Below are 112543 nucleotides of genomic sequence, written 5' to 3' on the forward strand. Positions count from 1 at the left end.
GCTCCGGAGCGATGAAGCTGTTTTTATTCTGATCGTAATACGCCTTCAGTTCGTCGTCGCCGGCGCTCTGTTTCGCCTGCAGCGCTTTCAAATCGATGGTCGCCAGGCGCACGTCGCGCTCCTGCAGCACCAACGCCGCCATGGCTTGCGATTCGGACGGCAGCACAAAGCCGGAATCGCCGAAGGCCTGGATCACCTGCTGATTGACCAATTGCTGACGCATCGACTGCGCGAAATTGTCGGCGGTGTAGCCCATGCGGCCGATCAGGTCGAGGTATTTGGCGTTATCAAACTGGCCGTTGGTCTGGAAGTAAGGCGCCTTGCGGATGGCGTCCTTGATCTGATCGTCGCTGACCGTCAGGCCCAGTTTCTTGGCGTACTGGTCGAGCAGCATGTTGTCGATCAACTGGGACAACACCTGACGGCGCATCTGCTGCATGTAGCCTTCGTTGCCGGCCAGCGCGGAGAACTGGTCACCCAGTTGCTGCTGCATGCGGCTACGCTCGCTTTGGAAAGCCTGTTCCAGCTGAGCGCGTTCGATCGTCTGACCATTTACTTTCGCAGCATAATCGCCGGAGCCGCCGATCAGGTAGTTACCCACCCCGGTCAGAACGAATGACAGGATGATCAGGGCCAGGATGATTTTGAGCACGACGTGATTGGCAGCCGCGCGTAAATTGTCCATCATAGTGTGACAACACTCCGCTGTGATGTGGATTAACAACCCTTGTGCAGGCGCGTTCCCTGCGACAAAAATAAAAAAAGCGCATCAGTCCGATGCGCCTTGTATCTTACCTTACCAGCACCGCTGCGTCAGGTGATTGTTTATTACAAAACCCTGTTACGCTAAACGGTTAGACGCTAAATCAGTTTACAGCGTCTTTCAGCGCTTTCCCTGCACGGAAGGCCGGTACTTTGGCTGCCGCGATTTTGATCTCTTTACCGGTCTGCGGGTTGCGGCCGGTACGAGCCGAACGTTCACGCACGGTGAAGGAACCGAAACCTACCAGAGCCACGTCATCCCCTGCTTTCAGAGAGTCGGTAACGGAAGCGATTACTGCGTCTAAAGCACGTCCCGCTGCCGCTTTGGAAATATCAGCACCTGCGGCAATCTTGTCGATCAGTTGTGACTTATTCACTCTATCATCCCCTCTAGAATTCTATCGTCGCACCGAAAAATCCCTACGGTTGCGACAGCGCAGCTGTTATATCAATCCCATCGAACCTTGGCAAGCCACCGACTGGGTGGCAAAACGCGGGCCGACAGAGATCTAACTTAGCGGTACAAAAAAATACTGGCAAGTCCGAAATGGCTTGCCAGTATAAGTTTTATCAATGGTTTTTGCGATTCGTCACTATTTTGCCGCTACCGGCAGTGCGCCGAAGGCCGGGTTTTGCAACGCAATGTTCAAAACTTCATCGATTCGCTGCACCGGATGAATCTCCAGATCGGCGATAACATTGTCCGGGATCTCTTCCAGATCGCGCTTGTTCTCGTAAGGGATCAGCACGGTTTTGATGCCGCCGCGATGCGCCGCCAACAGCTTCTCTTTCAGGCCGCCGATCGGCAACACCTGGCCGCGCAGCGTGATCTCGCCGGTCATCGCCACATCGGCGCGTACCGGGTTACCGGTCAGGCAGGAGACCAGCGCGGTGCACATCGCGATACCGGCGCTCGGGCCGTCTTTCGGCGTCGCCCCTTCCGGCACGTGCACGTGGATGTCGCGTTTCTCGTAGAAATCGGCGTTGATGCCCAATTTCTCCGCGCGCGCACGCACCACGGTCAGCGCCGCCTGAATCGATTCCTGCATCACCTCACCCAGGGAACCGGTGTAGGTCAGCTTGCCTTTGCCCGGCACGCAGGCGGTTTCGATGGTCAGCAGATCGCCGCCCACTTCCGTCCACGCCAGCCCGGTGACTTCGCCCACGCGGTTTTCGGTATCCGCACGGCCGTAATCGACGCGCTGCACGCCCAGGTAATCCTTCAGGTTGTCGCCGTTGATCTCGATATGCTTGAGCTTCTTGTCCATCAGCAACGTTTTCACCGCTTTACGGCACAGCTTGGAGATTTCACGCTCCAGGCTACGCACCCCGGCTTCGCGGGTGTAGAAGCGAATGATGCCGATGATGGCGCTGTCGTCGACCGTCAGCTCGCCTTTTTTCAGCGCGTTGCGCTCAAGCTGCTTCGGCAGCAGGTGCTGCTTGGCGATGTTGAGCTTCTCGTCCTCGGTGTAACCCGACAGGCGGATCACTTCCATACGGTCCAGCAGCGGCGCAGGAATGTTCATCGAGTTAGAGGTGGCAACGAACATCACGTCGGACAGATCGTAATCGACTTCCAGGTAGTGGTCGTTGAACGCCACGTTCTGTTCCGGATCCAGCACCTCCAGCAGAGCGGAAGCCGGATCGCCGCGCATGTCGGAAGACATCTTGTCGATCTCATCCAGCAGGAACAGCGGGTTCTTCACCCCAACCTTAGCCATCTTCTGGATCAGTTTACCTGGCATCGAACCGATGTAGGTACGACGGTGACCGCGGATTTCCGCTTCGTCACGCACGCCGCCCAGCGCCATGCGCACGTACTGGCGACCGGTCGCTTTGGCGATCGACTGCCCCAGTGAGGTTTTACCCACGCCCGGTGGCCCCACCAGACACAGGATCGGCCCCTTGATTTTGCTGACGCGGCTCTGAACCGCGAGGTACTCGAGGATGCGATCCTTGACGCGCTCAAGGCCGTAGTGATCGGTATCGAGCACTTCCTGCGCCTTGTTCAGGTCTTTTTTCACCTTGCTGCGCGCATTCCACGGCACCTGCAGCATCCAGTCGATGTAGCCGCGCACCACGGTCGCTTCCGCCGACATCGGCGACATCATCTTCAGCTTTTGCAGTTCCGCTTCGGTTTTCTCGCGCGCCTCTTTCGGCATTTTCGCCGCATCGATCTTGCGCTTCAGCGCTTCGTGCTCGTCCGGCGCGTCGTCCATTTCGCCCAGTTCTTTCTGAATCGCCTTCATCTGCTCATTCAGATAGTACTCGCGCTGGCTCTTCTCCATCTGCTTCTTGACGCGGTTGCGGATACGTTTCTCAACCTGCAGCAGGTCGATCTCCGATTCCATCATCGCCATCAGGTATTCCAGACGCTCGGTGATGTCGGACATCTCGAGCACCGACTGCTTGTCGCTGAGTTTCAGCGGCATGTGGGCAGCGATGGTGTCCGCCAGGCGCGCGGCGTCGTCGATGCTGTTCAGTGAGGTCAGCACCTCCGGCGGGATTTTTTTGTTCAGCTTGATATAGCCTTCAAACTGATTGATCGCGGTGCGCACCAGCACTTCCTGCTCGCGCTCGTCGATCGATGGCGACTCCAGGTATTCCGCCTGCGCGGCGAAATGCTCACCGCTGTCGGACAGCGTAGTGATGCGCGCGCGCTGCAGCCCCTCGACCAGCACTTTTACCGTGCCGTCCGGCAGCTTCAGCATCTGCAGGATCGACGCTACGGTGCCAACCGAGAACAAGTCGTTAATGCCAGGTTCATCCGTTGAGGCCTCTTTCTGTGCCACCAGCATGATCTTCTTATCGTGATCCATTGCGGCTTCGAGGCACCGAATCGATTTTTCCCGGCCAACAAATAACGGGATCACCATGTGCGGATAAACCACCACGTCGCGCAATGGCAGGACGGGGATTTCAATGCGTTCGGAACGCTCAGGGTTCATAGAGCTCTCTCTTAGTTTAATTTCCGCCAGGTTGAGGGGGAATCTCATGAGACGCAAGCATCTAACGTTTCATAAAATCTGGTTAATGAGTATATGGGGATGAATCTCTTACATTCAACGGCAAGAATGCAGGAAAAAGAAATGGGGGATGAAATCCCCCATTTTGCTGATAACGCTCTGGTTTGACTGGCTAATTATTCGCCAGATGCCTGGGCTTCCGGCTTGCCGTAAATCAGCAGCGGCTTGGATTGGCCGGCGATCACCGACTCGTCGATCACCACTTTGTCTACGCTATCCATCGACGGCAGATCGTACATGGTGTCGAGCAGCGCGCCTTCCACGATGGAACGCAGGCCGCGGGCGCCGGTTTTGCGCGCCATGGCTTTCTTGGCAATGGCGTTCAGCGCTTCGTCACGGAACTCCAGCTCCACGCCTTCCAGGTTGAACAGCGCCTGGTACTGCTTGGTCAGGGCGTTCTTCGGCTCTTTCAGGATCTGAATCAGCGCGTCTTCGCTCAGTTCGCTCAGGGTCGCCACGACTGGCAAACGGCCGATGAACTCAGGGATCAGCCCGAATTTGATCAGGTCTTCCGGTTCGGCCTGCAGCAGCAGTTCGCCTTCGGTCGCCTTCTCGGACTCGCCCTTGACGGTCGCGCCGAAGCCGATGCCGGAGCCGGTGTTGACGCGCTGACCGATCACCTTATCCAGGCCGGCAAATGCGCCGCCGCAGATAAACAGGATCTTGGAGGTATCGACCTGCAGGAACTCCTGCTGCGGATGCTTGCGCCCGCCCTGCGGCGGAACCGCGGCGATGGTGCCTTCAATCAGCTTCAGCAGCGCCTGCTGCACGCCTTCACCCGAGACGTCACGCGTGATCGACGGGTTGTCGGACTTGCGGGAAATCTTATCGATTTCATCGATATAAACGATGCCGCGCTGCGCTTTTTGCACGTCATAGTCACATTTTTGCAACAGCTTCTGGATAATATTTTCCACGTCCTCGCCCACGTAACCGGCTTCGGTCAGCGTGGTGGCGTCGGCCATGGTGAACGGCACGTCCAGGAAACGCGCCAGCGTTTCCGCCAGCAGGGTTTTACCGCTGCCGGTCGGGCCGATCAGCAAGATGTTGCTCTTGCCCAACTCGATACCGTTGCTGGTATCGCCGTTGCGCAGGCGTTTGTAGTGGTTGTACACCGCAACCGCCAGCACTTTCTTCGCCTGCTCCTGGCCGATGACGTAGTCATCCAGGTGGTGGCGAATTTCGTGCGGCGTCGGCAGCGCACTGCGCTCACGATGCGGGGCAACTTCTTTAATCTCTTCGCGAATAATGTCGTTACACAGATCGACACATTCATCGCAGATATACACTGACGGCCCGGCAATCAGCTTACGCACTTCATGCTGGCTTTTGCCGCAAAAAGAGCAGTACAGCAGCTTTCCTGAACCGTCTTTGCGCTTATCTGTCATCAGTCAAACCTCTTCTTTAGTCTTGTCCCGCAGGAAAATCACGGCGGCAGTGCGCCCAAACTCATATCGGGAACGCCGAGGGGCTACAACAGAGCGAGCCCCTGCCCACTCTGATTACTATAGTCCATCGGCGCCGCGTGGTTCTAGCTGCGGTGTGTCAGAATGCCGTCAACCAGGCCGTATTCCACGGCTTCTTCCGCGGTCATAAAGCGATCGCGCTCGGTGTCGCGTTCGATCTGCTCCAGCGGCTGGCCAGTATGCTCGGCCATCAGTTCGTTCATGCGCGCTTTCACCTTGAGGATTTCACGCGCGTGGATTTCGATGTCCGTCGCCTGGCCCTGGTAGCCGCCCAGCGGCTGGTGAATCATCACGCGCGAGTTCGGCAGGCAGAAACGCTTGCCTTTGGCGCCGGCGGTCAGCAGGAAGGAGCCCATCGAGCACGCCTGGCCCATACAGATGGTGCTGACGTCCGGCTTGATGAACTTCATGGTGTCGTAAATCGACATGCCCGCGGTAATTACCCCACCCGGCGAGTTGATGTAGAGGTAAATGTCTTTTTCCGGGCTTTCCGCTTCGAGGAACAGCATTTGCGCCACGATCAGGTTGGCCATGTGATCTTCCACCTGGCCGGTCAGGAAAATGATGCGCTCTTTCAGCAGGCGGGAATAGATGTCGTAAGAACGCTCCCCGCGTGAAGTCTGCTCTACCACCATCGGCACCAGCGCCATGTTCGGTGCAAATTGATCTCGTTCGCCACTGTATGACATTACCGTCTCCTAATAGAAATTGCCTTGGCGGCCAGGGTGTCACCCTAATACGCCGATTCTACTTGAGAACGGCCATGATGACTATGCTCAAGCATTCGACCCGCGCCACACGTACCCGACGGTTATTTCATCCCGCGCACTTTGGCAAACAGCCCCAGAATTATTCTTTACAGATTGGGGGAGCCCGGCGCGATTTCAAGCCCAGAGGCCGATTTTCTCCGCGCGCCGAAAACGATGCCGTTAATCTGACCGTTATCATGCCAGCCAGTTCCCCAGGCAACAGGGTAAATATAGTGCATATTGCCCCGTTTAACCTGAGATTAATCAGCAACGTGGCAAAAAGAAAAGCCCGCAACCTGAGGTTGCGGGCTTTTTCATCGGGCGCCGGTTCGCCAGGCGAAACCGGGGGCGCCGTTCATTGCGCCCGGCACGCCGGCATTACGCCTGTTGAGTCTGGTTCATCAGCTCGCTGAAGGTAGTGGCTTTTTCTGTCACTTTCGCTTTTGCCAGCAGGGCTTCAACCGCTTGCTCTTCCAGAGCCACGTTGCGCATGTTGTTCATCAGCTCTTTGTTTTTGCTGTAGAACTCGATGACTTCGCTTGGATCTTCGTAGGCAGAAGCCATTTCTTCGATCAGCGTCTTCACGCGGTCTTCGTCAGCTTTCAGATCGTTGGTGCTGATCACTTCGCCCAGCAGCAGGCCAACCACTACGCGGCGTTTCGCTTGCTCTTCGAACAGCTCGCGTGGCAGTTCCAGCGCTTGCTTCTCGTTGCCGCCGAAACGCTGTGCAGCCTGACGACGCAGTACGTCGATTTCGCCGTCGATCAGGGCAGCAGGCACGTCGATTTCGTTCGCGCTCACCAGGCCATCGATCGCCTGAGACTTGATGCGGTTACGCACGGCGCCTTTCAGCTCGCGCTCCATGTTCTTGCGAACTTCGGTGCGCAGACCGGCAACGGAACCGTCCGCCACGCCGAAACGTTTGATGAACTCTTCGGTCAGTTCCGGCAGTTCGCGCTCTTCAACTTTCTTCAGCACGATAGCGAATTTGGCCGCTTTGCCCTTCAGGTTTTCCGCGTGGTAATCTTCCGGGAAGTTCACGTCGATGGAGAACTCTTCGCCCGCTTTGTGACCGACCAGACCTTCTTCGAAGCCTGGGATCATGCGGCCCTGGCCCATTGCCAGCACGAAGTCAGACGCTTTACCGCCTTCGAACTCTTCACCGTCGATAGAACCGGTGAAGTCAACGGTCACGCGATCTTCAGCTTCCGCTGCGCGATCGGTTTCTTTCCAGGTCGCCTGCTGCTTGCGCAGGGTGTCCAGCATCGCGTCGACGTCTTCGTCGTTCACTTCGACCACAGGTTTTTCAACTTCGATGTTTTCCAGGCCTTTCAGCTCAACTTCTGGATACACTTCGAATTCAACGGCGAAAGTGAAGTCTTCACCTTCTTTGTACTCGCCCGGCACGTAGTTTGGTGCGCCGGCCGGATTAATCTTTTCTTTGATGATCGCATCAACGAAGCTGCGCTGCATCGCTTCGCCCAGCACGTCCTGACGAACAGAAGCGCCGTAACGCTGTTCCACGATGTTCATCGGCACTTTGCCTTTGCGGAAGCCGTCGATACGCACGCTTTTCGCTGCGTTGATCAGCTCTTTCTTCACCGCCTGCTTGATAGTATCAGCCGGTACAGTAATAGAGAGACGGCGCCCAAGGCCTTGAGTGGTTTCTACTGAAACTTGCATCTTGTTACCTCAAAAAAATCACAGTGCTCGGTCAACTCCGTTCCAAGAACCAGGACGGCTACAGATAAGAACCGAGTTCCCTGATGACAGAAGCGTCCCGAAACCATTCCGGAAAAATAAGACGCGACATTATAGCGGCGCATGCGTGGCGAGTCGAGGAAAGCTAGGCGGCGCAGGCGCGCTAAAACTCACACTTTTGCCGATTCGATCGCCAAAAGGCCGCCAAAACAGACCGAACGTTGGCCACATTGCGCGTCGGCCGTGTCGTCGTCAAAAACAGAAACGGCCCGCAGGCCGTTTCAAAATTCGTCAGTAGTAATACCCTAATTCAAGGGCAAAGTTCCACTGATACCTGAAAATTTCCCCCTCAGGCCAGCGTCCCAGCGCCGCGGCACGGCGGCGAGGCCGGCACGGTATCCTGCAACCCTTCCCACTCCTTGAGCGTATAGGTGTGCAGCGCCAGCGCGTGTACGCCATCGGCCAACTCTTCCGACAATACCCCGTAGATGGAGCGGTGACGCGTCAAAAAACGTTCGCCGACGAAGCGATCGCTGACCAATACCACTTTGAAATGGCTTTCTGAACCCGCCGGAACGTTATGACGATAGCTTTCATCAACGACTTCCAGATACGCGGGCTCAAACGCCGCCCTTAACTTTGCTTCTATTTGCTCGCGAATCATAGGATCTCCTTACAACACCGGCAGAGGACCGTGCCCATCTAGTTCAATATTAGCCGGTTTTCCCCCGTTTAGACCATCGCAGGGACAAATTTCTCTTTTCTGCGGTCAAATGATGAGCGCTATCCCCGTCGCTTGGGGGATTATCCGATTGAGCGGGACAAAAAAGCGTGTTTTTATCAACGGCAGGTAAAAATTTGTCACTCTGGCGCCTTCCGCGCTTCCACCGCACGGCGGCGATGCTATGATGTCGGCAATTTGTTGTCGGCTATCCCACTCTGATTATTGCTAAATCCATCGAGAATGAGACAGAAAACATGTTAAAGAAACTTTGTCTTCCTTTCCTGGCCGCCCTGCTGCTGGCCGGCTGCGCAACCAGCAGCAACACCCTGAACGTCACGCCGAAAATCGTTCTGCCGCAGCAGGATCCTACCCTGCAGGGCATCACCGTCAGCATCAACGGTGCGGATCAGCGTACCGACCAGGCGCTGGCCAAGGTAAACCGCGACGGCCAGCTGGTCACGCTGACGCCATCGCGCGATCTGCGTTTCCTGCTGCAGGAAGTGCTGGAGAAACAGATGGGCGCACGCGGCTACATGATCGGCGCCGACGGCCCGGTGGCGCTGCAGATCGTCGTCAATAACCTGTACGCGGACGTCTCCGAAGGCAACCTGCGCTACAACATCACCACCAAAGCCGACATCTCGATCATCGCCCAGGCGAAGAACGGCAACAAGCAGGTGAAGAATTACCGCTCGACCTATAACGTGCAGGGCGCCTTCACGGCGACCAACGAGAAGATCACCGACGCCGTCAACTCCGTGCTGGGCGACGTGATCGCCGACATGGCACAGGACACCAGCGTCAACGATTTCATCAAGCAAAACGCGCGCTAATCACCGCACCTTGCGCCGCCCGGCGGATCGGGCGGCGCAGACAGGGAACTCATGTCGAAACACTATCTGAACATCTTCACCCAGCGTAACTCCGCCATTCTGCTGCTGCTGGGCTTCGCGTCGGGTCTGCCGCTGGCATTGACCTCCGGCACGCTGCAAGCCTGGATGACCGTCGAAAATATCGATCTGAAAACCATCGGCATCTTCTCGCTGGTGGGCCAGGCCTATGTCTTCAAATTCCTCTGGTCGCCGTTCATGGACCGCTATACCCCGCCGTTCCTTGGACGGCGCCGCGGTTGGCTGCTGATCAGCCAGTTACTGTTGGTGGTCGCGATCGTGGCGATGGGCTTCATGCAACCCGCGCAGCACCTGTGGTGGTTGGCGGCGTTGGCGGTGCTGGTGGCGTTTTGCTCCGCTTCGCAAGATATCGTGTTCGACGCCTATAAAACCGACCTGCTGAAAGCCGAAGAGCGCGGGACGGGCGCGGCGATCTCGGTGCTGGGGTACCGGCTGGCGATGCTGGTTTCCGGCGGCCTGGCGCTGTGGCTGGCGGATCGCTATTTCGGCTGGCAAGCCACCTACTGGCTGATGGCCGGGTTGATGCTGATCGGCGTGGCGGCCACGCTGCTGGCGCCGGAGCCGGACGAAAGCATCCCGGCGCCGCGCTCTATGGAACAGGCGGTCGTCGCGCCGCTGCGCGATTTCTTCGGCCGCAACAACGCCTGGCTGATCCTGCTGCTGATCGTGATGTACAAAATGGGCGACGCCTTCGCCGGCAGCCTGAGCACCACGTTCCTGATCCGCGGCGTGGGGTTCGACGCCGGTGAAGTCGGGCTGGTGAACAAAACCCTCGGCCTGTTCGCTACCATCGTCGGCGCCCTGTTCGGCGGTGTGCTGATGCAGCGTCTCAGCCTGTTCCGTGCGCTCATGCTGTTCGGCGTCCTGCAGGCAGTCTCCAACCTCGGGTATTGGATCCTGGCGGTGACCGACAAGAGTCTGCTCACCATGGGCAGCGCCATCTTCCTCGAAAACCTGTGTGGCGGCATGGGCACCGCGGCCTTCGTGGCACTGCTGATGACGCTGTGCAACCGCTCGTTCTCCGCCACTCAGTTCGCGCTGCTGTCGGCGTTGTCCGCCGTAGGGCGCGTCTATGTCGGCCCGATCGCCGGCTGGTTCGTCGAAGCCCATGGTTGGCCGCTGTTCTATCTGTTCTCGATCGCCGCCGCCCTGCCGGGCTTGCTGTTGCTCGGCATCTGCCGCCAGACGCTGGAACACACCCAGCAGCATGGCGACTTTATGCCGCGCACCGAGTTTTCAGAATCTTACCGTTGGGCTCTGCGCTTGCTGACGCTAGGCTGTTCGTTGCTGGGTCTGTGGTTGCTGTTGCTGATCGCCAATGCGCTGGACTGGGCACAGGCACCGCTGTTGGCCGATCGGCTGCTGCAGGTCGGCGCCGCGCTGAGCCTGCTCGGCGTCGCAATGGGCAGCACGCTGGATTACCTGGCGTTGCGCCGCACCCGTTTGGCATAACCTGACCGGCCGGCGATTTCGCCGGCCGAAAAAAAAAGCGATCCGAGGATATATTTATTTCGCTAAAAAAAGATAATCGGCGCGGAAATTATTTTTTTATCCGACTGCGGCGCTCGGAAATAAAATTAAATTCACCTTTAAGACACAATTATTTTACATTAAATAAACCTTTTCTGCGTATTTCCCCGCCGCGCATTTCTTCGCCAAATTCATCATACCTTTAGTTTTCCTTAACATACGGGCTGCTCGTCACGATTCAGCGTGCCAACGCGTTGTTGTCATTAGTAAATTGTCACGTAGGGTTACATCTGTGACCCCCTTAACAGAAAGTGTCAACAAGCCGCTGACACTCCCTTAAGCATGTTTACAGTACTGCAACCTTCCCGTAAAATGCCCGCACACATGAAACGACAATTGAGCCTTTGTTATTGAGGTCGTTAGATGAGACTTAAGAAATACAATAAAAGTATTGGGATGCTGTCATTAATCGCAGCCACTGTATTGCTCAGTGGTTGCGATATGGTTTTGATGAATCCCAAAGGAGCAATTGGTGTTGAGCAACGGACACTGATTATCACTGCAATCGCGTTGATGTTGATCGTGGTGGTGCCAGTTATCTTCATGGCGTTCGCCTTTGCCTGGAAGTATCGCGCTTCCAACAAAGACGCCAAGTACAGTCCGAACTGGGCCCACTCCAACAAGATCGAAGCGGTCGTCTGGACCATTCCTATCATTATCATCGCCATCCTTGGCACCATTACCTGGAAGACTACCCACGAACTCGACCCGTTCAAGCCGATTGTCACCGACAAGAAGCCGATGACGATCGAAGTGGTGTCGCTCGACTGGAAATGGCTGTTCATCTACCCGGAACAAGGCATTGCGACCGTTAATGAGCTGGCTTTCCCGAAAGATGTTCCAGTCGAATTCAAGATCACCTCTAACTCGGTAATGAACTCGTTCTTTATCCCGCAGTTGGGTGGACAGATTTATGCGATGGCCGGCATGCAGACCAAACTGCACCTGATCGGCAACGAAGCCGGTGCCTACAAGGGCATCTCCAGCAGCTACAGCGGCGCAGGCTTCTCCGGTATGAAATTCACCGCGATCGTTACCCCGACCGAAGGCGACTTCGATCAGTGGGTGGCCAAGGTGAAGGCATCGTCTAAAAACCTGAACACCACCGACGACTTTAACAAACTGGCAGAGCCGAGTGAAAACAACCCGGTTGAGTACTTTGCCGCTGTCAAACCGAATTTGTTCAAAGAAACAATTGCCAAATTCATGGGCGACATGGATATGCACAAGGGCGCTGGCGCGCACGAAGGCATGGACATGAGCCAAGGTATGGACATGGGTGAACATGCTGCTCACGCCGGAGCCGAGGAATAACTGATGTTGGGAAAATTAACACTTGATGCGGTTCCGTACCACGAACCGATCATCATGGTCACCGTAGCCGCAATTATTGTCGGGGGCCTGGCAGTGCTGGCGCTGCTGACCTATTTCGGCAAATGGAAGTGGCTGTGGAGCGAATGGCTGACTTCGGTCGACCATAAAAAAATTGGTATCATGTACATCGTCGTGGCGATGGTCATGCTGCTGCGCGGCTTCGCCGACGCCATCATGATGCGTAGCCAGCAGGCGTTGGCGTCCGCCGGCGAAGCCGGGTTCCTGCCGCCGCACCACTACGACCAGATCTTCACCGCGCACGGCGTTATCATGATCTTCTTCATGGCGATGCCTTTCGTAGTCGGCCTGATGAACGTCGTGGTACCGCTGCAAATCGGTGCGCGCGACGTTGCCTTCCCGTTCCTGAACTCCCTGAGCTTCTGGTTCTTCGTGGTGGGCGTTGTGCTGATCAACATCTCCCTGGGGGTCGGTGAGTTCGCTCAGACCGGTTGGCTGGCGTATCCGCCGCTGTCGGGTAAAGAGTACAGTCCTGGCGTCGGGGTCGATTACTGGATCTGGAGTCTGCAGATTTCCGGTCTGGGTACCCTGCTGACCGGCGTGAACTTCTTCGCCACCATTCTGAAGATGCGCGCCCCTGGCATGCCTCTGATGAAGATGCCGGTGTTCACCTGGGCGGCACTGTGTACTAACGTCCTGATCATCGTTTCTTTCCCAATTCTGACCGTCACCATCGCGCTGCTGACCCTGGATCGCTATCTGGGCACCCATTTCTTCACCAATGATATGGGCGGCAACATGATGATGTACATCAACCTGATTTGGGCCTGGGGTCACCCAGAGGTGTATATCCTGGTTCTGCCGGTGTTCGGCGTGTTCTCCGAAGTCACCGCAACCTTCTCCAGAAAACGCCTGTTCGGCTATACCTCACTGGTATGGGCAACCATCGCGATTACCGTTCTGTCGTTCATCGTCTGGCTGCACCACTTCTTCACCATGGGGTCCGGCGCGAACGTTAACGCCTTCTTCGGTATCGCCACCATGATCATTTCCATCCCGACCGGGGTGAAAATCTTCAACTGGCTGTTCACCATGTATCAGGGCCGTATCAAGCTCAACTCCGCGATGCTGTGGACCGTTGGCTTCATCATCACCTTCTCCGTGGGTGGTATGACCGGCGTTCTGCTGGCGGTACCGGGCGCGAACTTCGTGCTGCACAACAGCCTGTTCCTGATCGCTCACTTCCACAACGTCATCATCGGCGGCGTGGTGTTCGGTTGCTTCGCGGGCCTGACCTACTGGTTCCCGAAATCCTTCGGCTTCACGCTGAACGAAAAATGGGGCATCCGCGCGTTCTGGTTTTGGATCATCGGCTTCTTCACCGCCTTCATGCCGCTGTACGCATTGGGCTTTATGGGCATGACCCGTCGTATCAGCCAGAACATCAACCCTGAGTTCCACCCTCTGCTGCTGGTTGCAGCCGGCGGTGCGGCGCTGATCGCCTGCGGCATCCTGTGCCAGCTGACCCAGATCTTCGTCAGTATCCGTGACCGCGAACAGAACCGCGATCTGACCGGTGACCCATGGGGTGCTCGTACTCTGGAGTGGTCAACCTCGTCTCCACCGCCGTTCTATAACTTTGCCGTAGTGCCACAGATCCATGACCGTGATGAGTTCTGGGACATGAAAGAAAAAGGCGAAGCGTATAAGAAACCGGCTAAATACGAACCGATTCATATGCCTAAGAACACCGGCGCCGGCGTTATCATCGCCTTCTTCAGCCTGGTATTCGGTTTCGCAATGATTTGGGAAATCTGGTGGATGGCTCTGGCCGGCTTCATCGGTATGATCGTTGTCTGGATCGGCAAGAGCTTCGATCACGATGTTGACTACTATGTGCAGGTTGATGAAATCGAGCGCATTGAGAACCAACACTACGAACAAATCCGTAAAGCAGGCGTGAACCATGTCAACTGAAACTCTGACCAATCATAACGCAGCCCATGCAGAGCATGGGCACCACGACGCAGGAGAGACCAAAGTCTTCGGATTCTGGATCTACCTGATGAGCGACTGTATTTTGTTTGCGAGCTTGTTCGCGACTTATGCAGTCCTGGTGAACGGGACCGCTGGCGGTCCCTCAGGCAAAGACATCTTCGACCTGAAGTTTGTCCTGGTCGAAACTTTCCTGCTGTTGTTCAGCTCCATCACCTACGGCATGGCGATGATCGCCATGAACAAAGGTAAAGTTGGCGGTGTAAACACCTGGTTGTTCCTGACCTTCCTGTTTGGTCTGGGCTTCGTGGCGATGGAAATCTATGAATTCCATCACCTGATCGCCGAAGGCTTCGGTCCGGATCGCAGCGCGTTCCTGTCCAGCTTCTTCGCGCTGGTCGGCACCCACGGTCTGCACGTGACTTCTGGCCTGATTTGGATCATCGTGCTGATGATTCAGGTGAGCAAGTTCGGCCTGACCGCGACCAACAAAACCCGCCTGATGTGCCTGAGCCTGTTCTGGCACTTCCTGGACGTGGTCTGGATCTGCGTATTTACCGTTGTCTACCTGCTGGGGGTTATGTAATGAGCCATTCATCCCATGAAACCTCTCACGGCGGCGCAAGCCACGGCAGCGTGAAGTCATACCTGATCGGCTTTATCCTGTCGATCATCCTGACGGTAATTCCATTTGCGATGGTAATGAACGGCTCCGCCTCTCATTCCACCATCCTGGCGGTTGTTGTCGGTATGGCGGTTATCCAGGTGATTGTTCACCTGGTTTACTTCCTGCACATGAACACCTCATCGGAAGAGCGCTGGAACCTGGTGGCATTGCTGTTCACCGCTATGATCATCGGTATCGTTGTTGTAGGTTCACTCTGGATTATGTACAACCTCAACATCAATATGATGGTCGATTAAGAGCTGAGCTGCACGTGATGATTAAGCAATACCTGCAAGTCACTAAACCAGGAATTATTTTCGGCAATTTAATTTCTGTCGTCGGGGGATTCCTGCTCGCTTCCAAAGGGAGCATCGACTATCCCCTGTTTCTCGCCACCCTGGTGGGTGTCTCGTTGGTGGTCGCGTCGGGCTGTGTGTTTAACAACTACATCGACCGCGACATCGACAAGAAAATGGAGAGAACGAAGAATCGGGTGCTGGTAAAAGGCCTGATCGCGCCGAGTGTCACCCTGGTTTATGCGACCGCTTTGGGTATTGTGGGCTTTGCGTTGCTGTATATCGCAGCCAACCCGCTGGCCATGTGGCTGGCGGTGATGGGCTTCGTGGTTTATGTCGGCGTTTACAGCCTGTACATGAAACGCCACTCGGTCTACGGCACGCTGATCGGCAGCCTGTCGGGCGCCGCGCCGCCGGTTATCGGCTACTGCGCGGTGACCAACGAGTTCGACGCCGGCGCGTTGATCCTGCTGGCTATCTTTAGCCTGTGGCAGATGCCGCATTCTTATGCGATCGCTATCTTCCGCTTTAAAGATTACCAGGCGGCCAACATTCCGGTGCTGCCGGTGGTGAAAGGCATTTCCGTCGCCAAGAACCACATCACGGTCTACATCCTGGCATTTATGATCGCCACGCTGATGCTGACCCTGGTTGGTTATGCCGGCTACAAGTACCTGATCGTTGCTGCGGCGGTGAGCGTATGGTGGCTGGGCATGGCGCTGCGCGGTTACAAGACCGAAAACGACAGCGTCTGGGCGCGTAAACTGTTCGTGTTCTCCATCGTCGCCATCACCTCGCTGAGCGTGATGATGTCGATCGACTTCAGCGCCACGGCGGCGCCTGAAGCGCTGGTGACCTACGTTTGGTAAGCCAAATCATCTGTGAATGGGCCGCTTTTGCGGCCCATTTTATTTGTCACGCCGAAAAGCGGCCAAACTGTAATATCTGTTAAACAACATTCGATTTACCCCCCCTGCCCTGCACACTAAAATGACGCAGCTTTACAGAAATCATGCCATCAGGCGCTGTCGCAACGTCTGATGGCATGGTTTTTACCGAGGTTTGATGTGAACGATAATTCAATGACCCCGCAGGAGCGCCGCGCCACCTGGGGATTGGGCACCGTATTCTCCCTGCGCATGCTCGGCATGTTTATGGTACTGCCGGTGCTGACCACCTACGGCATGGCGCTCAACGGCGCCAGCGAAGCGCTGATCGGCATCGCCATCGGCATTTACGGCCTGGCACAGGCGGTATTTCAGATCCCGTTCGGCCTGGTGTCCGATCGCATAGGCCGCAAGCCGCTGATCGTCGGCGGCCTACTGATCTTTGCCCTCGGCAGCGTGATCGCCGCCGTCACTGACTCTATCTGGGGCGTGATCCTCGGCCGCGCGTTGCAAGGCTCCGGCGCCATCGCCGCCGCGGTAATGGCGCTGCTCTCCGATCTGACCCGCGAGCAGAACCGCACCAAAGCGATGGCGTTCATCGGCGTCAGCTTCGGTATCACCTTCGCCATCGCCATGGTTCTGGGCCCCATCATCACCCATGCCTTGGGCCTGCATGCGTTGTTCTGGATGATCGCCGTGCTGGCGCTGGCCGGCATCGTCATCACTCTGGCAGTAGTACCTTCCGCCGATACCCATCTGCTGAACCGCGAGTCCAGCATCGTGCGCGGCAGCTTCCGCAAAGTGCTGAGCAACTCGCGCCTGCTGAAGCTCAACTTCGGCATCATGTGCCTGCATATCCTGCTGATGTCGAGCTTCGTGGCGCTGCCGCTAGCGATGGAGAAAGCCGGGCTGGCGGCCAGCGACCACTGGATCGTCTACCTGGTGACCATGCTGGTGTCGTTCGCCGCCGTGGTGCCGTTCATCATCTATGCCGAAAAATATCGCCGCATGAAGCAGGTGTTTATGGGCTGCGTGGCGGTGCTGTTTTGCGCCGAAGTGCTGCTGTGGCTCTCCGGCGCTCATCTATGGGGCATCATCGCCGGCGTGCAGCTGTTCTTCATGGCCTTCAACGTGATGGAAGCCATTCTGCCTTCACTGATCAGCAAAGAATCACCGGCCGGCTACAAGGGCACCGCGATGGGGGTCTACTCCACCAGCCAGTTTATCGGCGTGGCGATCGGCGGCAGCCTCGGAGGCTGGCTGTACGGTTTGCAGGGGGCGGGCTTGGTGTTTATCGCCGGCGCCGTGCTGGCCGCAGTCTGGTTCCTGGTCAGCAGCACCATGAAAGAGCCGCCGTATGTCAGCAGCCTGCGCATTACGCTGTCGGAACTGGCGGTGAAGGATTCGGCGCTGGAAAGCCGCCTGAAGGCACAGCCCGGCGTGGCCGAGGCGATCGTCGTGCCGGAAGAGCGCAGCGCCTACGTCAAGGTGGATACTAAGCAGACCAATCGCGGTCAGCTGGAAGCGCTGATCAATTCGCTGTAAAGAATCAGGGCCGGCAATGCCGGCCCCGTAGAGATTAATCGCGGAAGTTCTTGAACTGGAACGGCTGCCCCAGATCGCCGCCGCGCACCAGCGCCATCACGCTCTGCAAATCGTCGCGTGACTTGCCGGTCACCCGTACTTCTTCACCCTGGATCTGCGCCTGCACCTTCAGCTTGCTGTCTTTGATCAGCTTGACGATTTTCTTCGCCACAGAGGTTTCAATCCCCTGCTTCAGCTTGGCTTCCACGCTGTAGGTTTTGCCGCTGTGGGTAAACTCTTCCGGGATCTCCAGCGCAGCGCCGTCGATGCTGCGCTTGCTCAGCTTTTCGCGCAGAATGTCGAGCAGCTGTTGCACCTGGAAATCAGACTCGGTGGCAACCTTGATGCTTTGGTCTTTCTCGTTTAGCTCAAAGCTGGCCGGCACGTTGCGAAAATCCCAGCGGGTACCGAGATCGCGGGTAGCGTTCTCAACGGCGTTACGCACTTCCTGCATATCAATTTCGGAAACGATGTCGAAAGATGGCATACTTCTTCCTCCTGAATGAGTGCCTAATAGCTTAGGCGATTTTGATGCCGAGCATGATAACCGCTTTGCCGCCTCAGACAAAATCTGCTGAACGCACGCAGGGATAGCGCTTCGGGCTGCCATAAAGCCTATAGTTAATTCACGGTAATTGAGCGGTATTCCCGTGTTTCCAAGGAGACTGAATGAAAATAACCATTCTTGGTTGCGGCGCGCTCGGACAACTGTGGCTCTCCCGGCTGTATCAGCAGGGCCACGATGTACAGGGATGGCTAAGAGTGCCACAGCCTTTTTGCGCAGTGAACGTGATAGAGCCGGAAGGCGTCTCGTTCAATCGCAATTTGCCCACCAACGATCCGGAGCATCTTGCGCAAAGCGAGCTGCTGCTGGTGACGCTAAAAGCCTGGCAGGTGTCCAGCGCGGTCAGCGCGCTGCTGCCGAAGCTGAACCCCCACTGTGCTATTTTGCTGCTGCACAACGGTATGGGCACCCAGGAAGAGCTGCCGCCGAACGGCCAGCCCATCCTGCAGGGCACCACCACCCACGCTGCGCGCCACGAAGGCAGCACCATTATCCACGTCGCCACCGGCATCACTCACATCGGCCCAACCTCGCCGGCCGCCCAACACCTCAGCCACCTGGCGGAAGTGCTGCATCAGGCGCTGCCTGACGTCGCCTGGCACAACAATATCGCCTCGGCCAACTGGCGCAAGCTGGCGGTCAACTGCGTGATCAACCCGCTGACGGCGCTGTACGGCTGCCGCAACGGCGACCTGCAGCGTTACCCGGAACAGATCGAAACGCTGTGCCGTGAAGTCGCTAGCGTGATGGCGATGGAGGGCTACCACACCTCCTGTGAAGGCCTGATGCAATACGTGATGGACGTGATCCACAGCACCGCCGACAACATTTCGTCGATGCTGCAGGACATCCGCAGCCAGCGGCACACCGAGATCGACTACATCACCGGTTACCTGCTGCGCCGCGCGCGCAGCCACGGCCTCACGCTGCCGGAGAATGCGCGGCTGTTTGAATTGATTAAACGAAAGGAAAATGAATATGAGCGTATCGGCGCTGGTCTGCCTGGCACCTGGTAGCGAAGAAACCGAAGCCGTCACCACCATCGACCTGCTGGTGCGGGCGGGCGTAAAAGTCACTACCGCCAGCGTTGCCGGCGACGGCGAGCTGACTATCGTCTGTTCGCGCGGCGTCAAGCTGCTGGCCGACGCGCCGCTGGTGGCGATCGTCGATGAGCCGTTCGACGCCATCGTGCTGCCCGGCGGCCTGAAAGGCGCGGAATGCTTCCGCGACAGCCCGCTGCTGGTGGAGAAGGTGCGGCAAATGCATCTGCAGGGCAACATCGTCGCCGCCATCTGCGCGGCGCCGGCGCTGGTGCTGCAACACCACGATCTGTTCCCGATCGGCAACATGACCGGCTTCCCGGGCCTGAAAGACCAGATACCGGCGGATAAATGGATGGAGCGCCGCGTGGTGTACGATGCCCGCGTCAACCTGCTCACCAGCCAGGGGCCGGGCACCGCGATGGAGTTCGCGCTGAAGCTGATAGACCTGCTGCTTGGTAAAGCCAAGGCGGCGGAGATCGCCGCGCAGCTGGTGCTGATCCCGGGGATGTACGACTTCCGCGACTGAGCGGCTTGCCGATAAAAAAAGGGCTGAACATCGGTTCAGCCCTTCTCGTTGATGCCGCTCCGTGCGTTACGGGCGATAAACCTTCACGTTGTTGAAGCCCTGCTCCAACAGGTACAGCGCCTGCAGGCGGCTCATCACGCCGCGCTCGCAGTACAGCAGGTAGGTTTTGCTCTGGTCCAGATTACCAAACTGGGTGCTCAGCTTGTAGAACGGCAGCGCTTTCACTTCAACCTGTTCCAGCTGCAGCGGTTTCTCTTCCTGCTCGTCGTTGGAGCGGATATCCAGGATCACCTCGTCGGCGCCGAAGGCCGCGACGGTTTCCACCTCGGTCACCTGTTCCTGCGTCTGTTCGGCGATAGAGCGGATATCAACGTTCTTCGCCTCGCTCACCACGCGGTCAAGAATGCTGAAATCGAAGTGGCTCTCTTCCTCTTCGATCTTGGCCTTGACGGCTTTTACCGTCGGGCTCTTCGAAATCACACCGCAATATTCCGGCATGGTTTTGGCGAAGTCTTCAGTGCCGATTTCGCGCGCCAGCTTGATGATGTGCTCTTTATCGTGCGAGATCAGCGGACGCAGGATCAAGGTATCGGACGCATTGTCGATCAAGCGCAGGTTGGTCAGCGTCTGGCTGGAGACCTGCCCCAGCGCCTCACCGGTCACCAGCGCCTGCACGCCGTAGCGTTCGGCTACTTGCGAAGCGGCGCGCACCATCATGCGCTTGAGGACCACGCCCATCTGGCCGTCGTCGACCTTCTCCAGGATCTCGCCCACCACCGGCTCGAAGTCGATAGCGACGAAGCGCACCTTGTGCGAACTGGCGAAGCGATTCCAGAGATAATGTGCCACCTGCTTCACGCCGATCTCGTGCGCAGCGCCGCCCAGGTTGAAGAAGCAGAAGTGCACGCGGCAACCGCGACGCATCAACATATAGCTGGAGACGCCCGAGTCGAAACCGCCGGAAATCAACGACAGTACGTCTTCCTGGGTGCCGACCGGGTAACCACCGATGCCTTCGAGGCGGCGTTTGACCAGCATCAGCTTGTCGTCTTCAATCTCCAGATTTACCGTGACCTGCGGGCGGGTCAGGTTAACGCGCGCGCTCTCGATATGCTGGTTCAGGCCGCCGCCGACGTAGCGCTCCACGTCCTGCGAATTGAACGCCTGCTTGCCGCGGCGCTTGACGCGCACGCAGAAGGTTTTGCCTTCCAACTGGGCGCGGTAGGCTTCCAGCGTCTGCTCGAAGATGTGGTGGATGTCGGTATAAGCGCGGTCTTCCACTTCCAAAATATGGTGGATGCCGGGAATGCGCGTCAGGGCGTCGGCGATGATCGGCCGCTGGTTTTCATCTTTGGCGCGAACTTCGATATGATCCCAGTGACGGACGACCGCCAGCGTTTCATCATACTGCTTCAGGACGTTGCGAATATTGGTCGAGAGAATCTTGATAAAGCGCAAGCGCACAGATTGGCTCTTGATGGTGATTTCCGGGAACAATTTAATGATAAACTTCATGGCGGTCTTTGTTGTCAGATAAGAATTACGGCGCGGAGTATATCACCATATCGCCGTGCTCTGCGCACAAAACCACACATGAGCGCCATGATTTGCTAATCAAGATCCGCTAGGATAGGCTCTGGCGCCACGGTTCACATGATGACGTAAAAAGAAAATTATGCCGAAAAAACCAGCACAATCAGCCAGTACAGAGCAAACTGCCAGCTTTGAAAGCGCCCTCGGCGAGCTGGAAAGCATCGTGACGCGTCTGGAGTCAGGCGAATTGCCGCTGGAAGACGCGCTGAACGAGTTCGAACGTGGCGTACAGCTGGCGCGTCAAGGCCAGCAGAAACTGCAACAGGCGGAACAGCGTGTGCAGATACTCCTTAACGACAGCGCCGACGATGCGGCGCTGACGCCTTTTACACCGGATACCGAGTAACCGACATGTCTGAGATCGCCCCATCGGCCGCTTTTGCCGATCAAATGCAGATTTTCCGCCAGCGTGCCGATCGCGCGCTGTTGGACTTCATCGCCCCGCTGCCGTTCAACGACGGCAACATGGTGGCGGCGATGCGTCACGGCGCCTTGCTGGGCGGCAAGCGCCTGCGGCCATTCCTGGTCTACACCACCGGCCAGATGTTCGGCGTGTCGCTGAGCAACCTGGATGCGCCGGCGGCAGCGGTAGAATGCATTCATGCCTACTCGCTGATCCACGACGATCTGCCGGCGATGGACGACGACGATCTGCGCCGCGGCCAGCCGACCTGCCACATTAAATTCGGCGAAGCCAACGCGATCCTGGCCGGCGATGCGCTGCAAACGCTGGCGTTTTCGATCCTGGCCGATGCCGAAATGCCTGACGTGGCGTTGCGCGATCGGCTAGCGATGGTCTCCGAACTGGCGACCGCCAGCGGCGTAGCCGGCATGTGCGGCGGCCAATCGCTGGATCTGGAAGCCGAAGGCAATCGCGTCGATCTGCAGGCGCTAGAGCAGATCCACCGCCACAAAACCGGCGCGCTGATCCGCGCGGCGGTGCGCTTGGGCGCGCTGAGCGCCGGCGAAGCCGGGCGAGCGGCGCTGCCGCAGCTGGATCGTTACGCCGCCGCGGTCGGCCTGGCGTTCCAGGTTCAGGATGACATTTTGGACGTTGTCGGCGAGACTGAGAAAATCGGCAAGCGCCAGGGAGCGGACCAACAACACGGAAAGAGTACCTACCCGGCGTTACTCGGGCTTGACAGCGCGAAAGCAAAAGCGTGGGATCTCTATCAGGAAGCATTAGCTGCATTGGACACTTTGGCAGCGCAATCTTATAACACAGCGCCATTGCGAGCGTTAGCCAGCTTCATTATTGAACGCGACAATTAACGTGTGACGTTAACTCCTCTGATATGAGTATCGAATGAGTCTTGATATAGCCAAATACCCAACCCTGGCGCTAGCGGAAAACCCCGAGGAACTCCGCTCGCTGCCCAAAGAGAGCTTGCCGAAGCTGTGCGATGAGCTGCGGCAATACCTGCTGAACAGCGTCAGTCGTTCCAGCGGCCACTTTGCCTCCGGGCTGGGTACCGTCGAACTGACGGTGGCGTTGCATTTCGTCTACAACACGCCGTTCGATCATCTGGTGTGGGACGTCGGCCACCAGGCCTACCCGCACAAAATTCTGACCGGTCGTCGCGACCGCATCGCCACCATTCGGCAAAAGAACGGCCTGCATCCGTTCCCGTGGCGCGCCGAAAGCGAATACGACGTGCTGTCGGTCGGCCACTCATCGACCTCGATCAGCGCCGGCCTCGGCATGGCGGTGGCGGCAGAGCGTGAAGGCAAAGGCCGCCGCACGGTGTGTGTGATCGGCGACGGCGCCATCACCGCCGGCATGGCGTTCGAAGCGATGAACCACGCCGGCGACATCAATCCGGACATGCTGGTGGTGCTGAACGACAACGAGATGTCGATCTCGGAAAACGTCGGCGCGCTGAACAATCACCTGGCGCAGCTGCTGTCCGGCAAGCTTTACTCCACCCTGCGCGAAGGCGGCAAGAAAGTGCTGGCCGGCGTGCCGCCGATCAAGGAGCTGGTGAAACGCACCGAAGAGCACCTGAAAGGCATGGTGGTGCCGGGTACGCTGTTCGAAGAGCTGGGCTTCAACTACATCGGCCCGGTAGACGGGCACGACGTACAGGGCCTGGTCGCCACGTTGAAAAACATGCGCGATCTGAAAGGCCCACAGCTGTTGCACATCATGACCAAGAAAGGCCGTGGTTACGCGCCGGCGGAGAAGGATCCGATCAGCTTCCACGCGGTGCCGAAGTTCGATCCCGCCAGCGGCACGCTGCCGAAAAGCGCCGGAGGTCTGCCGACCTATTCGAAAATCTTCGGCGACTGGCTGTGTGAAACCGCCGCCAAAGACAGCTCGCTGATGGCGATCACGCCGGCGATGCGCGAAGGCTCCGGCATGGTGCAGTTCTCTCGCGACTACCCGCAGCAATATTTCGACGTGGCGATCGCCGAGCAGCACGCGGTCACTTTCGCCGCCGGGCTGGCGATCGGCGGCTACAAGCCGGTGGTGGCGATCTATTCCACCTTCCTGCAACGCGCCTACGATCAGCTGATCCATGATGTGGCGATCCAAAACCTGCCGGTGATGTTCGCCATCGATCGCGGCGGCATCGTCGGCGCCGACGGCCAGACCCATCAGGGGGCGTTCGATCTGTCGTTCATGCGCTGCATCCCGACCATGGTGATCATGACGCCAAGCGACGAGAACGAATGCCGGCAGATGCTGTATACCGGCTATCACTATAACGACGGCCCGAGCGCCGTGCGCTATCCGCGCGGCACCGGCACCGGCGTTACGCTGGAGCCGCTCAGCCTGTTGCCGATCGGCAAAGGCGTGGTGCGCCGTCAGGGGGAAAAGATCGCCATTCTCAACTTCGGCACCCTGCTGCCGGAGGCCACGCAAGCGGCGGAAGCGCTCAACGCCACGCTGGTCGACATGCGCTTCGTCAAACCGCTGGACGAGCAGTTGGTGCTCGAACTGGCCGCCAGCCATGAAACGCTGGTCACGCTGGAAGAGAACGCGATCATGGGCGGCGCCGGTAGCGGCGTTAACGAACTGCTGATGGCCAAACGCCGCCCGGTGCCGGTGCTGAACCTCGGCCTGCCGGACAGCTTCGTCTCGCAGGGCAGCCAGGAAGAGCTGCGCGCCGATCTGGGGCTGGACGCCGCCGGCATTCAGCGCCAAATCGAAACCTGGCTGGCGCAGTAATCACCGCCTGCATCTGACAAACGCCTCCGCCTGCGGGGGCGTTTTCGTTTCCGCCCTTCGGGATCCGCGCTACAGTTACTGTCTGAGCTGTGAATGGGAGGCAAGCATGAAGTACCTGAAACTGGGCAACACCGATCTGAACGTCTCGCGCATCTGCCTGGGTTGCATGACCTACGGCGAACCGAACCGCGGCAATCACGCCTGGACGCTGCCTGAAGAGAGTAGCCGTCCGCTGCTGAAACAGGCGCTGGAAGCCGGCATCAACTTTTTCGACACCGCCAACAGCTATTCCGACGGCAGCAGCGAGGAGATCCTCGGCCGGGCGCTGCGCGACTATGCGCGCCGCGAGGAGGTGGTGATCGCCACCAAGGTGTATTTCCCGCTGAGCAACCTGGAGCGCGGTTTGTCGCGCGCCAAGATCATGCAATCCATCGACGACAGCCTGCGGCGTCTGGGCACCGACTATGTCGATTTGCTGCAAATCCATCGCTGGGATTACGAAACGCCGCTGGAAGAGACGCTGGAAGCGCTGCACGACGTGGTGAAAGCCGGTAAGGCGCGATACATCGGCGCCTCCTCGATGTACGCCTGGCAGTTCGCCAAAGCGCTGTATACCGCCGATCTGCACGGCTGGACGCGCTTCGTCAGCATGCAGGATCAATACAACCTGATCCAGCGCGAAGAAGAGCGCGAGATGCACCCGCTGTGCGCCGCCGAAGGCATCGCCGTGCTGCCGTGGAGCCCGCTGGCGCGCGGCCGCCTGACCCGCCCCTGGGGCGAAACCACCGCGCGGCTGGTTTCCGACCAGTTCGGCAAAAGCCTGTACGAGGAAACCGAAGGCATTGACGCCATTATCGCCGAGCGCGTCGCCAGCCTCGCCGAGGAACGCGGCGTGTCACGCGCGCAGATCGCACTGGCCTGGCTGCTGAACAAGCCGGCGGTCAGCGCGCCGATCGTCGGCGCTTCGCGCAGCGAACAGCTGGACGACGCCATCGCCGCGGTCGATTTGAGTTTGTCGCCGCAAGAGGTGGCGGAACTGGAGACGGCTTACGTGCCGCACCGGGTGACAGGGTTTGAATAAAGAGAAGCGGGCGCGAAGAAGCGCACCCGTCTGTCAGAACAGCCCGATCGGCCAGTGGTGCCCAATCAGGTAGATGATGCCGGCGGACAGCACGCCGGCGATGATATCGTCGACCATAATACCCATGCCGCCATGCACGTTGCGGTCGAACCAGCGGATCGGCCACGGTTTCCACATATCCAGAATACGGAAGATGACGAAACCGGCGGCGACCCAGCGCCAATCGTTGACCGGCAACGCCATCAGCGTGATCCACATGCCGACGAATTCGTCCCAGACGATGCTGCCGTGATCGTGCACCTTCATGTCTTTTGCCGTGCGATGGCAAATATAGACGCCGATGCAAATGCTGAACATCACCGCCAGCGAGTAGAGCTGCCACGGCAGTTGGATCAGCAGCAGCCAGAACGGGATCGCCGCCAGCGATCCCATGGTGCCCGGCATCACCGGCGACAAACCGCTGCCAAAACCGGTGGCCAACAGGTGCCACGGATTGCTCATCCGCAGCCGGCGCTTGGCTTCATCCATCGGTGCCCGGCTCCGCGTTGAAATGATCGAAGCCGGCCCAGTCCAGCTCTACCGCCTCATCGTCGCGATAATAGCGAATACCTTCAGACAGCGGGCCAATTTGGCCGATACAGGTGTAGTCGGCTCCAAGGTGGCTCAGCGCCACTTCCAGCGCGCCGCGGTTGATCTCCGGCACGGTGAAGCACAGCTCGTAATCTTCGCCGCCCGCCAGCGCCCAACGCAGCGCCTGCTCGGCATCGGCGTGGCTGCTCAGCGCCTGCGACATCGGCAGCTCGTCCAGTACGATGCGTGCGCCACAGTCGCTGGCCTTCAGGATATGCTTCAGATCGGAAATCAGGCCATCGGAGATGTCGATCGCCGAGCTGGCCAGATCGCGCAGCGCCTGCCCCTGCAACACCCGCGGCTGCGGCCGCAGATGACGAGCGACCAGATAATCGCGCGCCGCCGCATCCGTCACCGCCAGGCGATCCTGCAGGATCGCCAGACCGGCGGCGCTGTCGCCCAGCGTGCCGGTCACATAGATCCAGTCGCCGATGCGCGCGCCGCTGCGGGTCAGCGCCCGGCCGGCCGGGATCAGCCCCTGAATGGTCAACGTCATGCTCAGCGGGCCGCGCGTGGTATCGCCGCCAATCAGCTGCATGCCGTAATAGTTGAGCTGATCGAACAGGCTGTCGCTGAAGGCCTTCAGCCACGGCTCGTTCACCTCCGGCAGGGTCAGGGCCAGCGAGAGCCACGCAGGATCGGCGCCCATCGCCGCCAGATCGCTCAGATTGACCGCCAGCGCCTTGTAACCGAGATCGGCCGGATCGATGTCCGGCAGGAAGTGAATGCCCGCCACCAGCGTATCGGTACTGACGGCCACCAGCTGTTTTTCCGGCACTGCCAGCAGTGCGCAGTCATCTCCAATGCCCAACTGTACATCCCGGCGCACGCGCTTAAACCGGTCAAAATAGCGGGCAATGAGGTCAAATTCGCCGCATGCCATATCGATATTCCACTAGAAGAAATTAAGGCCGGGAATGCCGGCCTTAATGTTTTACTTTTTCTTGCGAAGGGTTGGCGCCACTTTATCCAGCACCCCGTTCACAAACTTGTGGCTGTCTTCCGCGCCGAAGGTTTTCGCCAGCTCGATCGCTTCGTTAATCGCCACCTTATAAGGGACATCCTCGCGCATTTTCAGTTCAAACAGCGCGACGCGCAGCACCGCGCGCTCCACCTGGCCCAGCTCTTCGAGCTGACGCGACAGGTAAGGCGCCATCAGTTCGTCCAGCATACCTGCATTCACTGCCGCGCCGGACAGCAACTCGCGAAAATAGGCGACGTCAACATCTTTGACATCCTGCTCCGTCAGGAACTGGTGTTCAACATCGGCAAGGTCGTTTTTAGACAACTGCCAAGAGTAAAGCGCTTGAACAGCGCACTCACGAGCGCGGCGACGAGCAGCAGGTTTCACGGAATTCCCCTTAACTAAATTCAGGCTTTAATAGCTTTGATAACATTAATCATTTCAAGTGCGGTCAGCGCGGCTTCAGCGCCCTTGTTGCCCGCTTTGGTGCCGGCGCGTTCGATCGCCTGTTCGATGCTTTCGGTGGTCAGCACGCCAAAGGCAACCGGGATTTCGGCATTCATCGCAACGTTGCCGATGCCGGAGCTGGCTTCGCCCGCTACATATTCGAAGTGCGCGGTGCCCCCACGGATAACGGTGCCCAGCGCGATAACCGCGTCGTATTTGCCGGTTTTGGCCAATACGCTCGCCGTCAGCGGCAGCTCGTAAGCGCCCGGGACCCAGACAACGGTGATGTTGTCGTCAGCAACCTGACCAATGCGTTTCAGCGCGTCGATGGCACCTTCCAGCAGGCTGTCGTTGATGAAATTGTTAAAACGTGCAATTGCGATCGCCACACGGGCATTTGGAGTAGCAACAACACCTTCGATAACTTTCATGGGCTTTCCTTAAAAATGGGTTCAATACCCCGCAGGGGGGCGGATTCTATCATATTCTTTCATCGCCTGCGCGGCGCTTTTGTAAAACCGGCGCGCGGGCGCGAGATTCAGTGTTTCGCCCGCAGGCGCAAACGCAGATCGGGGCCAACCTGACGCACGTCACTAAAGACGAATTCCGGCGCGTCGGCCAGCCGTTCCAGGCCCGGCAGATGACACAGGCCACGGCCATTATCGCCCAACAGTTTCGGCGCGATGTACAAAATGAGCTCATCCACCAGGCCAGCCTGCAGCAGCGCGCCGGCCAGCGTTGCGCCCGCCTCTACCCAGATTGAATTCACCTGGCGCTTGGCCAACAGCATCATCATCACCACCAGATCGATGCCGCCGCCGTGCGCCGGGCAGATAAACTGTTCGACCTCTTGCGGCCAGGCCTGTTCATCCGCCTGCAGGCGCGCCAGCCAGGTAGCGCCCGGCTGCTGCACCACGCGGTGCTGCGGGGTAATGCGATTTTGGCTGTCGAGCAGGATGCGCAGCGGCTGGCGCAGATTTTCGCGCGGATAGAGGCGCTGCGTCTCGGCGTCCAGCTCATCCCAACGCACCGTCAGCGACGGATCGTCCGCCAGCACGGTGGCGCTGGTGCTGAGAATGGCGGCGCTCTGCGCGCGCAGGCGCTGCACGTCCTGACGCGCTTCGGGTGAGGTGATCCACTGGCTTTCGCCGGAGGCCATCGCCGTGCGGCCGTCCAGCGACGCGCCCAGCTTCAGCTGCACATAGGGGAAACCGGTGCGCATGCGTTTGAGGAAGCCCAGGTTGACCGCTTCGGCCTCGGCCAGCATCAGGCCATGACGGACTTCGACGCCGGCTTGCTGCAGCTTGTACAAGCCGCGCCCCGCCACCTGAGGATTGGGATCTTGCATCGCCGCGACCACCCGCGTCACGCCGGCGGCCACCAGCGCATCGGCGCAGGGTGGCGTGCGGCCGTGGTGGCTGCACGGTTCGAGCGTGACATAGGCAGTGGCGCCGCGCGCCTTGTCGCCCGCCATGCGCAGCGCGTGCACTTCCGCATGCGGCTCGCCGGCGCGCAGATGATAGCCTTCACCGACAATTTCGCCGTCGCGCACGATAACGCAGCCGACGTTCGGATTGGGCGCGGTGGTGAAACGCCCCAGCCGCGCCAGTTCGAAGGCGCGCGCCATGTAAAATTCGTCGTGATGCATGAAAGATCCTTTAGTCTTGCAGGCGGGCAATCTCTTCACCGAACTCGCGCACGTCTTCGAAGCTGCGGTACACCGACGCGAAGCGAATGTAGGCCACCTTATCCAGCTTTTTCAGCGCGTCCATCACCAGATTGCCGACTAACTTGGTCGGCACTTCGCGTTCGCCGGTGGCGCGCAGTTGGGATTTGATATGATTAAGGGCGTTTTCCACATCGTCCGAGCTGACCGGGCGCTTTTCCAGCGCTTTCAGCATGCCGCGACGCAGTTTGTCTTCGTTGAACGGCTCGCGCACCTCATCGCTTTTAATCACTCGCGGCATCACCAGCTCGGCCACCTCGAAGGTGGTGAAGCGTTCATTGCATACCAGACACTGGCGGCGGCGGCGCACTTGCGAACCGTCCCCCACCAGGCGGGAATCGATGACTTTGGTATCAACGGCGGCGCAGAAAGGGCAATGCATAACACGTCCTGATAAACGTTTTTTATAGATAAATGCAGTTTAACCCGAAGTGCAGCCACAACAAAGGGCGGCGGCCATTTGTTGCGACAGGCGGCGGGAAGGTGGCAGCGATATGACTTTCACCACTATGCGGACTAAGCTTGATAGCAGGAGACTCAGCATAGGAAATCGCCGTCATGACAACCTGTTACCCTAAAATCGCCCTGCTCGCCGCCGCCATTTTGCTGGCGGGCTGCGCGCACAACACCGCCGTGCCTCAGCTGCGCCATCAGGTCGCCGCGCTGAACCAGAAAGTGAGCGTACTGACCGACCAAACCACCGCACTAGAGCGGCAGAATTTGCTCAATCAGCACTCCGACAATGGCGTCTACCTGCTGCCGGCGGCTCGAAGCGCTGCCCGTTTGCAGAGCGGCATCGGCGAACTGAGCGTTTCGCTGAGCCACATCAAGAGCGAAGCCAACGGCACGCAGGCGCAGCTGCATGTGCGCATCCTCTCACAGGCTACGCTGCCGCCGTTCAACGCGGTGGTGGAATGGGGTCAACTGGATGAGGCCACCGGCCGGCCGCTGACCGCCGAAGCACTGTCGCAACCGATCGCCAGCGCCGACTCGCTGCTGCCGAAACCCGGTCAGGACTTCGAGCTACGCTTCAGCGGCCTGACGCCGGAACAGCTCGGCTATATCCGTCTGCACAGTCTGGTGGCCACCGCCCAACCGGCGGTGGTGCAGCAACGCTGAAACCCAAAGCAAAAAAAAGGAGCGCCATTGGCGCTCCTTCTCATTTCGCTGAATACTGCGGCGGTTAAGGCAGAATTGAAGGCTGATCCGCGCCCTCTTTTTCCACTTTTTGCTGCAGCATGTGCTCGCGTTTCATCCCCAGCTTCAACGCCAGCGCGGACGCGACGTAGATGGAGGAAACGGTACCGATCGACACGCCGATCAGCATCGCCAGCGAGAAGCCTTGCAGCATCGCGCCACCGAAGATGTACAGCATCAGCACCACCATCAGGGTAGTACCGGAAGTCATCAGCGTACGGCTCAGCGTCTGGGTCAACGACACGTTCATGATCTCGTAAGGCGTACCGCGGCGGATCTTGCGGAAGTTCTCACGAATACGGTCGGAGACCACGATGCTGTCGTTCAGCGAGTAACCGATAACCGACATCAGGGAAGCGACGATGGTCAGGTCAATCTCGATGTGGAACAGCGACAGCACGCCCAGCGTGATGATCACGTCGTGCGCCAGCGCGATAACCGCCCCCAGCGCCAGGCGCCATTCGAAGCGGAAACCGACGTAGATCAGGATACAGATCAACGCCACCAGCAGCGCCATGCCGCCGGTTTGCGCCAGCTCGCTGCCCACGCTCGGGCCGACGAACTCGATGCGCTTCACGGTGGCGTTTTTATCCACCGAGTCGTTGATCACGCCGATCACCTTGTTGCCCAGTTCCTGGCCTGCGGTTCCGGTCGCCGGTGGCATGCGCACCATCACGTCGCGGCTGCTGCCGAAGTTCTGGATGATCGGATCCTGGAACCCGGCCTTCTCCAGCGTATCGCGCATCAGGTCAAGGTTAGCCGGCTTCTCCAGGTTGATTTCAATCACCGTACCGCCGGTGAAATCCAGACCCCAGTTAAACCCGCGCACCGACATGGTGACGATCGACGCGACCAACAGCAGCAACGAGATGCCGAAGGCCAAATAGTCCCAGCGCATAAAGTCGTAGACTTTACGGCCGTAGTTGAGTTGCTCAACAGTATAATCCTGTGCCACAACGCACTCCTCAGATAGACAGCTTGTTAATGCGTTTGCCGCCGTAAAGCAGGTTGACGATGGCACGGGTACCGACAATCGCGGTGAACATGGACGTCGCCACACCGATCGCGGTGGTGATCGCAAAGCCTTTGATCGAACCGGTGCCCACTGCGTACAGGATGACCGCGGTGATCAGCGTGGTGATGTTGGCGTCGACGATACTGGAGAACGCGCCTTTATAGCCCTCATGGATTGCCTGCTGAACGGACCTGCCATTCTTCAGCTCTTCCTTGATACGTTCGTTAATCAGTACGTTGGCGTCGACCGCCACCGCCAGCGTCAACACGATCCCGGCAATGCCCGGCATGGTCAGCGTCGCCCCCGGCAACAGGGACATCACGCCGACGATCAGCACCAGGTTGGCGACCAGCGCCGTGGTGGCGATCACGCCGAACTTACGGTACCAGACCACCATGAAGACGATGGACGCCACCAGGCCCCACAGACAGGCTTCCAGACCTTGGGTAATGTTCTGCTGACCCAGGGTTGGACCGATGGTGCGCTCTTCAACGATCTGAATCGGCGCGATCAGCGCACCCGCACGCAACAGCAGCGAAAGCTGACGCGCTTCGTTCGGGTTGCCGATACCGGTGATGCGGAAGCTGTTGCCCAGACGCGACTGAATGTTCGCCACGTTGATCACTTCTTCCTGTTTCACCAGCACAGCGCGGCCATTGGCGTCTTTCTTGCCGCTGTCCTTATACTCCACGAACAGGGTCGCCATCGGCTTGCCGATGTTGTCCTTGGTGAAGTTGGACATCGACGTGCCGCCGGCGCTATCCAGCGAGATGTTAACCTGCGGCTGGTTGTATTCGTCGGTGCTCGAGGTGGAGTCGGTGATGTGGTCACCGGTCAGGATCACGCGCTTGTACAGCACGATCGGCTGGCCATCGCGGGTATATTTCACCTCGGAATCGCCCGGCACGCGGCCGTTGGCCGCCGCAGTGGCGTCCGCATTGGTGTTCACCAGACGGAACTCCAGGGTCGCGGTGGCGCCCAGAATTTCTTTGGCACGCGCGGTGTCCTGAATGCCCGGCAGCTCGACCACGATGCGGTCGGCGCCCTGGCGCTGCACCAGCGGTTCGGCGACGCCGAGCTGGTTGACGCGGTTACGCAGGATAGTGATGTTCTGCTGGACGGCGTATTCGCGCGCTTCGCTCAGACGGGCGTCCGTCAGGTTCGCTTTCATGGTGTTGGCGCCGTTGGCGGACAGCACCAGATCGCGCTGACGCGGGCCGATGTAGCTGATGGCCTGGTCGCGAGCCGCATCGTCACGGAAGCGAACTTCCACGCCGTTGTTGTCCAGCTTGCGGATAGACGCGTAAGGAATGCCCTTCTCGCGCAGCTCGCTGCGCAGGGTATCCATGGTCTGTTCCTGCAGCTTGCTCAACGCGGTGTCCATGTCCACTTCCATCAGGAAGTGCACGCCGCCGCGCAGGTCCAGGCCGAGTTTCATCGGTTCTGCGCCCAGCATGGCCAGCCAGGTCGGCGTGGCCGGCGCCAGGTTCAGCGCCACGACGAATTTGTCACCCAGCTCGGTCACCAGCGCTTCGCGGGCGCGCAGCTGAACGTCAGGATCTTTAAAGCGAGCCAGGATAGCGCCATTTTCCAGCGCAATCGACTTGCTCGCGATGTTGTCTTTTTCTAATACGGTACGGACCTGGTCCAGCGTAGTTTCACTGGCGGCGACACCGCGCGCGCCAGTGATTTGTACGGCCGGATCCTCACCGTAGATGTTGGGAAGCGCATAAAGCAGACCGACGAGGATCACGACGATCAACATCAGATACTTCCACAAAGGATAACGGTTTAGCACGGCAATTCCCTTCGGGAAAAAAGATTACAGGGCCTTCATGGTACCTTTCGGCAGAACGGCCGCCACGAAGTCACGCTTGATCATCACTTCCGTGGTGTCGTTCAGCGCGATGGCGATGATGCCGGTGTCGGCCACTTTGGTCACACGACCGATCAGGCCGCCGGTGGTCAGCACTTCGTCGCCTTTACCGATGGAGTCCATCAGCTTCTTGTGATCTTTCGCGCGTTTCTGCTGTGGGCGCAGGATCATGAAGTAGAAGATCAGGCCGAACACCACCAGCATAATGATCAGAGAGTACGGGCTTCCCTGAGCCGGAGCCCCTGCGGATGCGACGGCGTCAGAAATGAAAAAGCTCATTGAAATTCCCTCATTAAGTTATCAATTATTAGATCAAGCGTTTAAAGGCGGAATCGGCTTGCCGATCCGACCATAGAAATCCGCAACAAACTGCTCTAATTTACCCTCTTCGATAGCCTGGCGTAAACCCGCCATCAGGCGCTGGTAGTGACGCAGGTTATGAATTGTGTTCAGTCGAGCACCCAATATTTCGTTGCAACGGTCGAGATGGTGCAAGTAGGCGCGGCTGTAATGGCGACACGTGTAGCAATCACAGTCCTTATCCAGCGGAGAAGTATCATCCTTGTGCTTGGCATTACGGATTTTTACCACACCGTCAGTCACGAACAAATGGCCGTTGCGGGCGTTGCGGGTCGGCATGACGCAGTCGAACATGTCGATGCCGCGGCGCACGCCTTCCACCAAATCTTCCGGCTTGCCGACGCCCATCAAATAGCGTGGCTTATCTTCCGGAATTTGCGGGCAAACGTGTTCAAGAATGCGATGCATATCCTCTTTCGGCTCGCCTACAGCCAAGCCGCCCACAGCGTACCCATCAAAGCCGATATCCACCAGCCCTTTTACTGAAACATCACGTAAATCTTCGTAAACGCCGCCCTGAATGATGCCGAACAGCGCATTTTTATTTTCCAGCTCGTCGAAACGCTGGCGGCTGCGCTGCGCCCAACGCAGCGACATTTCCATCGAACGCTTGGCGTAGTCCCAGTCGGCCGGGTACGGCGTGCATTCGTCGAAGATCATCACGATGTCGGAACCCAGGTCATACTGGATTTCCATCGATTTTTCCGGGCTCAGGAACACCTTGTCGCCGTTGATCGGGTTGCGGAAGTACACGCCTTCCTCTTTGATCTTGCGCATCGCCCCCAGGCTGAACACCTGAAAACCGCCGGAGTCGGTGAGGATCGGGCCCGGCCACTGCATGAAATCATGCAGATCGCCGTGCAGCTTCATGATCTCCTGGCCAGGGCGCAGCCACAGGTGGAAGGTGTTGCCCAGCAGGATCTGCGCGCCGGTCTCTTTCACTTCTTCCGGCGTCATGCCCTTGACCGTGCCGTAGGTACCGACCGGCATAAAGGCCGGGGTTTCCACCACGCCGCGGTCGAAGATCAGGCGGCCGCGACGCGCGCGGCCATCGGTAGTGTCTAATTCGTACTTCACAAAGCCTCCAGCATCAGAGAAACAGTCTGATGTCGTTGAAACGGGGCCGCGCCGTGGGCACAGCCCGGGAAATTAGCCGCCGACGGACTCGTTTTCCGCCTGCGGGTTACGGCTGATGAACATCGCATCGCCGTAGCTGAAAAAGCGATACTGCTCGGCCACCGCCTGCTGATAGGCGTTCATGGTATTTTTATAGCCGGCGAAGGCCGATACCAGCATGATCAGGGTCGATTCCGGCAGGTGGAAATTGGTCACCAGCGCGTCGATCACCTGGTAGTGATAGCCCGGATAGATAAAGATGCTGGTATCGCCGAAGAACGGCGCAATCAGCGCCTCTTTGCTGGCCGCCGCGGCGCTTTCCAGCGAGCGCACCGAGGTGGTGCCTACCGCCACGACGCGTTTGCCGCGCGCCTTGCAGGCCAGCACGGCATCGACCACGTTCTGCGGCACTTCGGCGTATTCGGCGTGCATCACGTGATCTTCGATGGTTTCCACGCGCACCGGCTGGAAGGTGCCGGCGCCGACGTGCAGCGTCACGAACGCCATTTCCACGCCTTTGGCGCGCAGCGCCGCCAGCAAGGGTTCGTCGAAGTGCAGGCCGGCGGTCGGCGCGGCGACCGCCCCCGGTTTCTCGCTGTAGACCGTCTGATACAGCTCGCGGTCGGCGTCTTCATCCGGGCGGGCGATATAAGGCGGCAGCGGCATGTGGCCGGCTGCGTTAAGAAGGGTGAATACGTCGCGTTCGTCGTTGAAGCGCAGTTCGAACAGCGTCTCGTGGCGCGCCACCATGGTGGCGGCGATGCTCTCGTCATCCCCCAGCAGCAGCTCGGCGCCCGGCTTAGGCGCTTTCGACGCACGCACGTGCGCCAGCACGCGATGGTCGTCCAGCACGCGCTCCACCAGCACTTCTATCTTGCCGCCGCTGACCTTGCGGCCGAACATGCGCGCCGGGATCACGCGGGTATTGTTGAACACCAGCAGGTCGCCGGCTTCCAGCTTATCCAGCAGATCGGTGAATACGCCGTGCGTCAGCGCCCCGCTCGGCCCGTCCAGCTGCAGCAGGCGGCATGCGCTGCGCTCGGCCTGGGGATAGTGGGCAATCAGGGATTCGGGAAGTTCAAACGAAAAATCAGCGACGCGCATGGGTATTCACTTCTTCAATTTAGGGCTGGTTGGTAAAAAACAGGCGGCCTAGTCTAAAGCCGGGGGCGGTCAGCGGCAAGAAATAAGGAGGATTTGCCTGACTTCGGGTATAGTTGAGGGATGAATTTTCTCGCTCATCTTCATTTGGCCATGTTGGCGGACAGCTCGCTGCTGGGCAACCTGCTGGCCGATTTCGTGCGTGGCAACCCCGCCGCCGACTACCAGCCCGACGTGGTGGCCGGCATCATGATGCACCGTCGCGTCGACGTGCTGACCGACAGCCTGCCTCAGGTCAAAGCCTGCCGCGACTATTTCAGCGCCCCCTACCGCCGCGTGGCGCCGATCACCCTCGACGTGGTGTGGGACCATTTTTTGGCGCGCCACTGGCAGCAGTTGGAGCCCTCACGCGACCTGCACCAGTTTACCCAGGAAGCCCGCAGCCAGATCGAACCTTACCTGCCGCTCACGCCGCCACGCTTTCAGAACCTGAACGGCTATCTGTGGCCGGAACGCTGGCTGGAACGCTACGCCGAATTGCCGTTCATCGCCCGGGTATTGCAGGGCATGGCCAGCCGCCGTCCGCGCCTCGATGCCCTGGCAGGCTCGTTCGCCGACGTCGAGCGACACTATCATCAGCTTGAAACACAATTCTGGCAGTTTTATCCGCAAATGATGCAGCAGGCGAAGGAAAAAACGCTCTGAGGTCAAGCTCAAGCGTTTGAAATTGCAGCGCCTTGCAAGAATTTACGCTTTGCCGCTTGCCCTTTTGTGGGAAAAGGTTATTTTTAAAGCCTGTCAAATTTAATTAATGAATTTAATAGGTAAAAGCTATCTCATCGATTGGTCTTTTGCCCTTTATTCGCCAAGTCGTGGCCCCTATACTGGCCCTTGTTTTTACATCCACCCTTTAACACCTATTACAGGAGTAATTATGGTCCTGGTAACTCGTCAAGCCCCTGACTTCACTGCAGCTGCCGTACTGGGTAGCGGCGAAATCGTTGAAAACTTCAACCTGAAGAAGCACCTGAACGGCAAACCAGCCGTGCTGTTCTTCTGGCCAATGGACTTCACCTTCGTATGCCCTTCCGAGCTGATCGCTTTCGATCACCGCTATGAAGAGTTCCAGAAGCGTGGCGTTGAAGTGGTTGGCGTTTCCTTCGACTCAGAATTCGTCCACAACGCATGGCGTAAAACCCCTGTCGACAAAGGCGGCATCGGTGAAGTGAAATACGCAATGGTTGCTGACGTTAAGCGTGAAATCCAGAAAGCTTACGGCATCGAACACCCGGAAGCTGGCGTTGCGCTGCGCGGCTCCTTCCTGATCGACAAAGACGGCATCGTGCGTGCTCAGGTTGTTAACGACCTGCCAATCGGCCGTAACATCGACGAAATGATCCGTACCGTTGACGCGCTGCAATTCCACGAAGAGCACGGTGAAGTGTGCCCGGCTCAGTGGGAAAAAGGCAAAGCAGGTATGGGCGCTTCCCCAGACGGCGTGGCAAAATACCTGTCTGAAAACGCTGCCAAGCTGTAATTTCAGCCTGATAGTGAATCAACCGGCCCACGCGGCCGGTTTTTTTATGCCCCTTTTTGGGGCAGACCGCCCGCCTTCAGTGCTTTATTTCCCTGTTTCCGCTCACATTTCCCGCCCAGTTCGCCGCGTGAATGCCCATCTGCGGCTACTATCAATAACGCTGGCTCGCGCTTTGCAAGCGAACAGCGGCAAGCAAACACAACACAATAAAAAACTGACAGGGTAGGAATAACTATGTTTTTACAGAAATGGAGCAAACCCCTGACCATGGCGGCGCTGCTGGTCAGCGGCAGCCTGTATGCGGCATCCAACCCAGCGGTGGAAGCCAAAAACGGCATGGTGGTCACCTCGCAGCATCTGGCTTCGCAGGTCGGGGTGGATATCCTGAAGATGGGCGGCAACGCCATCGACGCCGCCGTGGCGGTCGGCTATGCGCAAGCGGTGGTGAACCCCTGCTGCGGCAACATCGGCGGCGGCGGCTTTATGACCGTCCACCTGGCGGACGGTACCGATACCTTCATCAACTTCCGCGAAACTGCGCCGGCGGCGGCCAGCGCCAACATGTATCTGGATGCCGACGGCAAGGTGAAGAAAGACGCCAGCCTGTACGGCTATCTGGCGGCGGGCGTGCCGGGCACCGTGCTGGGGATGGAAACCGCGCGTGAGAAGTACGGCAAACTGAGCCGAGAACAGGTGCTGGCGCCGGCGATCAGGCTGGCGCGCGAAGGCTTTGTGCTGACCCGCGCCGATACCGATATCCTCGACACCACCGTCGCGCGCTTCAAACAGGATCCCGAGTCGGCCAAAATCTTCCTGCGCCCGGACGGCAGCCCGCTGCAGCCGGGGGACAAACTGGTGCAAACCGATCTGGCCAATACGCTGGAAGCCATCGCCAAAGGGGGAACCGACGCCTTCTACAAAGGCAAGATCCCACAGGCGGTGGAGGCGGCGGCCAAACAGGGCGGCGGCATTTTGACCGCCGCCGACTTCGCCGACTACAAGGTCACCGAAACGCCGCCGATCACCTGCAGCTATCGCGGCTACAAGTTCGTGTCGGCGCCGCCTCCCAGCTCCGGTGGCGTCACGCTGTGCGAAATCCTCAACGTGGTGGAAGGCTATGACCTGAAAAGCATGGGCTTCAACTCGGCGGCGGCCATTCACACCATGACCGAAGCGATGCGCCATGCCTACATGGATCGCAACACCTACCTCGGCGACCCGGAATTCATCAAGAACCCGATCGACCGGCTGGTGAGCAAGAGCTACGCCGAGCAGATCCGCAAGAAAATCGTCGCGGACAAGGCCACGCCGTCGGAAAACGTACAGCCCGGCATGGAACCGCATGAGAAGCCGGAAACCACCCATTATTCGATCGTCGACCACGACGGCAACGCGGTCTCCACCACCTATACCGTCAACGGCCGCTTCGGCGCCGTGGTGATCGCACCGGGCACCGGCTTCTTCCTCAACGACGAGATGGACGACTTCACGGTGAAAGTGGGCGAGAAAAACCTGTACGGGCTGGTGCAAGGCACCGCCAACAGCATTGCCCCCGGTAAGCGCCCACTATCGTCGATGAGCCCGACGCTGGTGACCAAGGACAACAAGATCTTTATGGTGCTGGGCTCGCCGGGCGGCTCACGCATCATCACCATTACCCTGCAGACCGCGTTGAACGTGATCGACCACGGTATGGCGCCGCAGGAAGCGGTGGACGCACCGCGCATCCATCACCAATGGTTGCCGGATGAGGTGTACTACGAACAGCGCGGCGTTTCCGCCGATACGCTGAAGCTGCTGAGCGGCATGGGCTATAAGATGGTCGAGCAAACGCCGTGGGGCGCCGCCGAACTGATTCTGGTCGGTTTGCCGGGCGCGGCGGGCGTCAGCCCGGCCAACTCCGGCAACGATTCGGCGGTTTCCGGCAAAGTGCGCGAAGGTTACCTGTACGGCGCCAACGACGTGCGTCGCCCGGCAGGCTCCGCGGTCGGTTACTGATGTAAACGCCTACTCACCTTGATCGCGGGGGCCTTACGGCCCCCGCAGTTCCCTTAGCCTTCATACCGCCACACGGTGGCCGACTCTTCCGCCAGCTGCAGGCGCAGCCCGCCGGCCTTTTCGCTCAACTCTCCCCGCCCTTCCACACGCCGCCACGGGCCGCGGGCCAACAGCGGGTTGTGCGGCAGCTGCGCCTGGCCGCTGCCGTCGCGCTGCAGCGCCACCAACACCTGCTCCTGCTGATACAGACGCACGAACACCAGCGTTTCTCCGCTGGCGTACAGCACCTGACAGCCGCCGCGGCGCAATGCCACGCTCTGTTTACGCAGCGCCGCCATACGCTGGAACAGCGCCAGCAGCGGCCGCTCCCAGTCACCGACGTCCCACGGGAACGGCTTGCGGCAGAACGGATCGTTGCCGCCGTCCAGGCCAATCTCATCGCCGTAATAGAGACAAGGCACGCCGATCCAGCTCAGCAACCACACCGCCGCCATCTGCATGCGCGCCGCGTTCCCCTGCAACAGCGTGAGGAAACGCGCGGTATCGTGGCTGTCCATCTGATTGAACTGGATCAGCTGGCGGCCGTGCGGCAGCCCCGCGCGGTAGCCGTCCATCCACTGCGCGCACCCGGCGGCGTCCAGCCGCACCGGGTGATAGGCCACGTCCAGCCCCGCCAAGAACGCCCGCACTGGCAGCGCAAAGCCCATGTAGTTCATCGCCGCATCCTCCACGCCGGCGTGCAGCCAGCGGCGCGCGTCGCCGAAGTGTTCGCCCAATACGTAGGCCTGCGGATTCTCCTGCTTCACCGCCTGATAGATGCCAGCCAGGTGGTGCAGGTTGCCGGTGGCACCGCCGTTCTCCCCCAGCATGTGCACCACGTCCAGCCGCCAACCGTCGATGCTGTACGGCGGGCGCAGCCAGTGGCGCACCACGCTGCCTTCCCCGCGATAGATCGCTTCCGCCACCTGCGGCTCGGCGAAGTTGAGCTTCGGCAGGCTGGCGTTGCCCTTCCAGTCGAGCGCGCGGCCGTCCGGGTAAAAGTTGAACCAGCCGCGATACGGCGAATCGGGATGGTGACAGGCGCCGTTTTCGCCCTGACGATGGCGGTCGAACCATGGATGCGAGTCACCGGTGTGGTTGAAGACCCCGTCCAGCACCAGTTTCATGCCCACCTTGTGAGTGCTCACTCGCAAACGCTGCAGCGCCGCGTTGCCGCCGAAGTGCGGATCGACCTGGTAATAGTCCTCGGTATCGTACTTATGTACGCTCGGCGCGGTAAAAATCGGGTTCAGATACAGCGCCGTCACGCCCAGCTGCTGCAAATACGGCAGTTTGGCGCAGATGCCGTCCAGATCGCCGCCGTAAAAGGTCGAGGCGGCGTGACGATCCTCCAGCGGATGCTGCCAGTCGCGCCGAATCACCTCGGCACCGGCCGCGTGATGGCGGTAGCTGCCGCTTTGGATGCCGTGCTCGCCGCCGCTGCTGGCGAAGCGATCGGGGAAAATCTGGTAGAACAGCTGATCCGCCACCCACTCGGGGCCATGGTCGGGCTCGTCGACGGCGAACTGCGCCAGCTGGCCCGGCGGCGTTGGCGACCAGCCCTGCGGGCCGAACCACTGCTGGCGATCGGCCCACAGCAGCTTGAAGCAGTAACGCCGCGTCGGCTCGCCCTCATTCAGCGTCAGGCTGGCCTGGTAGCGCCGCATCCCCTCGTAGCGCTGCGCTTTCATCACCAGCAGCCACTCTTCGTTGTCCGGTTCGGCGCGCAAAAACACCCGTTCCGGCAGTTCATCCCCCTGTAACCACAGCGTGATATCCAAACGTTGCCCTTGCTTCACCACAAAAGGCGGGACCGGTTGATGCCAGGCGTTAAGCATACTGTTTCTCCTGCTGTACCAAACGAAATCGACGGCGTTCTTCAAGAAGCGAACAATGCCACGTTAAGTGCAACTCCCCCTCCTCTCTGGCCGCAAAACCCAGGGATGAGCCGGGGGGCGGAGACCGAAAAATAACGCTAACTCGATGTAAAAAAAGGTAAACAGGCACAAATCCTTCACGTTACCCCTTAGGCTAACGCGTTTTGAGCTTACAGGATATTTTTTGCGCATTTTTTAAGGAGCGGTAATGCAACAACAGATAACGCGCTGGCTGGAACAGTTTGGTTTGGAATTCGGCGGAGTGATGTCGCTGTTGATGGTATTGGGGTTGATTGTCCTGATCTCGGTGGTGATCCACCTGGTGCTGCACCGGGTGGTGTTGGCCGCCCTTCAGCGCCGCGGCCAGCAATCGCAGCGCGTCTGGCAACAGGCCATCACCCAATACAAACTGTTCCAGCGCGTGGCGCTGCTGCTGCAAGGGGTGATCATCAGCATCCAGGCGACGCTGTGGTTGCAGAGCGGCAGCCAAACCCAGGCGGTGATCGTCACCGCCGCGCAGGTGTGGATCCTCGCCTTCACCCTGCTGTCGCTGTTCTCGCTGCTGGATACGCTGCTGGCGCTGCTGCGCCAAAGTCCGATCGCCAATCAGCTGCCGCTGCGCGGCATTTTCCAGGGCCTGAAACTGGTGGCGGCGATCCTGATCGGCATCATGATCGTTTCGTTGCTGATGGGCAAATCGCCGCTGCTGCTGCTCAGCGGCCTGGGTGCCATGACCGCGGTCTTGATGTTGGTGTTCAAGGATCCGATCCTCGGGCTGGTGGCCGGCATTCAGCTCTCCGCCAACGATATGCTGAAGATCGGCGACTGGCTGGAAATGCCGAAATACGGCGCCGACGGCGCGGTCACCGACATCGGCCTGACCACGGTCAAAGTGCGTAACTGGGACAACACCGTCACTACCATTCCCACCTACGCACTGATCTCCGACTCGTTCAAAAACTGGCGGTCAATGTCGGAATCCGGCGGGCGCCGCATCAAGCGCAGCCTGAATATCGACACCGGCAGCGTGCACTTCCTGTCAGAAGAGGAACAGCGCAGCCTGCAGCGCAACCCGCTGCTGCACAGCTACCTGAACGTCAAGACCCAGGAGCTGAGCCAGCACAACCAGGAGATCGCCGTCGATCTGGCCTCGCCGCTCAACGGCCGCCGCCTGACCAACCTCGGCACGCTGCGCGCCTATCTGGAAGCCTACCTGCGCGCTCACCCGCGCATTCACCAGAATATGACGCTGATGGTGCGCCAGCTGGCGCCAACGCCGGAGGGCCTGCCGCTGGAAATCTACGCCTTTACCAACACCACGGTCTGGGCGGAGTACGAAAGCATTCAGGCGGATATTTTCGACCATATCCTGGCGGTGATCGACGAGTTCGGCCTGCGCGTGCATCAAACGCCAACCGGCAATGACCTGCGCGGCATGCTGCAACAAAGCGCGAACGCTTCCTGACGTCGGCTGACGTAACTGTGTCTGCTGGTAATTATTCTCTTTCAATTACCAGCAGATATCTCCATCCCCTTCTTTTCCCCGGCGAAAACGGCGTTAATGCGCCATCACCTTCACTACCGAGAGGGAAAGCCCTTGCTGAAACGGTTACGTCACCGGCTGTTTACCCTGCTGGCCACCCTGCTGTTTATCGGCTGCCTGCACAGCGCGTCGCTGGATGAAAGCCGCATGCCCCGCAATCTGCAACCTTCGCTGAGTGCACTCAGCAGCAACCTGCAGGACATTCGCGAAGTGCTGGCGCGCTGCGCCGGCGAGGAAGAAGAGGAACGGCTGAACGACGGCGGCGTACGCATCGAAGCGCGCGCCGCCGGAGAGGATGAAGTGGAAGACCAACGCTAAAAAAACACCGGCCTCAGCCGGTGTTTTTCCATTTAGTCTTGCTGCGTCGCCAACGGCGCGCGTTTTTTCTGATGGTTGACCTTGAACCAGTACCCCGCCAACAGCAACACCACCCAAACCAGGCCGGCGTACAACGAGACACGCGTGGTCGGGAAGTAACCGATCAGACCGATGATGAACACCAGGAACACGATCGCCACCACCGAGGTGAATACCCCACCGCGCAGTGGGAACGCCAGCTGTTTCACCTGCTCTTTGCTCAGGCTGCGGCGGAAGGCAATTTGCGAGAACAGGATCATGATCCACACCCACACGGTGGCGAAGGTCGCCAGGGAGGCGATCACCAGGAACACGCTCTCCGGCATGATGTAGTTGAGGTATACCGCCAGCAGCAGCGCCAACATCATCACCACTACCGTCACCCAAGGAATGCCGCGCTTCGACACCTTGCTGAACATCTTCGGCGCGTGGCCCTGTTCGGCCATGCCGTGCAGCATGCGGCCGACGCCGAACACGTCGCTGTTAATCGCCGACAGCGACGCGGTAATCACCACGAAGTTGAGGATGCCTGCCGCCACGGTGATGCCCATATGCTGGAAAGTCAGCACGAACGGGCTGCCGTTGGTACCCACCTGGTTCCACGGGTAGATAGACATAATGACGAACAGCGTGCCGACGTAGAACACCAGAATGCGCCACGGCACCGAGTTGATGGCTTTGGGTATCGATTTTTTCGGATCTTTGGCTTCGCCGGCGGTGATGCCGATGATTTCAATGCCGCCGTAAGCGAACATCACCAGCTGCAGCGACAGGATCATGCCGATAAAGCCGTTGCTGAAGAAGCCGCCGTTCGACCACAGGTTATGAATACCGGTCGGTTGCCCGCCGTTGCCGATACCCCAGATGATGATGCCGATACCGGCCGCGATCATGATGATGATGGTGGCGACCTTGAAGAACGAGAACCAGAATTCCAGCTCGCCGAACACCTTGACGCTCATCAGGTTGATGGCGCCAATGATCAGCACCACGCTCAGCACCCAGATCCAGTGCGGCACTTCCGGGAACCAGACCCCCATATAGATGCCGAAGGCGGTCACGTCGGCGATGGCGACAATCAGGATTTCAAAGCAGTAGGTCCAGCCGGTGATGTAACCCGCCATCGGGCCGAGGTAGTCCTGCGCGTAGCGGGAAAATGAGCTGGCCTGCGGGTTGTTGACCGACATCTCCCCCAATGCGCGCATGATGATGAAGGCCACGATGCCGCCGATCAGGTAAGCCAGCAGCACGCTCGGGCCGGCCATTTTGATGGCGTCCGCCGAGCCGTAGAACAACCCGGTGCCGATGGCTGACCCCAACGCCATAAAGCGGATATGACGCGTGCTGAGGCCGCGTTTCAGCTTATTGTCGGGGACAGTGGTGGGTGACTGTTGTTGCATGAAAATGACCCATAGTTTTAAACGTAAAAAAGCCACGGACATGTCCGTGGCCCTAGATTAAGCCGGGGGATTATCAGTGCGCGGTCACTTGGGAACGCGTGCACACCCGATCATAAATCGCGACCAGCGCCAGCATCAGCAGCGAAGGCGGCAACCATGCCAACCCCTGCTCCGCCAGCGGCAGGTGAGTGGTCCAGGCCGGCAGCAGCTGCTGGAAGCTGGACGCTTTCACCGCGTCAAGGATACCAAACAACAGGCTGACAAGCATCACCGGCGCGATGATGCGCGGCGCGCTGTGCCACCAACGCAGGGTGAAGCTCAGCACCACCAGCACGATGCACGGCGGGTAAATCGCGGTCAGCACCGGAATGGAGATCTGGATCAGGTGGCTCAGGCCGAGGTTGGACACCACCATCGAGAACAGGCCCAGGATAAACACCAGCGTCTTGTACGAGAACGGCAGATATTGCGCGAAGAACTCGGCGCAGGCGCAGGTCAGGCCTACCGCGGTCACCATGCAGGCGATGAAGATCAGCGCCGCCAGGAAGAAGCTGCCCAAACCGCCGAAGGTGTTCTGAACGTAAGCGTGCAGGATCACCGCGCCGTTGGTGGCGTCAGGCACCAGCGCGCCGCTGCCGGAGCCCAGCTTGAACAGGCTCAGGTAAACCAGCGTCAGGCCCACGCCGGCGATCAAACCGGCCAGAATGGTGTAACGAGTCAACAGACCGGCGTCTTTCACGCCGCGTGAACGCGCCGCGTTGACGATAACGATACCGAATACCAGCGCCCCCAGCGTATCCATGGTCAGATAGCCGTTAACGAAGCCAGAGGAGAAAGGCACGCTCTGGTAAGCCGCCGTCGCCGGGATCGGCGCGCCGGCAGGCCACAGCAGCGCGGCGATGCCCAGTACGGCCAGCGCCACGATCTTCAGCGGCGCCAGCACGTGGCCGACGGTATCGAGCAGACGGCCCGGATACAGGGAGATGCCGATCACTAGCGCGAAGTACACCAGGCTATAGATGAACAGCGGCATGGTGCCGTCGCCGGTCAGCGGGGCAATGCCCACTTCAAAGGATACGGTGGCGGTGCGCGGCGTGGCGAACAGCGGGCCGACGGCCAGGTAGCAGACGGTCGCCAGCAGCAGGCCGGCGCCGCGGCCGATCGGCGAACTGAGGGCGTCGATGCCGCCGCCGACGCGCGCCAACGCAATGACGGTGATGACCGGCAGACCCACGGCGGTGATCAGGAAGCCCAGCGCTGCGGTCCAGACGTGTTCACCGGACTGCAAGCCGACCATCGGCGGGAAGATGATGTTCCCGGCCCCAACGAATAAGGCAAAGGTCATGAAACCCAGTGCCAGGATATCTTTTGACGTTAAACGATGACTCATACGATGTCGTGTTGCCTGTTCAAATGAAAAAAATGGTCCGATAGCGTGGTGGCGTAACGCCCCACCCGGTTGCCGGCATGCCCTAACGTTGCAGCGCCAAATAAGCACCCTAAACGCAGTCGATCCGGCGTTTATGTCCCTATTCGAAAGTGGCCGCTCATGAAGATGGGCAAAATTTTAGGAGTTATAAAAATGGAGGTTTAATCCGACAACGAGGGCTAAGGTAAACGTTTATAGCGCTTCAAGGCAAGACGCACGGCGAAAAGCAGAGCTATCGACCATATAAACTTTAGCCACCAGTCGATCATATTGGCTATCAATAAATATACACTACATGATTTGTATCATTTTTGAACAGCAGATTCACGAAACGTGAAGCATATATCACTTTACCGCGCGAAAACGCCAATATAAGCCCGATTTTCGCGTGGCACGAGCTTCGTTTGGCCGTGAAAAAAGGCGAAAATTACGTCGCATTTTGTCGGTTATTTCATCATGGCCGGCGCGAGCGGTGGCAACCCAAGCGCCTGACGGGTCTTCTGCAGGGCGCCCGGCGGCAGCGGCAGATAGCCGTCGTGATTGACCAGGCTCTGCCCGGCAGTCGACAGCACGCGGTCGAGGAACGCGGCGGTCAGCGGCTCCAGCGGTTGATTAGGGGCTTTGTTGATGTAGATATACAGATAGCGCGACAGCGGGTAGCGATCGTTGCGCACGTTGGCGGCGGTAGGGGCAACATAGTCCTCTCCCGACTCCGCCAACGGCAGCAGCCGCACGCCGCTGGCGCGAAAACCGATGCTGGCGTAGCCGATGCCGTTGAGCGAACCGGCCACCGCCTGCACCACCGAGGCTGAACCGGGCAGCTCATTGACGCGCGGCATAAAATCGCCGCCGCACAGCGCACGCAGTTTGAAATAGCCGTAGGTGCCGGACGCCGAGTTGCGGCCGAAACGCTGCAGCGAACGCGTCGCCCAGTCACCACTCAGCCCCAGCTCGCCCCAGCGCGTCAGCGGTTTGCTTTCGCCGCAGCGCCGGGTGGCGGAGAAAATGCGATCGAGCTGCTGCAGATTGAGGCCGCGCAGCGGGTTGTCCTGATGCACTAACACCACCAGCGCATCCACTGCTACCGGCACCGCCAGCGGCGCATAGCCGTAACGGTGTTCGAACGCCGAAACCTCGGCGGCCTTCATCGGCCGGCTCATCGGGCCCAGCTGCGCGGCGCCCGCCGCCAACGCGGTCGGCGCGGTCGACGATCCGGCGGCCTGGATCTGCAGGTTAACGTTGGGATAATGCTGGCTGAAATCCTGCGCCCATAGCGCCATCAGATTCGCCAGGGTGTCGGAACCGACGCTGGACAGGTTGCCCGCCAGCATGCCGTCGGGCTGCGCCAGCGCGCCGCGCCCGGCCAGCAGCGCCAGGCAAAGCAACAGCCCTCGGGTTATTCGGGTCATACCGGTGTCTCGCGTTAATTTTTCACCGCATTCTCTGATAAAGCGGCGGGAACAATCAACCGATTGGGTAAGGTAAAGATAAAGCGGGTGCCGATCCCTGGTTCGCTGAGGATCTCCAGCCGCGCATCGTGATGGCTGAGCGCGTGTTTGACAATCGCCAGCCCCAGCCCGCTGCCGCCGGTCTGGCGCGAACGGGCCTTGTCGACGCGGTAAAAACGCTCGGTCAGGCGCGGCAGGTGCTCGGCGGCGATGCCCGGCCCGTTGTCGCTGACCTGGAACTGCGCGCCGTGCGCCGTCTGCTGCCAGCTCACTTCGATGTGGGTACCCTTCGGCGTGTGGTTGACCGCGTTGTACACCAGGTTAGACACCGCGCTGCGCAACTGATCTTCATTACCGAACACGTTGAGCTGCTCGTTAACCCGGAAGGTGATCTCGTGATTGCCGCCGCTCAGCGACTGCGCCTCGCGCTGCAACACCCGCAGCATCAGCGGGATATCCACGCGCTCGTTCATGTCGACATTGGGCGCCGCCTCGATGCGCGACAGTGTCAGCAGTTGCTTGACCAGCCCGTCCATCCGGCGGGTCTGCTCTTGCATGGTGCCGAGCGCCTTGCTGCGCAGCGAACCGTCCTGCTCTTCGTCGCCCATCATCTCCAGGTAGCCCTGCAGCACCGTCAGCGGCGTGCGCAGCTCATGGCTGACGTTGGCGAAGAAGTTGCGCCGCGCGCCCTCCAGCTGGCGCATCTGGGTGACGTCGCGCGCCACCATCAGCAGTTGCCCTTCGGAATACGGCATCACGCGAAATTCGACGTAGTGTTCGTTGTTCAGCTGCAGCGTCAGCGGGCGTGAAAACTCCTGCTGTTGCAAGTAGTGGCTGAATTCCGGATAGCGCAGCAGGTTGAGGATGTGCTGGCCATTGTCTTCTGGCCAGCGAAAGCCGAGCAGATGCTGCGCCAGCCCGTTGCACCAGAAGATATTGCCCTCGACGGTGGTCATCACCACCGCGTCAGGCAACGATTCGGCCCCGCTGCGAAAGCGCTTGATCAGCAGCGCCAGCTCGCGCCGTCGGCGGCGATTGCGCTGCTGCATCTGATACAGGCCATAGAACAGCGGTTCCCAGCTCCAGCGGCCGGGCGGCGGCGTCATGCTGCGGTCAATCCACAGCCAATGGGAGAGTTTGAGCTGGTTGTAGAAATTCCACACCAGCGCAGCCAGCGCGGAGGCCAGCAGAAACCAGGGCAGATAACCGAAAATCAGCCCCAGCAGCAAGGCGGGCAAACAAAAAAGAGCCAGCTCCAGAGCCAGCCTCTTCCACGACAGACGTTCTAACACGGCATATTCTCCAGCGCAGCGCGATCAGTAGCGCGTTGAGAACCGGTAGCCGGTGCCCCGAACGGTTTGAACCATTTTATCATGCCCACTGGTTTCTAACGCTTTGCGGAGCCGACGGATATGCACGTCAACGGTACGGTCTTCCACATAAACGTTAGTGCCCCAGACGTGATTAAGCAACTGCTCACGGCTATAAACCCGCTCCGGGTGGGTCATAAAGAAGTGCAGCAGCTTGAACTCGGTCGGCCCCATGTCCAACGCCTGATCGTTCGCCATCACGCGGTGGGAGGACGGGTCCAGGCTCAGGCCTTGCATTTCAATCACTTCTTCCACCGCCATCGGTGAAATGCGGCGCATGACCGCCTTGATGCGCGCCACCAGCTCCTTGGGCGAGAACGGCTTGGTAATGTAATCATCCGCCCCCACTTCCAGGCCGCGCACGCGGTCTTCCTCTTCCCCGCGCGCGGTCAGCATCATGACCGGAATATCGCGGGTCAGCGCTTCGCGCTTCATATGTTTGATAAACTGAATGCCGGAACCGCCGGGCAACATCCAGTCAAGCAACACCAAATCAGGGAACGGCTCAGACAGACGCGTCACGGCGCTGTCATAATCCTCGGCTTCCAACGGTTGGTAACCATTTTGTTCCAACACAAAGCACACCATCTCACGGATCGGCGCTTCGTCTTCCACCACCAGTATGCGTCTTGCCATCGTCAATCCTGCCAATGTGTTAGCGACTTTTCGGGCGCCATTATGCGTCAGTTTTGTGACACTTTTATGAAAAAAACCGGCTGTTATAGGCAGTAAGCATAGCGATTATTTCCCGCAGTAAAGAAAAATCATCCGGTTGTCATCATCATTGCGCCGGGACAGCCGCCGCCGCGGCCTTTATAATCATCGCCATTATCTTTGCATCCGGGAGTGTCATGCGCCTGATCCACACCTCTGACTGGCACCTTGGCCAGTACTTTTTCACCAAAAGCCGCGCCGCCGAGCACCAGGCTTTTCTGAACTGGCTGATCGAACAGATCGAACAGCAACAGGTGGATGCGCTGATCGTCGCCGGGGATCTGTTCGATACCGGCTCACCGCCCAGCTATGCCCGCGAGCTGTACAACCGCTTCGTGGTGGAACTGCAGCGCACCGGCTGCCAGTTGGTCGTGTTGGGCGGCAACCACGATTCGGTGGCGACGCTGAACGAATCGCGGGAACTGCTCTCCTGCCTGAACACCACGGTGATCGCGAGCGCGCAAGGCGCGGCCGAACAGCAGATCGTGGTGCTTAACCAGCGCGACGGCCAGCCGGGCGCGGTGCTGTGCGCCATCCCGTTCCTACGGCCGCGCGATCTGCTTACCAGCCGCGCCGGCGAATCCGGCGCGCAGAAACAGCAGGCGCTGCAGGAAGCCATCGCCGAACATTATCAGACGCTGTATCAGGCGGCCTGCGAGCGCCGCGACCAGCTGGGCTTGCCGCTGCCGATCGTCGCCACCGGCCACCTGACCACCGTCGGCGTCACCACCTCCGACTCGGTGCGCGACATCTATATCGGCACTCTGGACGCCTTCCCGGCACAGGCCTTCCCGCCCGCCGATTACATCGCGCTCGGCCACATTCACCGCGCGCAGAACGTCGCCAAGTCGGAACATATTCGCTATAGCGGCTCGCCGATCCCGCTCAGCTTCGATGAGCTGGGCAAAGCCAAAAGCGTCTTCCTGGTCGATTTCGCCGACGGCGCTTTGCAGCGGGTAGACGCGTTAACGATCCCGCAGTTCCAGCCCATGCAGCTGATCAAAGGGGATCTGGCCGAGATCGAACGGCAGCTGCGGCAATTTGCCGACTATGCCGGCGAGCTGCCGGTGTGGCTGGATATCGAAGTGGCGACGCAGGACTACCTCAGCGATATTCAGCGCCGCATCCAACTGATGGCGGATGAGCTGCCGGTGGAAGTGGTGCTGTTGCGGCGCAGCAAAGAGCAGCGCCGCCAGGCAATCGCGCAGCAGGATAAGGAAACGCTGAACGAACTGAGCGTCAACGAGGTGTTCGAACGGCGCCTGGCGCAGGAGGCCGACATGCCCGAAGCACGCCAACGGCGGATGCACCAACTGTTCCGCCAGGTGGTCGATGCGGTGCAGCACAATCCTGAGGAGACCAACCCATGAAGATCCTCAGCCTGCGGTTAAAAAACCTCAACTCGCTGCAGGGCGAATGGAAAATTGACTTCACCGCCGAGCCGTTCGCCAGCAACGGCCTGTTCGCCATTACCGGCCCGACCGGCGCGGGCAAAACCACCCTGCTGGACGCCATTTGCCTGGCGCTGTACCACCAGACGCCGCGCCTCAACGTCACGCCGAGCCAGAATGAGCTGATGACCCGCCACACCGCCGAATCGCTGGCGGAGGTCGAATTCGAGGTCAAGGGCGTCGGCTATCGCGCCTTCTGGAGCCAGCGCCGCGCCAAGAATGCGCCGGACGGCAATCTGCAGGCGCCGAAGGTCGAATTGGCGCGCCGCGAGGACGGCAAGATCCTGGCGGACAAGGTGCGCGACAAGCTGGAGCTTACCGCAACCATCACCGGGCTGGACTTTGGCCGCTTCACCAAATCGATGATGCTGTCTCAGGGGCAGTTCGCCGCCTTCCTCAATGCCGATGCCAACGATCGCGCCGAACTGCTGGAAGAGCTGACCGGCACCGAAATCTACGGGCGGTTGTCCGAACAGGTGTTCGAGTCGCACAAGCAGGCCAAAACCGACCTGGATGCGTTGCATCAACGCGCCAGCGGCATCGAACTGCTGAACGACGAGCAGCGCCAGTCTCTGACCGAACAGCTGACGGCGCTGAGCGCGCAGGAAATCGCCCTCGGCGAGCAAACCCAGCGACAGCAACAGGCGCTGAGCTGGCTGCAGCAATGGCAACGCCTCCGGCAACAGCAAGGCGAGGGTCAACGGCGGCTGGAAACCGCCCAGCGCGAGCAGGCGGAGGCTGCCCCACAGCTGCAGCAGCTGGCGCTCAGCGAACCGGCCGAGAAATTGCGGCCGCTGCGCGGCGAACGCGATCGCTGCCGCGCCGAACTGCAGACGATACAACAGCAGGCAGCCCAGTTGACGCAACAGCAGGAACAGCACTCGGCGCAGCTGGCGCCGCTGCAGCAGGCGGTGGAAAAAGCCCGCCTGGCGCAGCAAACCCATGCCGAGTATATGCAGCAGCAGCAACAGCTGATCGATGAGCAAGTCGCTCCGCTCGACCACCAAATAGCCCAACTGCAGTCGACACAGGCCGAGCGACGACAGGCCGCCGATGCCACCACGCAGCAATGCGCCCAGCAGCAAACTACGCTGGAGCAGCTCACCGCTCAGCGCAGCCAGCTGACGGCACAGGGCGCACTACATCAGCAGCAGTTGAACGCGCTGAACGAAGCGCTGGCCGTTCAACAACAGCAGCAACAGGCGCTGGAGGCGCAAACGCCGTTGGCCCCGCTGCGCCAACGCCTGAGCGCCCTGGCGGATCTGCGCCCAACACGCCAGCAGCTGTTTACTCTGGCGTCCCTTAACCGTCAGACCCGCGAGCGTCTGGCTAGGCAACAGGCGGAGCACGCCGAGCGGCAAACGCAGCTCGCCGGGCTGCAACAGCAGTTGGAGAGCGCGCGTCAGCAATTCAAACAGCACAAGGCGCAGCTGCAGGAAGTGGAGCAGATCCACGAACTGGAAAAACGCATCGTCAGTCTGGAAGCGGAGCGCGCCCTGCTGCAAAGCGGTGCCCCCTGCCCACTGTGCGGTTCCACCAGCCATCCAGCAGTAGAGCAGTATCAGGCTGTACAGCCTTCGGCCACGGAACAGCGTTTGGTTGAGATGCGTACTCTCGCCGAGAAACTGCAAACCCAGGGCACCGAGTTGCGTACCCGCTGCGAAGGCCTGCAGGAACAGCAACAACGCCAGCAGCAAACCATCGCGCAGGATGAACAGCAGTTGGCTGCCCAACAGCAGCAGTGGCAGCAGCTCAGCGCACCGCTGGCGTTCGACTTTACGCTGGCGGAGAGCGAGCGACTCAGCGCCTGGCTGAGCGGTTGCGACGATGAAGAGCGGCGCGGGCAGCACGCGCTGCAGCAGCATGAACAGGCGGCGCAGGCAGTACAACAGGCAAAAGACGCGCTCGCCGCTCTGCAAACGCAGCAGCAGCAGGCGCAGCAACAGCTGGCGCTGCTCGAAGAGCGCTTTACGCTGCTGCAGAAAACCTATGCCGACAGCCTGCAACAGCAGCAAGACCTGCAACAACGCTGGCAGGAAGGCGAGAAAACTCTCGCAGAGCGGCGCGCGCAGCGGCTGGCGCTGTTCGGCGAACAGCGGGTCGCCGAGGTGCGGGAACAGCTGCGCGCCAAACAAACCGCCTGTGAACAGGCCAGCTTACAGGCCGCCGAGCAGTGGCAAAAGGCGCAGGAACTGCGCGAGCGCCTGACCGGCCAGCAGGCCGGGTTACAACAACAGCACACCCAGATGCAGGAGCGGCTGCAGCAGGCGCAGCAGCAGTGGCAGCAGGCGCTGGCCGACAGCGAATTCGCTGATGAAACCGCCTTCACCGCCGCGCTGCTGGACGACACACTGCGCCGCGAATTGCAGCAGCGTAGAGAGCAACTGCAACAGCGGCAGGTAGAGGCCGCGGCCCTGCTGACGCAGGCGACGCAAACGCTGGAGCAGCATCGGCTGAGCCGCCCTGAGGGGGTGGATGAAGCCAACACGGATCTCGACGCGCTCACCCAATCGCTGGCCGAGTTGGCACAGCAGTTGAAAACGTTGCAGCTGCGCCAGGGTGAACTGCGCAACCAATTGGAAAGCGACGCCGCCCGTCGCCTTAATCAGCAGGCGCTGTTCGAGCAGATCGCCCGCAGTCAGCAAGACTACGACGACTGGAGCTACCTCAACCAGCTGATCGGCTCGAAAGAAGGCGACAAGTTCCGCCGCTTCGCTCAGGGGTTAACGCTCGATCATCTGGTCTATCTGGCTAACCAGCAACTCGGCCGGCTGCATGGGCGCTACCTGCTTCAGCGCAAAACCAGCGATGCGCTGGAGCTGCAGGTGGTGGACACCTGGCAGGCGGACGCGCTGCGCGATACCCGCACCCTGTCCGGCGGTGAGAGCTTCCTGGTCAGCCTGGCGCTGGCGCTGGCGTTGTCCGATCTGGTCAGCCACAAAACCAGCATCGACTCGCTGTTCCTCGACGAAGGCTTCGGCACGCTAGACGCCGAAACCCTCGATACCGCGCTGGACGCGCTGGACAGCCTGAATGCCTCCGGCAAAACCATCGGCGTGATCAGCCACGTCGAGGCGATGAAAGAACGTATTCCGGTGCAGATCAAGGTGGAAAAGGTCAACGGGCTCGGCGTCAGCCGGCTGGAGGCGCATTTCAGGCTGGAATGATCCCGCGGCGCGCGGCGCAGAAGTGTGACCGCGGCGGCACTCCGCAGTGAAAAGCGTTGAGCCGCGGCGGGCACGGGTTATTATGCCAACATAATAGGATTGTTACTGTATCCCCTCCGCCGCTCAGGGCCGCAGGGAAGAAACATAAAATACAGGCAAAACCTGACACCCGGGATCGCTCCCGGGCGTCAGGTTTTTTCGTTTTCAGGATGCTGAAACACCGGGAAAAACCATGAAAATCGCTAAAATACTCAATAATAACGTGGTGATTACGCTGGACGACCGTCAGGAAGAGACGGTGGTGATGGGAAAAGGAATCGGCTTTAAAAAGAAGCCCGGCGATACGCTGGACGAAAGCCTGATCGAAAAGGTATTCACCCATAACGGCGGAGAAACCGCCGAGCGCTATAAAGAGCTGCTCGCCGAGATCCCATTAGCCTGCGTCACCACCGCCGACAAGATCATTACTCTCGCCCGCGAACGCCTGCCGGGCAAGTTGCATAACATCGTCTACATCACGCTGACCGATCACATCCACTTCGCCCTGCAGCGCCATGCGCAAGGGCTGGATATCAAAAATGCGTTGCTGTGGGAGATTAAAAAGCTCTATCCGGCCGAGTTCGCCGTCGGGCTGGAGGCGCTGGCCCTGATCGCCCAACGGCTGGACACCGCGTTGCCGGAGGACGAAGCCGGATTTATCGCCCTACACCTGGTCAACGCCCAGCTTAACGACGAGATGCACAACACGCTGCATATTACCCGCGTGATGCAAGAGATCCTCAACCTGGTCAAATACCATTTCCGCTTTGATTACAACGAGGAATCCCTGAGCTACCACCGTTTCGTCACCCATTTGAAATTCTTCGCCCAGCGCCTGCTGGGGAAAAACTACGTCGACAGCGACGACGACTCGCTCTATCAGGTGGTGAAAGAGAAGTACCGCGAGTCATTCGCCTGCGCCGGTAAGATCAACCGCCACATCGAAAAGCACTATCAGCATCAGCTCACCACGGAAGAGATGATGTTTCTGACCATTCATATCGAACGGGTGCGCAGCGAAAGCGAGGAAAAGCCGGCTTAACGGCGAGCGTCGGCTACCCGCACGCCGTACTGCGGAAACACCGCGTCGGCGGAGACCAGCGTCAGCCCTTCGGCCTGCGCCTGTGCGATCAGCATGCGATCGAAAGGATCCTGATGATAGGGCGGCAACTGCCCGGCCTGTTGGCAGTGAAAGGCGTCCATCGGCAGCGACAGAAAATCTTCGGCCTCGATGATCGCAAAGATATCTTCCGGCAGCGCCAGTTTGCCCAGCGCCTGCTTGATCGAGATCTCCCAAATGCTGGCCGCGCTGACGTACACCGCATTGCCCGGATCGGCGATCTGCCTTTTGGCGTTCGCGCCCAGGCAGGCGTCATCGATAAGCCACCACAGCAACGCGTGGGTATCCAGCAACAGGCGCTTCATGCATCGCCCTCAAACAACGCCGCAATGGCCGCATCCTCGGCGTTGAAATCCGCCGGCACGGTGAACTTGCCCTTGGCGGCGCCAGGGCGGCGCGCTTCCCCCTTGATGGCGACCAGCTGTACGTACGGCTTCCCTGCTTTTGCAATAATCACGGTTTCTCCCTCCGCGGCTCTGTCCGCCAACTGGCTCAGATTGGATTTGGCTTCGTGCATATTGGCCTGAATCGGCATACGCGTCCTCCTTAGCTAAGTTAGCTAAATCATAAAACGCCGTCCAGTTTTTGTACAGGGAAGGGTTTAAAGCGCGAGCAGCCTCGCGCTTTGCTGCAACGTTTAGCGCTGCTGTTGCGGCCACAGCCAGGCCGCACCGCGTACGCCGCTGGAGTCGCCGTGAACCGCCTTGCGGATCGGCGTTTCACACTCGCCGCCAAATACCCAACTTTTCACCCGCTGCGGCACCGTGCGGTACAGGCGATCCACGTTGCTCATGCCGCCACCGAGCACCACCACGTCCGGATCCAGCATGTTGATCACGTGCGCCAGCGATTTCGCCAGCCGCATTTCGTAGCGAACGATCGCCAGCTCCGCCAGCGCATCGCCCCGCTCGCTCAGCGCCATGATCTCGTGCCCTTGCAGCGCGTTGCCGCTCAGGCGCGCATAGTCGGTGGCGAAACCGGTGCCGGAAATAAAGGTTTCGATGCAGCCCGGCTTGCCGCAGTAACACGGCACGTCGCGAGCGTAACGCAGCTCATCGTCATCCTGCCACGGCAGCGGGTTGTGGCCCCACTCGCCGGCGATGCCATTGCCGCCGGAATGCGCCAGGCCGTTCAGCGCCACGCCGGCGCCGCAGCCGGTGCCGATAATGACCGCAAACACGGTTTGCGCGCCGGCACCGGCGCCGTCGGTGGCTTCCGACACCGCCAGGCAGTTGGCGTCGTTGGCGATACGCACCTCGCGCGCCAGCAGCGCCGACAGATCCTTGTCCAGCGGTTGGCCGTTGAGCCATACCGAGTTGGCGTTCTTCACCCGCCCGGTAAACGGCGACAGCGTGCCGGGAATGCCGATCCCGACCGATCCCAATTCGCCGGTATGATCTTCCGCCAGCTTCACCAGCCCGGCGATCGCCGCCAGGGTTTGCCCATAGTCATGGCGCGGCGTGGCGATGCGATGGCGAAACAGCTCCCGCCCGTCGTCCGCCAACGCAATCACTTCAATTTTCGTCCCACCCAAGTCGATGCCAATGCGCACGTATTTTTCTCCTCGATGCCACGTAGCGTTGCCACAGCCTAATGTAAGCGCGCAGATGAATCACCTGTTTCCCACCCTCCACCCCGCCCTTTCTCGGTGCGTAAAGCGACGCAATTCGGAGAGAATGGGGCGATTTTTCAGCGTCAATTCGTTATCATGCCGCCCTGCTTTTGACGAATCAGCGTGCCGAGCGCACGCCCAGCCAGGGATAACATTATGCTGTGGTTTAAGAATTTGATGGTTTACCGTTTGAGCCGCGAAGTGGCGTTAAACGCGGATGAAATGGAAAAACAACTCAGCGCGTTCGCCTTCACGCCGTGCGGCAGCCAGGACATGGCGAAGACTGGCTGGGTCTCCCCGATGGGCTCGCACAGCGATGCGCTGACGCACGCGGTCAACGGCCAGATCGTCATCTGCGCGCGCAAGGAAGAGAAAATCCTGCCGTCGCCGGTCATCAAGCAAGAGCTGCAGGCCAAGATTGAGCGCCTGGAGGCGGAACAACACCGCAAACTGAAGAAAACCGAGAAAGACGCGCTGAAGGACGAAGTGCTGCACAGCCTGCTGCCGCGCGCGTTCAGCCGCTTCAACCAGACCTTCATGTGGATCGACACCGTCAACGATCTGATCATGGTCGATGCCGCCAGTGCCAAACGCGCCGAAGATACGCTGGCGCTGCTGCGCAAGAGCCTCGGCTCGCTGCCGGTGGTGCCGCTGACGATGGAAAGCCCGATCGAACTGACGCTGACCGAATGGGTGCGTTCCGGCGAGATGCCGGCCGGCTTCGCCATTCAGGATGAAGCGGAATTGAAAGCGATTCTGGAAGAAGGCGGCGTGATCCGCTGCAAGAAACAGAATCTGATCAGTGACGAAATCGCGGTGCATATCGAAGCCGGCAAGCTGGTGACCAAGCTGGCGGTGGATTGGCAGGAGCGCATTCAGCTGATGCTGTCGGACGACGGCTCGCTCAAGCGCCTGAAGTTCGCCGACACGCTGCGCGAGCAGAACGACGACATCGATCGCGACGACTTCGCCCAGCGCTTTGACGCCGACTTTATCCTGATGACCAGCGAGCTGGCGGCGTTGATCAAAAACACCATCGAAGCGCTCGGCGGCGAAGCCCAGCGTTAATCCCGCCGCAGAAACGACCAGGGCCCAGCATCCGCTGAGCCCTGCGTTCCCCTAACGAGCAACGTTTATTTGCTCAGATAGCGGCACAGATAGGCGGTCGCGTCGGCCACCTGCAGGTTGAACTCGCTGTGCCCCGGCACGAAGAACTTCTCACCCGGCGTAAACACCTGCCAGTCCGGCGCCCCTGGCAGCAGCACTTTCAGCGCCCCGGTGATCACCGTCATTTCTTCCGGTTGCGCGGTGGAGAAGGTGTATTCGCCCTCTTCCATCACGCCCACGCTGGTAAGACCGATGCTGCTACTGTCAAAACCGATAGACTTCACTTTTCCGGCAAAATACTCATTCACTTTCAGCATAGACTGGCACCCGCGTAATCATCTTGATGGAAAATCCATATTGGGGGATTGCGGTTGATCTGTCACTGGTTTTTCGCGCGAAATGCGATCGCGGCGCAGAGTAAAACGCTGCCGGGCTTCTCACCGGCAGTCAGGGCTGCTGAACCCCGGGGAGATCCACGGGCGCAAAGCGCCTGAGACCGCGTCGAGCGGTAACTTTTCGCTATTTGAATCAGTCGACTAACTCTGCAGCCAGCTTGGCGACCAGTACGTTCGACAACAACACTGGCACCGACAGACGCGCCTGCAAAAAGGCGCGGTGACGCTGGTGATAACCGATGCAGTCTAGCACCACCACCTCCGCCCCCTGCCGCAGCAGTGCGCAAGCCGCCTGCTCCAGCGCGGCATCATCTGCCAGATAGGGGCTGGCGACGGCATAGCTCGGCGGCGTCGCCAGCTGCCGCCATTTACGCGCCTGCTGCTCAACCTGTTCCGCCATCGGCACCACGATGCCGACGCGGTGTGCGCCGACGATCGCGGAGATCAACGGCGGAATAATGCGATCCGGCTCCAGCAACAGCGCCTGTTCCGCCTGCAATTCGCCGAATTCGCCGGTGCACAGCAGCAGGATCACCTGGCACCCCGCCGCCTCCAACTCGCGGATCTTCTGCTGCAACCCGCTTTCAACGCGAGCGGCACAGAGCGTCACCTGCGTGCCGTCCAACAGGCGCGACACCAGCAGCTTATCGCCCTGTTGCGGCGCATAACGCTCGGCGATCTGCCCGGCATCCAGGCCGTCCAGCAAACCGACGTGCCTCACCCGCTCCGCCGGCAGATAAGCAGACAGCAGCGGCATGATATCGCTGCGCGGCGCCTGACCGAGGGTCAGCGTGGCGAATGAAGCCGTCATGGGTCTATCTCCTTTTTTGCAGGTGGCTCAGACTGCCGTACAGCGCCAGCAGCTGGCCGAATTCGGCAGCATCGTAGAACCGGCAAGTGCCGCGGCCAAATTCTTTGGCGACCTCCACCGCGAATTTGACCACCAGCGCGATGTCCGTTTCGTGGCTGGCGCCGGTGCCGCAGCCCGGCACCACCGATTCGCTGCAAATCGCCACGCCGACCACCGGCGCCGCAGTAGCGGTCGAGGGCTGCAGGATGCTGTTGAGGTGATGCACGCCGTTGCCATAAGGGGTGATATCCTGCGTGGTGATCGGGAAGGTCACCGCCGGGCGGCCGCTGGTCATCTCCATGATGCGCAGCAGATCTTCCGCCACCCGCAGGATGTAGCCCTCTTTCACCGTCGGCGACAGCGCATAGCCTTTGTGGTTGATGATGCGATTGCCCTTGGTGGTATCGATCGACAGGATGGCGTCAGCCTCCGGCACCACTTCATTATCGTTCATCGTCACGTCATCGATCGGCGAATCCATAAAATCGACCGGATCGTGCGGCCGGGTCGGCGCGTTCGGGCAAATATGAGTGGTGACGATCACATCGCCCGGCAGCGTGTCGCCCTTACGCTGCATCTCTGCCAGCTTCAGCGCGGCGGCAATGGCGGCGATCGCGCCGTCGCCGTCAGATACCAGCCCGATACGCGTCGGCCGCGCGCCGATGCCGCCCAGGCGGCCGATAATGCCCAGCGTCGGCGCCGCACCGCCAGCGAATTGGCCTGCGCTACCGGGGATCTCGATGCGCACGAAATCGGTACCGCCCTTCGGCCCGTCGGCGCGCAAGGTGCTGGCCCGGATCGCCGGGTAAGGCGCAAACAGATCGACGACGTCCTGGCCGCTGACGAATGCGCTATCAATCAATTCAAAAACCTGCAGCGTTTGTTGCAAACTCATGGTCGTTTTACCTCACCAATGTCATCGGCAGGGGCTATTTGCCCTTGCTGGAAAAAATCGAGCTGAAGAAGTTGTAGAGCGCGTCGCCGGCGATAAACCCGGCCGCCATGATCTCCATCGGCGTGCGGCCTCGATCGCCCCAACGGCGCAGGATCGCCACGCGCAGCGCGATACCCACCAGCACCGCCCACCCGGCCAAGGCGTTATTGATCAGCAGACCGGTTGCCAGCAACACGCCGAGCTGGCGCTTAGGGCCGCCGATCAGCTGTACCACGGCGCCGGGGATCGCCCAGATCAAAAGGCTCCAGGCGATACCCGGCTGCGCACCGGCCTCGATGGTCTTCGCGTAAACGCGCGCGACCGGCGGGATCAGGTCCTGCAGGAAATAGCTGTGATAAGAGAGGTAAACCACCGGAATGGCGATGAGGAAGGCAATCAGCGCCGCAAACAGCTGAATGCGGCGCCCCAGCAGCTCCTGCCGCAGATCCTCGCCGTAGCCACGCAGGATGAAGCCGGCTTTCAAATCAAAGCCCATGTCGGCGAAGGCCGGCCCGGTGGCGGCGGTAAAACCGGTCAGGATGCACAGCGCCAGCGGTGGGAAACCGATCAGGATACCGACGATCAGGGTGATCAACGCCACCGCGAACGCAGGAAACCAGCCGGAGTGCATGGCGGCGATACCGACGATCAGCTCATGAACGAAAGCGGCGAACGCCGCGTATATCACGAACAGCGCCAACATCGGCAGCGACATCTCGCTGAACAGCCCGCCGATCAGAGCCAAAAACGCGGCGATGGCGATGTAGCCGACCGCGCCCAGGCCGAGCGCTTTGCTTACCGCACTGTCCGGTTGGGTATAACCGGCGCTATCGGCGCGGCGGCTGCGGATCACCTGCGCAACCTGGATCAGCGCCACCAGGCCGGCGCCGACCATCACGCCATGCGGAATAAAATGGGCATTAATATCGAAATCGGCCACCGGATCGGCGTAAGCCCGCAACAATAACCCGACGCCAAACATGCTCAGCGCCCAGATATTGCCGATAAAGGCGGTGCCGAAGGCCGCCATGGGGATCTTGAGCATTGATCCGGCGATACCTACCCCTACGCCCACCACCAAAAGCCAGGCCTGCTTGCCGCCGCGATCGCCGGCTTTAATCGCTTCCGCGGCGGCGACGCCGGGCGGCCAGGCATTGGCGGCAGGGAACACTTTGGTATCGAACAGGCGATAAAGCAGATAGGCGTCAAGCAACATCGCCGCCGCCACGCCGCAGAACATCGGTAAAATAAGCTGCGGTTGCCCCATCACGTAAGGCACCGCAATCGGCATCAGCAGACAATTGGCCGCGCCGAAGGTGGCAGAGGAGATCACCGTCTGCGCCAGGTTCTGAGTGTGCACCGAGCGGTAGCGTTGGAACATTTTCAGCGGAATGCGTGCCAACAGCATGGCAATCAGCGCACCGATGATCGAGGTGTTGGGCGTCACGCCCAGCGTGGTGATCAGCTGAACGCCGATGATCGCCCCCACCACCGAAAGTAACGCCATGACCAACAGCGTGCCGGCCTCTTTTAGCGGATTATTTGATTTCATGCTTGGTTTCCCTGAATATTTCCTGCTGCGTGGCGGAAATAACGCCAAACGATAGCTCGCCGCGGCAGTTCCATTATTTGGAACTACCGGTGTCACAACGTGATTATTTTCTTATTCAGCCTGTCTATTTCTTACCAATAAAATACGGTGAAATATAATTAATGAGTTCCCTGGTGTCGGCGCTCGTTAATTATGATGCAACACGATAGCTCAGGCGCGTTATTTGATCTGCTGCCAATAATCATCGCCATATTTTTCCGCCAGTTGGCGGCTGACTGCGGTTAATTCGGCCAAGACTTCCGGTACAAACGGCTGCTCCTCGCCCTGCGAGGGGAAGGACAGGCACAACCCCACCGTCTCGCTGCCGTGCTTGTTCACCAGCGCGGTCGCCAGCGAACTGATGCTGTTCAAGGTTTCATTGCGCGCCAGCGACCATCCCTGACGCCTCACCTGCTGCAACGTCTGCAACAGCGCATCCAACGTTTGCGGCGCATTGGGCGAAGTCGCCCGGTAACCGCCGGCGTAACGCGCCCGAACCTGCTCGTCGCTTTCACGCGCCAGTATCGCCCGGCCGACCGAGGTTTCCGCCGCCGGCGAACGGTAACCCGCCGGGGTGACCACCTGCAAAAAGTGGCGGCCGGGAAACATGCGCATCACCATGATCTCCTGCCCTTCCAATATCGAAAGGTAGCCGGTACACGCTGTCTGGCGGCACAGCTGCGCCATACTGGCCGCCAGGTTGTCCACCAGCGGCATCGACAGATAGTGGCTGGATGCCGCCAGCAACAGCGCGCCGATGTGATAACGCCGGCTATCGGGATCGCGCTCCAGCATGCCCTGATTTTCCATGGTCTGCAGCAGGCGCGATACCGTGCTTTTCGGCAGCGCCAATTGCTCAACCACGTCGCTGAATGCAATACCCGGTTGGCCATGCATCACACGTTGTTGAGAAAAGAGTTTTAATACCGCAGCGGCATTTTCCAGCGTTGTCATGATCCGCCTTGTTCCACTATATGGAACTCAGTTCCTGTTTTATAATTAAAAACTAAAACCCGAACTCCGCAGCGTCAAGCTGTTTATTTTTTGTCAGCCGCAAAATAAAAGGCATTCGTGCTTTTCAAATGAAAATATTACGTAGAACGCCGACTTATCCGCGTCGAATAAAATAACGATACGCTCTGAAAATAATGAACAGCAGGACAAGCTGCTGAAAAATGATTTTCTCAGGAGGAGATATTGCCGCGGCTCAGAAACCCGCGCCGCGCAAACTGAAATCGATCGGCAACGTCAATTCCACCGTGCCGTTGACGTAGGCGTCCGCCGGCGGCGTGGGCAGCGGCGAAGCGCGTTTGACCAGCGCCTGGATTTCGCGATCCAGCGACGGCAACCCGGCGCTGCTGACCAGCGTCACCGCCAGCACATGGCCCTGCCTGTCCAACGTGAAACGCACCTGCCCGACGCCCTGGCGCTTTAGCCGCAATGCGTCTTTGGGGTAACGTTTAAAACGATTCAGGCGGCCGCTGATGCGGCTGCGCCAGTTGTCCACTCCCGCCTGAGCATAGGGCGTCAGGCGAGTTTGCGGCGCGGCCGTTTTATCCGCCCGGCCCGGCGGTGGCGCACCGACGCTTTGCTCCTGAACCTTCGGCGGCGCGATCGTTTTCTCCTGCGGCGGTGTGCGCGGCAGGGGGGGAGTCTTCACCGGCTTGGGCGGTTTTTTCTGCTTCGGCGGTACGGCGATGTTCGGCCGCACGGCTTCAGGCACCTTCACCGTCGGCAAGGGTTCCGGCGGCGACGGCGGTTCAACCTGAGGCGGCGGCGTCCTTTGCCCCGGCGGTTGTTTTACCTCAGCCGGGGCCTGCGGTGCGGCGGCCATCACCACCATGACCGCCGGCGGCGGCACCCACGCCGGCGCGGCCTGGTCCCGCCAGGGCCAGAACAGCGCCACAACCAGCAGGTGCAGTGCCAGCACCAGCACCAGGCAACGGCGCCAGGGCATGACGGCACCGGGTGCGGCGAAAGGCAGCGGCGAAACCGACATGCTCACTCTTCCGTCAGCGCCAGATGAAGGCGATCGGTCAGCGGTTTGAACAGGTAGTTCATCATCGAACGCTCGCCGGTGCGGATGAAGCCTTCGACCGGCATCCCCGGGCGGATCTCCAACCCGTTCAGGCGTTGCAGCCCCGCTTCGCTGACCTTGACGCGCACGCTGTAATAGGGCGCGCCGCTTTTCTCGTCGGTCAGGCGATCGGCCCCGACCAGCGTCACCTCGCCCTCGACGCGCGGCGTGGTGCTTTGGTTGAACGCCGAGAACAACAGTTCGACCGGCAGCCCTACCTGCACCTTGTCGATCAGTTCGACCGGGATACGCGCCTCCACCTGCAGCCCCCGATCGCTGGGCACGATCTCCATCAGTTGCTGACCGGCGCCGATCACGCCACCTTCGGTGAACACGCTCAGCCCCACCACGGTGCCCGCCACCGGCGCTTTCACCTGCGTATGACCCAGATCGGCCTCCGCCTTGGCCAGGCGGTTATCCAGTTCGTCCAGCTTCATCCGCACCTCGGCCAGCTGGCTACTGACCTCTTTCTGATACTCTTCCCGCCGCTGGATCGCCCGCAGCTTCAGCTCCAGTATTTGGCGGCCCAGGCGGCCGATATTGCCGGTGTCCTCGGACGCCTGGCCATCAATCTGCGCATACTGCCCTTCCAGATCCAGCAGCCGATTGCGCGCCACATACCCCTGCGCAGCCAGCTTGCGCATACCGCTCAGTTGCTCCTGCAACATGGCCTTTTGCCGTTGCTTGCTGGCGTAAGACTGACGGATCCCTTCCAGCATCGCCTGCGATCCGGCAATGCTCTCCGCGATCGCCGCCAGCTCACTCTGCAGCGCCGCTCGGCGGCTGGTGAACAGCTGCTGCTGCAGCAGCATCAACGACATCACCTCTGGCTCCTCCCGCCGCGCCTGCAGCAATGCCGGGAAAGCGATCGCCTGCAGGCCGTCGCGTTCGGCCTGCAGCCGCGCCCGCTGCGCGGCGTTGCTCAACTGCTGGCTGCGCAGCGCATCGCGCTGGGTGCGGCTGTCGACGGTATCCATCAGCAACAGCACCTGCCCGGCGCGAACCCGGTCGCCTTCATGCACTTGAATTTGCGACACTACGCCGCCGCTCGGGTGCTGCACCGCCTTACGGTTGCCGGCCACCACCACGCTGCCGGAAACCGGCACGCCTTTGTCCAGCGGCGCCAACAGCCCCCACAGCAGGAAGCCGCCAAACCCCAACAGCACCAGCCAGCCGCCGAGCCGCAGATGGCGCCCTTCGTCGAACTGTCGGGAAAGGGCGTCGATATCGCCGGGGATCACACTCTGATTGCTCATACTTTTCGTTCACCGCTGGCCGTTTTGGCAAAGTTGGCGTAGTTGACGTTGAAGCCGCCGCTGCTGCGGCCGACGTTGGCCGGTACGGCTGCAGGCGCAAAACCAGGCAGTTTCTTCAGGATGGCGTCGCTGGGGCCGAAGTGCTGCACCTGGCCGGCGGCCAGCACCAGCAATTTGTCGGTGGTCGCCAGGATCGCCGGTTTGTGGGTCACCAACACGATGGTGGTACCGCGCGCCTTCAACGCTTCGATCGCCCGCTGCAGCGCCTCTTCCCCTTCACGATCGAGGTTGGCATTCGGTTCGTCCAACACCACCAACGCCGGAGAGCCATACAGCGCGCGCGCCAGCGCCACCCGCTGACGCTGGCCGCCGGACAGGCCGCTGCCGCCCTCGCCCAGCTCGGTTTCATACCCTTTGGGCAAATGCAGGATCAATTGGTGCACGCCGGCCAGCGCGGCGGCGGCCACCACCTTCTCGGCGTCAACCTGGCCAAAGCGGGCGATGTTTTCCGTCAGGGTACCGGCGAACAGCTGGATATCCTGCGGCAAATAGCCGATATGCGGCCCCAGCTGCTGTTTATCCCACTGCCGGATATCCGCGCCGTCCAGCCGCACGTCGCCGCTGAGCGGCGTCAGCGCGCCGACCAGTTGGCGCATCAGCAACGTTTTGCCGGAGCCGGATGCGCCAATGACGCCCAGCACCTCGCCGGCCTCCAGACGAAAACTGACGCCGTGCAATACCGGTGCGCTCCCGCCGGGCGCGCTGGCGGCCAGCTGATTCACGGTCAATGTCCCGTTGGGCGCCGGCAGCGGCAGGCTCGCCGCCTGCGGCGGGTTGGCGGCCAGCATCACTTCCAGCCGCTGCAGAGACTGGCGCGCCGACAACCACTGCTTCCAGGCGCCGATCAGCTGATCGATCGGCCCCAGCACTCTGCCGATCAGGATCGATCCGGCGATCATCATGCCCGGCGTAATGTCGCCGTTGACCGCCAGCAGCGCGCCGCAGCCCAACATCAGCGACTGCAGCGCCAGCCGCACGGTTTTCGACCAGGCGGTGACGGCGGCGATTTTCTCGCTGGCGCGGTTCTGCAATAGCAGGAACTGCTGATGCTGCCGCAGCCAGCGCAGGCGCAAGTCGGTCAGCATCCCCATGGCGGCGATAGCTTCGGCATTACGCAGGTTGCCGTTGGCCTGCTGCGTGGCGCTCAGCGCGACCCGGCCGGCCTCCGCGAGCGGCGCCTGCGACACCCGCTGGTTGAGCCAGGCCAGCAGCACCAGCACTATCACTCCGGCGCTGGCCAACGCGCCAAGCCAGGGGTGGAGCAGAAACACCACCAGCAGATAAACCGGGAACCAGGGGGCATCGAAAAAGGCGAACAGCGCATTGCCGGTGGCAAATTGGCGCAGGTTGGTCAGATCGTTCAGCGCCTGCCCCGCCAGCGGGTTGCCGGTTTTCAGATTGGTTTCGAAGGCGGCGTCGTAGACCCGCTGATTCAGGCGCATATCCATCTGGGCGCCGAGGCGGATCACCACCTGGCTGCGCACCCACTCCAGCAGCCCCATAAACAGGTAAAGGCCGACCACCATCAGGGTCAGCATCGCCAGCGTCATGCGGTTACCCGACGGCAACACGCGATCGTAGACCTGCAGCATGTACAGCGCCGGTGCCAGCATCAACAGGTTGATCACCGCGGTAAACAGCGCGATGCCCCAAAATCCGCGCCGGTATGCGGCCAGCACGCTCATCACTTCTCCGCGCCTGACGGCGTTTTTCATGGCGTTTTCCATCGGCTAAAAACGAGAAAATGCCCGCCGGGGCGCACGGCGCCGGCGGGCAAACAGCCGCAATCAGGCCGCCAGCAGTTCCGGGCTGTCGGCGTGCTGCACGCCCACCGCCGTCGCCGCCGCCACCTGATCGAAGGTGGAATTGACGCTCAGGCCGTAGTCGTCGAGGATGCCGTTCAGCGCGGTTTCCAGCGCGCCGGTATCGCCGGACATCAGACCGTACACCACCTGGTGCACCACGCCATCGTGGCCCTGCGCCTGCAGGCTGCTGAGGTTCAGGCCGCCGAAGCTGACGTCAGGCACCTGAATGCTGTACGGCGATGTATCACCACCGCTCAAACCGTCGCCGAACGACAGGGAATCCAGCTGGCCGTACAGGGTATGCGCCGGTTCATTGAACAGCGTGTAGGTCAGGTTGCCACCCGCCACGACCGACGTGACATGGTTGTCCGTACTGGTCACGGCATATTGGCTACCAGACAACCGGCCGCCGTAGAAGCCACCGCTGTTGGAGTCGGTGACGTTACCGTTGGTATGGTTGATATCACCAAATGTCGAAGCCCATTGGCCCAGATAGTCATGAATGCTGTAACCGCCAAAGCTGCTGTCATAGTTAACTGAAAATGCCATTTCTCTATCTCCATTGATGAACGGCGCCCCTTGCGAGGCTGCCCTTGTGCTCAAGGATGAGCAACGCCCTTTTACTGCTTAAAAACGGTATTCCACCCCGCCCTGCACGGTGCGGCCGCGCCCGAGGGTATTGGCCAGCGTCTCGCCGTAGCTAACGACATAGGCGCGGTTAGTCAGGTTCTCCACCGAGCCGCGCAGCGTCAGGCTGTCGGTCAGCTTGTAGCTGGCGTACAGATCGAACAGGGTGTACTTCGGCCAGTCGGCCAGGTACGGGTAATTGGACGGCACCGAACTGTCCTGATAGCCCGGCGCAAAGCGCACGGTCACCCCGGCGTCCAGCTTGCGATCGAAGGCGCGGCCGCCCAGCGTCACCGAACCGCGATCGCCTGGCAGGTAGGCGGCGGAGCCGAACTGCGTCCCCCCGTCACACGTGACGAAGTCATTGGAAGCGGCATCCGGCTCAACATAGAAGTTGCCGCGGCGCGATCCGTCGCCGTAGCGCAGACGCCCTCCCAACCAGGCCTTGTTCGAGCAGAACTCGTTTTTGCCGATCATGTGGGTATAGGTCAGGTCGGCGTAGAACACCCCGGCGTCATAGTTGAGCTGGTACTCCAGCCCGCGGAAGCGGGTTTTCGACAGGTTGTTGACGTAAGCAGCATTGCCGATGCTCGGCTGCACCAGCCCCGGTTTATTGCGGTCTATCGCCAGGTTGATGTAGTTATCCACTTTGGTATCGAAGTAGGCCACCTTCGCCACCAACCGATCGCCCTCAAACCACAGATCCGGCTGCTGCACGTTGAACCCGACTTCCCAGGCGCGCGAGCGCTCGGGCTGCAGGAACGGGTTGGGGTATTGCGTGGATGAACTGTGCGCGCTGCCGTTGGTCAGCGTTTCGGTGATCGCCGGCGGCCGCCAGGATTTGCCGTAGGTGGTATACAGCTCAAGCCACTCCACGCCGGGGCGTACCGCCACCGCCAGCGTTGGCGACAGCTTGCCCTGATCGCGATCCACGTCCCAATCTTCGCGGGTGGTGGTTGAACAGCCGGTCAGACGCAACGCTTTGCAAGGATTGTCAATCGTGTAGCGTTGCCCATCCTTGGCCAAATCCGGATAGCTCAGGCCGGTCTGGCCGCGCAGGCGATAGCGGTCGTAACGCAGCCCGCCCTCCAACGTCAGCCAGCCGTCGTAGTCGTAGGTCAGGTTGGCGAACAGGCTGGCGACCGAACGGTTGCCGGCCGGCGTCACCCCTTCCATGCCTTGGCGGGAAGAGTCGCTGGTTGCCTTGTCGTAATAGAACTCCAGCCCGTAGTTGGCGCGGAAGTCATGCCCCGGCGCCAGGCTGAAGCGCGAGGTATTTTGCGCCTGCGCGCCGTAGGTACGCAGGCGGGTACGCGTCGCGTAGCCGTTGTCCAGCAGCGAGCTGGTGCTGTAGGTGTCGCTGTCATCCTGAGTATCGACGTAATACAGCTTGGCCTGAAAATCGAGCCAGTCGACGTCTTCCGGCGCCAGGCTGTAATCAAACGCTGCGTTGCGCGCCATCACGTCGCTGTAACCGGTGCGCTTCCAGCCCAGTTCATAGGGCGGGCGGGTGCCCAGGTTGGTCAACGTGCCGGCGATCGGCGACGCGGTCTGGGTCTGCAAATAGCTCAGCTGCAGGCGTTGGTTGGCGGGCAGATTCCAGCCCACCTTGGCCAGCCGCGAGTGCATACGGTAATTTGTGTCGGGGATTTTGTTGTTCTTGATGCTCTCGGCGTAGCGATCGTAATTGCCGGTGTCGTTATTGATGCGAATGTTACCGATATCGCCCTTGTTGCCGGGCCAATAATCGCCGAGGTGGCGTTCGCTGGCGGCCAGCAGGATATCGCCGGTTTCGTTGCCCAATGCCAGTACGCCGCTGCCGATGAAGTGGGTGCCGTTATCGCCGGTGCTGGCGTGCAGCTTGCCGCCCAGCTCTTTGCCCGGCGCCAGGAAATCGCTCGCGCTGACGGTATTGAAGGTGGCAATGCCGCCGAGCGTGCCGGCGCTGCCCATGCCGCCGGTGGTGCCCTTGTCGATAGTCACGCCGGACAGCAGTTCGGAATCGATGTACATGGTGCCATTACGCTGGCCATGGCCGCTCTTTTGAAAATTCTGCCGCATGCCGTCGATATTCATGTTCACCCGGCCATAGTCTTGTATGCCGCGGATGTTGACCGACAGCGCAGGATCTTGCTGGCTGACGCTGGAATAGGCTCCCGTAGTCTGCTCCAGAATATCGGCCGCGTGTCGCGCCGGGCGGTTGTCCATCTGTTCGCGGCTGATGACGCTGACCGAGCGCGGTTCGTCGTAAACCCAATCGTTGGCGTTGATGCCGCTGGCACCCAGCACCGTCAGGCTGTCCAACGCCAGCGCGCCACCGTCGCCGTTCGCCGTCGGCAGCCGGCTCAATACGATTTGCCCCTGCGGCTGCAGGCGGAAAGCCACCGGATTGCCGCCGATCAAGCGCCGCAGGCCCTGTTCAACGCTCATGCTGCCGTTCAGCGCCGCCGCCTGCATGCCGTCGAGTTTCACCTCGTCAAAAAACACCTGCATGCCGGCCTGCTCGGCGAAGCGCAACATGGCGCTCTGCAGCGGCTGCGCCGCAATGTTGAAATTCTTTTGCTGTGCGGCCTGCGCGCCGTTCGCCTCAGCCTGGACGGCGAGCGCCACAGCCGGCTGAGTCAACATCATCGCCGCCAGCGCGGCGCGTACCGCCGTGGCCAATCGGCCGGCCGGCGTGGTTCCCTTGTGAATAAGCATGCGTGTGTGTTCCACCCGAAAGAATGCCAAACTAAGTGATAATGGAAATCAATCTCGTTTAAACATAAGGACGTTCCGGGAGGCAAAAACCCGTAAAGATTTTTTACAGAAAGTGAAAATAACGGCGAAGCGGGCATCCCGGCCCGCCTTGGCCGCTCAGTAAAGCAGCGTGATGCCGGGGAGATTCAGCTGGCGGGCGGAGAGTTCCTGACGAATGGCGCCGACGCCGTCGTCGAGTTTATTGAGCGCGAACACACCGCTCACGGTGCGCGTTCTTAGCGCGGGATTGACCGCCACGATGCGGGTCCCGCGATAGCGGTTGAGCTGCGCGAGCGCCTGCGTCAGCGGTTGGCGGTCGATCACCAGCCAGCCGCGTCGCCAAGCGTCATCACCGGCCGTTTGCCGCGTCAGCTGCAGCTGCCCGTTGCGGTAATGCGCCGCCTGGCGTTGCGCGACCACCAGCGAGCGCTCGCCGCGCTCAAGCGTCACCCGCACGCTGTGCTGATGCACGCTGACGTCGACGCCCTGTTCAGTGCGCGCCACGCTGAACACGGTGCCCAGCGCCTGGGTGACGCCGTTTTTCGCTTCCACCCTGAACGGACGGCTTTCCGCCCCGCCCAACGGCGCGACGATAAAATAGGCGGCGCCGCTCAGCAGCCGCACCTTGCGCTCATCTGCGGAATACGCCAGCGCGATCGCGCTGCCGCTGTCCAGCGCCACCCGGCTGCCGTCCGGCAAAGCAACTTCGCGCACCTCACCGCGAACGGTTTGATAATCGGCCTGCAGGCCGATCCACAGATCCGGCCCGCGATAAACGCCGAACGAAACGGCGAGCGCCACCGCCGCTGCCACCGCCCAGCGGGGCCATCGATGGCGAGAGGGCGTTTTCAGCGCCGCCACCTGCGGTTGTAACGCCTGCCGCTGCTCAGGCGGCAGTTGCCCAAGCGTCGTCCACAGCAGGCGAGCCTGACGCAGCGCCGCCGGATGCTGCGGATCGGCGGCCAGCCAGGCGTCCAACGCTCGCCGCCGATCGGCCGGCAGCGCCCCTTCGGCCAGACTCACGGCCCAGGCGGCCGCCTGCTGTCGCGCCTGTGCGGTTAGCGGTTTCATAATGGCATAGACCTCTGTTTTTTCTGGTTATAGGTTAAGACGTCTGAGCGCGGATAAACCCGTAAAAAAATTGCCATTATTGTTCTTCCATCCGCGCCATCAGCCGCTCGAGCGCGCTGGCCAGGTGTTTTTCCACCGTACTGAGCGACACGCCCAGCTGCGCCGCCACCTGCGCCTGGGTCAGGCCATCGAGCCGGTTAAGGCGGAAAATTTGCTGCGTGCGCGGCGGCATGTCCGCTAGCGCCTGCTGCAACAGCTGCAGCAATTGGCTATCGATCGCCCGTTGTTCAAGCGCCGGTTCACCGGAGGGATACTGCGCCAGAATGTCGTCTTCAACCGCTTCGGTCTGCCGCCGCTGCTGCTGGCGCACATGGTCGAGCATCAGGTTTTTGGCGGTTTTGTACAGGTAGGCTTCGATATCGAGAATGTTACCCTGCGGATATTGCTCGGTAAGGCGGGTAAAACTTTCCTGCGCCAAATCCGCGGCCAGCTGAGGGTCGCGCAGTTTGGCGTTCAAATAGGCTTGCAGCGGCCGCATATGGCGCAGAAACAGCGCCTGCAACTCGGAATTGGACATCTCTTTTCCCAGAAGTGAAACACCCAATAGGGGCGATAAAAATCACATAAATGATTATCATTATCAATATTGTTCTGGGAAATATATGCTAACGCGGGGGGATAAACAGGAAACCGGCCTGGCGCCGGTTTCCGCTGTGCAGCAGGTCAGAGCTCTAGCGCCTCGTCTTCATAGCGGTGCTTGGCGTCGAGCGCTTCCTGCTCGGTTTCATGTTCACTGAGCAGTGTATTCGGCTCAATGTCGTCGGTGCGCACTTCAAAACGGCGCAGATGCAGGTTCGGGTCGCCCCGAAACACCTCAACGACGCGGGCGCTCCGTGGATAAGCAGGTTGATCATTTTCGCGCATGCCGTTCTCCCGTGTGTTTCACACAGTAGCAAGTATAGCAGCCGCCCTCATTCCGGCACGCGCGAGCCAAGATCGCGATCGCCGGGGGCGCCCGCCAACAGCTCGGTCAGTTCGTCGCAGGCGCAAATGCGGCCTTCACGCACGGTGAAGTGCGCCAGCACCCGCACGCGGCTGCGGGTACCGTCGCGCTTTTCCACCTCGACCAGATGGTGGGTCAGCACTGCCTCGCCCTGCTCCGCCGCCGCGATCACGCTCAGCGTCATGCGGCGGGTTTGCCGTTTCAGCAGCGCCATATGTTGCTCAAACTGCTCGAAGTTCAGCACCTTGCCATCCACCTGCTGGCGGTAGTCTGCGCTGAAACGGGCAGCGAGCTGCGTCGGCCGATGCTCCGGGCTGGCGACGACCTGCTGCAGCGTATCGAGCACCAGGTTCAGTGGGGTAACTTGAGTCATCACGTTTCTCCGAAATAGGGTGAACGGCGATCCTATCCCGGCCAGGCGATGGCATAATAACCACATCAAGACTTTCAATAACGTTAAACGGCCAACATGACGCAGATCCGCAGCCAACGCCTTCAGCATGAAAAAAAGCACCTGACGCCCTGGCACCGGCACGAAGGCGGCCAGATCTATCTCTTGACGCGTGGCATGCTGGCAATGGAACTCCCGGGCCGGCAATGGGCGATCACCGGCGGTACGCTGGGCTGGCTGCCGCCGGGATGCGCCCATCAGGCGCTGGCCTGCGGCGACGTAGCGGGCTGGAGTCTGTATCTGCCGGGGGAAAGCGTGCCGGAGATGCCGCCGCAGCCGCAGCTGTTCACGGCCTCTGCGCTGTTGCAGGCCCTGGTGGAGCGTATCGCGCAGTTCCCCGCCGGCCCACTGAGTGCGCCGCAACGGCGGCTGCTGCAGGTGCTGCTGGATGAAATGCACGCGGCAAGCCGCGCGCCGTTGCAATTGCCGCTGCCGCAGGACGCCCGGTTGCTGAACATCGCCCGGGCGCTGCTGAACGATCCCGCCAGCCTGCGCAGCCAGCGCGACTGGGCCGACTGGGCCGGGCTCAGCCCGCGCACCCTGAGCCGCCGCTTTGTGCAGGAAACCGGCATCAGCTTCGCGCTGTGGCGCCAGCAGGCGCGGGTATTGCGTTCACTGGAGGGATTATCACGCGGCGCAGCGGTCGCCGAAGTGGCCGACGCCTGTGGCTACGACAACGTCAGCGCCTACATCGCCGCCTTTCGCCGCCGCTTCGGCGTCACGCCCGGGGCGTACTTTGCGGCCGCTCGGCAAACGGAATAGGAAAACGGGCGCCCAGCGCCCGAAGAGAAGAAAGGGTTATTTCACCGTCTCACGCGGCAGCACCGCGAGGATTTGCTCCACCACCCGCTGCGGATCGGCGGCGCCGTCCATCACGTAATGCGCGGCGTCCTGATACAGCGCTTCACGCGCCGCCAGCACCTCGAGCATCTCTTCGGCGATCGGCCTGCCGGTGAGCGTCGGGCGCTGCGCATCTTCCGGGTACTCTTCCAACCGCTGCGCCAACACGCTGGCCGGCGCGCGCAGATAGATAACGGTGCCATGCTGGCGCATAAACTGACGGTTCTCTTCCGCCAGGATCGCGCCGCCACCGGTGGCAACTACAGTTGACGGTTTGGTCACGGTTTGCAACGCGATGGTTTCGCGGCGACGGAACCCCAGCCAGCCCTCGCGCTCGACCATTTCCGCCACGCTCATCTGTACCGCTTGCTGCATAAACAGATCGGTATCGACAAACTGATAGCCCAACGCCAGCGCCAATGCGCTGCCTACCGTGGTCTTGCCGGCTCCGCGAGCGCCTATCATGAACAGGGTTTGTGTCATTACGGGTTGTCCCTTATGCGGTGACTTGAGTGCATTGCATACCAAAATACCGAGCGGGTGCGATGGCGTGGTGGCTGCATCATACCCTGCCCGCTCTGTATTTCAATATTTACGATAGTGTAAATTCCATGGCACAGCGACTGCCGACGGCAAAGCCGTGCGCCAGATCCTCATCCAGGTGCCGCCGCAGGGCGACCGTGAGCCGCGCGTCGTCGAGCGGCCGGAATCCCAGCCGCCGGTAGTAGGGCGCATTCCACGGCACATCAATGAAGGTGGTGAGCGTCAGGCGAGTGGCGCCCTGCCGTTTGGCTTCTTCCACCACCGCGCCGATCAGGCGGCGGCCGACGCCCTGCCGTTGCCAGGCAGCGGCGACCGATAATTCGGCGACATGCCAGTCTTCCCCCTGAGCCAACACGGCGATAAAACCGGCGCACTCACCGTTGTCGCTTTCCGCCAGCCATTCACGGCGCTCGGCGATAAACGCGGCGTGCTGTTTCGGGGCCATCACCTCGCCTTCGGCGATAAAGCGCCATTCCGGCTGCTGGCGAAACAGCTGCGCCGCCGAACGTTCAACCGCCATCAGATGCGCGATATCTCGCTGCTGCGCCAAACGGATCTGCAGGCTCATGAGTTCTCCTTAACGTTGGGGCGGTTATTTAAACAAATTCCACCGCCCGTGGCTCAGAAATCGATACTGCCGCGCAGCACCACCTCACGCGGCTCTCCCACCGCCACGCGCAGATTGCCACCGCTGGACGGATAGTAGGTTTTATCGAACAGGTTCTTCACGTTCAGCTGCCATTTCACCCGATAGCCGTTGATCGGCATGGTGTAAGCGGCGAACGCATCGGCAACGGTGTAGTTATCCAGGTAGAAGCTGTTGGCGGCGTCGCCCGGGCGCCGGCCCACGTAGCGCGCGCCGGCGCCGATACGCACCTCATCTCCGCTGTACAGGCCCAGGCTGCCGAGGTTCTGGGTCAGGAACAGCGAGGCGGTATGGCGCGCCACGTTGGTCATCTCTTTGCCCTTGTTGTCCGGATCGTCCACCACGCGGGCGTCGGTATACGCATAGGAACCGATCAGGCTCAGCGAGTCGGTGAGATTACCGGCCACGTCCAGCTCCACGCCCTGCGAACGCACGCGCCCGGCGGTGCGCGTCACGGTTTCGCCCTCCACCAGCTCATTGACCATCACGTTGCGTTTGGTGATGTCGAACAGCGCCAGTGTGCCGGTAACGCCGTTCGGCAACGCCAGCTTGCCGCCGACTTCCCACGACTTGCCCTGCTCCGGCGGCAGCGAATCAATTTGGGTGGCGATGGAAGAGTTCGGCTTGAACGACTCGGTATAGCTGCTGTACAGCGACACGTAAGGCGTCAGCTTGTAGACCACCCCGGCGCGCGGCACCAGCTTGCCGTCCGAGCTGTCGGTGTTGGTCTGGAACGGCCGCCCCTTGCCGGCATAGACGTCGAAAGCATCGTAACGCAGCCCACCCATCACCAGCCATTTATCAGTCAATTGGATAGAATCCTGCATAAACCAACCGTAGCTGGTGAGGTTTTCCCGCTGGTCGCTGTCTTTGGCGCTGACCGCGGTCGACGGCGGCATCAGGCCGTATACCGGATGATAGATATTGAAATCGCTGTTCTTTTTACCGCGGATCATGTCGCCGCGGTAGGTACGGTTATCTTCAAAATCGAAGCCGAACAGCATCTGGTGGTTGATGCTGCCCCAGTCCACGTCGCCATTGAGCGTCAGCTGCACCGCGTTGGCGTGGTTGACGGCGTTGGCGGTCGAGTCGGCCTGGCGGCTCAACACGCCGGTCACCGGGTTCAGCGCCGTGGCGCGCGCCTGGTTGTCACTGTAGCTGTTGCGGCTGTAGGCGTAGGTCAGCGAGCTTTTCCAGCGCTCGTTGAGCGTTTGATCGATCTGCAGGGTAATGCTGTCCTGATCGCCGCGGGTAGCATTATAGGCTTCGTCGAAACGGCGATCGCGCGGCGTATTCACCGGTTTGCCGGTGCGCGAATCGATAATGGTGCCGCGATCGAACGGCACCAGATATTCCATATGCTCGTAGGCCAAGCGCACGGTGGTGTTCTCGCCATACCACATCAGCGAGGGCGCGATCACCGTCTGGCGGTTGCGGCCGAAGTTGCGCCAGTAGTCGGTTTCATCGTGATCGACGATCATGCGATAGGCGAATCCCGACGTGCCGAGCGGCCCGGTCACGTCGAGCTGGCCGCCGCCGCCGTTGAAGCTGCTGCCCCAGCCTTCCACGTGGGTATGTTGCTGCAGCTGGGGCTTTTTGGTGATCATATTGATCATCCCGCCCGGCTCGCCCATGCCATACAGCATCGAGGCCGGCCCCTTGAGCACCTCCACCCGCTCGGTGGTTGGCGTAAAGTTGCGAGCCTGCACCGAGCGCACGCCATCGCGCAGAATAGAGCCGTCGCGGTTGTCGCCAAAGCCGCGTTTCATGACCGCGTCCTGAGTGCCGCCCAGCGTGTTGGCCTGGGTAATGCCGCTGACGTTGTACAGCGCTTCGTCCAGGCTGCTGACCGCCTGATCGGTAATCACCTGCTGCGGCACCACGTCGATCGCCTGCGGCACATTCAACAGGTTGGTTTCGCTGCGGGTGCCGGTGACGCTGGTCAACGGCTGATAGCTCTGCACACCGTCGGCGTCTTTGCGGCCAATCACCGTCAGGCTTTCTTCTTTCGACGCGACTTTTTCCGCCGCCCACGTCGGCAATGTTGCGCAGGCCGCCAAAGGCAATGCGCACCACCAGCCGCGCTTGTTGTTATTCATTATCTAACTGACTCCAATAGGTCCCTGAAAAAGGTAACGGCAAAAACTGCTGATACAGCTGTTGGAAGGTCTGCTGCGGGTTGATGTCGGCGAACAGATCCGGGTAAAACGCTTTGGCGAATACCTCGACCAGCACGACGTGGTACGGGCTGAGGTAAAAGTTGTGCCAGACGCTCCAGGCACGGTGGTTTTTCACCGCCTGCAGGTTGGTCAGCATCGGCTGTTTGGCGATCAGCCGGCGGAAGCTGTCGGCGGCCTCCTGTGGGCTGACCTGCGGCCCGAGGCTCAGATCGGACAGCCGTTTGCCTTGCGGGCCGGCCATGCCGGTGGCGAGGTATACGTCGGGATTGGCGCTCAGAATGGTTTCCGGGTTCAGTTCGCCATACACCCCTTTGACGCTGGCGTTGGCGATGTTGTCGCCGCCGGCGAAGGTCAGCAGATCGCCAAGGTTGCCGTGTGCGGCGGTGGTGCAACAGGTATCGCGCCGCCCCAGATGCAGGTGCAGCATCACTTTGGGCTTCGCCCCCTGATAGCCCGCCAGGCGTTGCTGAATCACCGCCATATGCTGCTGATAAAACGCGATGAACTGCTCGGCGCGCTGCTGGCGATTGAGCACTTCGCCCAGCAGCCGCACACTCGGCACGGTGTTGTTCAGCAGATCGATACGCAGATCGACGTAGATCACCGCCACACCGGCCTTGTTCAGCGCGGAAACCAGCAGATCGTTGTCACCGTCTTCACGCGCGTAGCGCGCCAGGATCACCAGATCCGGCTTCAGCTGCAGCAGGCTTTCGATGTTGACCTGGCGGAAATTATTGCCGCTGATAATGGGGATCGCGGCGATCTGCGGGAACTTCTGCGTATAGCGTTGCCAGCTTTGCGCATCGAAACGCGCCAGATCCGCCGGCCAGCCGACGATGCGCTGCGCCGGGTTGCCCGGCTCCAGCAGCGCCAGCGTATACAGCATGCGGCTCTCCCCCACCACGATGCGCTGCGGATTGTCCGGCACCACAACCTGACGGCCGGTGATATCGGTCACCGTCTTCGCCTGGGCGGAGAACAGGCCGAACCACAGGGAAAGCAGCAGTAAAATGAGGGAATTGCGCATGATTGAGCCGAAACGGGGGAAATAGTGTGCGCATGATAATCACTCTCATTAACACTTGCAATCCCACGCCGCGATTGCCAAAAGAAATCCGGGAAACGGCGCCGGGCGCGCGGCAAACATGGCGAAACCGCTAAAATAACGGCTTTAAAAAGTTAAAAAAATGGCGGGGAAATCGGTTAAATAGAACGGGGAAACAGCAAAAAACCGGGAGACCTCCATGACTCAACGCATTATTCCGCTGTCGGAGTGCCCGCAGTTTGCCGATGTGTGCGCCGCCTGGGCCTTCGGCCAATGGGGCTCACAGCGCGGCGGTTCGCTGGAGCGCACCCAGTTGCGCTTCGCCCACTGCAGCCGGCCAAGCGACGATCACCTGACGCTGATGATGATCGACGGCGATCGTCCGGTGGGCATGGCCAGCCTGTGGCCCAGCGACGATCATCAGCGCCAGGATCTCACCCCATGGCTGGCCGGCGTCTTCGTGCATCCCGATCACCGCCGCAAGGGCATCGCCCACCGCCTTGAGATGGCCATCGTCGAGGCGGCGCGGCAACGCCATCACTCGGTTTTGCATCTCATCACCGACAAATCGGAAGCGCTGTACGCCGGCTGGGGTTGGCATCCCGTGGAACGCCGGCGGCAGCATGACGAAGAAGTGGTAGTAATGGCGAAAACGCTGTAGCTAACGCGGCGTACAAACATACACCAGCGCCGGCGGGAAGTTGCGCACCACCCGCAGGCGCTTCCAGTGAAAATAGCGGGACAGCAATTTTTCCGACAGGTGGCTGTATTGAAACAACACCAGCGTACCGTTGCGCGCCAGCAGCCGCTGCCGGGCCTGCTGAAGAATGCGCACGCTGATCCTGACCGGGATCGACAGCAGCGGCAGGCAGGAAAACACCACGTCGTAATCCGTGGCCATTTGGGTCGCCGAATGGGGCATCACCTGCAGCCGCCGATCGTCTATCCCCCGCAGCCGATGCACGAAATGCGGTTGAATTTCGAAAGCCTCCAGCGCCGCATCGGCGCGCATCCGCCCCAGGATGCGTTTGGTCAGTACGCCGTCCGCCGCGCCCAGCTCCGCGATCGACAGCGCACGGGTCCATTCAATCTGGTTCAGCATCGCCTGGCACAGCCACGGGGAAGAAGGCGCCAGCGTACCGACGGTGCGCGGTGAAGCCATAAATTGCTGCAGGTAAGCGAAGTGATTCATCAGTTGCAGCCGGGTCGCATTTAACATTGAGGCCTCCTTGGGTTAAGCCCCCAATGTGAGCCGAATTTCTTAAGTAATCATTAACATGATTCCGAAAGCGGCAGACACAGTTGTAATAAAATGCGACCTCAGCCACGACGGCACAAAGAAAAACGGTCGTAATAATGACCTGAAAATAAGCCGTTTATGCGCCGACTGTTCAGATAATTATTACGACCGTTTATTTTATTGGCCACGTTGCCGTGGCCAGAGAGTAACAATCAACCAACGCTTAGCGATAAATTTCCGCATTGCCGCGCCAGTTACTGGAGTCCCCGGGGGTGTCCAGGCCGATAATGCGGTAATGGCTGGCGCCGTCCGCCGCGGCTTTTTCTTTCAGGGCGGTGATGGCGTCATGCGGTGAGCCGCTAATGCCGGAAACCGACACGACGCCGATGCTTTGCAGATTGGCGGCCTGCTCGCTGTTGACCTGTTTCACCGACGACAGCGGCGCGGCGAAAGTGGAGAAGGAAGCGGCGGCGATCAATACGGCTGCGATGCTTGGGATAAGTTTCATGATTGACTCCAGGTGTTCTTGTTTATTAGCTCGTTGTCAGTGATGTTAATTATCCGCTAGCCAATGAAAACGGACGTCATGCAACGTAAAGAACATCAATCATTGTGAGGAGAATAAGGAGGATATGAGTGCGAGTGTGTATTTTCAGGCAGGAATGACTTTATTGAGTTCACCTTACCCCTATTTGATGAACAATTAAAGACAGGGCGAAAGAAAGAACGCACGCCGCCGCTATTTAAGATTTTTTACCCGCCGAGGCGCGCTGAGCTACGCTGATTTTGTGGCTTACCCTTTTAAGGAAGAACGCTTATGTCGCAAAACCTGCTGCGCGTGCGTGACGGTCAGGGCGCGTCGGTCTCATTCTCCGAACTGCTGTTCGATCTGATCTACGTTTTCGCCGTGACCCAACTTTCCCACTATCTGTTGCATCACCTGACGCTGACCGGCGCGCTGGAAACCCTGCTGCTGTGGTTCGCCGTCTGGCTGGCCTGGCAATACACCGCCTGGGTCACCAACTGGTTCAATCCCGATACCCGTCAGATCCGCCTGCTGCTGTTCGCGATCATGCTGCTAGGGCTGTTCGCCGCCGCCGCGCTGCCACAGGCGTTTGGCGAACGCGGTCTGATCTTCGCGCTGTTCTACGTCGCCATTCAGGTTGGCCGCTCCGTCACGGTGCTACGCCTGCTGGCGCCTGATCATCCGTTAAAACAAAACTTTCGCCGCATTCTCGGTTGGCTGTGCATCTCCGCCGTCTTCTGGATCGTCGGTGGGCTGGCAGAAGGTAATGCCCGCCTGGCGCTGTGGGCGAGCGCCGTCTTGTGCGAATACGTCTCGCCGATGTTCGGCTTCCGTTTACCGGTCCTGGGGCGCTCGGACAGCAGCAGCGAATGGACCATCGAAGGCCACCATCTGGCAGAACGTTGCCAGCTGTTCGTGATCGTGGCGCTGGGAGAAACCATTCTGATCACCGGCGCTACCCTGAGCGAGATGGAAAGCTGGAGTCTGCCGGTGCTCATCGCCTCGCTGGTGGCCTTTCTCGGCAGCCTGGCGATGTGGTGGGTTTACTTCGACACCAGCAGCAAAGCCGGCAGCCACGCCATCAGCCAGGCGGAAAACCCCGGCCAACTGGGCGCTTATTTCCATTATGTGCACGTCGCGCTGGTGGGGGCGATCATCGTCTGCGCCGTGGCCAACGAGCTGGTGATCGCCCATCCCGACGGCCGTATCCAACACGCCACGGCGGCGGTGTTGCTGCTCGGCCCGGCGATTTACCTGTTCGCCAACGCGCTGTACAAACGGCTGGTGTATCACCGTTTTCCGCTGTCGCACCTGGTTGGGCTGCTGGCGCTGGCGGTATTGGCCCCTATCGCCTATTTAACCGATCTGCTGATGGTCAATGGCCTGACGACGCTGATCATGGTGATGGTGGCGGTGTGGGAGAGCATCTCGCGCGGCAGAGCGCCGCAGCAGCATGCGGAAGCCTGACACAAGCGGGGGCGCTATCACCCCCGCTGTGAGATTGATGACAAACCTCATGCCATTGCCGGGTTTGCAAAGAGCAGCGGATAAAAAACAAGGAAAATCAATTTATTGATTTTCGGCTGATGGCCACAAAGGAGGAAAAACCACGTTTTTTCCTCCTTTGTCAACGGTCTGACGGGGGCGCTATCGCCCCCCTATCTCGGTCACTTCAAGGGTTGCGGCAAGGTGAGCACCCAAAGCTCACTCAGCGATTCCGGCTGCTCCAGAGGGCGCAATTCGATGCGGGCGTCGGTTTTGTCGCCGTCGAGGCTCAACCGCCCTCCTTTCTCCAGCTGATAGTCACCGATTTTCTTGCTCTTTGGCGACGCATCCACCAGCTTGGCCTGCAAGCCGAAATCGTTGTCATTGATCACCGCCAGCGTGCGATCGTCGATCAGCGCCAACCCTTCCGCTTTCTCCTGGCGCCAACCCAACTGACGCAGATCCGCCACTTCCCGTTTCTGCGCCAGCTTCACGCCGCGTTTAGCCAGATCTTTCGCATCATCGAACTCCAGCGCTTTACCCTGGCCGTCAAACGCGCTCAGATCGCTGGCCTGCGCGAGATCCACCAGATAGATCTTGTTGATCATCGTCTTTTCTTTACCGGTTCCCTGTTCAATCAACAGGATGCGCTGGTTGTCCAACGCCACGACATCGCCAATTTTGGCGTCTTTGGCTTTTTTATAGCTGTCGATATCGATGGGATAGCCGTACATCGCGGTTTTGCCACTGCGCGGATCGAAGCTCACCAGCCGGGTAAACTGCGCCTTGTTTTTGCTTTTACCGTCGACATCCAGCGTGCTCTGCACCGCCGCCAGAATGCGCCCATCCGGCATCCGGGTCAGCCCCTCAAAACCGCGGTTAGGCTGGCGCCACTTCAGGATGTTCGGTAACCCGCTCGCCACCGCCTGCTCGCCGGCCTGCGGCGTTGGGCCATATTTGGCGAGGATTTTACCTTTGCCGTCGACATGGATCAGAAACGGGCCGTACTCATCGCACAGCCAATAACCGCCGTTACCGTCACCGATGATGCCTTCGGTATCCAACCCGCGGCGATCGCCGGACAGCGGTTGCAGCGCGTCGTTCAACGCCACTTCGTTCGTGGAACCAATCAGCTCACTCGGCAGCGGCAGCCCGCTAATCGGCCCTTTTTCGTCATGCAAGGGCCGCGCATTCTCGGCCACGGCCTTGCCGCCGCCGATACGAATGTCCATCAACAGAGGCGTGAATTGCGGATTGGCGAAAATCTTGGCCTCTTGCTTGCCTACCGCCGGGGCATCGGCATTCGGGCCGCGATCGGTCAGCGTCGTCAGCACCAAATCGTCGCCCTGCTTCTTGTTGAACATCAACCCGGAGCCGATCCCCACCGGCAACCCCTGTGGGAAATGCTTGGCGAACGCCCCCTGATAGGCGACGCGTTCCCCACCGGGGAAGCCGACCACATAACGCGCCACCTCAATGTCGGCAGCGTGGGCCAATACAGGAAACAGTGAAGCCAACAGCAGGGAGAGCGATTTTATTTTCATATTTGTTACCCGAGGTTAAATGAAGCGTTGTCAGGCAGAAGACGATATTAATTTAGCATGACACTTAGATGACAATAGGCAATTCGTCAAATGCACATCAGGCAATAAGGTTGGCTGGCAAATAGAAATTAGCAATTAACCTGAGCGTATTGAATGGAGAAAACCGCTGGAAAAAACCGCCCGGAAATAACCCGTCATTTTGCTTAGGGTAAATTCTGATAACAAAGATAAAAAAATCGGCAAACGCGCGTCAACACAGCGAAAAACGGTGTTTTTCTCATAGACAAAATAAAATACCAGGGATTTAATACCGCCGTTATTCAAGGTGCATTAAGAAAATTCTATAGAATATCTGCATGAACTGAAAAAGCTGTTCTATAGTTTTTAGTGCTAACGCCCGTTAGTCAATTCCGCAGGATGGAATCTATGTCAAAGCGACTTTTTGCTGAATTTTTTGGCACATTTTGGTTGGTGTTTGGTGGTTGTGGTAGCGCAGTATTAGCAGCGGCATTCCCACAACTGGGTATTGGTTTCCTCGGCGTCGCGCTCGCTTTCGGTCTGACCGTGGTGACGATGGCCTATGCCGTCGGCCATATTTCCGGCGGGCACTTTAACCCGGCGATCACCGTCGGCTTATTCGCCGGCGGCCGTTTCGCGGCGAAAGACGTGATCCCTTACGTGATCGCACAGGTGATCGGCGGTATCGCCGCAGCGGCGGTGCTGTATCTGATCGCCAGCGGCAAAGCCGGTTTCGACGCCACCGCGGGCGGTTTCGCCTCCAACGGTTACGGCGAACACTCACCGGGCGGTTATTCTCTGCAATCAGCCATCGTGATTGAGCTGGTGCTGACGGCCTTCTTCCTGATCGTTATTCATGGCGTAACCGACAAGCGCGCGCCGGCAGGCTTTGCCCCGCTGGCGATCGGCCTGACGCTGACGCTGATCCACCTGATCAGCATCCCGGTGACCAACACCTCCGTTAACCCGGCGCGCAGCACCGGCGTAGCGATCTTCCAGGGCACCTGGGCGCTGCAGCAGCTGTGGGTGTTCTGGCTGGTGCCGCTGGTCGGCGGCATTATCGGCGGCCTGATCTACCGCTGCCTGCTGGAAGACAAAAAATAAGCGTATCGCAGTCGATCGCGTTTCACGGGGCAGCCTTCATCGGCTGCCCCGTTGCTTTCAGCCCTTCGTCACTTCAAACATCATGATATCGCTGGTAAAGGAGCCATCCAGCTGAATCGCGAAATGCTCCGCCACCTCTTGCGACACGCTTTGCTGCAGCGCGCGGATCGCGGTGACGAAATGCGCCGGGGTGCGCATGCGCGCCACCCAGCTGTCGAACTCCAGCATCAATCGATCCGACGTCACCTCACGCACCACCAGCCCGGCTTCGGTCAATAACGCCAGCCACTCGCCTGGCGCATAGTTGCGCACATGCGAGGTATCACGCAGCACTTCCACGGTTTGCAGGTAGATATCCAGCAGCGGATGCCCCGGCGAGACCACGTCCATAAAGATCGCTCTGCCGCCCGGTTTGAGCACCCGCCTGACCTCACGCAGCGCCTGGCCGACATCGTGCCAGTGGTGCGCCGAATAGCGGCTGATGACCAGATCGAAGCTGGCGTCCTCAAACGGCAAAGACTCCGCCACGCCTTGCTGCAGCTGAATGTTACCCAGGCCTTTTTCCGCCGCCGCCTGCTTCACCACCGCCAGCATTTGTGCCGACAGATCGTAGGCCACCACCTGCGCCACCCTGGTCGCCGCGGTGAAGCTGGCATGCCCGGCGCCGCAGCCCAAATCGAGCAGACGCGCGTCGGCATGCGGCGCCAGTAACTGCGCGAGGCGTTGCAAATCCTTGCCCTGCGCATGTACCGCGCTGGTTAAGTAGGCGTTGGCCTGCTCGCCGAACTGCCGGTCTACCGCGTTTTTATGGCTGTTGCTGTTGCTCATGTTTGCTCCTGTTATTATCCGGCTTGCGCCTGTGCCTGAAGGCTTTTCGGCTACTATAATCAGGCTACTATACGGGTACAATATGAGCAGTTATCCTGGTATAAATAGGTACCACGCTATGTCATCAGAAGCCTTATCCGGGCCAAAAGCCCTCGGCGCATTTCTGCGCGCGCACCGCGAACGCATCACGCCGGAAATGATCGGCCTGCCTAGCTCTTCGCGCCGCCGCACCAGCGGCCTGCGCCGCGAAGAACTGGCGCAAATCAGCGGCATCAGCGCCACCTGGTATACCTGGATCGAACAGGGCCGCGAGGTGTCTATTTCCCCCTATACGCTGGCACGCATCGCCAAAGCGCTGCGGCTCGGCCCGGCCGAACGCCACTACCTGTTTACCCTGGCGCGCATCGCCGATCCCGAGCAGGAAGCGCACCGCGAAACCGCCAACGACGCGGTGCTGCAAAGCGTGCATCAGATGACGGTGCCCTGCTATCTACTGGACGTGACCTGGAACGTCGTCGCCTGGAACCCGCAGGCGGCGGCGCTGTTCCGCGGCTGGCTGGATGTGGCCAACAGCCCCAACCTGCTGCACTTCATGTTCTTCCACCCGTTGGCGAAAACGCTGGTCAGCGATTGGGAGGAGCGCGCTCGCCGCGTGGTGGCCGAGTTTCGCGCCGAGACCAGCCATCATCAAAATACCGAAGAGATGCGCGCCTTCGTGCACAACATGACGCACAACAGCGCGGACTTTAATCACTGGTGGAAGCAACATGACGTGATGGCGCGCGAAGGCGGCGAAAGAGCGTTCGAACATCCTCAGCAAGGCGCACTGCGCTATCGCCAACTCACCTTCCATCCGGCGGAGCACGCCGGTCTGAAGCTGGTGATGCTGATCCCGCTGCCGCAATTGGTAACAAATTCATAGGCAGGTTTACCCGCCATTTATTTATTGGTTCATGTAAACGCGCTAGGGTGATTGTTACCGATGATAGTCATCATCCAGCAACGTTATTTATCTCCCGAGGTACGCCTATGCAATCCGAAGAACAACGCCTTATCGATGGTCTGTTTGGCCGCCTGAAAGAAGCCGAGACCAAGACGGGCCCACGGGATCTCCAGGCAGAGCAGCAAATCAACCAGCATATTCGCGAGCAGCCTTCCGCCCCTTATTACATGGCGCAGGCGATGATCATTCAGGAAGCGGCGCTCAAGCAGATGGACCAGCGGGTCAAAGATCTGGAAGCCCAGGTCGCGCAGCTGCAGCAAACTGCCCACGGCCAGCAAAGCAGCGGCGGTTTCCTGGCCGGTCTGTTTGGCGGCGGCAGCCGCACGCCAAGCCCGCGCGAACAGTATCAGGCGCAGCAGCAAAATACGGCGGCCTGGAACAACGCGCAGCAACAGCCTCAGCAACCGGCCTATGCCCAACCGCAGCAGGCGGCGCCTTCACGTGCCGGCGGCTTCCTGGGCGGCGCCTTGCAAACGGCGGCGGGCGTCGCCGGCGGCGTGGTATTGGCCGACATGCTGACCGGCATGTTCCGCCATTCGCAGCCGCAGGAAATCGTGAATATTATCGAAGAAACCCCGGCGCCGCTGGACGACAGCACGATGCGCAATTTCGACGCCTCCAACAACCTTGATACCTTCAACAACGGCGACGGTGGCAGCTTCCTGAACCAGGACAACGGCTTCCAGAACGCCAACTATCAGGACGACACGGACTACGCCGACGACGATTACAGCGACGACGACGACTCCTTCCTGTAATGCCCTCTCCCCCTCTCACCCGCAGAGGGGGATTTCCCGTTTCGCCAATCTGGTCTACAGTGAACACTGTTCATTTATCCAGCGGAGAGAAACGATGACAAGCTTTAATCCTGCCACCCCTTTCTTCAGCGAACGCCTGCAGATGCGCCCACCGGTAATGGCGGACCTCGCACGTTTCTACGCCATCTTTGGCGATCCGCAAACGCAGCGTTTCAATCCCGCCGGCCCACTCACCAGCGAAGCGCAGGCCGCATCGGTGCTGCACGAGAGGATTGCCGGGTGGCAACAACACGGTTACGGTTCCTGGGCGATCGCTCTGCGCGAACGGCCGGATTGGATTATCGGCTTTGGCGGATTGTCCCGGAAAGCGCTCGGGGCGCAGCGCACCGTGAACCTTGGCTATCGCTTCGATACTCGCGTCTGGGGCATGGGATTGGCCACCGAGATGGCGCGGGCTTCGCTGCAATACGGTTTTGTCGGATTGGCGCTGGAGGAGATTTCCGCCATTGTACGTGCGGAGAATCAGGCCTCGTGGCGAGTATTGGAAAAGGTCGGTTTACGGCGGGTGGATACGCTGGATGACGTGCCCGGCGCAGCGCCGAGCCTGGTGTATACGCTAAAGCGCGGCGACTATCAGGGTTGATCGTCGCTGATTTTGGCCAACGCCATGCGGTAAGATTTGACCTTCTGACGCTTTTTCAACCAGGTGGTGGTAGACACGATGAACACCGCGCCCGACATCGCCAACACGCCGGTCGGGTGGCCGTAAAACACCATCAAGGCAAAGTACACGGCGGAAACGATCGCCACCCATTTCGCCGTATTGCCCATGTCGTTCTTCTCCTGGGTCAAACGGCGGATGTGCTCTTCTTCACTGATTCCCATACGCGCTCCTTGTTGGCTGAACGTTCCATTATATGGAGCTGGAGTGTTGATATTTCAAGCGGTTGGATGGTAAAGAAGCGTAAAGCTCAGGCCGGCGGTTCCTGCCGCCGGGGCAGATAACGCCCGGGCTGATCGGTGCCCGGCAGGCCGGTGCCGTCGTTGCGGCCAAACAGCCGGTAGCGATTGCCGGCGACCGCATCATAGACCTTGTCCGCCAGTCGCGGCGGCAGGTAACGCGCCAGCGCCAGTACGCGGTACGGCCACCCCACTTGACGCAGCGCCTGAAACAACGCCGCCGAACGTAGCCAACAGCGCCCCTGCTCAACATAGACCACGGAATCGAAACGATCGGTAGGCAATCCCAGCGCCTGCAGGATCGCCTGCCCTTCGGCGGATTGCACCGTCGCCAACAGAATGCGCCGCTGCCGATCGGCGCGAATAAGATACCTCACCAGCCCGTGACACAGATTACATTCGCCGTCGAACAACAGCGCGCGATCGCCGGGCTGGAGATAAGGCAGATGTGATAAAGGGGTCATCCCGCCTCCCGAAAAACGCTCGCCTTAGCCTAACGCGCCTAGCGCGCCCAGGCCAGAGCGGGATGACAGGGCGTGTTAAGGCGCGGGCGGTGCGTCAGGCACCGCCACCACCGCGACGCGAACTTCGTAATGTTTGGCGCTGCCCGCCGGGATCACCGCCGTCAGTTTGTGGATGGTTTCCACCGGATTGTCGCTGGCCGAGGTGGCGCAGAACAGCTCGCCGCCGTGGCAGAACCCCGGCTTGGGCGGGTGCCCGCCCGGGAAAGGCGGCATGCGCATCGGTTCATCCGCCACAGGCGGCAACGCTTTAGCCGCAGGCGCCTCGGGGGCAGACATCGCGCTCGCGCTGAACAACAGCGCCATGCCCATGCAGGGCAGCGCCAGGATCTTGATTGCTTGTTTCATTGAATTAGCCTCATTTGCCGGGTTCGGGATTACGCTACCCCGCCCCCGGCCCATGAGAAAGCCGCTTTTCGCTACCTTTTCGCCCCGCTGCGCTTTGCTTACATCCCGCGTCTAACGTGATGAAAGGCGAAAGGTTGGGTAAAGGGCCGTCGCGTTACTTGCCGTTCGTCAGCGTGTTGTAGCTGGTCATCAGATTGCGGTAGTCCGGGATATGGTTGGAGAACAGCGCGCCCAGCCCTTCGATGTCATTGCGCCAGTCGCGGTGCAGCTCGCAGGCGACGCCGAACCAGGTCATCAACTGCGCGCCGGCGGCCTCCATGCGGCTCCAGGCCGACTGACGCGTCAACTCATTGAAGGTGCCGGAGGCGTCGGTCACCACAAAGACCTCGAAACCTTCATTGAGCGCCGACAGCGCCGGGAATGCCACGCACACTTCGGTTACTACGCCGGCGATGATCAGTTGCTTGCGGCCGGTGGCTTTTACCGCCTTGACGAAGTCGTCGTTGTCCCAGGCGTTGATCTGGCCAGGGCGAGGAATGAAGGGAGCATCGGGGAATTGGGCTTTCAGTTCCGGCACCAGCGGGCCGTTGGGACCGTTTTCGAAACTGGTGGTAAGAATGGTCGGCAGGTTGAAGTATTTCGCTAAATCACCCAGCGCCAGAACGTTGTTTTTAAACCGATCGGGATCGATATCACGCACCAGCGAAAGCAGCCCTGCCTGATGATCCACCAGCAATACGGCGGCCTGGTCTTTGTCGAGGCGCTTGTAGTTTGCAGTCATGGTTTTACTCCTGTGGGGTTGAAGTTGCGGATGAAACGCCCCGCCTGGCGGCGGGGCGTTGAGGTTTAAGTGTAGCGCCTGAGCCGGGGAACACGGCCCGCCCCAGGCGCCAAAGTTCAACCGGCGCTCGCTTCGGCGTTCATGCTGCCGAACTTACCGCTGTTGAAATCGCGGAACGCCTGCTGGATTTCCGCGTCGCTGTTCATGACGAACGGGCCGTAGCCGACGATAGGCTCATCGATCGGTTCGCCGCTCAGCACCAGCAGTGCGACGTCGTTGTTGGCTTCGATGGTGATCGAATCCCCCGCCCGGTCGAAACGCACCATTTGGGTTTCGCGCACCACGTCTTCGCCGTTGACCAGGATCGCACCGTGCAACATCACCAGCGCCAGCGTATGGCCTTCTTTCACCGTCAGCGTGGTGGTATGGCCGGCATTCAGCTTCATGTCCCACACGTTGAGCGGGCTGAAAGTGCGTGCCGGGCCGGCGTGGCCGCCAAAGTCACCGGCAATCACCCGCACCTGCCCGGCGCCGTCCGCCAGCGGAACCACCGGAATATCGGCGTTCAGCAGCGTCTGGTAACCCGGCTCGGCCATTTTGTCCTTGGCCGGCAGGTTAACCCACAGCTGCACCATTTCCATGGTGCCGCCCTTGCGCGAGAAGTCCCGAGAATGGAACTCTTCGTGCAGAATGCCGGAGGCGGCGGTCATCCACTGGACGTCGCCGGGGCCAATCACCCCACCGCTGCCGGTCGAGTCGCGGTGTTCCACTTCGCCCTGATAGACGATGGTCACCGTTTCAAACCCGCGATGCGGGTGCTGACCCACGCCACGAGTGCCGGAGGCGGAGCGGAATTTGGTGGGCGCTGCGTGATCCAGCAGCAAGAACGGGCTCATTTCCGCCCCCAAATCGTTATAAGAGAACAGCGAATTCACCAGGAAACCGTTACCGACCCAATGTGCTTCCGGGCTGTTGTGAATACCGAGGATTTTTTTCATCTTGAACTCCCGTTTCAGACCTCACGGCCTTAAGTTGATGTCAGAAGTTTAATCCGCCGGGGTTTGCTGCAGTAGTAGGCAAGATGTACACTCAGCGTTCTACTGATAGAACGATAAGGGATGCGATGCTGACCGATCTGAACGACCTGTTTTTCTTCGCCAGCGTGGTCGATCACCAGGGATTCGCCCCCGCCGGCCGGGCGCTGGGCATTCCCAAATCCAAGCTCAGCCGCCGCGTGGCGCTGCTGGAAGAGCGGTTGGGCGTGCGCCTGATCCAGCGCTCGACGCGGCGCTTCTCGGTGACCGAGCTCGGCCAAACCTATTACGCGCACTGCAAGGCGATGCTGGTGGAAGCGGAAGCGGCGCAGCAAGCGATCGAGCAGACCCGCGCCGAGCCCTGCGGCACGGTGCGCATGTCCTGCCCGGTGGCGATCTTGCACACCCGCGTCGGCAGCATGGTGGCAGCTTTTATGGCCGATTACCCCAAGGTGACGGTGCATCTGGAGGCCACCAACCGCCGGGTGGACGTGGTGGGGGAAGGGTTGGATCTGGCGATCCGCGTACGGCCGCCGCCGCTGGAGGACAGCGATCTGGTGCTGAAGATCCTCGCGCAGCGCACCTGGTGCGTCGCCGCCAGCCCGGCGCTGGTGCGCACCCTCGGGCCGGCGCAAACGCCGGAAGACCTGCGTAAATACCCGACGCTCGATCTCGGCCCGGCGCGTGCTCAGCACCAATGGCGGCTGACCGGCCCGCAGGGTGAACGGGTGGAGTGGGAACACACGCCGCGGCTGGTCACCGACGACATGCTGATGCTGCGTACCGCCGCCATCGCCGGCGCCGGCATCGTTCAGCTACCGGCGATGATGATGCGCGACGACATGCTGCGCGGCGAGCTGGTGCAACTGTTGCCGGGCTGGCAGCCACAGGGCGGCGTGGTGCACGCAGTCTACCCGTCGCGCCGCGGCCTGCTGCCGGCAGTGCGGCTGCTGCTCGACTATCTGGGGGAGCAATTCGCCAGCATTGAAGAAGAGTGATCAGGCGGTGATTTCGATCGCGTTGCCATCCGGATCGCGAATGACGGCCTCGTAGAAGCCGTCGCCGGTCCAGCGCGGCGCGGACAGCAAAATGCCCTCCTGCTGTGCGCGCTGCGCCAACCGATCGACCTGCCGCTCATCCCCCAGCGACAGCGCGATGTGCGCCCAACCGACCCGCTCCTCCTGCGCCTGCGCCGGCAGCAACGTCGGCACGCACATGATCTCCAGCGACGGCCCGGCCGCCAGGCTGACGAAGCGGGAAACGAACCCCGGCCGGTTGCGGCTGACATACTCCTCCCCCGCTTCACCGTTGAAATAACGCTGCCAGAACGCCAGCTGCGCGTCGATGTCATGGGTCCACAGAGCAACATGGGCTATTTTCATCATCATTCTCCGATCGATAAATCGCTGTGCCAGATCTGGCCGCCGCCTTGCGCCACCTGCAACTCAAGCTGCGGGTGCGCGCCGCGCGCCGTCACCAGATGATCTACCCGCCCGGCGGGCAGGAAGGGGTAAGGGGCATAGGTATTGAGTTTGTCGCGGGTGCACAGCACCGCCACGCTGCCGGCGCGCGTCAGCAAGCGCTTTTTGAACGTGGCGTCCTGATAGCTCAATGCGGAAAAGCCACCGGCCGGGTCGTAGGCGCAAATGCCGGTGAACACCAGATCGAAATGGAACCCGTCTATCTCTTCCGCCGCCTTGGCGTCCACGCAGCCGCCGACCTGCGCATCCAGTTCGCCGCCGATCAGGATGGTGCGGATCCCCGGCCGTTCCAGCATTTTGCCGGCGATGCTCAACGCATTAGTTACCACCGTCAAACGCCGATCGCGTGGCAACAGCTCTGCCAGATACAGGTGGGAGCTGCCGGCATCGAGGAAGATCAGCTGTTCTTCGCCGATCACCCCCAGCGCGGTCTGCGCCAACGCCAGCTTCTCATCGCCGCTGAGGGCAATGCGCGCCGTCATGGGGCCTTCGGCCGGGGTCGGCGCCAGCGCACCGCCATAGATGCGTTTGCACAGGTTCTGCGCCGCCAACTGGCGCAGATCGCGGCGGATGGTCGCTTCGGTGGTATTCAGCCGCTGCGCCATCTCCAGGGCCAGCACCCGCCCCTGTTGGCGAAGCGTGTCGAGAATGGCCTGATGGCGCTCATTGGGTAACAGTTTGGACATCGCGGGGATCCGGTGGCGCTAAAGTGATCATAAATGTACACAAACGTATATAATCGAACAATCACTTTTTTGGTAACACTCGAGCGGCAGTGCTCGTCTAGACTGAAAGTGACATCACCAATAAGGGATTATGACGCGATGACCTCCGCCGTGCTTTATACGCTGTTTCCCGCCGCAGCCACCGTCGTCGGCGCAGCGGTGGCGCTCTATCGCCGCCCCGGTGACGCCGCAATGCGCGTCATCCATCACTTTACCGCCGGCATCGTTTTCGCCGCCGCCGCCACCGAAATCCTGCCCGATCTCAAGCAGCAGTCGCCTGTGGCGGTGTTGCTGGGCGGCGCTGCGGGGGTGCTGTTAATGCTGCTGGTTCGGCGGCTGGGTGAAAAAGCGCAGGGGCCGGTCGGTTTTATCGCCGCGGTCGGCGTCGATATCTTTATCGATGGGCTGGTGCTGGGCATTGCCTTCGCGGCCGGCGCCAAAGCCGGCCTGCTGTTGACGCTGGCGTTAACGCTGGAAGTGCTGTTCCTCGGATTATCGATCGTCGGCGATTTGAAAGACTTTCTCGGCAGGCGGCTGCGTGCCATGGCGGCGATAGTCGGCCTGGCGCTGCTGCTGCCCATCGGTGGCCTGCTGGGGGCGCCGGTGGCCATGCTGGGCACATTTTGGCTGACCGCCTTTTTGGCCTTTGGCCTGATCGCCCTGCTCTACCTGGTGACCGAGGAGTTGCTGGTCGAAGCGCATGAGGGCGGGAAAGAGACACCGTTCGCCACCGCGATGTTCTTTGCCGGCTTCCTGCTACTGTTGCTGCTAGAGGAAGGTTTGGGGTAAAAAAACGGGAATTTCATGGCGCATGCCGCCCGATGGCAACGCTTTGGCTATACTGTGGCAAGCGAAGTTACCGCAGACGTAACGGCTTGGGCGTAAAGGGAAAACGATGTTATTGACGATCGCAAGGTGGCTGTTTCAACTCCCCGGGAAGCTGTTCGGGCTGATTTTCAAAAATCGCCTGAGGATATTTTTGTTCTTCATGCTGGTTGCCATCGCGGTACTCGGCGCCAAGCGCTATCTGCGCGCCCACCAGTATGACGACGAGTTCAGCCTCGCCGCCCCCGCCGATTACAACCGCGCAATAAAGCGCGAAATGCCGCTGCGCGAAGCGCGTGAACAGTGCGGTGGGCCGTTGCACGACAATGCCGGCCAGCCGTGGCCCGCCTCAGCCGGTTATCTGCATCAGCCGACCAGGCTGCCCGCGACCGGTCTGCATCGGCTGACGCTGGATAATCAGGGCAACGATTTCGCGGTGCTGGTCAAGCTGGAAACGCCGGCGGCGCCGCAGCAGCTGGCGGAAGTCTTTATTCCGCCCGCTGGCAGCTTCGAGGTAAAAATCAATGCGGACGCGGAACACGTGATGAAAATCAAGAACATCAAGACCGGCTGCATGTTCCGCTCCAGGTCATTCAACCTGGATAAACAGCGCGATTGGCGCATGCCGCTGACGCTACAGAAGAACGGCAGTCTGCAGCTGCAATCTATAGGCGACCGCCAATTCTGATCGGGCGCCGGGCAGAAAGAGCCGGCGCCGCGAGGATTACTTTTTCACCGGGTGATCGCGCCGGAACAGCTCCCAGCTTTCAATTTCCTGCCCACTCGGCAAGGTACAGGTGGAATACTGGCCTGCCGCATTCTCTTTGGCGTTCAGCTTGCCGCCGATTTTGGTGCAATACACGTCGGCCGGGTTCGCCATGCCGATCGGTTTCACCTGCGGCGGTGGTGGCGCCTCGTTGGATTTCACGGAACACCCCTGCAACATCGTCATCCCTGCCAGCAGGGAAAGCATCAACGTTTTTTTCATTTTTTCAGCTTATGCAAAAACGAACGGCGGAGCGCTCCGCCGTTCGCTCATCATGAAATAAAGGATTTGCCCTGTTTCAGCACCAGATCGCAGGCTTTTTGCTTCACCTTCTCGGTGATCTGCGAGGTGCCCAGGCTGTTCAGATCCAGACTCTTGCCTTCGCCGGTCTGCAGCAAGCCGCCCAGGCCCTGCTGATAATCCTGGCTCTTGGCGTTTTCGGTGCTGGTGATGCCCAGCTTGCTGAGCAGCTGATCTTTCACCCCTTCGGCGCCGTTAGCCGACAGCACGTTGTTTTTCACGCAGTACTGCAGGATACCGGCGGCATTGGTCATGCTGCTGGAGCTCAGCGCCTTGTCGCCGCCGTTCAGCAGACCGGTCAACGAGGAGAGTGACATGCCGCTGCTGCTATCGCCGCCCGACTTGCTCAGTTCACCCGCCGCGCTGCTGAGGGAATCCATCAGCCCGGCGGCCTGGGAGGCACCGCTGGCCAGGGTAGCGGACAGCGCCAAGGCCAGCAGTAAACGATGTTTGGTGATCATAGTGGTGAAACTCCTGTAATAACGGCATGCGATCGGCGCAGCGCGCCGGGATACCCTTCCGACGCCGCCGGCGGCGACAAGTTCCTTTTATCTCGCCACCGCGCCATTTTTCGGAATTCAGGAAATTTAGAACTGCCAGCGCAGCCAGGCGAAGAACACGTTGCCGTTGTTATAGGTACCGGGAATGTAGGTCGCCTGGAACGTCAGCCGCTGATAGCCGATAGAGGCCAGCGGCAGCGGCGCCGGAATAGGGATGTATTTCCAGTTGTCGCGCGCGGTGACGCTGGCGGTGAAGCCCAGCCCCAGGCGGAAATCCTTGTCATCCAGCGGGCGCCAGATCTTCTCGTAGGCGTAACCACCGATCGGCTCCCATTTGTTGAAGGAGTCCTTGAACGCCATGATGTAGATGCCGTGCCAGTCACCGTCGCTGTCGTAGCGGGAGATGCCGTAACCGGCGCCCCACGGGCGCTCGTTGTACTTATCGATATGTTCATCATCGTAAGTCCAACGGTTGTGCCAGGTGATGGCCGGGATATAGAGATCGTGGTTAGGCGAGTTGTTCCAGGTCTCCGCCACGTTATCGGTAAAACGCTGCCATAGACCCGGTTTTTCAGCCTGTGCGGTATTGCCACTTTCTGTACCAACCTCAGCGTAAGAAGGCAGTGCAGGAAATATCAACGCCAGAGAACATGCCAAAAGAGTCCGTTTGAGAAACATCGTAAAGCTCCTGTAAAAATACGGCCGCAGATTCTTACCGATAGCCCAGGCAAGATCAAGCTGTATCTAATTTATCCAACGCCCGTTGTGCTTTGGTTAAGTTTAGCACCGGAATATTCCCAATAATTTTTAACAGGTTGCACCGGTTTCCCCTATGCTATCGCCTTTAGGAGGGCAAAACCGTGGGAAAAGTCCGCTTTGTCGTTCGCTACTCGCGGGCCAGGTGCTTGACCAATACATCGACATCGAGGCGGTTCACAAATTCCAGAGAATATGAGGAATAGAGGCCGAACAAGCGGTTTTGGTGCCCGACCACCACCAGATCGATGCCGGCCTGATGAATGAAATCGCTCACGTCCTTAAAGCGCCGGATGGTGACGATTTCCTTGACCGCAACCGGCGCCTCGACGGCGCTCACCAGCCGGCTCAGCATCGCCTTGGCGGCGATCACCTCCTGCGCCTGGCGATCTTTGACCAGCGCATCGCTGCCGTACTCCAGCTCGGCGTAGTCGGCGTTAAGGTGGCCGACGGTGAGGGCGATCGGCAGCCCGCGCACCATCGCCACCGTTTGACGCAGCAACGGCAGCCTGTCACGCTCATCATGAATCAGTACCAGAATATGTCGATAGCTTTTCATCGCAGTTCCCCCCACAGGCCAGTACCGCTGGGACATCATCCCCTCTGGTAGGTATACGCCATCTGCGCGCACGTAGAGAAAAGTTTACGTATCACTTCCTACGGAATGTGATGGCCACCACGTTATATTAATGCCCGTGACGGCACATTTTAGCGCCGGCCCGACGTGGCGCGCACTACAGTGCCCGTAAAGCAAAGCTGACGAAAAAAGGCGGACAAAAAACGATCGTTGTTAATTTTTTGTTTTTGATTGGTTACAAGGTAGCTTCATGAAATAAGCGTGCGGCGGATCACCAAAATCCCCCTTTACGCCAGGTTCTGCTTTTCTTTCCCAGGCAAAAAGCGTTACGCCACCCGATGGGATTTAACGCGGCGTCAAAAGTACCGGATGACTCACCCTACATCACGATAAATGCCAATGCGCCGCCGCTTCTCTAGCGATATACCGACAATGAAAAATACCGTCTCTTTCCAATATCCAATACCCCTACTTTTTATGTATTACTCAATCGCGTAAAGCGCCGAATACAAACCGCCTATTCACCGGTCGCCCCCCTTATCTTGAACAAGCTGAGACTTTAAATAACTGTTAATGCTAACGACACAACATCGCCAGCAATTTATTTTTGCTGATTTTTGCCTGACAAAATAAAGATAAATAATCCGGAGCAATCAATGAAAATAACTATCGGGTCATTCATTCTGCAACAGCTTCACGCCCTGAACGTCGATCGTATTTATGGCGTGCCCGGCGACTATAACCTCAGCCTGCTGGAGCTGCTGGAAAACGACGAGCGGCTGGCGTTTGTCGGCAACTGCAATGAATTGAACGCCTCCTACGCCGCAGACGGTTACGCCCGCATGAAAGGCGCCGGCGCGCTGATCGTCACCTACGGCGTCGGCGATCTGGCCGCGCTGTCCGGCATCGCCGGGGCCTATGCCGAATCTTCGCCGGTTATCTGCATCGCCGGCACGCCGCCGCTGCATGCGATGAAGAATCATCAGCTCTTGCACCATACCCTGGGCGATGGGAATTTCGACAACGTCATGAACTGCTTTAAACAATTCACCGTCGCTCAGGCTCTGATCACGCCGGAAAATGCCGCACAAGAAATACCACGCGTTATTTCCCGTGCCTGGATAGAGAAGAAACCGGTGTATTTACAGCTGCCGTCGGATATTTGCGATGTGGAAATTGAAATCGCCGCGGCGGCGACGGCACCGCAATTACCGGCCAGCGATAAATACAATGTGCAATTAGCGGCGATGGCGCTGTTAACCAAAATCAAACGCGCACAGCGCCCAATCATGTTGGTCGATCAAATGGTGGATCGCTACCAGTTGCAGCAGTTGGTCATCGCGGTCGCTCACCGCTTCGCCATTCCGCTGACCAATATGCCCACCGCCAAATGCATTATCCCGGAAAACACCGCCGGTTGGATGGGCGGCTACAGCGGCAATCTGTCGCGCCCCGAACTGTATGAACACATTGCCCACTCGGACTGCGTGCTGAGCTTCGGCGTACGTCTGGTAGACTCCACCACCGGCTATTTCTCGCAGCAAATTCCCGCCGCCGCTCAGGTGGATATTCAGCCGTTTTCGATGAAACTGGACAACACCTCCTACCCAGCGGTAGCGACGGCGGATCTGCTGCAGGCACTGCTGGATCTGAGCGAAGACGCGCCGGCGCAGCGTTTATCACCGCTGGCCGATCCCCGTGAGAAGCTGGCGACGCCGAGCGACGCGCCTATCGACCAGGCCTATCTGTGGCGACGCATCCAACGCTTCATCCAGGCGGATGACGTGGTAGTGGTGGAAAACGGCACCTCAGGCGCGGCCATCGGCGGCATGCGCATGCCAGGGGGCGTCAAGGTGGTCAACCAACCGATTTGGGGCTCGATCGGTTATACCCTGCCGGCGCTGCTCGGCACCCTGATGGCGGCGCCTGAGCGCCGCCACCTGCTGTTCATCGGCGACGGCTCCTTCCAGCTCACCGCGCAGGAAGTGTCTACCCTGCTGCGCTGCGAGCAAAAGCCGATCATCTTCCTGATCAACAACGACGGCTACACCATTGAACGCTATATCCTCGGCGAAAACTCGTCTTACAACGACATCAGCCCGTGGGACTACGCCAAACTGCCGGCGGTATTGAATACCCAGGCGCAGCCGTTCAGCGTGGCGGTAGAAACCACGCAGCAGCTGGAAATGGCCCTGGAACACGCCTCGCGGCAGGATCGGCTGGCGTTTATCGAGGTGAAAGTGCCGATGATGGACACGCCGCCGGTGATGAAAGAGTTCTGCAACCGCTGCAACAGCTTTAACTTCGGCCTGACCAACCCGCGCCGCAGCGCCTGAGGCGCGATCGCGCCGCCGGTGGATCAGGCCACCGGCGGCGTTTTTTATGCCGCTACCCGCCGGCGCGCGCCATGCAGCGCTGGCGGCGTTCGTCCACCCGCTTGGCAAACCAGGCGGTGGTCAGCTTGCGGGTGATTTTCGGGCTTTCCAGCTGGATACCCGGCAGCATCTCACGCGGCAGCTTGCCGCCCGCCAGCGCATAGACCTTCTTATACAGGTCGGTGTCGGCAAAGCCGGCCGTGTCGCCTTTCTCCAGCGCCCGGCGAATGGCGCTGTCGCTCATGTTCAGGCGCTTGCCGAGCGTGCGCACCGCCAGCTCGGTCGAACCGGGCTTGTCGCTGCCGAAGTCGATAAGATCGCCGTCCAACGCCAGCGGAATGGCGCTCGCCCGGCTGACCGCGTTTTGGAACGCCGCGTTGCGGCTGGCGTACCAGCCGGCGTTGAAGTCGGCGAAGCGGTAAATCGGCCGGCTGTAATCGGCCGAGTACCCCAGCAAATGCATAATGCCGAAGTACATACCGCCGCGCCGGCTGAAAACTTCGCGGCGAATCGAGCCGTCGATCGAATAAGGGTATCCTTTGGCGTGCGCCTCGGCGAAGGCGATGCTCACCTGCATCGGGCCGCCGGTATGTACCGGATTTAAATGGCCGAACAGCTTCTGCCCCATCGGCACGCGGTCGATCATGTCATCGAAGATATCGCTCAGATCCTTCTCGGTGCGCACCTTATCCAGCCGCTCGCTGTAGCTCTGGCCGTTCGACGATGAAATCTTCAATGCGGTGTGCACCAAAAAATTCGGGATGTGCATCTGATCGGCGCGGCGGTCGATCTCCTTCCAGGCGATCTTCGGCAGCCCCGGCACCTGCGGGTTAGCCTGGAACGTCGACTCCTGTTCGGTCACCGCCAGCACCGAACACAGGTTCTCATCGCTCGGCTCGATGTCCTGCGCGGCGAAAGCGGCGGTAATATCGGTGGCCCAGCCCTGACGATCGCCGGCGTTGGCCGGGATCAGCGTCATCAGTCGGGCTTTAACGTCGGCGGGACGCGCCGCCGGCGCCGTGGTGGTGGTTTTGCTGGTACAGCCCGCCAGCGCCAGCAGCGCAACCAGGCTCAGCAAACGGAAGGGCATCGGGTGGAATAAACGAGGTATCGGCATCTTTTCCCTGAACGTGATGACATGAACAGCACTGAAATTAGCCCAGCCGCCGCGCACAATCCAGTATAAATATACCCGTTCCGCCGCACAGGTGGGCCGGTAAATACCCAACAACGCAGGGAGAACAAAATGATCGAACTCAAAGAAATGACGGCGCAGGAACTGGATCACTACCGTAAATACGGGGTAAAGGCTTACGCAGACGATTTGGCGCGTTCGTTTCAGCTCAGCCAGGAGCACGCGTTGATCGAGGCCGAAGCCAATTTCAAACGAGGGCTGGCGATGCCCGACCAACGGTTGGTATGCGCGAGACTGCCGAATGTCGAGGACAGCATCGCCACCGTCTGGTACGCCATTGAGCAACGAACCTTCGGTAAGCAGCTGTTTATCTATGATTTTGAAGTGACGCACGCCTGGCGTGGCAAAGGCTATGGCGAGCGGGTACTAAACGCGGTGCTGGACGCGGCGAGAGCACAGGGGGCGGAATATGCCGAACTGACGGTGTTCAACGATAATCCGACGGCCGCGCGCCTGTATTCCAAGTTAGGTTTCGATGCGGTCACCACCCGTATGCGCCGCCGTTTGTAGCAATAGGTTATCGAAGCTCGGGATTTTCAAATGACGCATAAAGATGTATTTTATATACATTATATAAATCACTTTGCTTGCCCAGCCAGAGGAGCCCCCTATGGAGCAGCAGCTGCTTTGCTATAAAACCCTGCCGGAATGGAACAGCGACACGCTGCCGGAGGCCTTTCGTCAGCGCCACAACACCCAGAGCGGCACCTGGGCGAAACTCACCGTGCTGAGCGGCAACCTGACGTTCGCCATGATGACCGAAGACGGCGCCACCACCGAGACCTGGCAGTTCAGCCCCGAAAGCCAGCCGCCGTTTATCGCGCCGCAGCAGTGGCATCGCATCGTTTCCTTCTCGGACGACATGACCTGCCGGCTGGCGTTTTACTGCACGCCGGAAGATTACTACCACAAGAAATACGAACTGACGCGCACCCACTCTGAAGTGATCGAGGCGGCGGCGCGCATCGCGCCGGGCAAGGCGCTGGATCTGGGCTGCGGCGGCGGCCGCAATTCGCTCTATCTCAATCTGAAAGGTTTCGACGTCACCGCCTGGGACAAGCACGCGCCGTCGATAGCCCGCCTCAATCAGATCATCGACGCCGAGCAGCTGACCCGCCTGAGCGCCGGGGTGCAGGATCTCAATACTCACCGCTTCAGCGGCGACTACGACTTTATCCTGTCCACCGTGGTGATGATGTTCCTCGAGCGGCAGCAAATCCCGCATATCGTGCAAAACATGCAGGACAGCACCGTGCGCGGCGGCCATAACCTGATCGTGGCGGCGATGGATACCGAGGATTATCCCTGCCCGCTGCCGTTCCCGTTCACCTTCAGCCCGGGTGAGCTGAAGCATTATTATCGCGACTGGGAGATCCTCAAATACAACGAGGACGTCGGCCAACTGCACAAAACCGACGCCGCCGGCAACCGCATCTCGCTGCGCTTCGCCACCCTGCTGGCGCGCAAACTATAGCGCGTCGTGAAAGATCACCCCCAGCGTGTGGCGTTGGCCGGCGCGTATCCGGCTGACGCCGTGGCGCAAATTGACCCGATAGTAGCCTTTCACTCCCGCCACCGGCCGGTGATGCACGGCGAACACCACGGCGTCACCCTGCTGCAGCGGCACCACCTCCGGCCGGCTCTGCATCCGCGGCCGCTGTTCGGTCAGCACGAATTCGCCGCCGGTGAAATCCCGTTCGGGGGCGGAGAGCAAAAACGCCACCTGCAGCGGAAATACCCGCTCGCCGTACAGATCCTGATGCAGGCAGTTGTAATCCCCCGTTTCGTAACGCAACAGCAGCGGCGTCGGTCGCCGTTGGCCGGCCCGGTGGCATTCGGCCAGGTAAACCTCATGTTCGGCGGGATAGCGCGCCGTCAGGCCCAATAAGGCGTTCCAGCGGTTGGCCACCGGCGCCAGCCGCGCATACATCAGGCTGCGCGCTTCGGCCACCGGCGGCGGCAGCGGATAATCGAAATAGCGGTACTCGCCGCGGCCAAAACCGTGCTTCGCCATCACGATGCGGCTGCGGAAGTGCGCATCCTGCGGGTAGAGCGCCGCCAGCTCGCGGCACAGGTCATGGCTGAGCAGGCCAGGCAGCCGCGCGCAGCCCTGCGCATCGAGTTCACGTTCAATTGCCGCCCAGTCCAACTCGGCCAGCCGCGCCGCCAGCGCGCCGCTCATCGCTGCGCCTCTTTTTCCAGTAAGGCTTTCTTGCGCTCAATGCCCCAGCGATAGCCGGACAAGGCGCCGTCGTTGCGCACCACCCGGTGACAGGGGATCGCCACCGCCAGCACGTTGGCGGCGCAGGCGCCGGCCACCGCGCGCACCGCTTTGGGCGCCCCGATGCGCCGGGCGATATCGGCATAGCTGACGGTTTCGCCGACCGGTATCGCCTGCAGCGCCTGCCAGACCCGCTGTTGAAACGCGGTGCCGCGAATATCCAGCGGCAGCGCCAAGCCGTTCTCCGGCGCTTCAATCAGGCCCACCACCTGCGCCATCAGCGCTTCATACTGCGCGTCGCCGCCGATCAGCTCGGCATGGGGAAATTTGTCCTGCAGATCCTGCACCAGTTGCTGCGCATCGTCCCCCAGCAGAATGGCGCAGATGCCCACCTCGCTCTGCGCCGCCAGGATCTCGCCCAGCGAACAGCGCCCGACGGCGAAATGGATGCGCATGCCTTTGCCGCCGGCCCGGTAGGCCTTCGGCGTCATGCCCAGCGCGGCGCTGGCTTGTTGGTAGAAGCGGCCGTTGGCGCCATAGCCGGCGTCGAAAATCGCGTCGGTCACCGTCTCCTGCTCCATAAGACCGGCGCGCAAGCGTCGGCTGCGCTGCGCGTCGGCATAGCCTTTCGGCGTCAGGCCGGTGATCGCTTTGAACAGCCGGTGAAAATGATACTGGCTCAGCCCGACGTGGCGCGCCAGCGTCTGCAGCGACGGCGCTTTCTCCGCCCGCTCGATATAGCGGCAGGCCTCGGCTATCTGCCGCGCATGCTGCTCCGTCAACGGGGTCAGCCCCTGGCGGCAGCGTTTGCAGGGCCGATAACCCGCCGCTTCCGCCTGTTCGGCATCGTCGAACAGCTCCACGTTTTGCCGATTCGGCTGGCGTGACGGGCAAGAAGGCGAGCAATACACGCCGGTGGTTTTCACCGCGTAGATAAAGCGGCCGTCGGCATGCTTGTCGCGGCTGACGATCGCCAGCCAGCGCGGATCGGCGCTGTCGATTACGTTTTTCATCATCCGTTCCTCACTGCGGTTTCGATGTTAACCAGCATAGTGATGGGGCGTTGGCGAAACACGCCGACTCTTGCTTTTTAATTCGGCGCCGACGTTTTCAACAATGTTTCGACAATTTTTAACCAACAACATGAAGTTTATTACGTTGCCAACCCGGTTGCACAGCGTTAGGATCGCGGCCGGCCACGGGCGTGGCCAGTGTTTTTGCCTGTTAGTTGCGCGCATGGAGAGGTTATTGTGTTAGAGAGTTTTGGCGTCCTGAATTTATGGACCTATTTGGCCGGGGTGGTCTTCATCATCATTCTGCCGGGGCCGAATACGCTGTACGTGCTGAAAACCGGCATATCGCGCGGCGTGCGCGCCGGCTATACCGCCGCGCTGGGCGTGTTCATCGGTGATGCGATCCTGATCTTCTGCGCCTATATCGGCGTGGCGTCGCTGATCCGCACCACGCCGTTCCTGTTTACCCTGGTGCGTTTTCTCGGCGCGATTTACCTGCTGTTCCTCGGCGCAAAAATCCTCTACGCCACCTTCGTGCAGAAGGCGCAGGCGCAACAGCAGCAGATTGAGGGCGGCCACAGCATTCTGCGCAAATCGCTAACGCTGAGCCTGACCAACCCAAAAGCGATCCTGTTTTACGTGTCGTTCTTCGTGCAGTTCATCGATTTCAACTACGCGCACACCGGGTTGTCGTTCACCATTTTGGCGCTGATCCTCGAAGCCGTCAGCTTTATCTACATGAGCACGCTGATCTTCTCCGGCGCGATGCTGGCGCATTTCTTCAATCACAAGAAAGGCCTGGCGAAGCTCGGCAACGGCCTGATCGGCCTGCTGTTCCTCGGTTTCGCCACCCGTCTAGCGACCCTGAGCTCGTGATCCCTCCCGGCCGGCGCCCGCCGGCCGCGGTTTACCCTTCCGTCACGGCAAAATGACACGCAGGACAAACCGAATGTCAGGCAGACCAAAGCCGCCGCTTTCCCGCTGATCTAGACTTGCAGGGTTAACGATAACCTGATGAGCCTGATCGGAGGATGTATGTCTGACAATACCGTAGCCGTGCTGGATAGCGTATCGCGTTTTCTCGATCGTCAGCATGGGCTGTATATCGACGGCCAGTGGCGCGCGTCCGCCGCGGAAGGCCGCCTGGCGGTGTATAACCCCGCCAATGGGCAGCAGATCGCCACCACCGCCGACGCCAATGAACACGATGTCGCGCTGGCGGTGCAGTCCGCCCACAAAGCCTTCAGCGAAGGCGTCTGGGCGCAGCGTCTGCCGGTAGAGCGCGAACGCATCCTGCTGCGCTTCGCCGATCTGGTGGAACAGCACGCCGAAGAGCTGGCGCAGCTCGAAACCCTGGAGCAGGGCAAATCCATCAACATCGCCCGCGCTTTCGAAGTCGGCAGCACCCTGAACTGGATGCGTTACACCGCCGGGCTGGCGACCAAAATCACCGGCCAGACGCTGGACGTGTCCATTCCGATGCCACCGGGCGCCAAATATCAGGTTTATACCCGTAAAGAGCCGATCGGCGTGGTCGCCGGCATCGTGCCCTGGAACTTCCCGCTGATGATCGGTATGTGGAAAGTGATGCCGGCGCTGGCGGCGGGCTGCTCCATCGTCATCAAGCCGTCGGAAACCACCCCGCTCACCCTGCTGCGCATCGCCGAACTGGCGAGCGAAGCCGGCGTGCCGCCGGGCGTGTTCAACGTGGTCACCGGCCGCGGCGCCGTGTGCGGCAAGGCGCTGACCGAACATCCGCTGATCGCCAAAGTCAGCTTTACCGGCTCCACGCCGGTGGGCAAGAGCATCGCGCGCGCGGCGGCGGATCGCCTGACCCGCGTAACGCTGGAGCTGGGCGGCAAAAACCCGGCCATCGTGCTGAAAGATGCCGATCCGCAGCAGGTGATCGAAGGCCTGATGCTCGGCAGCTTCCTTAACCAGGGGCAGGTGTGCGCCGCCAGCTCGCGAATTTATATTGAAGCGCCGATTTATGATCGGTTGGTGGCCGGATTCGAACAGGCGGTGAAATCGCTGTCGGTCGGGCCGGGGATGGATACCGGCGCGCAAATCAACCCGCTGGTGTCGCTCGCGCACCGCAACAAAGTGGCGGCCTACCTGGACGACGCCCGGGCGAAAAACGCCGAGCTTATCGGCGGCGCGGCCGGGCCGGACAGCAACGGTTTCTACGTTCCGCCAACGCTGGTGATCAACCCGGACGATCGGCTGAACCTGACGCGCGAGGAAGTGTTCGGCCCGGTGGTCAACCTGATTCGGGTGGCGAGCGCCGAAGAGGCGCTGAGCAAGGCCAACGACACCGACTTCGGGCTGACCGCCAGCCTGTGGACCACCAGCCTGCAGCAGGCGATGGCGCTGACGCCGCGCATTCAGGCCGGCACCGTGTGGGTCAACACCCATACGCTGATCGACCCGAACATGCCGTTCGGCGGGTTCAAACAGTCGGGCAGCGGCCGTGACTTCGGCCCGGATTGGCTGGATGCCTACACCGAATCGAAATCGGTCTGCATCCGCTATTGAGTGAAGCGGCGCGGGCCAGGCCCGCGCCCTGATTTACTGATACTGACGACGGTATTCGCTCGGCGACATGCCGAAACGCTGCTTGAAAGCGGTCGAGAAATGGCTGTGATCGGTGAAACCCCAGTCGAGGCCGACGCCGGCCAGTTTTTCCTGCCCGGCGGCGCTGCGCAGCGCCTGCGCGCACAGATCCAGCCTGCGGTTCCTGATGTACTGCGCCACCACCAGCCCCTGACGGGCGAACACCCGATACAGACTGCGTAACGACACCCCCAACTCGGCCGCCACCCACTCAGGGCGCAGCTGCGCCGACTGAATATGCCTGTCGATCAATGCCAGCGCCTTGTCAAAGACCGGTTGCTGCCCCTCCGGCCGCGCCTGCTCGAGCGCCAGGGCCGGGCGCAGCAGCGCCGCCAGCGCATTCAGCACCGCCTCGCTTTCCGCCGCGGCAAGCTGAGGATCCTGCATGCTGCTCAGCACCAGCTGGCGGCTGAGGCGCACCGCGCTGAGCTCGGCTCCCAGACGCTGAGCGCAAGGCGGCGGCAGCGGCAAGCAGCCGCGCGGCAATAACAGGGAGATTTGGCGCGAATCGCGCTGGAAAGTGAAACTGCTGGGCTGTGAGGCATCGATCAGCGTCATGTCGCCGGGAGAGAGCACCGTTTGGCGATCGCCCTGCTCCATCAACGCGCTGCCGCGCAGCTGGATGACGGTGAAAAAGTGCGCACCGTCGCTGCGGGCAATTTCACGCGGCGTGCGGTACAGCCGAGCCTGGGACACGTCGACCACGCTCAGGCGCAGGGCATGGGCGCGAAACTCCTGCATCGCCCCGCTGAAGCCGGGCCCCAACGTTTTCGCGCAGAATCGGCCGCAGGCGGTGTTGATTTTCCCCAGCCACTCTTCGAAGCCGACGTCCCGGAGCGTTGCCAATGCCGTCATGATCTCTCCCTTCAAACAGCAGCGGTGCTGCGCCGTTGAACAGAAAAACACCATAACAATCCGTTAACACACAATCAATGGCGAGCGGGGGATTTGGCGCCGCGATCACAGATCATCGGGCGCCCGTCATCAATCCGCCACGAAACCGTCATCTCATCGTCACAGGCCTCGCCAAAAATACAGGCTGTTCCCCCTTCACGTTGACTCCCTGGACATGACCCGATGAAATCGTTGCAGAAATCCATTTTAGCGCTGTGTTTGTTTACCACCAGCGCCCTGGCCGCGTTCCATGCGCAGGCGGCAGAGGAAGCCCAACCGTTCACCACCGCGCAGCAGGTGGATCTGACCCACATCCTGCCGCCGCCGCCGGCCAACGACTCGGCGCAGACCCAGCGCGAACTGCGGGAAGTGCTCGACATGCAGCAGAAACGCACGCCGGAAATGGCCAGCCAGGCTAAGGCGGATGCGGAAGAGAACGTCTGGGTATACAGCAACGTGATGGGGCCGAAGTTCAACGCCGAAGCGTTGCCGGCCGTGAGCGCCTTCTTCGATCGCATCGTCGCAACCGAAGCGGCGGTGGTCGATCCGGCGAAAGATTTCTGGAAGCGCCCGCGCCCGCATATGCTGGACAGCCGCATCGAGCCGATCGTCAAGCGCTCCAGCTCCGGCTCCTGGCCTTCCGGCCACACCACGCTGGGCACGCTGATGGGCATCACCCTGGCCAATATGGTGCCGGAGAAGCGTGCCGCCATCATGACGCGCGCCTGGCAATACGGCGACAACCGGGTGGTGGCGGGGATCCACTACCCTTCCGATATCGAGATGGGCCGCATCGCCGGCAGCGTGATCAGCCAGCAGCTTTCACAGCAGCAGGATTTCCAGCAGCAGTACCGGCAAGCACGCGACGAGCTGCGCCAGGCGCTGGATTTACCCGCGGCGAAATAGACCCGGCGGCTAGCACCGGGCCCTGACGGCCCGGTTTACGGCTGTTTGTCCAACAGGTAACGCACCACCGCCGCGTACTCTTTGGCGTAGCCTTCAACGCTGGTGCTGGCCATGCCGGCATTGTCTATCTTGTATTTGCCGGCCACGTAGAACGACGGGGTGCCGCGCACCTCGAATGCTTTCACCGCTTCGTTCTGCTTGGCGATCAATCCTTTGACCAGCAGGCTGTGGCGCGCGTTTTCATAGGTAGCGGCATCGATGCCGGCCGCCGTAAACACCCGCTGAATATCGTCGGCGCCGTTGACGGCGCGCTGTTTCTGCACCGCGTCGAACATCGCCCCTTCAATCTTGTCTTCCACGCCCAGCACCGTCGCCACCGCCCAGGCTTCGGTCAGCTCATTGCCCAGTTTGCCCATCAGGCTGACGTGATATTTGGTGACTTTCTCACCGGCGGGCAGCGCCTGCGCCACGGTACTGCCTACGCGATAGGTATCGGCGAACTGATAGCAAGGGCCGCAGTAGAAGGAGAAGAACTCCACCACCGCCGGCGCGGCGGCCACCGGCTTATCCAGCCGGGTGTATTGCTCGCCCGCACGGTAATCCGCGGCCTGAACCGCAGGCAGCGCCAACATCAATACGACGGCGGCGGCGAACGAACGCTTAACTTTTGCCAACATAAACACTCCTGGTTTCATCTATGAACATCGTCCTTAGCGGCGGTTTTTATAATCAAATAACCGCCAGAAGACCAGTTTTTATTACCTTCTATTTGTGAGGGATTATGTTCAGCGACCTTCGTAACCGTCCCAGTACGCACCTACCGCTTCCTGTGAGAGCACCTGGCGGCGCTTAGGATTGTCGGCGCTGCTGTAGGCGCGATTAATGAAAATGGTTTTGTGTTCCATGTTCTGCTGGAACTCCGTGCTGGCCAGGTAATCGGCCTTTTTCTGCGCCTCGCTGCGCGCCACGCCTGCCGCGCGATCCTTTTTCCCCAGCTGGTAGAACTGTTCGAACATCGGCACGGCGTTCTTAATACTGCCGTTCACATCGGTGCGGAATTGCGGATCAAAATCGTCGCGAGTTTGATAAACGTAGTGTTTGGCATGCTGCTCGGCACTGCTGAGGTGATGGGTGCAGGCGCTGAGCGCCAACAGCGGCAACAACAGCGCCGCGCTTTTCAGTCTTTTCATGTCGTCTGTCCCTGTCAGTGAGGAAGGTTCCTTTAGCGCCACGAGCATAGCGCCGCCACCCGGCAAACGTCAAACGACAAAAAACGCATCACATTGTTTTATATTAATATTATATACACTGATTGGTATTCATTGCCTGAAACACTATGCTTTAACAGAACAGGGTAAACACTCACCGACAGCGAGGCGGCCAATGAAACCGATCGACAAAAACGTGGGGGAGTACGACCTCACGGCGGAAAAAAAAGCGGGCATGATCACCGGCACCATCCGCGGCGAACTGCCGGACAGCGACGCCAATCTGCCGCTGCTGCCTTTCTCCGGCACTTTCGCCGGCCCCAGCGTGGCCGAAGCCATCGCCGATATTCAGCAACAGTTCCCCGACATCGAACCGGCGATTATCGACGATTTGCGCGAGGAACTGCTGAAGGCCGGGTTCTAATCCGGATCGCGGTGCCGCACGAACGGACTGTAGACCGGCGCGCCGGGCTTCAACGCCAGATCGGCGTCAAAATCTTCATTGCGATTGAACGGCACCGCCGGCCAGGTGGAAAACGCGTTCAAACCGTCCCGGTACGTCTGTGTCACCTGTGCCAAAGCGGCATTTTGCGCCTGCAGAGCTTCGCCCGCCAACCCGCCGCGCACGCCATAGACCAGGAACGGCTCCAGCACGCTAAAGCCGATATAGTGCAGCGCATGCATGATTGGCCACAGCATCAGCCGCATATCGCCGTCGCGCCCGTTCGGCGCGCAGGCCTGTGCGGAAGCGCCGGCGGTCACGGTCAGCAGCGCCCGCTTACCGCGCATCACGCCGTTCTCATGGCGGTGGCGGCTGTCGTAGATCCCGCCGTAAACGAACACCCGATCCATCCAGCCCTTGATGATGGCCGGCGCGCCGAACCACCAGAAAGGGAACTGCAGCACCAGCGTATCCGCCCAGCGCAACAGCTCGATATGCCGCCGGATCTCCGCCGGCAGCGCCTGGATCGTCCAGTGATGGCGCTGCTCCTGCATCGCATCGAACCGGTCCACCTGCTTTCTGCTGGGGTAATGGCCGGCGCCCTCGCGCGGATCAAACCCCTCCTGATACAGATCGACCGTTTTCACCTGATGCCCCTGCGCCAGCCAGGCCTGCCGCGCCTGTTCGGCCAAATGGGCATTGAAAGAATGCGGCTCGGGGTGAGCCAGCACAATCAGCACGTTCATCCTGTGTCTCCCGTTGTAAGGTGGTGCTGTTATGCTGTGGCTTTATCGTCCCCTTGGCAATTACGCACCTGAAGGTAACCCCCAATGGCTTATCCCGGCGACGTCTATTCGAGCAAGTGTTCCGCACGCGATGCGCTGGCGCTGATTTCCGGCAAGTGGGTGATGCTGATCCTGCCTGCGCTGGCGCAGCGCCCGATGCGCAACGGCGAGCTGCTGCGCCGCATCGACGGCATTTCGCAGAAGGTGCTGACGCAAACGCTGCGCCAGCTGGAACGCAACGGGCTGCTCGAACGGCTAGATTTAAGTGAAAAGAATCAGGCGCATGTTGAATACCGGCTCAGCGCCGTCGCCTGCTCGCTGGTCGAGACGCTGGCGGCGCTGGACCGATGGGCGGAATACCATTTCCCCGAGCTGGACGCCGCCCGCGAGCGCTATGATGCAGACCGCGGGCGCGAGGCCGATTAAAGCGGTTTGGCCCGCAGCGTCTCGCCGCTGCGCACGAAGTTGCCGGCCCCCAGATGATGAATGGTGTGCAGATCCGCATTGGCGGCGGTGAAGTTCCAGCACCCTTGCTGGAACACCCGCTCGTCCGCTGCCGCGCTCAACACCTCGCCGAAGCAGGTGTCGTATTTTTCCTGTGCGCCGCTTTCCGGCAATAAGCGGCACTCCAGCCACGCCACGCAACCCTGTTCGATCAGCGGCACCTGCAGCGTGGCGCTCGGCGCTGCGGCGATGTGAAAGCGGGCAAACTTGTCTTCATCCAGCCCGGACACGCTGCCAACCGCGTAGGTGGCGTCGATGAACATGGCCGCCGGCACGCAAATGCCGAATGCGCCGCTCTCCTCGATCATTTGCCGGCTGTGCGCCCCTTTGTCCACCACAATGGCGATGCGCGGCGGGCTGAACTCCACCGGCATCGACCAGGCGGCGGCCATCACGTTGCGTTTGGCGCCGTCGTGGCTGCGGCTGGTGATCAATACCGTCGGGCCGTGGTTCAGCAGGCGGCTGGCGTGTTCGAGGGCGACAGGACGAAAGTGGCTCATCGGGAAATCCTTGCGAGTGACTGATTGTCCCGCAGTGTAGATCTGCGCTGCGGCGGCAGGCAACGCGGGGCGCACAGAATGCGCAGGTGAGACGCTTGTTCCCCGTCTCGCCATCCGTTATCTATAGTTAGATCAATTCGCCGGTAACGGCCCACTCCACCTGAGGATCTTGCCTTGACGTTTTTAAAACACCCTATCGCCGGATTGGTGCTGGCCGGCTGCGGCCTGCTGTCGGCGGGCGGCGCGCTGGCCGCTTCCGATGCGCTGGTGTACTGCACCGTCGCCTCGCCGGAATCGTTCAACCCGCAGCTCTCCAGCTCCGGGCCGACCTTTATCGCCACCTCGCAGGTGCTGTACAACCGCTTGGTGACGCTGCGCGAAAGCGATAAAACCCCGGCCCCGTCGCTGGCCACCGAGTGGAGCGTCAGCCCGGACGGCAAAACCTATACCTTTACCCTGCGCCAGGGCGTGAAATTCAACAGCAACAAATACTTCACCCCGACACGCGACTTCAACGCCGAAGACGTGGTGTTCACCGTGATGCGGCAGAAGGATCCCGCTAACCCTTATCACAAGGTCTCCGGCGGCAACTATGAATACTTCACCGACATGGGCCTGGATAAGCTGATCACCAAGGTGGAAGCGGTGGACGAGCATCACGTGCGCTTCACGCTGAGCCAGCCCAACGCCGCCTTCGTCGCTGACTGGGCGATGGATTTCGCCTCGATCCTGTCCGCCGAATACGCCGACGCCATGCTGAAAAAGGGCACGCCGGAATACGTCGACAACTGGCCGATCGGCACCGGGCCGTTTGCGCTGCAGCAGTACAAGCAGGATTCGCTGATCCGCTACATCGCCAACCCGCACTACTGGCAGGGCGAAGTGGCCAGCAAGCACCTCATCTTCTCCATCACGCCGGATCCGCAAACCCGGCTGGCCAAGCTGAAAACCAACGAATGCCAGATCATCCCCGCGCCGCTGCCGGAACAGTTCGCCGCCATCAAGGCCGACGGCAACCTGCAGCTGCACGACATTACCGGGCTGAACGTCGGCTATCTGGCGTTCAACACCCAGAAAAAACCGTTCGACAACCTGCTGGTGCGTCAGGCGTTGAGCTACGCGGTGGACAAGAAAGCGATCGTCGCCGCGGTGTTCAAAGACAGCGGCACGCCGGCCAATTCACTGCTGCCGCCGGGCATGCTGGGCTACAACGACAAACTGCCGGAGTACGCCTACGATCCGCAGAAGGCGCGCGAGCTGCTGAAGCAGGCCGGGCTGGAACAGGGCTTTGAAACCGACATCTGGTCGATGCCGGTACAGCGCCCTTACAACCCGAACTCCAAGCGCATCGCCGAGATGATCCAGAGCGACTGGGCGAAGGTGGGCGTGAAGGCCAAGATCGTCACCTGGGAGTGGGGGCAGTATCTGGCCGGGCTGCGCAAAG

The 112543-nt window shown here is 60.2% G+C and carries 113 protein-coding genes (2 of these 113 only partly in view); 43 read left to right on the forward strand and 70 right to left on the reverse strand.

Going from position 1 to position 112543, the window contains the following annotated elements; translation table 11 throughout:
- The 7 genes from ppiD to bolA form a co-directional block, all read right to left on the reverse strand.
- Positions 1-688 carry the 5' end (the start) of a peptidylprolyl isomerase gene (ppiD, locus tag N6G83_RS13540; RefSeq protein WP_025301767.1) on the reverse strand. It extends 1196 nt beyond the left edge of the window, so the window shows 688 of its 1884 coding nt (coding positions 1-688); the start codon lies at positions 686-688; its stop codon lies beyond the left edge, outside the window.
- A gap of 178 nt (positions 689-866) precedes the next feature.
- Positions 867-1139: a nucleoid-associated protein HU-beta gene (hupB, locus tag N6G83_RS13545; RefSeq protein ID WP_004940351.1), complete on the reverse strand. Its 273-nt coding sequence runs from the start codon at positions 1137-1139 to the stop codon at positions 867-869.
- A gap of 216 nt (positions 1140-1355) precedes the next feature.
- Positions 1356-3710 carry an endopeptidase La gene (gene lon, locus N6G83_RS13550; RefSeq protein ID WP_025301766.1) on the reverse strand — a complete coding sequence of 785 codons (2355 nt, stop codon included), beginning with the start codon at positions 3708-3710 and terminating at the stop codon, positions 1356-1358.
- Positions 3711-3904: 194 nt separating this feature from the next.
- Positions 3905-5176: an ATP-dependent protease ATP-binding subunit ClpX gene (gene clpX, locus N6G83_RS13555; RefSeq protein WP_004940354.1), complete on the reverse strand. Its 1272-nt coding sequence runs from the start codon at positions 5174-5176 to the stop codon at positions 3905-3907.
- A gap of 143 nt (positions 5177-5319) precedes the next feature.
- The gene (clpP, locus tag N6G83_RS13560; protein ID WP_004940356.1) at positions 5320-5943 is read right to left on the reverse strand and encodes an ATP-dependent Clp endopeptidase proteolytic subunit ClpP; all 624 of its coding nucleotides are present in this window, start codon (positions 5941-5943) and stop codon (positions 5320-5322) included.
- Positions 5944-6381: 438 nt separating this feature from the next.
- Positions 6382-7686 (reverse strand): trigger factor, encoded by a 1305-nt coding sequence (tig, locus tag N6G83_RS13565; protein ID WP_004940358.1) that lies wholly within the window; start codon positions 7684-7686, stop codon positions 6382-6384.
- A gap of 367 nt (positions 7687-8053) precedes the next feature.
- The gene (gene bolA / locus N6G83_RS13570) at positions 8054-8368 is read right to left on the reverse strand and encodes a transcriptional regulator BolA (RefSeq protein ID WP_004940361.1); all 315 of its coding nucleotides are present in this window, start codon (positions 8366-8368) and stop codon (positions 8054-8056) included.
- A gap of 314 nt (positions 8369-8682) precedes the next feature.
- Between bolA and N6G83_RS13575 the strand changes: the two genes are divergently transcribed.
- The 8 genes from N6G83_RS13575 to N6G83_RS13610 all read left to right on the forward strand — a co-directional run bounded on the left by N6G83_RS13575 (position 8683) and on the right by N6G83_RS13610 (position 17591).
- Complete coding sequence (locus N6G83_RS13575; protein WP_260515494.1) at positions 8683-9261, forward strand: lipoprotein; 579 nt, start codon at positions 8683-8685, stop codon at positions 9259-9261.
- A 51-nt stretch (positions 9262-9312) separates the two neighbouring features.
- Positions 9313-10791 carry a muropeptide MFS transporter AmpG gene (gene ampG / locus N6G83_RS13580; RefSeq protein ID WP_260515496.1) on the forward strand — a complete coding sequence of 493 codons (1479 nt, stop codon included), beginning with the start codon at positions 9313-9315 and terminating at the stop codon, positions 10789-10791.
- 441 nt (positions 10792-11232) lie between these two features.
- The gene (cyoA, locus tag N6G83_RS13585) at positions 11233-12183 is read left to right on the forward strand and encodes a cytochrome o ubiquinol oxidase subunit II (protein WP_025301763.1); all 951 of its coding nucleotides are present in this window, start codon (positions 11233-11235) and stop codon (positions 12181-12183) included.
- Between the two features lie 3 nt (positions 12184-12186).
- Positions 12187-14178, forward strand: a complete 1992-nt coding sequence (gene cyoB / locus N6G83_RS13590; protein WP_025301762.1) for a cytochrome o ubiquinol oxidase subunit I — start codon at positions 12187-12189, stop codon at positions 14176-14178.
- Entirely contained in the window at positions 14168-14782 is a 615-nt protein-coding gene (locus tag N6G83_RS13595) for a cytochrome o ubiquinol oxidase subunit III (protein WP_004940367.1), read from the forward strand. Before cyoB ends, N6G83_RS13595 begins: the two co-directional genes overlap by 11 nt.
- Positions 14782-15120: a cytochrome o ubiquinol oxidase subunit IV gene (locus N6G83_RS13600; RefSeq protein ID WP_016928864.1), complete on the forward strand. Its 339-nt coding sequence runs from the start codon at positions 14782-14784 to the stop codon at positions 15118-15120. Before N6G83_RS13595 ends, N6G83_RS13600 begins: the two co-directional genes overlap by 1 nt.
- A 17-nt stretch (positions 15121-15137) precedes the next feature.
- Complete coding sequence (gene cyoE, locus N6G83_RS13605; protein WP_025301761.1) at positions 15138-16028, forward strand: heme o synthase; 891 nt, start codon at positions 15138-15140, stop codon at positions 16026-16028.
- 198 nt (positions 16029-16226) lie between these two features.
- Positions 16227-17591 (forward strand): MFS transporter, encoded by a 1365-nt coding sequence (locus N6G83_RS13610; protein ID WP_162495997.1) that lies wholly within the window; start codon positions 16227-16229, stop codon positions 17589-17591.
- 34 nt (positions 17592-17625) lie between these two features.
- Here the strand turns inward: N6G83_RS13610 and N6G83_RS13615 are convergent, their stop codons facing one another.
- Complete coding sequence (locus N6G83_RS13615) at positions 17626-18117, reverse strand: YajQ family cyclic di-GMP-binding protein (RefSeq protein WP_025301759.1); 492 nt, start codon at positions 18115-18117, stop codon at positions 17626-17628.
- 182 nt (positions 18118-18299) lie between these two features.
- Between N6G83_RS13615 and panE the strand changes: the two genes are divergently transcribed.
- A complete protein-coding gene (gene panE, locus N6G83_RS13620) occupies positions 18300-19211 on the forward strand; it encodes a 2-dehydropantoate 2-reductase (RefSeq protein ID WP_049295137.1) in 912 nt (303 codons plus the stop codon).
- Positions 19174-19764 (forward strand): protein deglycase YajL, encoded by a 591-nt coding sequence (yajL, locus tag N6G83_RS13625; protein ID WP_043135643.1) that lies wholly within the window; start codon positions 19174-19176, stop codon positions 19762-19764. Before panE ends, yajL begins: the two co-directional genes overlap by 38 nt.
- A gap of 66 nt (positions 19765-19830) precedes the next feature.
- Here the strand turns inward: yajL and thiI are convergent, their stop codons facing one another.
- Positions 19831-21279, reverse strand: coding sequence for a tRNA uracil 4-sulfurtransferase ThiI (thiI, locus tag N6G83_RS13630; protein ID WP_025301756.1), 1449 nt, complete (start codon positions 21277-21279; stop codon positions 19831-19833).
- 160 nt (positions 21280-21439) lie between these two features.
- Here thiI and xseB point away from each other — a divergent pair, with 160 nt between their 5' ends.
- The 4 genes from xseB (at position 21440) to N6G83_RS13650 (ending at position 25610) form a co-directional block, all read left to right on the forward strand.
- Entirely contained in the window at positions 21440-21703 is a 264-nt protein-coding gene (xseB, locus tag N6G83_RS13635) for an exodeoxyribonuclease VII small subunit (protein WP_025301755.1), read from the forward strand.
- 5 nt (positions 21704-21708) lie between these two features.
- On the forward strand, positions 21709-22629 hold the full coding sequence (ispA, locus tag N6G83_RS13640; protein ID WP_169540952.1) for a (2E,6E)-farnesyl diphosphate synthase: 921 nt from the start codon (positions 21709-21711) through the stop codon (positions 22627-22629).
- A 34-nt stretch (positions 22630-22663) separates the two neighbouring features.
- Positions 22664-24529, forward strand: a complete 1866-nt coding sequence (gene dxs / locus N6G83_RS13645) for a 1-deoxy-D-xylulose-5-phosphate synthase (protein ID WP_169540951.1) — start codon at positions 22664-22666, stop codon at positions 24527-24529.
- 106 nt (positions 24530-24635) lie between these two features.
- Positions 24636-25610, forward strand: a complete 975-nt coding sequence (locus N6G83_RS13650; RefSeq protein WP_025301752.1) for an aldo/keto reductase — start codon at positions 24636-24638, stop codon at positions 25608-25610.
- 33 nt (positions 25611-25643) lie between these two features.
- Here N6G83_RS13650 and pgpA read toward each other — a convergent pair whose 3' ends face one another.
- The 6 genes from pgpA to nrdR all read right to left on the reverse strand — a co-directional run bounded on the left by pgpA (position 25644) and on the right by nrdR (position 29759).
- The gene (pgpA, locus tag N6G83_RS13655) at positions 25644-26138 is read right to left on the reverse strand and encodes a phosphatidylglycerophosphatase A (RefSeq protein ID WP_004940382.1); all 495 of its coding nucleotides are present in this window, start codon (positions 26136-26138) and stop codon (positions 25644-25646) included.
- Positions 26131-27123, reverse strand: a complete 993-nt coding sequence (gene thiL, locus N6G83_RS13660) for a thiamine-phosphate kinase (protein WP_043135634.1) — start codon at positions 27121-27123, stop codon at positions 26131-26133. The genes pgpA and thiL overlap by 8 nt, the downstream gene beginning before the upstream one ends.
- 51 nt (positions 27124-27174) lie before the next feature.
- Positions 27175-27591 carry a transcription antitermination factor NusB gene (nusB, locus tag N6G83_RS13665; protein ID WP_004940384.1) on the reverse strand — a complete coding sequence of 139 codons (417 nt, stop codon included), beginning with the start codon at positions 27589-27591 and terminating at the stop codon, positions 27175-27177.
- A gap of 20 nt (positions 27592-27611) precedes the next feature.
- The gene (ribE, locus tag N6G83_RS13670) at positions 27612-28082 is read right to left on the reverse strand and encodes a 6,7-dimethyl-8-ribityllumazine synthase (protein WP_004940385.1); all 471 of its coding nucleotides are present in this window, start codon (positions 28080-28082) and stop codon (positions 27612-27614) included.
- Between the two features lie 107 nt (positions 28083-28189).
- Positions 28190-29299, reverse strand: a complete 1110-nt coding sequence (gene ribD, locus N6G83_RS13675) for a bifunctional diaminohydroxyphosphoribosylaminopyrimidine deaminase/5-amino-6-(5-phosphoribosylamino)uracil reductase RibD (RefSeq protein ID WP_025301750.1) — start codon at positions 29297-29299, stop codon at positions 28190-28192.
- A 10-nt stretch (positions 29300-29309) separates the two neighbouring features.
- Positions 29310-29759, reverse strand: a complete 450-nt coding sequence (gene nrdR, locus N6G83_RS13680; RefSeq protein ID WP_004940387.1) for a transcriptional regulator NrdR — start codon at positions 29757-29759, stop codon at positions 29310-29312.
- Between the two features lie 176 nt (positions 29760-29935).
- Between nrdR and N6G83_RS13685 the strand changes: the two genes are divergently transcribed.
- Positions 29936-30496, forward strand: coding sequence for a DUF3251 domain-containing protein (locus N6G83_RS13685; RefSeq protein ID WP_049209300.1), 561 nt, complete (start codon positions 29936-29938; stop codon positions 30494-30496).
- A 64-nt stretch (positions 30497-30560) separates the two neighbouring features.
- Here the strand turns inward: N6G83_RS13685 and secF are convergent, their stop codons facing one another.
- From secF to queA, 5 genes are all read right to left on the reverse strand, one after another.
- Positions 30561-31529 carry a protein translocase subunit SecF gene (gene secF, locus N6G83_RS13690; RefSeq protein WP_004940389.1) on the reverse strand — a complete coding sequence of 323 codons (969 nt, stop codon included), beginning with the start codon at positions 31527-31529 and terminating at the stop codon, positions 30561-30563.
- A 10-nt stretch (positions 31530-31539) separates the two neighbouring features.
- Positions 31540-33387: a protein translocase subunit SecD gene (secD, locus tag N6G83_RS13695; RefSeq protein ID WP_004940390.1), complete on the reverse strand. Its 1848-nt coding sequence runs from the start codon at positions 33385-33387 to the stop codon at positions 31540-31542.
- Between the two features lie 24 nt (positions 33388-33411).
- Positions 33412-33744 carry a preprotein translocase subunit YajC gene (yajC, locus tag N6G83_RS13700; RefSeq protein ID WP_004940391.1) on the reverse strand — a complete coding sequence of 111 codons (333 nt, stop codon included), beginning with the start codon at positions 33742-33744 and terminating at the stop codon, positions 33412-33414.
- Between the two features lie 33 nt (positions 33745-33777).
- Positions 33778-34902 (reverse strand): tRNA guanosine(34) transglycosylase Tgt, encoded by a 1125-nt coding sequence (tgt, locus tag N6G83_RS13705; protein ID WP_213928235.1) that lies wholly within the window; start codon positions 34900-34902, stop codon positions 33778-33780.
- Positions 34903-34974: 72 nt separating this feature from the next.
- Entirely contained in the window at positions 34975-36045 is a 1071-nt protein-coding gene (gene queA / locus N6G83_RS13710) for a tRNA preQ1(34) S-adenosylmethionine ribosyltransferase-isomerase QueA (protein ID WP_260515502.1), read from the reverse strand.
- A gap of 120 nt (positions 36046-36165) precedes the next feature.
- Here queA and N6G83_RS13715 point away from each other — a divergent pair, with 120 nt between their 5' ends.
- The 3 genes from N6G83_RS13715 to ggt all read left to right on the forward strand — a co-directional run bounded on the left by N6G83_RS13715 (position 36166) and on the right by ggt (position 39577).
- The gene (locus N6G83_RS13715) at positions 36166-36747 is read left to right on the forward strand and encodes an ACP phosphodiesterase (RefSeq protein ID WP_025301748.1); all 582 of its coding nucleotides are present in this window, start codon (positions 36166-36168) and stop codon (positions 36745-36747) included.
- Between the two features lie 229 nt (positions 36748-36976).
- Positions 36977-37579: a peroxiredoxin C gene (locus tag N6G83_RS13720; protein ID WP_004940403.1), complete on the forward strand. Its 603-nt coding sequence runs from the start codon at positions 36977-36979 to the stop codon at positions 37577-37579.
- Positions 37580-37813: 234 nt separating this feature from the next.
- Positions 37814-39577, forward strand: a complete 1764-nt coding sequence (gene ggt / locus N6G83_RS13725; protein WP_049206203.1) for a gamma-glutamyltransferase — start codon at positions 37814-37816, stop codon at positions 39575-39577.
- A gap of 53 nt (positions 39578-39630) precedes the next feature.
- Here ggt and malZ read toward each other — a convergent pair whose 3' ends face one another.
- Positions 39631-41454 (reverse strand): maltodextrin glucosidase, encoded by a 1824-nt coding sequence (gene malZ / locus N6G83_RS13730; RefSeq protein WP_260515504.1) that lies wholly within the window; start codon positions 41452-41454, stop codon positions 39631-39633.
- Between the two features lie 247 nt (positions 41455-41701).
- On the opposite strand from malZ, the gene N6G83_RS13735 reads away from it, so the two are divergent.
- Both N6G83_RS13735 and N6G83_RS13740 read left to right on the forward strand, forming a co-directional pair.
- Positions 41702-42958 carry a mechanosensitive ion channel family protein gene (locus tag N6G83_RS13735; RefSeq protein ID WP_167324876.1) on the forward strand — a complete coding sequence of 419 codons (1257 nt, stop codon included), beginning with the start codon at positions 41702-41704 and terminating at the stop codon, positions 42956-42958.
- Positions 42959-43090: 132 nt separating this feature from the next.
- Complete coding sequence (locus tag N6G83_RS13740; protein ID WP_089180595.1) at positions 43091-43354, forward strand: hypothetical protein; 264 nt, start codon at positions 43091-43093, stop codon at positions 43352-43354.
- A gap of 32 nt (positions 43355-43386) precedes the next feature.
- On the opposite strand, the gene proY is transcribed toward N6G83_RS13740, so the two are convergent.
- From proY to phoB, 5 genes are all read right to left on the reverse strand, one after another.
- On the reverse strand, positions 43387-44793 hold the full coding sequence (gene proY / locus N6G83_RS13745) for a proline-specific permease ProY (protein WP_025301743.1): 1407 nt from the start codon (positions 44791-44793) through the stop codon (positions 43387-43389).
- A gap of 73 nt (positions 44794-44866) precedes the next feature.
- Entirely contained in the window at positions 44867-46183 is a 1317-nt protein-coding gene (brnQ, locus tag N6G83_RS13750) for a branched-chain amino acid transport system II carrier protein (RefSeq protein ID WP_025301742.1), read from the reverse strand.
- Positions 46184-46668: 485 nt separating this feature from the next.
- Complete coding sequence (locus N6G83_RS13755; RefSeq protein WP_025301741.1) at positions 46669-47631, reverse strand: PstS family phosphate ABC transporter substrate-binding protein; 963 nt, start codon at positions 47629-47631, stop codon at positions 46669-46671.
- 14 nt (positions 47632-47645) lie between these two features.
- On the reverse strand, positions 47646-48962 hold the full coding sequence (gene phoR / locus N6G83_RS13760; protein ID WP_025301740.1) for a phosphate regulon sensor histidine kinase PhoR: 1317 nt from the start codon (positions 48960-48962) through the stop codon (positions 47646-47648).
- A gap of 24 nt (positions 48963-48986) precedes the next feature.
- On the reverse strand, positions 48987-49676 hold the full coding sequence (phoB, locus tag N6G83_RS13765) for a phosphate response regulator transcription factor PhoB (RefSeq protein ID WP_004940438.1): 690 nt from the start codon (positions 49674-49676) through the stop codon (positions 48987-48989).
- Positions 49677-49891: 215 nt separating this feature from the next.
- On the opposite strand from phoB, the gene sbcD reads away from it, so the two are divergent.
- The 3 genes from sbcD (at position 49892) to licT (ending at position 55453) form a co-directional block, all read left to right on the forward strand.
- Positions 49892-51124, forward strand: coding sequence for an exonuclease subunit SbcD (gene sbcD, locus N6G83_RS13770; protein ID WP_089195583.1), 1233 nt, complete (start codon positions 49892-49894; stop codon positions 51122-51124).
- Positions 51121-54372, forward strand: coding sequence for an exonuclease subunit SbcC (gene sbcC, locus N6G83_RS13775; protein ID WP_260515508.1), 3252 nt, complete (start codon positions 51121-51123; stop codon positions 54370-54372). Before sbcD ends, sbcC begins: the two co-directional genes overlap by 4 nt.
- Positions 54373-54604: 232 nt before the next feature.
- Positions 54605-55453: a BglG family transcription antiterminator LicT gene (gene licT / locus N6G83_RS13780; RefSeq protein ID WP_043135622.1), complete on the forward strand. Its 849-nt coding sequence runs from the start codon at positions 54605-54607 to the stop codon at positions 55451-55453.
- Here licT and N6G83_RS13785 read toward each other — a convergent pair.
- The 3 genes from N6G83_RS13785 to mak all read right to left on the reverse strand — a co-directional run bounded on the left by N6G83_RS13785 (position 55450) and on the right by mak (position 57083).
- Positions 55450-55836 carry a type II toxin-antitoxin system VapC family toxin gene (locus N6G83_RS13785; protein WP_049206211.1) on the reverse strand — a complete coding sequence of 129 codons (387 nt, stop codon included), beginning with the start codon at positions 55834-55836 and terminating at the stop codon, positions 55450-55452. The genes licT and N6G83_RS13785 overlap by 4 nt on opposite strands.
- Positions 55833-56066 (reverse strand): type II toxin-antitoxin system Phd/YefM family antitoxin, encoded by a 234-nt coding sequence (locus N6G83_RS13790; protein WP_025301735.1) that lies wholly within the window; start codon positions 56064-56066, stop codon positions 55833-55835. The genes N6G83_RS13785 and N6G83_RS13790 overlap by 4 nt, the downstream gene beginning before the upstream one ends.
- 102 nt (positions 56067-56168) lie before the next feature.
- A complete protein-coding gene (gene mak / locus N6G83_RS13795; protein ID WP_260515511.1) occupies positions 56169-57083 on the reverse strand; it encodes a fructokinase in 915 nt (304 codons plus the stop codon).
- 216 nt (positions 57084-57299) lie between these two features.
- Between mak and rdgC the strand changes: the two genes are divergently transcribed.
- Complete coding sequence (rdgC, locus tag N6G83_RS13800; protein ID WP_004940461.1) at positions 57300-58211, forward strand: recombination-associated protein RdgC; 912 nt, start codon at positions 57300-57302, stop codon at positions 58209-58211.
- A gap of 65 nt (positions 58212-58276) precedes the next feature.
- Here the strand turns inward: rdgC and ppnP are convergent, their stop codons facing one another.
- The 14 genes from ppnP to N6G83_RS13870 all read right to left on the reverse strand — a co-directional run bounded on the left by ppnP (position 58277) and on the right by N6G83_RS13870 (position 73031).
- A complete protein-coding gene (ppnP, locus tag N6G83_RS13805) occupies positions 58277-58567 on the reverse strand; it encodes a pyrimidine/purine nucleoside phosphorylase (RefSeq protein ID WP_004940463.1) in 291 nt (96 codons plus the stop codon).
- Positions 58568-58778: 211 nt separating this feature from the next.
- Positions 58779-59456 carry an AroM family protein gene (locus tag N6G83_RS13810; RefSeq protein ID WP_049206213.1) on the reverse strand — a complete coding sequence of 226 codons (678 nt, stop codon included), beginning with the start codon at positions 59454-59456 and terminating at the stop codon, positions 58779-58781.
- A gap of 4 nt (positions 59457-59460) precedes the next feature.
- Positions 59461-60390, reverse strand: a complete 930-nt coding sequence (locus N6G83_RS13815; protein ID WP_025301732.1) for a DUF1177 domain-containing protein — start codon at positions 60388-60390, stop codon at positions 59461-59463.
- Between the two features lie 34 nt (positions 60391-60424).
- Positions 60425-61981, reverse strand: coding sequence for an OPT/YSL family transporter (locus N6G83_RS13820; RefSeq protein ID WP_025301731.1), 1557 nt, complete (start codon positions 61979-61981; stop codon positions 60425-60427).
- A 219-nt stretch (positions 61982-62200) separates the two neighbouring features.
- Positions 62201-62974 carry an IclR family transcriptional regulator gene (locus N6G83_RS13825; RefSeq protein ID WP_025301730.1) on the reverse strand — a complete coding sequence of 258 codons (774 nt, stop codon included), beginning with the start codon at positions 62972-62974 and terminating at the stop codon, positions 62201-62203.
- 253 nt (positions 62975-63227) lie between these two features.
- Entirely contained in the window at positions 63228-64019 is a 792-nt protein-coding gene (locus N6G83_RS13830; protein ID WP_049209290.1) for an energy transducer TonB, read from the reverse strand.
- Positions 64020-64021: 2 nt separating this feature from the next.
- Entirely contained in the window at positions 64022-65353 is a 1332-nt protein-coding gene (locus N6G83_RS13835; protein ID WP_025301728.1) for an HlyD family type I secretion periplasmic adaptor subunit, read from the reverse strand.
- On the reverse strand, positions 65350-67128 hold the full coding sequence (locus tag N6G83_RS13840; protein WP_308317652.1) for a type I secretion system permease/ATPase: 1779 nt from the start codon (positions 67126-67128) through the stop codon (positions 65350-65352). Before N6G83_RS13840 ends, N6G83_RS13835 begins: the two co-directional genes overlap by 4 nt.
- Before the next feature lie 72 nt (positions 67129-67200).
- Entirely contained in the window at positions 67201-67767 is a 567-nt protein-coding gene (locus tag N6G83_RS13845) for a heme acquisition protein HasA (protein ID WP_025301726.1), read from the reverse strand.
- 78 nt (positions 67768-67845) lie between these two features.
- Entirely contained in the window at positions 67846-70545 is a 2700-nt protein-coding gene (locus N6G83_RS13850) for a TonB-dependent receptor (RefSeq protein ID WP_025301725.1), read from the reverse strand.
- Positions 70546-70701: 156 nt separating this feature from the next.
- Complete coding sequence (locus N6G83_RS13855; protein ID WP_260515513.1) at positions 70702-71655, reverse strand: FecR family protein; 954 nt, start codon at positions 71653-71655, stop codon at positions 70702-70704.
- Between the two features lie 76 nt (positions 71656-71731).
- On the reverse strand, positions 71732-72232 hold the full coding sequence (locus N6G83_RS13860; RefSeq protein WP_049206220.1) for an RNA polymerase sigma factor: 501 nt from the start codon (positions 72230-72232) through the stop codon (positions 71732-71734).
- 146 nt (positions 72233-72378) lie between these two features.
- A complete protein-coding gene (locus N6G83_RS13865) occupies positions 72379-72579 on the reverse strand; it encodes a YaiA family protein (RefSeq protein WP_004940491.1) in 201 nt (66 codons plus the stop codon).
- Positions 72580-72626: 47 nt separating this feature from the next.
- A complete protein-coding gene (locus N6G83_RS13870) occupies positions 72627-73031 on the reverse strand; it encodes a nuclear transport factor 2 family protein (protein WP_043135601.1) in 405 nt (134 codons plus the stop codon).
- 96 nt (positions 73032-73127) lie between these two features.
- On the opposite strand from N6G83_RS13870, the gene N6G83_RS13875 reads away from it, so the two are divergent.
- Positions 73128-73871 (forward strand): helix-turn-helix domain-containing protein, encoded by a 744-nt coding sequence (locus tag N6G83_RS13875; RefSeq protein ID WP_049209288.1) that lies wholly within the window; start codon positions 73128-73130, stop codon positions 73869-73871.
- A gap of 36 nt (positions 73872-73907) precedes the next feature.
- Here the strand turns inward: N6G83_RS13875 and aroL are convergent, their stop codons facing one another.
- From aroL to N6G83_RS13895, 4 genes are all read right to left on the reverse strand, one after another.
- Positions 73908-74432: a shikimate kinase AroL gene (gene aroL, locus N6G83_RS13880; RefSeq protein WP_025301720.1), complete on the reverse strand. Its 525-nt coding sequence runs from the start codon at positions 74430-74432 to the stop codon at positions 73908-73910.
- Positions 74433-74541: 109 nt separating this feature from the next.
- Positions 74542-75060 carry a GNAT family N-acetyltransferase gene (locus N6G83_RS13885; protein WP_049206222.1) on the reverse strand — a complete coding sequence of 173 codons (519 nt, stop codon included), beginning with the start codon at positions 75058-75060 and terminating at the stop codon, positions 74542-74544.
- A gap of 53 nt (positions 75061-75113) precedes the next feature.
- Positions 75114-77237 carry a TonB-dependent siderophore receptor gene (locus tag N6G83_RS13890; RefSeq protein WP_260515514.1) on the reverse strand — a complete coding sequence of 708 codons (2124 nt, stop codon included), beginning with the start codon at positions 77235-77237 and terminating at the stop codon, positions 75114-75116.
- On the reverse strand, positions 77230-78345 hold the full coding sequence (locus tag N6G83_RS13895; protein ID WP_260515515.1) for an ABC transporter substrate-binding protein: 1116 nt from the start codon (positions 78343-78345) through the stop codon (positions 77230-77232). Before N6G83_RS13895 ends, N6G83_RS13890 begins: the two co-directional genes overlap by 8 nt.
- A gap of 217 nt (positions 78346-78562) precedes the next feature.
- Here N6G83_RS13895 and N6G83_RS13900 point away from each other — a divergent pair, with 217 nt between their 5' ends.
- Positions 78563-79024 carry a GNAT family N-acetyltransferase gene (locus tag N6G83_RS13900; protein WP_025301716.1) on the forward strand — a complete coding sequence of 154 codons (462 nt, stop codon included), beginning with the start codon at positions 78563-78565 and terminating at the stop codon, positions 79022-79024.
- Here the strand turns inward: N6G83_RS13900 and N6G83_RS13905 are convergent, their stop codons facing one another.
- Positions 79025-79582: a class I SAM-dependent methyltransferase gene (locus N6G83_RS13905; RefSeq protein WP_025301715.1), complete on the reverse strand. Its 558-nt coding sequence runs from the start codon at positions 79580-79582 to the stop codon at positions 79025-79027.
- A 244-nt stretch (positions 79583-79826) separates the two neighbouring features.
- Positions 79827-80111: a YdgH/BhsA/McbA-like domain containing protein gene (locus N6G83_RS13910; RefSeq protein ID WP_004940519.1), complete on the reverse strand. Its 285-nt coding sequence runs from the start codon at positions 80109-80111 to the stop codon at positions 79827-79829.
- Between the two features lie 309 nt (positions 80112-80420).
- On the opposite strand from N6G83_RS13910, the gene N6G83_RS13915 reads away from it, so the two are divergent.
- Positions 80421-81596 (forward strand): low temperature requirement protein A, encoded by a 1176-nt coding sequence (locus N6G83_RS13915; RefSeq protein WP_142590772.1) that lies wholly within the window; start codon positions 80421-80423, stop codon positions 81594-81596.
- Between the two features lie 200 nt (positions 81597-81796).
- Here the strand turns inward: N6G83_RS13915 and N6G83_RS13920 are convergent, their stop codons facing one another.
- Positions 81797-83158, reverse strand: a complete 1362-nt coding sequence (locus N6G83_RS13920) for an esterase-like activity of phytase family protein (RefSeq protein WP_089195575.1) — start codon at positions 83156-83158, stop codon at positions 81797-81799.
- Positions 83159-83584: 426 nt separating this feature from the next.
- Between N6G83_RS13920 and aqpZ the strand changes: the two genes are divergently transcribed.
- Entirely contained in the window at positions 83585-84280 is a 696-nt protein-coding gene (aqpZ, locus tag N6G83_RS13925; RefSeq protein WP_025301712.1) for an aquaporin Z, read from the forward strand.
- 57 nt (positions 84281-84337) lie between these two features.
- Here aqpZ and N6G83_RS13930 read toward each other — a convergent pair whose 3' ends face one another.
- Positions 84338-85108: a class I SAM-dependent methyltransferase gene (locus N6G83_RS13930; RefSeq protein WP_089180586.1), complete on the reverse strand. Its 771-nt coding sequence runs from the start codon at positions 85106-85108 to the stop codon at positions 84338-84340.
- 118 nt (positions 85109-85226) lie between these two features.
- Here N6G83_RS13930 and N6G83_RS13935 point away from each other — a divergent pair, with 118 nt between their 5' ends.
- The 3 genes from N6G83_RS13935 (at position 85227) to N6G83_RS13945 (ending at position 87512) form a co-directional block, all read left to right on the forward strand.
- Positions 85227-86030 carry a helix-turn-helix transcriptional regulator gene (locus N6G83_RS13935; RefSeq protein ID WP_260515516.1) on the forward strand — a complete coding sequence of 268 codons (804 nt, stop codon included), beginning with the start codon at positions 85227-85229 and terminating at the stop codon, positions 86028-86030.
- Positions 86031-86137: 107 nt separating this feature from the next.
- Positions 86138-86869 (forward strand): DUF2076 domain-containing protein, encoded by a 732-nt coding sequence (locus tag N6G83_RS13940; RefSeq protein WP_127146273.1) that lies wholly within the window; start codon positions 86138-86140, stop codon positions 86867-86869.
- 94 nt (positions 86870-86963) lie between these two features.
- A complete protein-coding gene (locus N6G83_RS13945; RefSeq protein ID WP_148123164.1) occupies positions 86964-87512 on the forward strand; it encodes a GNAT family N-acetyltransferase in 549 nt (182 codons plus the stop codon).
- Here the strand turns inward: N6G83_RS13945 and N6G83_RS13950 are convergent.
- The 5 genes from N6G83_RS13950 to N6G83_RS13970 all read right to left on the reverse strand — a co-directional run bounded on the left by N6G83_RS13950 (position 87503) and on the right by N6G83_RS13970 (position 90477).
- Positions 87503-87754 (reverse strand): hypothetical protein, encoded by a 252-nt coding sequence (locus tag N6G83_RS13950; RefSeq protein ID WP_025301707.1) that lies wholly within the window; start codon positions 87752-87754, stop codon positions 87503-87505. The two genes, N6G83_RS13945 and N6G83_RS13950, sit on opposite strands and share 10 nt — an antisense overlap.
- Positions 87755-87840: 86 nt before the next feature.
- On the reverse strand, positions 87841-88293 hold the full coding sequence (locus N6G83_RS13955) for a thiol-disulfide oxidoreductase DCC family protein (RefSeq protein ID WP_025301706.1): 453 nt from the start codon (positions 88291-88293) through the stop codon (positions 87841-87843).
- A gap of 75 nt (positions 88294-88368) precedes the next feature.
- Positions 88369-88698, reverse strand: coding sequence for a hypothetical protein (locus N6G83_RS13960; RefSeq protein WP_260515519.1), 330 nt, complete (start codon positions 88696-88698; stop codon positions 88369-88371).
- Positions 88699-88852: 154 nt separating this feature from the next.
- Positions 88853-89479, reverse strand: coding sequence for an isochorismate family cysteine hydrolase YcaC (gene ycaC / locus N6G83_RS13965; protein WP_025301704.1), 627 nt, complete (start codon positions 89477-89479; stop codon positions 88853-88855).
- A gap of 116 nt (positions 89480-89595) precedes the next feature.
- Positions 89596-90477 carry a pirin family protein gene (locus tag N6G83_RS13970; protein ID WP_016928920.1) on the reverse strand — a complete coding sequence of 294 codons (882 nt, stop codon included), beginning with the start codon at positions 90475-90477 and terminating at the stop codon, positions 89596-89598.
- A 125-nt stretch (positions 90478-90602) separates the two neighbouring features.
- On the opposite strand from N6G83_RS13970, the gene N6G83_RS13975 reads away from it, so the two are divergent.
- A complete protein-coding gene (locus N6G83_RS13975; RefSeq protein WP_043135578.1) occupies positions 90603-91511 on the forward strand; it encodes a LysR family transcriptional regulator in 909 nt (302 codons plus the stop codon).
- On the opposite strand, the gene N6G83_RS13980 is transcribed toward N6G83_RS13975, so the two are convergent.
- Both N6G83_RS13980 and N6G83_RS13985 read right to left on the reverse strand, forming a co-directional pair.
- The gene (locus tag N6G83_RS13980) at positions 91512-91895 is read right to left on the reverse strand and encodes a VOC family protein (RefSeq protein WP_025301702.1); all 384 of its coding nucleotides are present in this window, start codon (positions 91893-91895) and stop codon (positions 91512-91514) included.
- Between the two features lie 2 nt (positions 91896-91897).
- A complete protein-coding gene (locus N6G83_RS13985) occupies positions 91898-92680 on the reverse strand; it encodes a DeoR/GlpR family DNA-binding transcription regulator (protein WP_043135576.1) in 783 nt (260 codons plus the stop codon).
- A 138-nt stretch (positions 92681-92818) separates the two neighbouring features.
- On the opposite strand from N6G83_RS13985, the gene N6G83_RS13990 reads away from it, so the two are divergent.
- Both N6G83_RS13990 and N6G83_RS13995 read left to right on the forward strand, forming a co-directional pair.
- Positions 92819-93508, forward strand: coding sequence for a transporter (locus N6G83_RS13990; protein ID WP_049206228.1), 690 nt, complete (start codon positions 92819-92821; stop codon positions 93506-93508).
- A 106-nt stretch (positions 93509-93614) separates the two neighbouring features.
- On the forward strand, positions 93615-94232 hold the full coding sequence (locus N6G83_RS13995; RefSeq protein WP_193402557.1) for a hypothetical protein: 618 nt from the start codon (positions 93615-93617) through the stop codon (positions 94230-94232).
- 36 nt (positions 94233-94268) lie between these two features.
- On the opposite strand, the gene N6G83_RS14000 is transcribed toward N6G83_RS13995, so the two are convergent.
- From N6G83_RS14000 to N6G83_RS14015, 4 genes are all read right to left on the reverse strand, one after another.
- A complete protein-coding gene (locus N6G83_RS14000; protein ID WP_043135572.1) occupies positions 94269-94532 on the reverse strand; it encodes a DUF333 domain-containing protein in 264 nt (87 codons plus the stop codon).
- 50 nt (positions 94533-94582) lie between these two features.
- The gene (locus tag N6G83_RS14005; RefSeq protein ID WP_043135570.1) at positions 94583-95071 is read right to left on the reverse strand and encodes a DUF2501 domain-containing protein; all 489 of its coding nucleotides are present in this window, start codon (positions 95069-95071) and stop codon (positions 94583-94585) included.
- 126 nt (positions 95072-95197) lie between these two features.
- On the reverse strand, positions 95198-95788 hold the full coding sequence (gene pagP, locus N6G83_RS14010) for a lipid IV(A) palmitoyltransferase PagP (protein WP_025301698.1): 591 nt from the start codon (positions 95786-95788) through the stop codon (positions 95198-95200).
- A gap of 208 nt (positions 95789-95996) precedes the next feature.
- Positions 95997-96425: a universal stress protein gene (locus N6G83_RS14015; RefSeq protein WP_260515523.1), complete on the reverse strand. Its 429-nt coding sequence runs from the start codon at positions 96423-96425 to the stop codon at positions 95997-95999.
- Between the two features lie 674 nt (positions 96426-97099).
- On the opposite strand from N6G83_RS14015, the gene N6G83_RS14020 reads away from it, so the two are divergent.
- The gene (locus tag N6G83_RS14020; RefSeq protein WP_043135568.1) at positions 97100-98779 is read left to right on the forward strand and encodes an alpha-keto acid decarboxylase family protein; all 1680 of its coding nucleotides are present in this window, start codon (positions 97100-97102) and stop codon (positions 98777-98779) included.
- Positions 98780-98831: 52 nt separating this feature from the next.
- Here N6G83_RS14020 and N6G83_RS14025 read toward each other — a convergent pair whose 3' ends face one another.
- Positions 98832-99935 carry a DUF1615 domain-containing protein gene (locus tag N6G83_RS14025; RefSeq protein WP_260515524.1) on the reverse strand — a complete coding sequence of 368 codons (1104 nt, stop codon included), beginning with the start codon at positions 99933-99935 and terminating at the stop codon, positions 98832-98834.
- Between the two features lie 129 nt (positions 99936-100064).
- Between N6G83_RS14025 and N6G83_RS14030 the strand changes: the two genes are divergently transcribed.
- Both N6G83_RS14030 and tehB read left to right on the forward strand, forming a co-directional pair.
- Positions 100065-100523, forward strand: a complete 459-nt coding sequence (locus N6G83_RS14030) for a GNAT family N-acetyltransferase (protein WP_043135565.1) — start codon at positions 100065-100067, stop codon at positions 100521-100523.
- A 100-nt stretch (positions 100524-100623) separates the two neighbouring features.
- Positions 100624-101487 carry an SAM-dependent methyltransferase TehB gene (tehB, locus tag N6G83_RS14035; RefSeq protein WP_260515525.1) on the forward strand — a complete coding sequence of 288 codons (864 nt, stop codon included), beginning with the start codon at positions 100624-100626 and terminating at the stop codon, positions 101485-101487.
- Here tehB and N6G83_RS14040 read toward each other — a convergent pair.
- Both N6G83_RS14040 and ada read right to left on the reverse strand, forming a co-directional pair.
- A complete protein-coding gene (locus N6G83_RS14040; RefSeq protein ID WP_049208667.1) occupies positions 101482-102195 on the reverse strand; it encodes a 2OG-Fe(II) oxygenase in 714 nt (237 codons plus the stop codon). The two genes, tehB and N6G83_RS14040, sit on opposite strands and share 6 nt — an antisense overlap.
- Entirely contained in the window at positions 102192-103247 is a 1056-nt protein-coding gene (gene ada / locus N6G83_RS14045) for a bifunctional DNA-binding transcriptional regulator/O6-methylguanine-DNA methyltransferase Ada (RefSeq protein WP_089195565.1), read from the reverse strand. The genes N6G83_RS14040 and ada overlap by 4 nt, the downstream gene beginning before the upstream one ends.
- Before the next feature lie 237 nt (positions 103248-103484).
- Here ada and leuE point away from each other — a divergent pair, with 237 nt between their 5' ends.
- Positions 103485-104123 (forward strand): leucine efflux protein LeuE, encoded by a 639-nt coding sequence (gene leuE, locus N6G83_RS14050; RefSeq protein ID WP_004940625.1) that lies wholly within the window; start codon positions 103485-103487, stop codon positions 104121-104123.
- A 159-nt stretch (positions 104124-104282) separates the two neighbouring features.
- On the forward strand, positions 104283-105782 hold the full coding sequence (locus N6G83_RS14055; protein WP_238969011.1) for an aldehyde dehydrogenase family protein: 1500 nt from the start codon (positions 104283-104285) through the stop codon (positions 105780-105782).
- Positions 105783-105815: 33 nt separating this feature from the next.
- Here the strand turns inward: N6G83_RS14055 and feaR are convergent, their stop codons facing one another.
- Entirely contained in the window at positions 105816-106715 is a 900-nt protein-coding gene (gene feaR, locus N6G83_RS14060; RefSeq protein WP_049206237.1) for a transcriptional regulator FeaR, read from the reverse strand.
- Between the two features lie 222 nt (positions 106716-106937).
- Between feaR and N6G83_RS14065 the strand changes: the two genes are divergently transcribed.
- A complete protein-coding gene (locus N6G83_RS14065; protein WP_060447665.1) occupies positions 106938-107660 on the forward strand; it encodes an acid phosphatase in 723 nt (240 codons plus the stop codon).
- 35 nt (positions 107661-107695) lie between these two features.
- Here N6G83_RS14065 and N6G83_RS14070 read toward each other — a convergent pair whose 3' ends face one another.
- Positions 107696-108337 carry a DsbA family protein gene (locus tag N6G83_RS14070; protein WP_043135553.1) on the reverse strand — a complete coding sequence of 214 codons (642 nt, stop codon included), beginning with the start codon at positions 108335-108337 and terminating at the stop codon, positions 107696-107698.
- 108 nt (positions 108338-108445) lie between these two features.
- The gene (locus N6G83_RS14075) at positions 108446-108850 is read right to left on the reverse strand and encodes an Exc2 family lipoprotein (RefSeq protein ID WP_043135551.1); all 405 of its coding nucleotides are present in this window, start codon (positions 108848-108850) and stop codon (positions 108446-108448) included.
- A 193-nt stretch (positions 108851-109043) separates the two neighbouring features.
- On the opposite strand from N6G83_RS14075, the gene N6G83_RS14080 reads away from it, so the two are divergent.
- Positions 109044-109292 carry a hypothetical protein gene (locus N6G83_RS14080; protein ID WP_019454278.1) on the forward strand — a complete coding sequence of 83 codons (249 nt, stop codon included), beginning with the start codon at positions 109044-109046 and terminating at the stop codon, positions 109290-109292.
- Here the strand turns inward: N6G83_RS14080 and N6G83_RS14085 are convergent.
- Positions 109289-110056 carry an NAD(P)H-dependent oxidoreductase gene (locus tag N6G83_RS14085; protein WP_049295111.1) on the reverse strand — a complete coding sequence of 256 codons (768 nt, stop codon included), beginning with the start codon at positions 110054-110056 and terminating at the stop codon, positions 109289-109291. The genes N6G83_RS14080 and N6G83_RS14085 overlap by 4 nt on opposite strands.
- Before the next feature lie 84 nt (positions 110057-110140).
- Between N6G83_RS14085 and N6G83_RS14090 the strand changes: the two genes are divergently transcribed.
- Positions 110141-110521 carry a winged helix-turn-helix transcriptional regulator gene (locus tag N6G83_RS14090; protein WP_025301684.1) on the forward strand — a complete coding sequence of 127 codons (381 nt, stop codon included), beginning with the start codon at positions 110141-110143 and terminating at the stop codon, positions 110519-110521.
- Here N6G83_RS14090 and N6G83_RS14095 read toward each other — a convergent pair.
- On the reverse strand, positions 110518-111099 hold the full coding sequence (locus N6G83_RS14095) for a flavin reductase family protein (RefSeq protein WP_142590783.1): 582 nt from the start codon (positions 111097-111099) through the stop codon (positions 110518-110520). The two genes, N6G83_RS14090 and N6G83_RS14095, sit on opposite strands and share 4 nt — an antisense overlap.
- A 174-nt stretch (positions 111100-111273) precedes the next feature.
- Between N6G83_RS14095 and N6G83_RS14100 the strand changes: the two genes are divergently transcribed.
- On the forward strand, positions 111274-112543 hold the 5' portion of the coding sequence (locus tag N6G83_RS14100) for an ABC transporter substrate-binding protein (protein ID WP_025301682.1). It continues 332 nt past the right edge of the window; 1270 of the gene's 1602 nt are visible here — the first part of the coding sequence; the start codon lies at positions 111274-111276; its stop codon lies off the right edge, out of view.

The organism is Serratia sp. PL7 (genome assembly GCF_945957435.1).

Excerpts from the sequence above, each read along its gene's own strand:
- N6G83_RS13685 (WP_049209300.1), top strand. The coding sequence starts at position 29,936 with ATGACAACCTGTTACCCTAAAATCGCCCTGCTCGCCGCCGCCATTTTG.
- N6G83_RS14020 (WP_043135568.1), top strand. The coding sequence starts at position 97,100 with ATGAAAATAACTATCGGGTCATTCATTCTGCAACAGCTTCACGCCCTG.
- N6G83_RS13735 (WP_167324876.1), top strand. The coding sequence starts at position 41,702 with ATGCAACAACAGATAACGCGCTGGCTGGAACAGTTTGGTTTGGAATTC.
- pagP (WP_025301698.1), bottom strand. The coding sequence starts at position 95,788 with ATGTTTCTCAAACGGACTCTTTTGGCATGTTCTCTGGCGTTGATATTT.
- N6G83_RS13985 (WP_043135576.1), bottom strand. The coding sequence starts at position 92,680 with ATGTCCAAACTGTTACCCAATGAGCGCCATCAGGCCATTCTCGACACG.
- N6G83_RS13860 (WP_049206220.1), bottom strand. The coding sequence starts at position 72,232 with ATGTCCAATTCCGAGTTGCAGGCGCTGTTTCTGCGCCATATGCGGCCG.
- malZ (WP_260515504.1), bottom strand. The coding sequence starts at position 41,454 with ATGCTTAACGCCTGGCATCAACCGGTCCCGCCTTTTGTGGTGAAGCAA.
- N6G83_RS13855 (WP_260515513.1), bottom strand. The coding sequence starts at position 71,655 with ATGAAACCGCTAACCGCACAGGCGCGACAGCAGGCGGCCGCCTGGGCC.
- clpX (WP_004940354.1), bottom strand. The coding sequence starts at position 5,176 with ATGACAGATAAGCGCAAAGACGGTTCAGGAAAGCTGCTGTACTGCTCT.
- N6G83_RS13920 (WP_089195575.1), bottom strand. The coding sequence starts at position 83,158 with ATGAAAATAAAATCGCTCTCCCTGCTGTTGGCTTCACTGTTTCCTGTA.
- N6G83_RS13790 (WP_025301735.1), bottom strand. The coding sequence starts at position 56,066 with ATGCCGATTCAGGCCAATATGCACGAAGCCAAATCCAATCTGAGCCAG.
- tehB (WP_260515525.1), top strand. The coding sequence starts at position 100,624 with ATGGAGCAGCAGCTGCTTTGCTATAAAACCCTGCCGGAATGGAACAGC.
- N6G83_RS14075 (WP_043135551.1), bottom strand. The coding sequence starts at position 108,850 with ATGAAAAGACTGAAAAGCGCGGCGCTGTTGTTGCCGCTGTTGGCGCTC.
- cyoE (WP_025301761.1), top strand. The coding sequence starts at position 15,138 with ATGATTAAGCAATACCTGCAAGTCACTAAACCAGGAATTATTTTCGGC.
- sbcC (WP_260515508.1), top strand. The coding sequence starts at position 51,121 with ATGAAGATCCTCAGCCTGCGGTTAAAAAACCTCAACTCGCTGCAGGGC.
- ada (WP_089195565.1), bottom strand. The coding sequence starts at position 103,247 with ATGAAAAACGTAATCGACAGCGCCGATCCGCGCTGGCTGGCGATCGTC.
- N6G83_RS13825 (WP_025301730.1), bottom strand. The coding sequence starts at position 62,974 with ATGACAACGCTGGAAAATGCCGCTGCGGTATTAAAACTCTTTTCTCAA.
- ppnP (WP_004940463.1), bottom strand. The coding sequence starts at position 58,567 with ATGCTGAAAGTGAATGAGTATTTTGCCGGAAAAGTGAAGTCTATCGGT.
- clpP (WP_004940356.1), bottom strand. The coding sequence starts at position 5,943 with ATGTCATACAGTGGCGAACGAGATCAATTTGCACCGAACATGGCGCTG.
- N6G83_RS13990 (WP_049206228.1), top strand. The coding sequence starts at position 92,819 with ATGACCTCCGCCGTGCTTTATACGCTGTTTCCCGCCGCAGCCACCGTC.
- N6G83_RS13785 (WP_049206211.1), bottom strand. The coding sequence starts at position 55,836 with ATGAAGCGCCTGTTGCTGGATACCCACGCGTTGCTGTGGTGGCTTATC.
- N6G83_RS14090 (WP_025301684.1), top strand. The coding sequence starts at position 110,141 with ATGGCTTATCCCGGCGACGTCTATTCGAGCAAGTGTTCCGCACGCGAT.
- N6G83_RS13955 (WP_025301706.1), bottom strand. The coding sequence starts at position 88,293 with ATGACCCCTTTATCACATCTGCCTTATCTCCAGCCCGGCGATCGCGCG.
- phoB (WP_004940438.1), bottom strand. The coding sequence starts at position 49,676 with ATGGCAAGACGCATACTGGTGGTGGAAGACGAAGCGCCGATCCGTGAG.
- N6G83_RS13975 (WP_043135578.1), top strand. The coding sequence starts at position 90,603 with ATGCTGACCGATCTGAACGACCTGTTTTTCTTCGCCAGCGTGGTCGAT.
- nrdR (WP_004940387.1), bottom strand. The coding sequence starts at position 29,759 with ATGCATTGCCCTTTCTGCGCCGCCGTTGATACCAAAGTCATCGATTCC.
- N6G83_RS13600 (WP_016928864.1), top strand. The coding sequence starts at position 14,782 with ATGAGCCATTCATCCCATGAAACCTCTCACGGCGGCGCAAGCCACGGC.
- pgpA (WP_004940382.1), bottom strand. The coding sequence starts at position 26,138 with ATGGATGAAGCCAAGCGCCGGCTGCGGATGAGCAATCCGTGGCACCTG.
- aqpZ (WP_025301712.1), top strand. The coding sequence starts at position 83,585 with ATGTCAAAGCGACTTTTTGCTGAATTTTTTGGCACATTTTGGTTGGTG.
- cyoA (WP_025301763.1), top strand. The coding sequence starts at position 11,233 with ATGAGACTTAAGAAATACAATAAAAGTATTGGGATGCTGTCATTAATC.
- panE (WP_049295137.1), top strand. The coding sequence starts at position 18,300 with ATGAAAATAACCATTCTTGGTTGCGGCGCGCTCGGACAACTGTGGCTC.
- N6G83_RS13615 (WP_025301759.1), bottom strand. The coding sequence starts at position 18,117 with ATGCCATCTTTCGACATCGTTTCCGAAATTGATATGCAGGAAGTGCGT.
- N6G83_RS13820 (WP_025301731.1), bottom strand. The coding sequence starts at position 61,981 with ATGAAATCAAATAATCCGCTAAAAGAGGCCGGCACGCTGTTGGTCATG.
- N6G83_RS14030 (WP_043135565.1), top strand. The coding sequence starts at position 100,065 with ATGATCGAACTCAAAGAAATGACGGCGCAGGAACTGGATCACTACCGT.
- cyoB (WP_025301762.1), top strand. The coding sequence starts at position 12,187 with ATGTTGGGAAAATTAACACTTGATGCGGTTCCGTACCACGAACCGATC.
- thiL (WP_043135634.1), bottom strand. The coding sequence starts at position 27,123 with ATGGCATGCGGCGAATTTGACCTCATTGCCCGCTATTTTGACCGGTTT.
- N6G83_RS13845 (WP_025301726.1), bottom strand. The coding sequence starts at position 67,767 with ATGGCATTTTCAGTTAACTATGACAGCAGCTTTGGCGGTTACAGCATT.
- N6G83_RS13905 (WP_025301715.1), bottom strand. The coding sequence starts at position 79,582 with ATGTTAAATGCGACCCGGCTGCAACTGATGAATCACTTCGCTTACCTG.
- lon (WP_025301766.1), bottom strand. The coding sequence starts at position 3,710 with ATGAACCCTGAGCGTTCCGAACGCATTGAAATCCCCGTCCTGCCATTG.
- N6G83_RS13575 (WP_260515494.1), top strand. The coding sequence starts at position 8,683 with ATGTTAAAGAAACTTTGTCTTCCTTTCCTGGCCGCCCTGCTGCTGGCC.
- bolA (WP_004940361.1), bottom strand. The coding sequence starts at position 8,368 with ATGATTCGCGAGCAAATAGAAGCAAAGTTAAGGGCGGCGTTTGAGCCC.
- N6G83_RS13995 (WP_193402557.1), top strand. The coding sequence starts at position 93,615 with ATGTTATTGACGATCGCAAGGTGGCTGTTTCAACTCCCCGGGAAGCTG.
- N6G83_RS13945 (WP_148123164.1), top strand. The coding sequence starts at position 86,964 with ATGACAAGCTTTAATCCTGCCACCCCTTTCTTCAGCGAACGCCTGCAG.
- N6G83_RS14085 (WP_049295111.1), bottom strand. The coding sequence starts at position 110,056 with ATGAACGTGCTGATTGTGCTGGCTCACCCCGAGCCGCATTCTTTCAAT.
- sbcD (WP_089195583.1), top strand. The coding sequence starts at position 49,892 with ATGCGCCTGATCCACACCTCTGACTGGCACCTTGGCCAGTACTTTTTC.
- N6G83_RS14070 (WP_043135553.1), bottom strand. The coding sequence starts at position 108,337 with ATGTTGGCAAAAGTTAAGCGTTCGTTCGCCGCCGCCGTCGTATTGATG.
- xseB (WP_025301755.1), top strand. The coding sequence starts at position 21,440 with ATGCCGAAAAAACCAGCACAATCAGCCAGTACAGAGCAAACTGCCAGC.
- N6G83_RS14080 (WP_019454278.1), top strand. The coding sequence starts at position 109,044 with ATGAAACCGATCGACAAAAACGTGGGGGAGTACGACCTCACGGCGGAA.
- N6G83_RS13935 (WP_260515516.1), top strand. The coding sequence starts at position 85,227 with ATGTCATCAGAAGCCTTATCCGGGCCAAAAGCCCTCGGCGCATTTCTG.
- tig (WP_004940358.1), bottom strand. The coding sequence starts at position 7,686 with ATGCAAGTTTCAGTAGAAACCACTCAAGGCCTTGGGCGCCGTCTCTCT.
- N6G83_RS13835 (WP_025301728.1), bottom strand. The coding sequence starts at position 65,353 with ATGAGCAATCAGAGTGTGATCCCCGGCGATATCGACGCCCTTTCCCGA.
- N6G83_RS13830 (WP_049209290.1), bottom strand. The coding sequence starts at position 64,019 with ATGTCGGTTTCGCCGCTGCCTTTCGCCGCACCCGGTGCCGTCATGCCC.
- ycaC (WP_025301704.1), bottom strand. The coding sequence starts at position 89,479 with ATGACTGCAAACTACAAGCGCCTCGACAAAGACCAGGCCGCCGTATTG.
- thiI (WP_025301756.1), bottom strand. The coding sequence starts at position 21,279 with ATGAAGTTTATCATTAAATTGTTCCCGGAAATCACCATCAAGAGCCAA.
- N6G83_RS13875 (WP_049209288.1), top strand. The coding sequence starts at position 73,128 with ATGACGCAGATCCGCAGCCAACGCCTTCAGCATGAAAAAAAGCACCTG.
- N6G83_RS13970 (WP_016928920.1), bottom strand. The coding sequence starts at position 90,477 with ATGAAAAAAATCCTCGGTATTCACAACAGCCCGGAAGCACATTGGGTC.
- N6G83_RS13755 (WP_025301741.1), bottom strand. The coding sequence starts at position 47,631 with ATGACCCGAATAACCCGAGGGCTGTTGCTTTGCCTGGCGCTGCTGGCC.
- ggt (WP_049206203.1), top strand. The coding sequence starts at position 37,814 with ATGTTTTTACAGAAATGGAGCAAACCCCTGACCATGGCGGCGCTGCTG.
- N6G83_RS14095 (WP_142590783.1), bottom strand. The coding sequence starts at position 111,099 with ATGAGCCACTTTCGTCCTGTCGCCCTCGAACACGCCAGCCGCCTGCTG.
- N6G83_RS13715 (WP_025301748.1), top strand. The coding sequence starts at position 36,166 with ATGAATTTTCTCGCTCATCTTCATTTGGCCATGTTGGCGGACAGCTCG.
- N6G83_RS13930 (WP_089180586.1), bottom strand. The coding sequence starts at position 85,108 with ATGAGCAACAGCAACAGCCATAAAAACGCGGTAGACCGGCAGTTCGGC.
- queA (WP_260515502.1), bottom strand. The coding sequence starts at position 36,045 with ATGCGCGTCGCTGATTTTTCGTTTGAACTTCCCGAATCCCTGATTGCC.
- yajL (WP_043135643.1), top strand. The coding sequence starts at position 19,174 with ATGAGCGTATCGGCGCTGGTCTGCCTGGCACCTGGTAGCGAAGAAACC.
- feaR (WP_049206237.1), bottom strand. The coding sequence starts at position 106,715 with ATGACGGCATTGGCAACGCTCCGGGACGTCGGCTTCGAAGAGTGGCTG.
- licT (WP_043135622.1), top strand. The coding sequence starts at position 54,605 with ATGAAAATCGCTAAAATACTCAATAATAACGTGGTGATTACGCTGGAC.
- N6G83_RS13910 (WP_004940519.1), bottom strand. The coding sequence starts at position 80,111 with ATGAAACTTATCCCAAGCATCGCAGCCGTATTGATCGCCGCCGCTTCC.
- N6G83_RS13650 (WP_025301752.1), top strand. The coding sequence starts at position 24,636 with ATGAAGTACCTGAAACTGGGCAACACCGATCTGAACGTCTCGCGCATC.
- N6G83_RS13840 (WP_308317652.1), bottom strand. The coding sequence starts at position 67,128 with ATGAAAAACGCCGTCAGGCGCGGAGAAGTGATGAGCGTGCTGGCCGCA.
- ribE (WP_004940385.1), bottom strand. The coding sequence starts at position 28,082 with ATGAAAGTTATCGAAGGTGTTGTTGCTACTCCAAATGCCCGTGTGGCG.
- N6G83_RS13815 (WP_025301732.1), bottom strand. The coding sequence starts at position 60,390 with ATGAGTTTGCAACAAACGCTGCAGGTTTTTGAATTGATTGATAGCGCA.
- N6G83_RS13900 (WP_025301716.1), top strand. The coding sequence starts at position 78,563 with ATGACTCAACGCATTATTCCGCTGTCGGAGTGCCCGCAGTTTGCCGAT.
- N6G83_RS14065 (WP_060447665.1), top strand. The coding sequence starts at position 106,938 with ATGAAATCGTTGCAGAAATCCATTTTAGCGCTGTGTTTGTTTACCACC.
- N6G83_RS13960 (WP_260515519.1), bottom strand. The coding sequence starts at position 88,698 with ATGAAACAAGCAATCAAGATCCTGGCGCTGCCCTGCATGGGCATGGCG.
- N6G83_RS13980 (WP_025301702.1), bottom strand. The coding sequence starts at position 91,895 with ATGAAAATAGCCCATGTTGCTCTGTGGACCCATGACATCGACGCGCAG.
- N6G83_RS14025 (WP_260515524.1), bottom strand. The coding sequence starts at position 99,935 with ATGCCGATACCTCGTTTATTCCACCCGATGCCCTTCCGTTTGCTGAGC.
- N6G83_RS13885 (WP_049206222.1), bottom strand. The coding sequence starts at position 75,060 with ATGAGCCTGCAGATCCGTTTGGCGCAGCAGCGAGATATCGCGCATCTG.
- N6G83_RS13595 (WP_004940367.1), top strand. The coding sequence starts at position 14,168 with ATGTCAACTGAAACTCTGACCAATCATAACGCAGCCCATGCAGAGCAT.
- N6G83_RS13865 (WP_004940491.1), bottom strand. The coding sequence starts at position 72,579 with ATGCGCGAAAATGATCAACCTGCTTATCCACGGAGCGCCCGCGTCGTT.
- N6G83_RS14040 (WP_049208667.1), bottom strand. The coding sequence starts at position 102,195 with ATGAGCGGCGCGCTGGCGGCGCGGCTGGCCGAGTTGGACTGGGCGGCA.
- N6G83_RS14000 (WP_043135572.1), bottom strand. The coding sequence starts at position 94,532 with ATGAAAAAAACGTTGATGCTTTCCCTGCTGGCAGGGATGACGATGTTG.
- ispA (WP_169540952.1), top strand. The coding sequence starts at position 21,709 with ATGTCTGAGATCGCCCCATCGGCCGCTTTTGCCGATCAAATGCAGATT.
- proY (WP_025301743.1), bottom strand. The coding sequence starts at position 44,793 with ATGCAACAACAGTCACCCACCACTGTCCCCGACAATAAGCTGAAACGC.
- yajC (WP_004940391.1), bottom strand. The coding sequence starts at position 33,744 with ATGAGCTTTTTCATTTCTGACGCCGTCGCATCCGCAGGGGCTCCGGCT.
- rdgC (WP_004940461.1), top strand. The coding sequence starts at position 57,300 with ATGCTGTGGTTTAAGAATTTGATGGTTTACCGTTTGAGCCGCGAAGTG.
- N6G83_RS14015 (WP_260515523.1), bottom strand. The coding sequence starts at position 96,425 with ATGAAAAGCTATCGACATATTCTGGTACTGATTCATGATGAGCGTGAC.
- N6G83_RS13870 (WP_043135601.1), bottom strand. The coding sequence starts at position 73,031 with ATGACTCAAGTTACCCCACTGAACCTGGTGCTCGATACGCTGCAGCAG.
- N6G83_RS13915 (WP_142590772.1), top strand. The coding sequence starts at position 80,421 with ATGTCGCAAAACCTGCTGCGCGTGCGTGACGGTCAGGGCGCGTCGGTC.
- N6G83_RS13890 (WP_260515514.1), bottom strand. The coding sequence starts at position 77,237 with ATGAATAACAACAAGCGCGGCTGGTGGTGCGCATTGCCTTTGGCGGCC.
- N6G83_RS14055 (WP_238969011.1), top strand. The coding sequence starts at position 104,283 with ATGTCTGACAATACCGTAGCCGTGCTGGATAGCGTATCGCGTTTTCTC.
- N6G83_RS13720 (WP_004940403.1), top strand. The coding sequence starts at position 36,977 with ATGGTCCTGGTAACTCGTCAAGCCCCTGACTTCACTGCAGCTGCCGTA.
- N6G83_RS13850 (WP_025301725.1), bottom strand. The coding sequence starts at position 70,545 with ATGCTTATTCACAAGGGAACCACGCCGGCCGGCCGATTGGCCACGGCG.
- N6G83_RS14005 (WP_043135570.1), bottom strand. The coding sequence starts at position 95,071 with ATGATCACCAAACATCGTTTACTGCTGGCCTTGGCGCTGTCCGCTACC.
- aroL (WP_025301720.1), bottom strand. The coding sequence starts at position 74,432 with ATGACACAAACCCTGTTCATGATAGGCGCTCGCGGAGCCGGCAAGACC.
- N6G83_RS13895 (WP_260515515.1), bottom strand. The coding sequence starts at position 78,345 with ATGCGCAATTCCCTCATTTTACTGCTGCTTTCCCTGTGGTTCGGCCTG.
- brnQ (WP_025301742.1), bottom strand. The coding sequence starts at position 46,183 with ATGAGTCATCGTTTAACGTCAAAAGATATCCTGGCACTGGGTTTCATG.
- ampG (WP_260515496.1), top strand. The coding sequence starts at position 9,313 with ATGTCGAAACACTATCTGAACATCTTCACCCAGCGTAACTCCGCCATT.
- N6G83_RS13810 (WP_049206213.1), bottom strand. The coding sequence starts at position 59,456 with ATGACGGCTTCATTCGCCACGCTGACCCTCGGTCAGGCGCCGCGCAGC.
- N6G83_RS13940 (WP_127146273.1), top strand. The coding sequence starts at position 86,138 with ATGCAATCCGAAGAACAACGCCTTATCGATGGTCTGTTTGGCCGCCTG.
- dxs (WP_169540951.1), top strand. The coding sequence starts at position 22,664 with ATGAGTCTTGATATAGCCAAATACCCAACCCTGGCGCTAGCGGAAAAC.
- ribD (WP_025301750.1), bottom strand. The coding sequence starts at position 29,299 with ATGCATCACGACGAATTTTACATGGCGCGCGCCTTCGAACTGGCGCGG.
- N6G83_RS13950 (WP_025301707.1), bottom strand. The coding sequence starts at position 87,754 with ATGGGAATCAGTGAAGAAGAGCACATCCGCCGTTTGACCCAGGAGAAG.